Source organism: Thalassobacterium sedimentorum (genome assembly GCF_031127905.1).
In the GTDB taxonomy this organism is placed as follows: domain Bacteria; phylum Verrucomicrobiota; class Verrucomicrobiia; order Opitutales; family Coraliomargaritaceae; genus Thalassobacterium; species Thalassobacterium sedimentorum.
The window spans coordinates 1-115,343 of the sequence record NZ_JARXIC010000007.1 but is presented as its reverse complement, the minus strand read 5'-3'; the positions used below and the strand labels follow the sequence as shown (position 1 = coordinate 115,343).

Annotated in this window: 91 protein-coding genes (1 of these 91 running past the window's edge); 60 read left to right on the top strand and 31 right to left on the bottom strand. The window is 51.2% G+C overall.

The window, feature by feature from the left end; all coding sequences use genetic code 11:
• Both QEH59_RS06075 and QEH59_RS06070 read left to right on the top strand, forming a co-directional pair.
• On the top strand, positions 1-211 hold the 3' portion of the coding sequence (locus tag QEH59_RS06075) for a TonB-dependent receptor (protein WP_308984468.1). 2,498 nt of this gene lie to the left of the window's left edge; the window shows 211 of its 2,709 coding nt (coding positions 2,499-2,709); the start codon falls outside the window, past its left edge; the stop codon is at positions 209-211.
• Positions 212-259: 48 nt separating this feature from the next.
• A complete protein-coding gene (locus QEH59_RS06070) occupies positions 260-1,321 on the top strand; it encodes a phytase (RefSeq protein ID WP_308984467.1) in 1,062 nt (353 codons plus the stop codon).
• A gap of 196 nt (positions 1,322-1,517) precedes the next feature.
• On the opposite strand, the gene QEH59_RS06065 is transcribed toward QEH59_RS06070, so the two are convergent.
• Together QEH59_RS06065 and glgA are read right to left on the bottom strand one after the other, a co-directional pair.
• Positions 1,518-3,485, bottom strand: a complete 1,968-nt coding sequence (locus QEH59_RS06065; RefSeq protein ID WP_308984466.1) for an alpha-1,4-glucan--maltose-1-phosphate maltosyltransferase — start codon at positions 3,483-3,485, stop codon at positions 1,518-1,520.
• A 1-nt stretch (position 3,486) separates the two neighbouring features.
• Positions 3,487-4,746, bottom strand: coding sequence for a glycogen synthase (glgA, locus tag QEH59_RS06060; RefSeq protein WP_308984465.1), 1,260 nt, complete (start codon positions 4,744-4,746; stop codon positions 3,487-3,489).
• 100 nt (positions 4,747-4,846) lie between these two features.
• On the opposite strand from glgA, the gene QEH59_RS06055 reads away from it, so the two are divergent.
• Positions 4,847-5,449: a thioredoxin family protein gene (locus tag QEH59_RS06055; protein WP_308984464.1), complete on the top strand. Its 603-nt coding sequence runs from the start codon at positions 4,847-4,849 to the stop codon at positions 5,447-5,449.
• Positions 5,450-5,471: 22 nt separating this feature from the next.
• Here the strand turns inward: QEH59_RS06055 and proC are convergent, their stop codons facing one another.
• The 5 genes from proC to QEH59_RS06030 all read right to left on the bottom strand — a co-directional run bounded on the left by proC (position 5,472) and on the right by QEH59_RS06030 (position 10,480).
• Positions 5,472-6,278, bottom strand: coding sequence for a pyrroline-5-carboxylate reductase (gene proC / locus QEH59_RS06050; protein ID WP_308984463.1), 807 nt, complete (start codon positions 6,276-6,278; stop codon positions 5,472-5,474).
• 99 nt (positions 6,279-6,377) lie between these two features.
• Positions 6,378-7,490 carry a response regulator gene (locus tag QEH59_RS06045; protein ID WP_308984462.1) on the bottom strand — a complete coding sequence of 371 codons (1,113 nt, stop codon included), beginning with the start codon at positions 7,488-7,490 and terminating at the stop codon, positions 6,378-6,380.
• 124 nt (positions 7,491-7,614) lie between these two features.
• Entirely contained in the window at positions 7,615-8,277 is a 663-nt protein-coding gene (locus QEH59_RS06040; RefSeq protein ID WP_308984461.1) for an RDD family protein, read from the bottom strand.
• Positions 8,274-9,149 carry a bifunctional methylenetetrahydrofolate dehydrogenase/methenyltetrahydrofolate cyclohydrolase FolD gene (gene folD / locus QEH59_RS06035; RefSeq protein ID WP_308984460.1) on the bottom strand — a complete coding sequence of 292 codons (876 nt, stop codon included), beginning with the start codon at positions 9,147-9,149 and terminating at the stop codon, positions 8,274-8,276. Before folD ends, QEH59_RS06040 begins: the two co-directional genes overlap by 4 nt.
• Positions 9,150-9,268: 119 nt before the next feature.
• Positions 9,269-10,480 carry a NupC/NupG family nucleoside CNT transporter gene (locus QEH59_RS06030; RefSeq protein WP_308984459.1) on the bottom strand — a complete coding sequence of 404 codons (1,212 nt, stop codon included), beginning with the start codon at positions 10,478-10,480 and terminating at the stop codon, positions 9,269-9,271.
• A 301-nt stretch (positions 10,481-10,781) separates the two neighbouring features.
• Between QEH59_RS06030 and rpsL the strand changes: the two genes are divergently transcribed.
• The 4 genes from rpsL to rpsJ all read left to right on the top strand — a co-directional run bounded on the left by rpsL (position 10,782) and on the right by rpsJ (position 14,277).
• The gene (rpsL, locus tag QEH59_RS06025; protein ID WP_308984458.1) at positions 10,782-11,162 is read left to right on the top strand and encodes a 30S ribosomal protein S12; all 381 of its coding nucleotides are present in this window, start codon (positions 10,782-10,784) and stop codon (positions 11,160-11,162) included.
• 67 nt (positions 11,163-11,229) lie between these two features.
• A complete protein-coding gene (gene rpsG / locus QEH59_RS06020; protein ID WP_308984457.1) occupies positions 11,230-11,703 on the top strand; it encodes a 30S ribosomal protein S7 in 474 nt (157 codons plus the stop codon).
• Positions 11,704-11,754: 51 nt separating this feature from the next.
• On the top strand, positions 11,755-13,902 hold the full coding sequence (fusA, locus tag QEH59_RS06015) for an elongation factor G (RefSeq protein WP_308984456.1): 2,148 nt from the start codon (positions 11,755-11,757) through the stop codon (positions 13,900-13,902).
• A gap of 66 nt (positions 13,903-13,968) precedes the next feature.
• Positions 13,969-14,277 carry a 30S ribosomal protein S10 gene (gene rpsJ, locus QEH59_RS06010; RefSeq protein WP_308949566.1) on the top strand — a complete coding sequence of 103 codons (309 nt, stop codon included), beginning with the start codon at positions 13,969-13,971 and terminating at the stop codon, positions 14,275-14,277.
• Positions 14,278-14,573: 296 nt separating this feature from the next.
• On the opposite strand, the gene QEH59_RS06005 is transcribed toward rpsJ, so the two are convergent.
• Positions 14,574-15,056, bottom strand: a complete 483-nt coding sequence (locus QEH59_RS06005; RefSeq protein WP_308984455.1) for a phage regulatory CII family protein — start codon at positions 15,054-15,056, stop codon at positions 14,574-14,576.
• Positions 15,057-15,170: 114 nt separating this feature from the next.
• Between QEH59_RS06005 and QEH59_RS06000 the strand changes: the two genes are divergently transcribed.
• The 3 genes from QEH59_RS06000 (at position 15,171) to QEH59_RS05990 (ending at position 23,291) form a co-directional block, all read left to right on the top strand.
• Positions 15,171-15,851 carry an OB-fold-containig protein gene (locus tag QEH59_RS06000; protein ID WP_308984454.1) on the top strand — a complete coding sequence of 227 codons (681 nt, stop codon included), beginning with the start codon at positions 15,171-15,173 and terminating at the stop codon, positions 15,849-15,851.
• A 4-nt stretch (positions 15,852-15,855) separates the two neighbouring features.
• On the top strand, positions 15,856-17,934 hold the full coding sequence (locus QEH59_RS05995) for a flotillin family protein (RefSeq protein WP_308984453.1): 2,079 nt from the start codon (positions 15,856-15,858) through the stop codon (positions 17,932-17,934).
• A 92-nt stretch (positions 17,935-18,026) separates the two neighbouring features.
• Complete coding sequence (locus QEH59_RS05990; protein WP_308984452.1) at positions 18,027-23,291, top strand: DNA repair ATPase; 5,265 nt, start codon at positions 18,027-18,029, stop codon at positions 23,289-23,291.
• A gap of 392 nt (positions 23,292-23,683) precedes the next feature.
• Here QEH59_RS05990 and QEH59_RS05985 read toward each other — a convergent pair whose 3' ends face one another.
• Complete coding sequence (locus QEH59_RS05985) at positions 23,684-24,433, bottom strand: PspA/IM30 family protein (RefSeq protein WP_308984451.1); 750 nt, start codon at positions 24,431-24,433, stop codon at positions 23,684-23,686.
• Positions 24,434-24,666: 233 nt separating this feature from the next.
• On the opposite strand from QEH59_RS05985, the gene QEH59_RS05980 reads away from it, so the two are divergent.
• The 4 genes from QEH59_RS05980 to QEH59_RS05965 all read left to right on the top strand — a co-directional run bounded on the left by QEH59_RS05980 (position 24,667) and on the right by QEH59_RS05965 (position 28,870).
• A complete protein-coding gene (locus QEH59_RS05980) occupies positions 24,667-25,086 on the top strand; it encodes a single-stranded DNA-binding protein (protein WP_308984450.1) in 420 nt (139 codons plus the stop codon).
• Between the two features lie 74 nt (positions 25,087-25,160).
• Positions 25,161-27,770 carry a DEAD/DEAH box helicase family protein gene (locus tag QEH59_RS05975; protein ID WP_308984449.1) on the top strand — a complete coding sequence of 870 codons (2,610 nt, stop codon included), beginning with the start codon at positions 25,161-25,163 and terminating at the stop codon, positions 27,768-27,770.
• Positions 27,771-27,914: 144 nt separating this feature from the next.
• Complete coding sequence (locus QEH59_RS05970; protein ID WP_308949607.1) at positions 27,915-28,325, top strand: hypothetical protein; 411 nt, start codon at positions 27,915-27,917, stop codon at positions 28,323-28,325.
• Positions 28,326-28,399: 74 nt separating this feature from the next.
• Positions 28,400-28,870 carry a 3'-5' exonuclease gene (locus QEH59_RS05965; protein WP_308984448.1) on the top strand — a complete coding sequence of 157 codons (471 nt, stop codon included), beginning with the start codon at positions 28,400-28,402 and terminating at the stop codon, positions 28,868-28,870.
• A gap of 11 nt (positions 28,871-28,881) precedes the next feature.
• Here QEH59_RS05965 and QEH59_RS05960 read toward each other — a convergent pair whose 3' ends face one another.
• Together QEH59_RS05960 and QEH59_RS05955 are read right to left on the bottom strand one after the other, a co-directional pair.
• Complete coding sequence (locus QEH59_RS05960) at positions 28,882-29,595, bottom strand: esterase/lipase family protein (protein WP_308984447.1); 714 nt, start codon at positions 29,593-29,595, stop codon at positions 28,882-28,884.
• Complete coding sequence (locus tag QEH59_RS05955) at positions 29,592-30,164, bottom strand: TetR/AcrR family transcriptional regulator (RefSeq protein WP_308984446.1); 573 nt, start codon at positions 30,162-30,164, stop codon at positions 29,592-29,594. Before QEH59_RS05955 ends, QEH59_RS05960 begins: the two co-directional genes overlap by 4 nt.
• A gap of 89 nt (positions 30,165-30,253) precedes the next feature.
• On the opposite strand from QEH59_RS05955, the gene QEH59_RS05950 reads away from it, so the two are divergent.
• The 14 genes from QEH59_RS05950 to rplX all read left to right on the top strand — a co-directional run bounded on the left by QEH59_RS05950 (position 30,254) and on the right by rplX (position 37,057).
• The gene (locus QEH59_RS05950) at positions 30,254-31,033 is read left to right on the top strand and encodes a DUF2339 domain-containing protein (RefSeq protein WP_308984445.1); all 780 of its coding nucleotides are present in this window, start codon (positions 30,254-30,256) and stop codon (positions 31,031-31,033) included.
• Positions 31,034-31,239: 206 nt separating this feature from the next.
• Entirely contained in the window at positions 31,240-31,884 is a 645-nt protein-coding gene (gene rplC / locus QEH59_RS05945; RefSeq protein WP_308984444.1) for a 50S ribosomal protein L3, read from the top strand.
• A gap of 26 nt (positions 31,885-31,910) precedes the next feature.
• Positions 31,911-32,555 carry a 50S ribosomal protein L4 gene (rplD, locus tag QEH59_RS05940; protein WP_308984443.1) on the top strand — a complete coding sequence of 215 codons (645 nt, stop codon included), beginning with the start codon at positions 31,911-31,913 and terminating at the stop codon, positions 32,553-32,555.
• Positions 32,552-32,842, top strand: coding sequence for a 50S ribosomal protein L23 (rplW, locus tag QEH59_RS05935; protein WP_308984442.1), 291 nt, complete (start codon positions 32,552-32,554; stop codon positions 32,840-32,842). The genes rplD and rplW overlap by 4 nt, the downstream gene beginning before the upstream one ends.
• Positions 32,843-32,862: 20 nt before the next feature.
• On the top strand, positions 32,863-33,708 hold the full coding sequence (gene rplB, locus QEH59_RS05930) for a 50S ribosomal protein L2 (RefSeq protein ID WP_308984441.1): 846 nt from the start codon (positions 32,863-32,865) through the stop codon (positions 33,706-33,708).
• Between the two features lie 16 nt (positions 33,709-33,724).
• Entirely contained in the window at positions 33,725-33,988 is a 264-nt protein-coding gene (gene rpsS / locus QEH59_RS05925; RefSeq protein ID WP_308984440.1) for a 30S ribosomal protein S19, read from the top strand.
• A gap of 30 nt (positions 33,989-34,018) precedes the next feature.
• Complete coding sequence (locus QEH59_RS05920) at positions 34,019-34,387, top strand: hypothetical protein (protein ID WP_308984439.1); 369 nt, start codon at positions 34,019-34,021, stop codon at positions 34,385-34,387.
• 5 nt (positions 34,388-34,392) lie between these two features.
• Positions 34,393-34,728: a 50S ribosomal protein L22 gene (rplV, locus tag QEH59_RS05915; RefSeq protein WP_308984438.1), complete on the top strand. Its 336-nt coding sequence runs from the start codon at positions 34,393-34,395 to the stop codon at positions 34,726-34,728.
• 34 nt (positions 34,729-34,762) lie between these two features.
• Positions 34,763-35,395, top strand: coding sequence for a 30S ribosomal protein S3 (gene rpsC, locus QEH59_RS05910; RefSeq protein WP_308984437.1), 633 nt, complete (start codon positions 34,763-34,765; stop codon positions 35,393-35,395).
• A gap of 57 nt (positions 35,396-35,452) precedes the next feature.
• Positions 35,453-35,869, top strand: coding sequence for a 50S ribosomal protein L16 (gene rplP, locus QEH59_RS05905; protein WP_308984436.1), 417 nt, complete (start codon positions 35,453-35,455; stop codon positions 35,867-35,869).
• Between the two features lie 27 nt (positions 35,870-35,896).
• Complete coding sequence (gene rpmC / locus QEH59_RS05900; protein ID WP_308984435.1) at positions 35,897-36,100, top strand: 50S ribosomal protein L29; 204 nt, start codon at positions 35,897-35,899, stop codon at positions 36,098-36,100.
• A gap of 20 nt (positions 36,101-36,120) precedes the next feature.
• Positions 36,121-36,402, top strand: coding sequence for a 30S ribosomal protein S17 (rpsQ, locus tag QEH59_RS05895; RefSeq protein WP_308984434.1), 282 nt, complete (start codon positions 36,121-36,123; stop codon positions 36,400-36,402).
• Positions 36,403-36,449: 47 nt separating this feature from the next.
• Complete coding sequence (gene rplN / locus QEH59_RS05890; RefSeq protein WP_308984433.1) at positions 36,450-36,812, top strand: 50S ribosomal protein L14; 363 nt, start codon at positions 36,450-36,452, stop codon at positions 36,810-36,812.
• Positions 36,813-36,814: 2 nt separating this feature from the next.
• Entirely contained in the window at positions 36,815-37,057 is a 243-nt protein-coding gene (gene rplX / locus QEH59_RS05885) for a 50S ribosomal protein L24 (RefSeq protein WP_308984432.1), read from the top strand.
• A gap of 19 nt (positions 37,058-37,076) precedes the next feature.
• Here the strand turns inward: rplX and QEH59_RS05880 are convergent, their stop codons facing one another.
• Positions 37,077-38,060 carry a hypothetical protein gene (locus tag QEH59_RS05880; protein WP_308984431.1) on the bottom strand — a complete coding sequence of 328 codons (984 nt, stop codon included), beginning with the start codon at positions 38,058-38,060 and terminating at the stop codon, positions 37,077-37,079.
• A 259-nt stretch (positions 38,061-38,319) separates the two neighbouring features.
• Here QEH59_RS05880 and rplE point away from each other — a divergent pair, with 259 nt between their 5' ends.
• The 16 genes from rplE (at position 38,320) to QEH59_RS05800 (ending at position 52,530) form a co-directional block, all read left to right on the top strand.
• Positions 38,320-38,910, top strand: a complete 591-nt coding sequence (rplE, locus tag QEH59_RS05875) for a 50S ribosomal protein L5 (protein ID WP_308984430.1) — start codon at positions 38,320-38,322, stop codon at positions 38,908-38,910.
• Between the two features lie 33 nt (positions 38,911-38,943).
• Positions 38,944-39,249: a 30S ribosomal protein S14 gene (rpsN, locus tag QEH59_RS05870; RefSeq protein ID WP_308984429.1), complete on the top strand. Its 306-nt coding sequence runs from the start codon at positions 38,944-38,946 to the stop codon at positions 39,247-39,249.
• Between the two features lie 47 nt (positions 39,250-39,296).
• Positions 39,297-39,695: a 30S ribosomal protein S8 gene (rpsH, locus tag QEH59_RS05865; RefSeq protein ID WP_308984428.1), complete on the top strand. Its 399-nt coding sequence runs from the start codon at positions 39,297-39,299 to the stop codon at positions 39,693-39,695.
• 17 nt (positions 39,696-39,712) lie between these two features.
• Positions 39,713-40,249, top strand: a complete 537-nt coding sequence (rplF, locus tag QEH59_RS05860) for a 50S ribosomal protein L6 (protein ID WP_308984427.1) — start codon at positions 39,713-39,715, stop codon at positions 40,247-40,249.
• 20 nt (positions 40,250-40,269) lie between these two features.
• Positions 40,270-40,626 carry a 50S ribosomal protein L18 gene (gene rplR, locus QEH59_RS05855; RefSeq protein WP_308984426.1) on the top strand — a complete coding sequence of 119 codons (357 nt, stop codon included), beginning with the start codon at positions 40,270-40,272 and terminating at the stop codon, positions 40,624-40,626.
• A gap of 11 nt (positions 40,627-40,637) precedes the next feature.
• Positions 40,638-41,162 carry a 30S ribosomal protein S5 gene (gene rpsE, locus QEH59_RS05850; RefSeq protein WP_308984425.1) on the top strand — a complete coding sequence of 175 codons (525 nt, stop codon included), beginning with the start codon at positions 40,638-40,640 and terminating at the stop codon, positions 41,160-41,162.
• Between the two features lie 12 nt (positions 41,163-41,174).
• The gene (rplO, locus tag QEH59_RS05845) at positions 41,175-41,639 is read left to right on the top strand and encodes a 50S ribosomal protein L15 (protein WP_308984424.1); all 465 of its coding nucleotides are present in this window, start codon (positions 41,175-41,177) and stop codon (positions 41,637-41,639) included.
• Between the two features lie 40 nt (positions 41,640-41,679).
• On the top strand, positions 41,680-43,194 hold the full coding sequence (secY, locus tag QEH59_RS05840) for a preprotein translocase subunit SecY (protein ID WP_308984423.1): 1,515 nt from the start codon (positions 41,680-41,682) through the stop codon (positions 43,192-43,194).
• Positions 43,195-43,293: 99 nt separating this feature from the next.
• Positions 43,294-44,061: a type I methionyl aminopeptidase gene (gene map, locus QEH59_RS05835; protein WP_308984422.1), complete on the top strand. Its 768-nt coding sequence runs from the start codon at positions 43,294-43,296 to the stop codon at positions 44,059-44,061.
• A gap of 74 nt (positions 44,062-44,135) precedes the next feature.
• A complete protein-coding gene (gene rpsM / locus QEH59_RS05830) occupies positions 44,136-44,498 on the top strand; it encodes a 30S ribosomal protein S13 (protein WP_308984421.1) in 363 nt (120 codons plus the stop codon).
• A 31-nt stretch (positions 44,499-44,529) separates the two neighbouring features.
• On the top strand, positions 44,530-45,039 hold the full coding sequence (gene rpsK / locus QEH59_RS05825; RefSeq protein ID WP_345785331.1) for a 30S ribosomal protein S11: 510 nt from the start codon (positions 44,530-44,532) through the stop codon (positions 45,037-45,039).
• Positions 45,040-45,098: 59 nt separating this feature from the next.
• A complete protein-coding gene (gene rpsD, locus QEH59_RS05820; protein ID WP_308984420.1) occupies positions 45,099-45,707 on the top strand; it encodes a 30S ribosomal protein S4 in 609 nt (202 codons plus the stop codon).
• Between the two features lie 66 nt (positions 45,708-45,773).
• Entirely contained in the window at positions 45,774-46,775 is a 1,002-nt protein-coding gene (locus tag QEH59_RS05815; RefSeq protein ID WP_308984419.1) for a DNA-directed RNA polymerase subunit alpha, read from the top strand.
• Between the two features lie 43 nt (positions 46,776-46,818).
• The gene (rplQ, locus tag QEH59_RS18870) at positions 46,819-47,397 is read left to right on the top strand and encodes a 50S ribosomal protein L17 (RefSeq protein ID WP_345785330.1); all 579 of its coding nucleotides are present in this window, start codon (positions 46,819-46,821) and stop codon (positions 47,395-47,397) included.
• 150 nt (positions 47,398-47,547) lie between these two features.
• Positions 47,548-49,941 (top strand): DUF4838 domain-containing protein, encoded by a 2,394-nt coding sequence (locus QEH59_RS05805; RefSeq protein ID WP_308984418.1) that lies wholly within the window; start codon positions 47,548-47,550, stop codon positions 49,939-49,941.
• Positions 49,942-50,019: 78 nt separating this feature from the next.
• On the top strand, positions 50,020-52,530 hold the full coding sequence (locus QEH59_RS05800) for a DEAD/DEAH box helicase (protein ID WP_308984417.1): 2,511 nt from the start codon (positions 50,020-50,022) through the stop codon (positions 52,528-52,530).
• A gap of 218 nt (positions 52,531-52,748) precedes the next feature.
• Here the strand turns inward: QEH59_RS05800 and QEH59_RS05795 are convergent, their stop codons facing one another.
• The gene (locus tag QEH59_RS05795) at positions 52,749-53,078 is read right to left on the bottom strand and encodes an SWIB/MDM2 domain-containing protein (protein WP_308984416.1); all 330 of its coding nucleotides are present in this window, start codon (positions 53,076-53,078) and stop codon (positions 52,749-52,751) included.
• Positions 53,079-53,170: 92 nt separating this feature from the next.
• Entirely contained in the window at positions 53,171-53,605 is a 435-nt protein-coding gene (gene aroQ / locus QEH59_RS05790) for a type II 3-dehydroquinate dehydratase (RefSeq protein ID WP_308984415.1), read from the bottom strand.
• A 225-nt stretch (positions 53,606-53,830) separates the two neighbouring features.
• On the opposite strand from aroQ, the gene QEH59_RS05785 reads away from it, so the two are divergent.
• Positions 53,831-54,616: a PEP-CTERM sorting domain-containing protein gene (locus tag QEH59_RS05785; protein WP_308984414.1), complete on the top strand. Its 786-nt coding sequence runs from the start codon at positions 53,831-53,833 to the stop codon at positions 54,614-54,616.
• A gap of 556 nt (positions 54,617-55,172) precedes the next feature.
• Here the strand turns inward: QEH59_RS05785 and QEH59_RS05780 are convergent.
• The gene (locus tag QEH59_RS05780) at positions 55,173-55,514 is read right to left on the bottom strand and encodes a DUF3127 domain-containing protein (protein WP_308984413.1); all 342 of its coding nucleotides are present in this window, start codon (positions 55,512-55,514) and stop codon (positions 55,173-55,175) included.
• A gap of 366 nt (positions 55,515-55,880) precedes the next feature.
• On the opposite strand from QEH59_RS05780, the gene QEH59_RS05775 reads away from it, so the two are divergent.
• The 6 genes from QEH59_RS05775 to QEH59_RS05750 all read left to right on the top strand — a co-directional run bounded on the left by QEH59_RS05775 (position 55,881) and on the right by QEH59_RS05750 (position 77,878).
• Positions 55,881-57,971, top strand: coding sequence for an ATP-binding protein (locus QEH59_RS05775; RefSeq protein WP_308984412.1), 2,091 nt, complete (start codon positions 55,881-55,883; stop codon positions 57,969-57,971).
• Positions 57,968-58,624, top strand: coding sequence for a response regulator transcription factor (locus QEH59_RS05770; RefSeq protein ID WP_308984411.1), 657 nt, complete (start codon positions 57,968-57,970; stop codon positions 58,622-58,624). Before QEH59_RS05775 ends, QEH59_RS05770 begins: the two co-directional genes overlap by 4 nt.
• 463 nt (positions 58,625-59,087) lie before the next feature.
• Positions 59,088-59,543: a hypothetical protein gene (locus QEH59_RS05765; protein ID WP_308984410.1), complete on the top strand. Its 456-nt coding sequence runs from the start codon at positions 59,088-59,090 to the stop codon at positions 59,541-59,543.
• 53 nt (positions 59,544-59,596) lie between these two features.
• Complete coding sequence (locus QEH59_RS05760) at positions 59,597-62,341, top strand: hypothetical protein (RefSeq protein WP_308984409.1); 2,745 nt, start codon at positions 59,597-59,599, stop codon at positions 62,339-62,341.
• A gap of 198 nt (positions 62,342-62,539) precedes the next feature.
• Positions 62,540-68,425, top strand: a complete 5,886-nt coding sequence (locus QEH59_RS05755) for a DUF7925 domain-containing protein (RefSeq protein ID WP_308984514.1) — start codon at positions 62,540-62,542, stop codon at positions 68,423-68,425.
• A gap of 12 nt (positions 68,426-68,437) precedes the next feature.
• Complete coding sequence (locus tag QEH59_RS05750; protein ID WP_308984408.1) at positions 68,438-77,878, top strand: isopeptide-forming domain-containing fimbrial protein; 9,441 nt, start codon at positions 68,438-68,440, stop codon at positions 77,876-77,878.
• Between the two features lie 77 nt (positions 77,879-77,955).
• Here QEH59_RS05750 and QEH59_RS05745 read toward each other — a convergent pair whose 3' ends face one another.
• Positions 77,956-78,561: a nitroreductase family protein gene (locus QEH59_RS05745; protein ID WP_308984407.1), complete on the bottom strand. Its 606-nt coding sequence runs from the start codon at positions 78,559-78,561 to the stop codon at positions 77,956-77,958.
• Between the two features lie 117 nt (positions 78,562-78,678).
• Positions 78,679-79,728, bottom strand: coding sequence for a LacI family DNA-binding transcriptional regulator (locus QEH59_RS05740; protein ID WP_308984406.1), 1,050 nt, complete (start codon positions 79,726-79,728; stop codon positions 78,679-78,681).
• Positions 79,729-79,945: 217 nt separating this feature from the next.
• Between QEH59_RS05740 and QEH59_RS05735 the strand changes: the two genes are divergently transcribed.
• From QEH59_RS05735 to QEH59_RS05725, 3 genes are all read left to right on the top strand, one after another.
• Positions 79,946-82,435 (top strand): beta-mannosidase, encoded by a 2,490-nt coding sequence (locus QEH59_RS05735; RefSeq protein WP_308984405.1) that lies wholly within the window; start codon positions 79,946-79,948, stop codon positions 82,433-82,435.
• Positions 82,436-82,514: 79 nt separating this feature from the next.
• Positions 82,515-83,084 carry a PEP-CTERM sorting domain-containing protein gene (locus QEH59_RS05730; RefSeq protein WP_308984404.1) on the top strand — a complete coding sequence of 190 codons (570 nt, stop codon included), beginning with the start codon at positions 82,515-82,517 and terminating at the stop codon, positions 83,082-83,084.
• 74 nt (positions 83,085-83,158) lie between these two features.
• Positions 83,159-84,454: a glycoside hydrolase family 71/99 protein gene (locus QEH59_RS05725; RefSeq protein ID WP_308984403.1), complete on the top strand. Its 1,296-nt coding sequence runs from the start codon at positions 83,159-83,161 to the stop codon at positions 84,452-84,454.
• An 11-nt stretch (positions 84,455-84,465) separates the two neighbouring features.
• Here QEH59_RS05725 and QEH59_RS05720 read toward each other — a convergent pair whose 3' ends face one another.
• The 3 genes from QEH59_RS05720 to QEH59_RS05710 are packed head-to-tail and all read right to left on the bottom strand — an operon-like array spanning position 84,466 to position 88,453.
• Positions 84,466-85,329, bottom strand: coding sequence for a hypothetical protein (locus QEH59_RS05720; protein ID WP_308984402.1), 864 nt, complete (start codon positions 85,327-85,329; stop codon positions 84,466-84,468).
• A gap of 20 nt (positions 85,330-85,349) precedes the next feature.
• A complete protein-coding gene (locus QEH59_RS05715; protein ID WP_308984401.1) occupies positions 85,350-86,042 on the bottom strand; it encodes a type II secretion system protein in 693 nt (230 codons plus the stop codon).
• 26 nt (positions 86,043-86,068) lie between these two features.
• Complete coding sequence (locus QEH59_RS05710; RefSeq protein WP_308984400.1) at positions 86,069-88,453, bottom strand: glycoside hydrolase family 31 protein; 2,385 nt, start codon at positions 88,451-88,453, stop codon at positions 86,069-86,071.
• Between the two features lie 221 nt (positions 88,454-88,674).
• On the opposite strand from QEH59_RS05710, the gene QEH59_RS05705 reads away from it, so the two are divergent.
• From QEH59_RS05705 to QEH59_RS05680, 6 genes are all read left to right on the top strand, one after another.
• Positions 88,675-90,108 carry a cryptochrome/photolyase family protein gene (locus tag QEH59_RS05705; protein ID WP_308984399.1) on the top strand — a complete coding sequence of 478 codons (1,434 nt, stop codon included), beginning with the start codon at positions 88,675-88,677 and terminating at the stop codon, positions 90,106-90,108.
• Between the two features lie 32 nt (positions 90,109-90,140).
• Entirely contained in the window at positions 90,141-91,031 is an 891-nt protein-coding gene (locus tag QEH59_RS05700) for a TIGR01777 family oxidoreductase (RefSeq protein WP_308984398.1), read from the top strand.
• A 37-nt stretch (positions 91,032-91,068) separates the two neighbouring features.
• The gene (locus QEH59_RS05695; RefSeq protein ID WP_308984397.1) at positions 91,069-92,043 is read left to right on the top strand and encodes an NAD(P)/FAD-dependent oxidoreductase; all 975 of its coding nucleotides are present in this window, start codon (positions 91,069-91,071) and stop codon (positions 92,041-92,043) included.
• Positions 92,044-92,147: 104 nt separating this feature from the next.
• Entirely contained in the window at positions 92,148-92,795 is a 648-nt protein-coding gene (locus tag QEH59_RS05690) for a DUF2760 domain-containing protein (protein ID WP_308984396.1), read from the top strand.
• A gap of 53 nt (positions 92,796-92,848) precedes the next feature.
• Positions 92,849-94,693 carry an Hsp70 family protein gene (locus tag QEH59_RS05685; protein ID WP_308984395.1) on the top strand — a complete coding sequence of 615 codons (1,845 nt, stop codon included), beginning with the start codon at positions 92,849-92,851 and terminating at the stop codon, positions 94,691-94,693.
• Between the two features lie 9 nt (positions 94,694-94,702).
• Positions 94,703-97,498 carry a hsp70 family protein gene (locus tag QEH59_RS05680; RefSeq protein ID WP_308984394.1) on the top strand — a complete coding sequence of 932 codons (2,796 nt, stop codon included), beginning with the start codon at positions 94,703-94,705 and terminating at the stop codon, positions 97,496-97,498.
• Between the two features lie 78 nt (positions 97,499-97,576).
• Here QEH59_RS05680 and QEH59_RS05675 read toward each other — a convergent pair whose 3' ends face one another.
• The 11 genes from QEH59_RS05675 to QEH59_RS05625 all read right to left on the bottom strand — a co-directional run bounded on the left by QEH59_RS05675 (position 97,577) and on the right by QEH59_RS05625 (position 115,150).
• Positions 97,577-100,288, bottom strand: coding sequence for an AsmA-like C-terminal region-containing protein (locus tag QEH59_RS05675; protein ID WP_308984393.1), 2,712 nt, complete (start codon positions 100,286-100,288; stop codon positions 97,577-97,579).
• A 7-nt stretch (positions 100,289-100,295) separates the two neighbouring features.
• Positions 100,296-102,272, bottom strand: coding sequence for a DUF4340 domain-containing protein (locus QEH59_RS05670; RefSeq protein WP_308984392.1), 1,977 nt, complete (start codon positions 102,270-102,272; stop codon positions 100,296-100,298).
• Positions 102,273-102,276: 4 nt separating this feature from the next.
• Entirely contained in the window at positions 102,277-103,758 is a 1,482-nt protein-coding gene (locus QEH59_RS05665) for a GldG family protein (RefSeq protein ID WP_308984391.1), read from the bottom strand.
• Positions 103,759-103,773: 15 nt separating this feature from the next.
• Entirely contained in the window at positions 103,774-104,538 is a 765-nt protein-coding gene (locus QEH59_RS05660) for an ABC transporter permease (protein ID WP_308984390.1), read from the bottom strand.
• Positions 104,539-104,591: 53 nt separating this feature from the next.
• Positions 104,592-105,587, bottom strand: coding sequence for an ABC transporter ATP-binding protein (locus QEH59_RS05655; RefSeq protein WP_308984389.1), 996 nt, complete (start codon positions 105,585-105,587; stop codon positions 104,592-104,594).
• 202 nt (positions 105,588-105,789) lie between these two features.
• Positions 105,790-106,515, bottom strand: coding sequence for a DUF6901 family protein (locus tag QEH59_RS05650; RefSeq protein ID WP_308984388.1), 726 nt, complete (start codon positions 106,513-106,515; stop codon positions 105,790-105,792).
• Positions 106,516-106,609: 94 nt separating this feature from the next.
• Positions 106,610-107,437, bottom strand: a complete 828-nt coding sequence (locus tag QEH59_RS05645) for an ion transporter (RefSeq protein ID WP_308984387.1) — start codon at positions 107,435-107,437, stop codon at positions 106,610-106,612.
• 289 nt (positions 107,438-107,726) lie between these two features.
• Entirely contained in the window at positions 107,727-109,214 is a 1,488-nt protein-coding gene (locus QEH59_RS05640; protein ID WP_308984386.1) for a glutamate synthase subunit beta, read from the bottom strand.
• 44 nt (positions 109,215-109,258) lie between these two features.
• Positions 109,259-113,905: a glutamate synthase large subunit gene (gltB, locus tag QEH59_RS05635; protein ID WP_308984385.1), complete on the bottom strand. Its 4,647-nt coding sequence runs from the start codon at positions 113,903-113,905 to the stop codon at positions 109,259-109,261.
• Positions 113,906-114,249: 344 nt separating this feature from the next.
• Positions 114,250-114,585, bottom strand: a complete 336-nt coding sequence (locus QEH59_RS05630) for a glutaredoxin family protein (RefSeq protein ID WP_308984384.1) — start codon at positions 114,583-114,585, stop codon at positions 114,250-114,252.
• Between the two features lie 40 nt (positions 114,586-114,625).
• Positions 114,626-115,150, bottom strand: a complete 525-nt coding sequence (locus QEH59_RS05625) for a hypothetical protein (protein ID WP_308984383.1) — start codon at positions 115,148-115,150, stop codon at positions 114,626-114,628.
• Positions 115,151-115,343 lie beyond the last annotated feature (193 nt).

Sequence of the window (115,343 nt, the reverse complement as noted above, 5' to 3'; positions counted from 1 at the left end):
CGAGGAGTCTTATCAAGACCGCTACGTCGATGATTTTTTCCAGGTTGATCTCTATGGAAGTATTCGCCTCTACAATGGGGTGAGTGTTTTTGCGGAGGTCAATAATCTGTTCAATGAGCCGTTGCGCGCTTATTGGGGCGAGTCGGGACGCCTCGCGCAACACGAAGAATACGGAGTTTCCGGCTCAGTTGGTGTTAAATGGAGATTCTAATCAAGAACTGAATAGTTTATAAAACAAAATTTAAAGCAGTTATTAACCATGAATTATTTTAAGTCCTTGTCCTTAGCAATGTGTGCATTCGCTAGTAGTTCCAATGCCTTGGAGTTGCCTGTGATCAACGAGGTGTTTTTTACGACTGACCAAACGCGCGAGAATATTGATTCCCCTGCATCGTGGCACGGCCCCGCCGGAGAACACTTGCTGTTCGCAACCAGTAAGGAGGGGCATTCGGTCAATGTCTTTAATGCCACGAATGGTATCATGCTCCAGCGCATCGGAGGGCATGGGATTGAGCTTGGACAGTTTGATCGTCCTAATGGCATCTGGGTGGTCGACAACCTGATGTTAGTAGTCGAACGTGATAATCAGCGGGTACAGGTGCTAAGCATTCCTGACATGAAACCATTGACCAGCTTTGGTGAAGATGTACTCGGTAAGCCCTATGGCCTTTACGTTCGTAAGCGGAATCATATGGAGTATGATGTATATGTGACGGATAATTATGAAACGCCGGAAGGGGAAGTCCCTGCGGATGCTGAGCTCGGGCGTCGCGTGCAGCGCTTCTTGCTCGAAGTCGAAGGAGACAGCGCCGAAGGCGAATGGGTGGCTGCGTTTGGGGATACCTCAGGCGAGGGCCGTCTCTACGTCGTTGAGTCGATTCATGGAGATCCAGCTCATCAACGTCTTTTAGTCGCGGACGAATTGGAAGATTCGAATAAGGGTCGTGTTGTTAAAATTTATGACTTAAACGGTCATTACACTGGGCAAAATATCGGTCAGGGAATTTTTGAAGCGCAGGTTGAAGGCATTGCTCTTTACGAGACCAGTGATACGAGTGGTTATTGGATTGTGACCGATCAGAGTAAGACTTCGAATCGCTTTCATCTTTTTGATCGTGTGAGTTTGGATTATCTAGGCGGTTTCGAGGGAGCTTATACGCTGAATACTGATGGAGTTTGGGCGACTACAAAGGTCGGTGATCGTTATCCCATGGGACTCTTTTATGCATGCGAAAACGACCGTGCGGTTTCTGCCTTCGACTTTGCTGACATATTTGAGGCTTTAGGATTGGACGCACCGCATCAGAGTCTAGTGGAATAAACACATTAACCAGAGCAAAAGTTCCGCCTGTGTGGGCGTATGTGAGGTTAAGGGATGTTGGAGGCCCGCGGCGAACGGCCATGCAGGTGCATGGCCGTTTGTTGACACGTTGTATCTCGCTTCAAATGTAACAGGTTCACAAAAATAAAAATACTGTGATAGCATGGTGTAGCGCTGGTTTGCACGGCTACGTCTTTTAATCGATGATCTGGAAAATATGAGCGGGGCAGGTTTGTGGGTTGAGCTCGAGATAGGGTGCGGTGCCGTGCCAGGTATATTCGAGAGGAGTTTCGGCGAACTGATCCACTAGACGCAGGCTGCCGCCGTGATTGAGGCCAAGGATTTCGGGTGTTAGGTCGAGTGTAGCGACTTGTTTGTTTTCCCAGTCCATGTTGACGACTACGATGAAGCGGTCAGTCTTTTCGAAGTTCTGCTTTAAATAGGCGATAATGTGAGTGTTGGTGCAGGGGATGAACTGCACATTAAAGGTGCGCTGGAAGGCTTCGTGATTGTTGCGGATGGCGTTGACACGACTGATTTCGGCGCGAATGTTGCCGGGCTTGTCGAGGTCCCAAGCCTTGAGCTGATACTTCTCACTGTGATTGTTTTCCTCTTTGCCAGGATAGGGCTCATGGTCGAGCAGTTCGTAGGCGGGACCGTAGATGCCGATGTTGGAGGAAAGTGTGGCCGCGAGTATGTAGCGACCGATGAAGGTGGCGCGGTTGCCAGTTTGTAGATCGGCGTGCAGAATGTCGGGCGTATTGGGCCAGAAGTTGGGCCAGAAATACTCCTTGGAGTCGCCTTGGGTGAGTTCTTCGACGTATTGCTGCAGCTCGGCTGCGGTGTTACGCCAAGTGAAATAGGTGTAACCGTGAGTGAAGCCGCCCTTGGCTAGGAAGTATTTGCGCTTGGGCCGGGTGAAGGCTTCGGCGAGAAAAATGACTTCGGGATGCTTGGCCTTGATGTTGAGGATGCACCAGCGCCAGAACTCCATCGACTTGGTGTGTGGGTTGTCCACGCGGAAGACTTTGACGCCCTGCTCGATCCAATATTCGAAGACGTTTTTGAGCTCGTCCCAGAGGTTTTCCCAGTCGTCGGACTCAAAGTTGATGGGCAGGATGTCCTGGTATTTCTTGGGCGGGTTTTCGGCGTATTGCACAGTGCCGTCCGGGCGCCAGCGGAACCACTGTGGATGTTCTTTAACCCAAGGGTGATCCGGGGCACATTGGAAGGCGATATCCAGGGCAACCTCCATGCCTCGCATCTCCGCCTCGTCGAGAAAGTGCTGGAAATCTTCGAGGGTGCCTAGCTCGGGGAGGATTGATTTGTGGCCGCCTTCGGCGGCGCCGACTGCCCATGGGCTGCCCACGTCGTCGGGACCGGGAGTGAGGGTGTTGTTTTTGCCTTTTCGGAATTCGCGACCAATTGGATGGATCGGTGGGAAGTAAACAATGTTGAAGCCCATCTCATGGATCTGGGGCAGACGTTTGGCAGCATCTCTAAAGCTGCCATGGGTGATGCCGTCGCCAACACAGGAGCGTGGGAAATACTCATACCAAGCGCTGAAGGCCGCGAGCTCGCGTTCGATCAGCATTAGCGAGCGGGCGCTGGTGGTCTCCCAGGCGCGTTGCGGGTAGCTACGCGCGATGTCGGCGACGTGACGGCTGTAGGCGAGGCTGATACGCGTTTCGATGTCGGCGCTGGAATCGGCGAGGTGAGTGGCCCATTCGCGTAGTTGTTCGGCGTGGTATTCGCTGGCACGGGCGGCTGCGTGCTCGAGCAGTTCGGCGCCAATGCGGCATTCCAAATCGAGAGGGACGCCTTCTTGGTGCTTTTTCTTAAAACCTTCATACCAGCTGCCGTAGTGGTCGATAACTCCGGCGACTTCGTATTCGAAGAGGCCGATGCTATCGGTGCGGTAGGTCGTTTCGAATTCGTCGTTACCCAGCGCTTGCATGGGGAGCACCTGCCATTCTTCCGTTTCTATTTTGCGAACTCGTAGTTCAATTTGGAGTCGGTCGTGCGAATCTGCGAAGGCGTTTGCCTTGAAGGGGATCCAATCGCCGATGACCCGTTTGAAGGGGTTGCGCCCACCGTCGATTGACGGGGTGACGTAATCGATGACGACACGGCGAGTGCCTGCGGTTTTTGCTAAGAGAGACATTTTACTGTTTGAGTGAGGCGTAGAGATCGCGGGTTTGTTGAGCGATGCTGGTCCAGCTGAATTGTTCGACGGCGCGTTTGCGGCCGGCTTTGGCGAAGCGTTCGCGCTTTGCGGGGTCGTCCATTAGGCGGTTGACTTGATGTGCCAGGTCCTTGGCGTAAGCGGTGGGATGCAGCGGAGCGAAGGGGCTTTCGTGTTGTTGGGCGACGGGGACCAGGAAGCCGGTTTCGTCGTGGACGACAACTTCGGGAATCCCACCGACAGCGGAGCCGACTACGGGAGTTTCGCAGGCCATGGCTTCGAGATTGATAATTCCGAAAGGTTCGTAGATGGAAGGGCAGCAGAAAACGGCGGCACCGGAATATAGCTGGATGATGTCGGTCTTATTGACCATCTCGTCGACCCAATAAATGCCATCGCGCTCTTGGCTGGCTTCGGCGACGGCGGCTTTCATCTCGGCAGCGATCTCTTGAGTGTCGGGTGCACCGGCGCAGAGTACGACGTTATAACTCTCGTTCATGTATTTGATCGCTTCGACCAGGTGGATGATGCCCTTTTGGCGTGTGATGCGGCCGACGAAGAGTACGTAAGGCTTGTTATTAGGAATATTGAACTTGGTCAGCGCGGGGCTGGGGTCGACGGGTTTGTATTCTTCAGTGTCGATGCCATTATAGATCACATGTACTTTTTCGGGGGCTACGTTGAAGTGTTTTAGGATGTCGGTTTTGGTGCCTTCGGAAACGGCGATGACGGCGTCGGCCATTTCGAGTGCGGTCTTTTCGACCCAGCTGCTGAAGTCGTAGCCGCCTTGGAGTTGCTCGCGTTTCCAAGGACGGAGGGGTTCCAATGAGTGACCGGTGATGACCAGTGGGATGCCGTAGTTCATCTTAGTCATAATGCCGGCGAGATGGGTGTACCAGGTGTGGCAGTGTACCACGTCGGCCTGGTTGCCGTCGGCGTTATAGCTGATGGCTCGCTGGGAGCTACCGAAGATGGAGTGTAAGTGCTTGGGGGCTGTGTATTGGCTGGTGTCGACGGGGTAGCCTTTTACCCTGAGCGGGTAGTCGCTCTGTTTTTGATCGCCGAAGGCGCGCACATCGACGTCGACATCGGGTAGTTTGGCGAGTTCTTTGGTCAGATATTCAACATGCACTCCTGCGCCGCCATAATTATAAGGTGGATATTCATTACTGTAGATGAGTGCATTCATAGGCGATTGATTCAGTCGGGTGCGATAGGCTTCGTTATTAATCTTAAACAACGAGCGTGCTCAAGGCTTTTTAGAATTGTTGTAAGCGACTTGATTTTTGGAGTGAATCGGTGTCTGCTATAGCCTCTATCACTTCTACTTGAGCCTTATTATGAAAAACTATCTCTCTCTTGTGCTTGCCGCAACTTTTCTATGGACGACAACATTAAATGCAGCGGTTGAGGTTGGAGCGCAGGCTCCTGACTTTACCCTGACAGATACGACGGGCAAACAGCACCGTTTGTCAGATTTTACGGGACAGTATGTGGTGTTGGAGTGGACGAATCGTCATTGTCCCTTCGTAATGAAGCACTATGGCGAGGGGGATATGCAGGCTTTGCAAGAATCGATGACTGCCGATGGTGTGGTTTGGTTGCAGGTGATTTCCTCTGCTGAAGGGAAACAGGGCTATGTGACTCCTGCTGAGGGCGAAGTCTTGCGTGAATCTCAAGGAATGCACTCGACTGCCATGTTACTGGATACATCCGGCAGTGTCGGGCGGCAGTATGATGCGCGTACGACGCCTCACATGTATTTAATCAACCCGGAAGGCACTTTGGTCTATCAAGGTGCAATCGATAGTATCAAATCGGCCCGCCAGAGTGATATCGCCAAGGCCAAAAACTATGTGAAGGCCGCTTACGAGAGTGCTAAGGCTGGCGAGCCAGTTGAGGATGCGACAACGGTGCCTTATGGGTGCAGCGTTAAATATTAGTGCCGCATTTTGAGGGGACGGCTTATTCTGCGGCGAGCTCAAGGGAGCGTGCTTTGGCGGCAGCCAAGGCTTGATCGATGAGACCGCGGAAATTGCCTGCCTGAAATACCTGGAGCGCTGCGGCAGTCGTGCCTCCTGGTGAGGTGACTGCATCGCGTAGCTCCTCGGGGCGATCTTCGCTCTCGGCAAGTAGCATGGCCGCGCCGAGTAGGGTGTCGATGGCGAGAGCATCTGCCAGACCTTCGTCCAAGCCGCAGTGGACCCCCGCGTCACGTAGCGCGGCGGCAAATTCAAATACGTAAGCTGGGCCGCTGCCGCTGAGTGCGGTGACCGCGTCGAGGTCGATTTCTTCGACCTGATGGAAATTGCCCAGAGAGCTGAGGGTGTTGTCTACGATGGCTGTGTCTTTTTCTGATAGCTCACGCAGAGGCGCGAATGCAGTCACCCCGGCGCCAATCTGACCAGGCGTGTTGGGCATGGTGCGCACTACATTGCGCGCGTGAGCGAATTTCTTGCTGAGGCGACTGAGAGGAGTCCCCGCCAGTATCGAAAGCACCAGTTTGCCGCGGGCGGCTTCAGCGAGTTCGGGGCTGATTGCTGCGAATTGCTGTGGCTTGCAGGCAAGCACCACGGCTTCCGCTTGGTAGAGTGCGGGTGTGATGTCTTCCAGAAATTGAATGCCAGTGGCTTCTGCGAGTGCGGGGCCGGTTGGGTCCTTGCCACAGGTGCAGGCGATTTCTTCAGGTGTGTAGTGCTCTTTTTCGAGGAGACCTCGAACAATGGCAGAGGCCATGCGGCCCGCTCCGATGAATACAATACGTATGGACATATTTGGTATAATAATGGTTTTGCTCTATGGGTGAGCGTGGCTGAGTGATGTGCGCTTTGAAATGTGGATCTGCAATCGATTTTTCAGTCTTATAGCGCCTTATAGCGGATGTGTGAGTGTGGCAATCGCGCCGCCGTCTGGATTCTCCTTTACATAGAGTTCGCCATCCAGATTGCGGATTGTATGGCGTGCGATGGTGAGCCCCATGCCGCGCCCGACTGAAGTTTTGGTCGTAATGAAGGGTTCAAAAAGTGTTTCGCGAACTTGCGGGGCGATACCTTCGCCTTGATCGATTACCTGAAGTTGAAGCATCGCAGGGCCTCGCTCGCGTTGGATGCTTGCTTTTAATTGAATATTGCGCTCTTGAGGCGGTGTGTCCTTAGGGTAGCTTTCCCATGCGTTGGCGAGTAGCTTTCCCAGGATGATCTCAAAGGTCTCCGCATTGGCAGAGATTTGAGTGTCTTCTTCCAGTGAGGATTCCACGTTCACTTCGGCGTGGACTTCATAGTCGTCGTTAAAGCGTTCAATACTACTATCAATTAGGTCGGCGACAGTCAGTGCGGTGAGTTCCAGTCGCTCATTGTTGGCGATGGTGCCGAGTTGTCGGATAATGTTCACCATGCGCGTGATGGCGTGGTCCATTAGACCGACACTGCGTTTGACCATGTCGGGGCTGTCATGGCCGTTTTTTATTAAATCGAGGTAGCCTACCACGACACCTAATAGATTATTTAGATTGTGGGCAATCCCTTGAGTAATGGCGCCTACCGAGGCAGCTTTGCGAGCATCTCCCAAGCGTTCTTGTAGTTGCAGGTTCTCATGAAACATCTCTTGTAGGCGCAGTTGGGTACGTACGCGGGCAAGGGTTTCATCCAGGTCGATGGGTTTCGTGATATAGTCGACCGCGCCAGCCTCCAAGCCTTCAAGTTTTCCTTCTTTAGAAGCTTTGGCGGTGATGAATATGATGGGGATTGTTTCCGTCTTTGGGTTGGATTTCAGGCGTTGACAGGTTTCGATACCGTCCATTTCCGGCATCATGATATCGAGCAGAATTAGGTCCGGTTGATTGGCCTCGACTATTTGCAGGCACTCACGTCCATTATAGGCAACGTAGACCTCCATGCCCTGACGCTCAAGTTTACGTTGGAGTAGCTTGATGTTAATCGGCTGATCATCAACGACTAGGATTTTAGGCTGCTGTTTTTTGCTCAAAATGGGCGTTGTTCTGTGGTGAGTGATCGTAAAACAAGTGATGTTTTGCGCTGTTGGCTAAAATAGTGAGTAATTATTTGGATTTTGGCAAAGGAGAAAGAGCGATGTCGTGCAGGGGCGGGGCTTATTTGGAATTGTGTGTATTAATTAATTTTTCGTCGATCACGGCGGTTCGACTCATCATGTCGTGTCCCATCTGGCGGCGTTTGTTAAATAGTAGGGCCGCGAGTGTGGCGATCATGCCGAAGGGGAATAGCAGATAGAGTGTGAGTGTTTTGAGCCCTCCGCGCACGATGCCTGACATGATTGGAGGGGGGCTGAGTGTGACGGTGCTGACGCTGCGGATTCGGCAAATCCGTTTGCCCAATGAGCTGCCGCCGAAGAATGCTTCGCCGAGTGCAAAATAGATCCAGAAGGTCAGCATTTGCAGTTCGTTGGCGACAGCGAGCGCACGTGTCAGGTTCTTGCTTGGTTCTGGGATGGCTTGCTTGGGCGTATCGGGCTCAGTTGCTCGTTCGCTATACCAGGTGATGAGGCTCTGTGTCCAATCAGTGAGCTCGGTAAATGCAGCTGGGTGTGACTGCGGCAGTACGATCTTCCAGATGATGACAGAGGCCACCGCTGAGATTAGAATGAAATCCAGAAGGAAGGCAAATGCGCGCAGCGGGATGCTTGCTGTGGGCATGGGGCCATCCTTTCGAAAGATTGAGTCGAGTAGGTTGCCCGCACTGGGTGCTGTACTGGGAGTGTTTTCTGGCGGGCGCTCGTTGGGATTGGGGGAGCTCATCCGGCTTGTGAGGCTTTGAATGCGCGAAGTGTATTGTGCATGAGCATGGCTACGGTCATCGGGCCAACGCCGCCAGGCACGGGGGTGATTTGTGATGCCTTGGGTGCCACTGCCTGGAATTCCACATCGCCGACCAGGCGGTAGCCGCGCTTTTTGCTACTGTCTTCGACGCGGTTGATGCCGACGTCGATGACGGCGACGCCTTCTTGGACCATGTCGCCTGTCACGAAGTTGGCGCGTCCGATTGCGGCAATCAGGATATCAGCCTGACGGGTGATTTTTGCCAGGTCCTGAGTGCGAGAATGGCAAACGGTAACGGTTGCATTGCCTGGGAGCGCCTTGCGCATCATCAGGAGTGCGGCTGGTTTGCCAACGATTTGGCTGCGACCAAGCACAACGACGTGCTTGCCTTCGGTTTTAATCTGACTGCGTTCGATGAGTTCAACAATGCCGGCGGGCGTACAAGCAACGAAGCCGCTGTCATCTTCCTGGCACAGCTTGCCTATATTTAGTGTGTTGAATCCATCGACGTCCTTGCCAGGTAGGACACGGTTAAATGTCTCCGTTTCATCGATGTGTTTAGGGAGGGGGGCCTGGATGAGAATGCCGTTGATTTCAGGATCGGCATTTAGGCTGTCGATTTGTGCAAAGAGTGCCTCTTTGCTTACGTTGTCAGGAAGTAGGTAGAGGCGGCTTTCTATGCCGATACGTTCAGCTGTTCTCTCTTTTTTGCGGACATAGGATACAGAGGCGGGGTCGTCGCCGACTCGGATGAAGGCCACGACGGGCTTCTTTCCTTGGATTTGGCTAACTTCGGCAGTCAGCTCTTCAATAATGGATTCTGCGATAGCGTTGCCGTCGATGAGTTTCATGTATTCAAAGAACGCCAAGGCAAACTCTCTTGGCAACTCTGAAAGTTGTTTTGCGAGCAACTTAGTCGTACTTGTGGCGAATGGGAGGTTGAGGCCTTAAGCTATTTAGGAGATGTGGTCTATTCCACTAGCATGCCGGCGACAGCGCCACTTGAGAAATTGGCGAGTGAGGCGGCGAGTAGGGCGCGCATGGCGAGTTGGGCGATTTCACTGCGTCGTTGTGGTATTAAACTGCCCAGCCCGCCGAGTAGAATGGCGATGGAAGAAAAGTTGGCGAAGCCGCAGAGCGCGAAGGTTAAGATTGCCTGGCTGCGCAGGTTGAGTGTGTGCTGCATATGAGTGAATTCCAGAAAGGCTACGAATTCATTAAGCACAATTTTCTGGCCTATAATTGCACCCCCCTGGATGGCATGTTCCCATGGGATGCCAAGGATCCATGCCAGAGGGCAGAATGCGTAGCCTAATATGAGTTGGATACTGAGTGCTTCGATGCCCAGATGGTCGCCAATGTTGCCCAGAATTCCGTTGCCCAGGGCAATTAGGCCAACAAATGCGATGAGCATCGCTCCTACGTTCAGTGCTAGTTTGAGGCCGTCGCTGGCGCCTTGTGCTGCCGCATCAAATACATTGATGGGAGTTTCATCGGTATCATCAAGGAGCTTTTCATTATTAGCGATTTCTGTTTCGGGTAGCAGTAATTTGGCGAAAAGTAGGCCTGCGGGGGCGGCCATGAAGCAGGCCGCGAGTAAGAATTCCAAACTAACTCCCATTCTTGCATAGCCTGCCATGACACTGCCAGCGATGGAGGAGAGTCCGCCGACCATGACTGCGAAGAACTCCGAACGGGTCATGCGTGCTAGGTAGGGTTTGATGACCAGTGGGGCTTCGGTTTGGCCGACGAATATGTTGGCTGTGGCGCTTAGTGATTCTGCTCGGCTCGTTCCGAGTAATTTTTGGATGATGCCTCCGATGGATGCGACGATGAGGGGCATGACGCGTAGAAAGTAGAGCACGGAGATCAGTGAGGAGAAGAAGATGATTACTGGCAGGACTGTAAAGGCGAAGATGAGGCCTAGATTATGCTTTTGTCCTGCCAGTCCACCGAATAGGAATTCGATACCAACGAAGCCAAAGCTGATAACGTCGTTAACCATGACGGAGAGCACCTCGAGTCCGAATTTGCCCCAGGGCGCATAGAGGACCAGCGCGCCGAAGCCGAATTGGATTCCGATGGCGCCAATTACTGTGTGCCAGTTTATATTCTTTTTTGAGCTCGAACAGAGCCATGCGAAGACGATTAAGGTGCAGTATCCGAGCAGGCTGATGAGCATGAACGTCTAGGTTGGCGTTTGGGGGTGGATTTGCAAGCCTTCCGGTGGGCGCGCGATGGGACCCGATGTGGGGTCTTATTGTCCACTGTTTGTGGAGGCCGTGTTGCGGCTGTGGGTGCCGTTTCTAACGGATAAAGAGTGGCGGGATTCTAGCTGTGTCGCTCGGGATGGTCCTGGAGCCCGCATAAATAGTACGCTGCGCTCGATTTAGAGGCTCAAAAAAAATGCAAAAAGGTACTTGCACAGGAAAGGGCAAGCGCTACTTTCGCCGTCTTTCTCTAATTCCAGCGATCAATTTTCAATGCCAACAATTAACCAACTAGTCCGCAACCCTCGTGTTGTTCAAAAGGAAAAATCAAAGTCTCGTGCTCTGAATAAGAACCCGTTCCGTCGTGGTGTCTGTGTTCAAGTTATGACTCGTACTCCTAAAAAGCCTAACTCTGCGATTCGTAAGGTGGCTAAGGTACGACTGACTAATGGCATCGAAGTGATTGCTTATATTCCTGATGAAGGGCATAATTTGCAGGAGCACAGTATCGTGTTGGTACGTGGTGGTCGTGTTAAGGACCTTCCTGGTGTTCGTTATCATATCGTTCGTGGTACACTTGACTGTGTCGGTGTTGAGAAGCGTCGCCGTAGCCGTTCTAAGTATGGTGTGAAGCGCCCTAAGGATGCTTCCTGATCGAGTTGCTGCCACTTGCTGAATGCAAATTCGTAATACCTAATTTTAGACTTTAACTTTTTTTACTATGTCACGTCGTCGCCAAGCTGTAAAACGTCCTCTTATTCCAGATCCTCGCTACAATAGCACTCTGGTTGCCAATCTTGTGAACATGATCATGGAGCGTGGTAAGCGCACTGTGGCTCAAAAGATCGTTTACACCGCATTTCAGCGTGTGAGCGAGAAGCTTGAAAAAGGCGATCCGGTCGATCTTGTTATGGGTGCGCTTGAAAATTCGCGTCCTAAGCTTGAAGTGAAGAGTCGTCGTGTGGGCGGTGCTACGTATCAGGTGCCCGTCGAAATTTCTTTCGAACGTCAGCAAGCGCTTGCTTTCCGTTGGATGGTCAACGCTGCACGTAATCGTAAGGGCGTTCCTATGAACGAAGCTCTGGCTGACGAAATCGTCGATGCTTACAATAACACTGGGGGTGTTGTTAAGAAGAAGGAAGAAGTGCACCGCATGGCTCAAGCGAATCGTGCCTTTGCACACCTGCGCTGGTAGTCTGCGGACTCGCCTCGCATCCCCCCGTTCTTTTCCAGTCGAATCTCTTCTATGTCCGCTACTAGCACAGCGTCCGCTAACTCGCCGAAGCGTAAGTTCCCCTTGGAGCATACGCGTAATATTGGCATAGCTGCGCATATCGATGCGGGCAAGACGACGACGACGGAAAGAATTTTATTTTACGCAGGTGTCGTCCATAAAATGGGCGAAGTCCATGAAGGTAGCGCGGTTACCGACTGGATGGAGCAGGAGCGCGAACGTGGCATCACGATCACTTCGGCTGCGATTACTTGTAATTGGACTAATCAAGAGGGTCCGTTCGCCGGGATCTGTAATAAGATCAATATCATCGACACTCCCGGTCACGTCGATTTTACGGCTGAAGTCGAGCGCTCATTGCGGGTGCTGGATGGCACTATCGGTGTTTTTTGTGCCGTTGCTGGTGTGCAACCACAGTCCGAAACGGTCTGGCGGCAAATGACGAAGTATCATGTCCCGCGCATCGCATTTGTGAATAAGATGGATCGCGTGGGTGCAGATTTTTTTGCTGCGATCGAATCCATGCGTGAGCGACTCGCTGCAAACGCCCATCCGATCTTTTTGCCGATCGGATCGGAAGAAGATTTTATAGGTCTGATTGATCTGGCATCGATGAATGCCCGCATCTACGACGCGGCAGACCCTAGCGGGATGACCTTTGATGTGACGGAGATTCCAGCCGATTACGTCGATCAAGCTAATGAGTATCGAGAGAAGTTGATCGAAGCCCTTGCCGATTTTGACGACTCGCTGGCTGATAAATACCTCGAAGGTGAAGAACTTTCTGCAGACGATATTCGTGCTGCCATTCGTACTGCCACGATTTCTTTAGGCTTCTGTGGAGTGATTCCTGGCAGTGCCTTTAAGAACAAGGGCGTGCAAGCGGTTCTCGAATCCGTTGTCAACTATTTGCCATGTCCGCTTGATTTGCCACCGATGAAGGGGGAGACCGAGCAAGGACGCGATCTCGAAGTCGCCCCCGACGATAACGCTCAATTTGCTGGTCTTGCTTTTAAGCTGATGAATGACGGCTATGTGGGTAAGCTCGTTTTTATGCGGGTTTATTCAGGCACACTTGCGAAAGGCACCGCGCTCTACAATCCGCGCACGGGTAAAACCGAGCGAATTTCGCGACTGCTGGTCATGAAGGCAGATTCCCGTGAAGACATTGATGTGGCTTACTCGGGGGATATTTGCGCGATCGTCGGTGCGCGCGATGTCGTTACGGGCGATACATTGTGTGCTAAGGGATTTGATGTGCGCCTTGAGCCGCCCACATTTCCAGAGCCGGTGATCTCGATGTCCATCGAGCCGAAGACCACCGCCGATCAAGAAAAGATGGCGACCGGTTTGCAGCGTCTGTCCGAAGAAGATCCTACCTTTGTGGTGAGTTCGGATGAAGAAACCGGTCAGACTATTATTGCCGGCATGGGCGAACTGCACCTCGAAATCATTAAGGATCGTCTCTTCCGTGAGTTTAAAGTTGGCGCAGAAGCCGGCCGTCCGCAGATCGCCTATCGTGAAACAGTTACCATGGCATCTGAGGGTGAGGGTAAGTTTGTGCGCCAAACCGGTGGAAGTGGTCAGTATGGTCACGCACGCATTAAGATGGAGCCACTGGAGCGCGGAGCTGGAATCGAAATCGTAGATAAGACGGTCGGTGGCGTGATTCCCAAGGAATTTATCAAGCCCACCTTGGATGGCATACGCGAAGCCGCCAATAATGGTTCTGTCTGCGGTTATCCCGTTGTTGATTTCAAGGTCACACTCTTTGATGGCTCCTTTCATGAGGTCGACTCCTCGGAGATGTCGTTCAAAATGGCCGGTATCTTTGCATTCCGTGATGCTATGGAAAAGGCTGGTCCGCAATTGCTGGAGCCGATGATGAAGGTCGAGGTGGAGACGCCCGACGAGTATCAGGGCGACATCATGGGAGATTTGAACCGTCGCCGTGGTCAGATCCAGAATGTGGTGGGCAAGACTGCGTTTGTTACAATCGCTGCTCTGGTGCCCTTGCAGGAAATGTTCGGATACGCAACTGTTGTGCGTTCACTCAGTAAGGGGCGTGCCTCTTATAGTATGCAGCCTGAGTCCTTCGAGGCAGTTCCACAAAACGTTCTCAATAAAATTTTAGAAACCTCGACCCGCGGCCGTTACTAGAGCGAGACCAGCGAGTTCAGTAAAACGACTTTTTAAACCAACAACTTAACCAAACAAATATATAATATGAGCACACCACGTATCCGTATTCGCCTCAAAGGCTTTGATTATCGCGTAATTGACCAGTCCGCTGCGGACATCGTCGAAACAGCTAAGCGTTCCGGCGCTCGCGTTGCTGGCCCTGTGCCCCTTCCTACTAAAATCGAAAAGTTCACTGTGAATCGTTCCGTTCACGTTAATAAGAAGTCGATGGATCAGTTCGAAGTGCGTACACACAAGCGTTTGATCGACATCGTCGAGCCGACTGCAGCCACAGTGGACGAGCTTAAGAAGCTTAACCTCCCTGCTGGTGTTGATATTTCTATCAACGTCTAAGCATTTTTTTAGGTAGCCCCAATCTTAGGATTGGTGAGTGTTTTAGAGCCCCGCAGCTGCAAAGTTGCGGGGCTTTTATGTTTATCCTTAATTCAGAAGTCAGAATTCAGAAGTTAGAGGTCAGAAAATAGAAGCCAGTCATTGTGAATCAGTTAGTTATGAAAATCACTGCATGCGCCATTTTGGCGAGACAGGCAGTGTCAGAACTGATTGATATTCATTCCAGGTCTCTGGGCTCTGTCTTCTGACTACTCTTTCTAGCTTTATCTGAATATGGTTCTATTTTGAGAAACGCTCTAACTGCTCTGCTGCCATTCTTTCTCGATTTCCTTCATTTTATCGAAGTCGCCGCGTTCGCAGGCATTTACAAAGCCGTCGGCAAAGGACTTTAAGGTGTCCCAGCGCTGTCGTATGTCGGCCGCTTCTTCGCGGGTGATTCTCTCGTCGAGTCCTGCGTGGGCGATGGCTCCCAGTAGGGAGGCGAATTGGCTGACCATTTCATGTGTGGCGGGGTTGAGTGCATCGAGCTCAGAGTGCACCACTTTATTCGGTACGAAGTAGCCGTCAGCCTGAGCTGCGAGCCATTTGATCAGTTGGTTATCGCTGCAGGCCTGGTTGAGGGCGCAGACTCTGTCTAGCGGATTTTTGGAGCCGCTCTGAGACTCGCCCACCGGTTGTGACCATTTGTAGATGAGCGATTGCGAAATGCCGAGCTCGGCGGCGAGCGCCTTGGGGGAGCTGTTGGCAAAGCAAGTTTTGATGATTTCGTGGGATTGCACGCTTAAGGATTTCTAGAGTTTTGCTTATTTAGGCAAGGTGATTGTATAAAATCGCTCGCTTATTGTAATATATCTTCTCAGGTTTTGTGTTATCATTCTGCCCTAAGAAATCACATGATTGAAGAATTGTTTACTGAAGCCCTACGTTGGTATAATTTGCCATGGTCCCTAATGTTGGTATTGGTAGTCTTGTACTGGATCATTGCGGTTTTGGGAATCGTGGATTTGGATTTTCTGGATTTTCTGGGTTTTGATCTGGATGTAGACGCGGATGTCGATGTAGACGCGGACGTAGATGTGGATGCCAATCCCGGTGCAGGGGCATTTGCGGGACTATTAGAGTTTATTCATTTGGGGAGCTTACCCTTGATGGTGGTGGTGTCTGGGCTGGTGATTTGTGCTTGGGCGATGGCTTTAATTGGTAACTTTTATCTCAATTCGGCTAATTCTGGAGTGATTGGTTTCGTCGTTTCTTTTGCAGTCGCGATTCCGGGATTGATTATTTCGTCACTGGCTTTGTGGCCGGTTGCGGTATTCTACAAACGCTTGGAGGATAAGACTGATGGTAATCTCACGATGATTGGCCGCACCTGTCGTGTGCGCTCAGATCGTGTGGACGCTCATTTTGGACAAGCGGAAGTCAGCACCCCGGAGGGGCCCTTGGTCATCAATGTGCGCTCAGCCTCCGAATCCGGGCCGCTGCTAGCGGGAGACTCCGCTTTGATCATCAGTGAAGATTCGCAGCGCATGCTTTATACAGTCAGGAAAATAACCAACGAATTAACCAAGATATAAAAAAATGAATATATTATACTCACTTGCTATTATTGAATCTGTGGGGCTCACAGTGTTGCTGGGGATTGCTGCGGCGATTGTGGGCCTGTTGGTCACACTGATTAAAATGTACCGTAAGGTGGATCAAGGCTATGCGCTGGTGCGTAATGGTTTTGGTGGCACTCAGGTCTCGTTTGCGGGTATGGTGAGTGTGCCGGTGCTGCACAAATTGGAGATCATGGACTTGCGGGTGCAGCACCTGCCCTTGGATCGTCGTGGTAAGGACGGCCTGATTTGTCAGGATAACGTGCGGGCGGATATCAGTGTGGGCTTCTATGTGCGGGTAAACCCACACGAGAACGATGTCAAAGCGGTCGCGAAGGCCGTCGGTTGTGAGCGTGCATCGGACCTGGATAAGATTCGCGAGCTATTTGATGCGAAGTTCTCGGAAGCTTTAAAGACTGCGGGTAAGCAGTTCGACTTTGAGAGTCTTTACACCGATCGCATTGATTTTCGTAATAAGATCATCGAAGTCATTGGGCAGGATTTGAATGGTTATGCGCTGGAAGACGTGGCCATTGACTACCTCGAGCAAACGCCACTGGAGGCATTGAACCCTGATAACATTTTAGACTCTGAGGGTATCAAGAAGATTGCTGAGCGTACCGCGACGCAAGCAATCCTAGAGAATGAGATCGCCAATCGCCGTATCCAAACCATCAAGCAGAACGATGTGCAGCGTATCGAAGCCGTGTTGGAGATGGAGAAGCAACAGGCGGAAGCGGAAGAGAAGCAGAAGCGTGAGATCGCGGTGATTCGCTCTCGTGAAGAGGCGGAGGCGAAGCGTGTCTCCGAGGAGCAGCGTTTACGCGCCGAGCAGGCCCGGATCAATACCGAGGAGGAATTACAAATCGCGCAACAGAATATGGAGCGCCAAGTGATTGTCGCAGAAAAGAATAAGCAAAAGACGGATGCTGTTGAAACAGAGCGCGTCGAACGCGACCGCCAGCTTGAAGTGGTGGAGCGTGATAAAGTCACCACCTTGGCAGACATTGAAAAGACCAAAGCCGTCGAAATCGAAAAACGCAATATTCAGGATGTGATCAAGGAGCGCGTGATGGTTGAAAAGACTGTCGTGGTCGAGCAGGAGAAGATTAAGGATACGGAAGCCTTTGCCACAGCAGATCGTCAGAAGCGGGTGTCGATTACCGATGCGGAAGAAAAGGCCGAGCGTGAGAAGCTCACTCGCTTAAAGGATGCTGAGGCCAGCCAAGAGGCAGAGAAGCTGAAGGCCGACGAAGAGTTTTATAAGCAAGTGCGCAAGGCGGAGTCCAGTAAGCGTGCGACTGAGTTGTCCTCCGAGGAAATCGTAATTGCCGCAGAAGCAGAAGAAGCGGCTTCGGTGAAGCAAGCTTTGGCGAAGAAGCATCTGGCTGAAGGTGTTGCCGCTGAGACGGCAGCACAAGGTTTGGGTGAAGCCAAGGTGATGGAAGCCAAAGCCACTGCAAGCCTGAGACAGGGCGAGGCGGATGCGAAGACCTCTGAGCTCAAGTTTGAAGCAGATGCGAAGGGTATCACTGAAAAGGCTGCTGCCATGAAACTCTTCAATGAGTCCGGTAAGGAGCACGAAGAGTTCAAGCTGCGCCTTGAAAAGGATAAGGAAATCGAACTTGAGAGCATTCGCGTCAACGAGGAGATCGCACGCCACCAGGCTCAGGTGCTCTCGGATTCGCTTAAGAATACCAAGGTCGATATCGTGGGCGGTAGCACTGAATTCTATAATGACATCATTGGTGCCGTCACCCGTGGTAAGTCCTTTGAGCGCACCTTAAGCAGTAGTCCCGCGCTGACTGATGTGAAGGAGACCTTCTTCAATGGAGATCCGGAATACTTCAGAGCTCAGGTTTCGAACTGGCTCAAGGATTTCAATATCGATGTGGCTACGGTGAAGGATCTGTCTGTGGCGAATTTGATGTTGAAACTCGCTTCAGAGACCAATGACCAGGATAAGCTTAGTCGCATTCGCGGACTCGCAGGTTTGGCCGAGAAGTTTGGTTTGGCCAACGAGAGTGTTCAGCAATTTCTGATGCTTGGTCAGAAGTAGTCGTTTGCATTCTCCAGACGTAGCGGGCAGCGATACCAAACTGGTGTCGCTGCCGGACGGCGCAAAACTTTAAAACAGCTAGTAGATCCACTATGGAAAGTCAAAATCCAGCGGCAGGGCAAAAACTCGAGGGGGGTGCTTATGAGGTCATACGCAATCGCTTGACGACTCAAAGTGCGGAGCTATTGCAGCGCGTGCAGCAGCTCGATGGTGAGCGTAAAACTGTGTTCGGTGCGGTGGATACTCGCTTGTTGGCGACGGATCGTATCCAGACCAGTAATAACTGTATTCCGCGTGGAATGATTGCACTGCCGGGTGGGCGTTTCATTTTCGGCTACAATGTGCACATGGGCCTGAAGTCACAGGTGGAGGTGACGGATGTGTTCGCCAAATTTCGCTATGATGTCTCCGACCATTCCTTTCACGAGGAGCCGCTGAATGCTCTCGAGTCCAGCGAGTTTCTGGCCGATTTTCAATATCTGTATAAATACTACAAGAACACCTTCTTCGCGAAGTTTATGATTGTTGGTCCGCACCTGTTGATGGTGTTTCAGATTAGCGATGACCTTCGGGATATTAAAGTATTCAAATGGTTAATACAGGGAGAGCAGCTGACCTATCTGGGGAATCGCTTCGAGCAAGAGTATGTGTTCCCCGCACAGCATTCGTTTGAATGGACGCGCGCGCATCGTGATCTGCACCGGGCTGGAAGCTTTCCGCATGTATCGATCGAGGATCGTTTGTTCGTGGAAACTATCGGTGGTGATTTGACCATTAAGATCGAGGACAATACGGACAGCGGGGAAGGGATTTACACCGAGCCGGTGGACAATCCCGATCAGACACTCGATGATGCCGATATTCACTATGCCAGTGTGGGGAGTCTGATCTTTCTGCGGATCAAGCCTTATCAAGAGAAACAGACGCGCTACTTCATTTATAATGAAAAAGCGAAGGAGGTGAAGCGTGTCGATTCGGTGGCGCATTCGTGTGTGATGCTTCCGGAGGATCACGGCGTGATTTTTGCCGATGGCTATTACCTTCACAACGGAGATTTTAAACGCTTTAGTCGTGTCGCTGGTGAAATGACATTTGAGCGTGTCCTAAAAGCGCCGAATGGTGAAGACTTTCTGTATGTATTTTATCAGCAAAGTGAGGGACTGTATCAGCTGCTCTCATACAATCTGATTGCGCAGAAAGTGGAGAGTCCGATTGAAGCGCATGGCTATAGTATCTTTGAAGATGGTTCCTTGATCTATTTTAAGGCGCAGGAAGAGCCGCAAAAGCACCATGCCTTACAAGTTTGGCAGACGCCTTATGCTGCCGAGGAAGTGTCGGTGGAGGCCAATAGCGATAGCTATCTGTTTAAGATTGGCAATGCAAGTATCGTGCGCTGTATCGCCGAGTGCCATAGTATCTACAACTTATTGCAGAAGGAGGATGCATACGAGGGCCTGTATCTCGACTTAGTCAAAGACTGTGTGGCCACCATCGATAGTTACTTTTGGTTGGGCTCCGAGGATGCCTTTAACTTGAAGGCGACCTTGTCGCAGATTCGGGATACTGGCCAGGCGGCGATTGCGGAGTTTGAAAAAGTGCAGCGTATCCGCAAATCGACGCTGACGCAGACTCGGGCTGTTCAGACGCAGGCGCGTAAGTTGTTTACGGAATTGGCTGGTGCACAGCCTGATGATGTCCGTGTGTTTGTCGATTACTTGGCGAGTTTGCGGCGTTTGCGTGGCGAAGTGATCGGATTGCGGGACTTGAAATATGTCGACCTTACACTCTGCGATGAACTTGAGCAAGGTGTGGCGACGCAAATCGATGCACTGGCGCAGGCGACGGTCGAATTTTTATTGCAAGCGCAAGCGCTCGTTCCTTATCAGCAGCAGCTTCAGGAGGTAGAGGCTGCGATGCCTGAAATCAAAACTGCAGCTATGGCTAAAGAGCTGCTAGCCGAGTTGGATGCGACGGGGGCACAGCTGGAGATGCTGATTGAAATGGTCTCGAATTTAAAGATCGAGGATGCGACCGAAACGACTCGCATTATCGATGCGATTTCGGATTTATTCACCGAGCTGAATCGTTTGAAGGCAGAAGTGAAACGCTCGCGTCAGGAGTTGATGCGCAAGGAAGGATCCGCACAGTTTCAAGCACAGATTAAGTTGTTGGAGCAATCGGTGGCCAATTATTTGGACATCGCTGACGAGCCTGAGCGTTGTGATGAATTTTTGACGAAGGCAGTCGTGCAGTTGGAAGAGCTGGAGGGGAAGTATGCAGAATTCGATGAGTTTATCGAGATCCTGTCTGACAAGCGCTCCGAGCTCTATAACACTTTTGAATCTAAGAAGGCGAGCTTGCAGGAAGTGCGCAATCGTCGAGTCAGTAAGCTCGTGCAATCGGCGCAGCGCATTCTCAACGGTATTGAAAATCGTTCGAAAGCCCTGAAGGAAATTAACGATATCAACGGCTATTTTGCATCGGACTTAATGGTTGATAAAGTGCGGGACTTAGTTGAAGAGCTGAAAACGCTGGGCGAAGGCATGAAGGGCGACGAGTTGTTGACCCGTTTGAAAACCATTCAGGGCGACGCGGTGCGGCAGCTTAAAGATAAACAAGAGCTCTTCGTTGATGGTGAAAACTTAATTAAATTTGGGCGCCACGCTTTCACGGTGAACTCGCAGGCGTTGGAGCTGACGTCGGTGCTGCGCGACGGTGATTTATATACGCACCTCTCAGGTACCCAGTTTTACGAAAAGGTGGAAGACCCGGAATTGTTAGAGACCAAGCCTGCCTGGAAGATGCATTGCTGCTCTGAGAATGATCATGTCTACCGTGCGGAGTACCTCGCGTATAAGTATTTGGAATCGCAAGGCGCGGAGGATTATTTGCAGCTCACAGACGAGGAGCGTCTGGAGTCCATACGTGAATTTATGGCACCTCGCTATCAGGAGTCTTACACGAAAGGGGTGCATGATTTTGATGCCCGTGTGATACTGGACCAACTCGCTGAGACGCACTCTAAGGTCGGTCTGTTACGTTATAGTCCCCAGGTGCGTGCCTGTGCTTTAGTCTTTTGGCATAGCCAGGCAGGACAAGCGCTGACGAATCATTTGCGCGAACGCATCGACGCTTTTGGGCAAATGTTGCGCGTCTTTCCCAATCATCACACCCAGCGAAATTACATCGAGGAATTGAGTGATGCGATCGACGCTTTTGCGCAGGAGACGGCCTTCTTTGAGTCGATTGATCGCCATGCTGCGGGAGCGTATCTGTTTTACGAGATTGTGCAGGATGCCGATCTTTATTGCAGTAAAGAAGCTGCGGATTTGATCGATCGTTTCCAGCGGGAATTGTTGTCCAAGCGCTTTGACGCTGCATTTAAAGAGGCGGTGCAAGCGGTGAGCTCGGATGTGTTGAGTGAGTATCGTGTGATTTATGATTGGTTGGAGGGCTACGCGGTTACGCATGCGCTCGACCCTGAGTTACGCACATTCTTGCCAGAGTCTGCGGCGCATTTGCTACGTGGCGGGCTCGAACGTCGCAAGATTCTGAATGTGCCAATCAAGCACGAGCTTGCGGGCCTGAAGGGGGACCACCGGGTCATTGAAGACGGGGGGCTGTATCATTTTAATTATCTGGATCTGATGCAGCGTATGCAGTGTTTCGAGTCGGGCGACCAGGCGCTGTTTCTTCGTTATGAACGTCGCAAGAAGGCTTTGTTGATTGAGAATGAAGCCTCGCTACGATTGAACGAGTTTAAGCCACAGGTGTTGAGCGCCTTTGTTAGAAATCGTTTGTTAGATGAGGTTTACCTGCCGTTGATCGGTGATAATTTTGCGAAGCAAATCGGTAGTGCCGGTGAGGATACCAGGACCGACCGCATGGGCTTGCTCTTGCTTATTTCGCCGCCGGGCTATGGTAAGACTACTTTGATGGAGTATGTGGCGAATCGCCTGGGCATTACCTTTGTCAAAGTGAATGGGCCCTCGCTCGGGCATGAGGTGACATCGCTTGATCCGGCGCAGTGTCCTAATCTTGCGGCGCGTCAGGAAGTTGAGAAAATTAATTTGGCCTTCGAGATGGGCGATAATGTTCTCATCTATCTCGACGATATTCAGCATACCAATCCCGAGTTCTTGCAGAAGTTTATCTCGCTTTGCGACGGCACACGCCGCATTGAAGGTGTGTATAAAGGGAAGTCGCGCACCTATGATTTTCGTGGGCGTAAAGTCGCTGTAGTCATGGCGGGTAATCCTTATACCGAGGCGGGTGGGAAGTTTCAGATTCCTGATATGTTGGCGAATCGTGCCGACACTTATAACCTGGGAGATATCATTGGTGAGAATAGTCAATACTTCGAGGCCTCGTACATCGAGAACTCACTGACTTCGAATCGGACCTTAGGGATTCTTGCAGGTAAGGATCGCAAGGATGTGTATGCTGTGATGCAAATTGCTGAGACGGGACAACGTGAAGGTGTCACCTTTGAATCCTCTTATTCCATGGAGGAGATCAATGACATGGTCGCGGTGATGAAGATGATGATGCGGGTGCGCGATACGATTCTACGCGTAAACTTGGAATATGTCCGTTCGGCTGCGCAGGCAGAGGATTATCGCACCGAGCCTTCCTTTAAGTTGCAGGGTTCCTATCGTAATATGAATCGGATCGCTGAAAAGCTTTTGCCGATCATGACCGATGAAGAGGTGGAGCAACTCATTGTCGATCACTACACGGGAGAGGCACAAACTCTGACCGACGGAGCGGAAGCAAACCTACTCAAGTTTAAGGAGATTGAAGGCAAGCTTTCCGAACAGGAACGTGCACGTTGGGATGAGATTAAGAAGCGCTTCAATCGTAAAAAGTTATTAGGTGGCAGCGAGGGCGACCCTATCAATCGTGTGGTGGCGCAATTGTCCGACTTCAAAGAAGGGCTGGATGGAATCGGTCAAGCGCTCGTCTCCGGGCGAGCGGATGCGCAGAATGGTATCGGCGCGGCGATCCAGCAGCTCGCGACAGTCGTCCAAGATCAAGGCGCCTTATCTGCCGAGCGTGTGCGTGCCCAGCGGTCAGACTTCGAGCAGTTCGGTGCCGATAATTTGCCTCAGTTGTTAGCAGCATTGCAAGGCATCAGCGCGCACTTGCAGCAGTCCAATGGACAGAGTCGCGAGCTCAGCCAAGCCATCCGCGAAGCAGTCGTGCCACAGCGTGAGCAAATACTCGAGCTAAGCGAAACCAGTAAGCAAGAAGTCGCCTTCAGCCTGGATGAGTCTTCGTTACGTGTTCTGAATACCTTGATCAGTTCAATCGATTCTTTGCTGAGCAGAATCAGTGTGAATCATAATCGCGAGTGATCAGACCGTAATTGTGAGCAAGAGATTCCGCTTAAAAGCGGGACTCCGAACGCTGCGGGGAGTTGTGTTTGCAAAGGTTTGGAGTCCCGTCTTTAGACGGCTGCGTTGTGTGAGCACGTGAGCAAAAGATTCCGCTTAAAAGCGGGACTCCGAACGCTGCGGGGAGTTGTGTTTGCAAAGGTTTGGAGTCCCGTCTTTAGACGGCCGCGTCTTGTGAGCGCGTGAGAAAAAGATTCCGCTTAAAAGCGGGACTCCGAACGCTGCGGGGAGTTGCGTTTGTAAAGGTTTGGAGTCCCGTCTAAAGACATTGGTCTTTAGACGGCCGCGTCTTGCTGCGCCTGAGCAGAAGATTTGCCTGAGAAGCATAGATCCGAACGGCTGTGTGCTTTTATCTAACTCGTCTTTTCTTTACTATTTTCTTTTTCGAAAGTAACCATAGGGATTTCTTCGCCTTGAGATTCGACGGCGGTGGCGAAGCCCAGTTCGCCTGAGAGACTTTTGAGTGCTTCGTGAGCTAAGGCGCGTTCCTCTTCGACACTGGGGACTTCCAGCACGGGCATGCTGTCCTGTGCTACTCGCGCGCGACCGGCAGCTTTGGCACGTGCATCTTCGACCATGCTTTCTAATCGATTCATTGTTTCACTCGCCCCGCCCATGTCTGCCGTCATGCTGCTTGCCATCTCGGATAGATCCGCGGTGGCTTCCTTTACCTTTAACTCGTTGATCTTGGCCTGCAGGTTTTCGATCTTCTTTTGCGCTTCCTTGATGCTCGCTTCCCGATTGCGTGACATTTCCTGATAGGTGTTTTCGGCGGCTTCCAATTGATCGCGATTGGTGACCAACTCCGATCTGATTTCTGAAAGCTTGAGCGCTTGGCGTCCCGCGAGTTCCTGATTGCCGGCGGTCACGTTGGCCTTGATCTTGGTGAGCAACTGAGCCTCTTGTTGCTCCTGATTGTTGACCTGAGCGATCAGTTTTTCAACCATCGCGGCGTGGGCAGCCAAGCCTTGATTGTAGCGCTGGATTTGTTTTCGCAGATTTTCCTTTTCAGCGCCCAGCAGCGCGTCGGGATTGGTTTTTTCTAATTCAGTGACGGCTGAGCCAAATAGACTTTTGAAGAAATGGAGTACGCGCTTAATCATAGTTAGCTAATATATCTGATTGGGGGTATTTTGACTATTATAAATTTCGATAGATTTCTGAATGCGCTGAGGTTATTTTTCGCATAATATGAGTCTGGGTGAAATAATGTTCACCTTTATGCTTGACAATAGTCTTGCTTTCATGTGATAGAGAAAGGCGTTCTTCATTTTGGAGGACATCGAAAACGATTCATTCGTAGCAAGCTAAATTAACGTAACTGAAAGGAAATATTATGAATCAGACAATCATCAGCGGACACCTCACAGCCGACATCGAAACTCGCGAAATCAAAGCTCGCGAAAAAGCCAACGGCGTTCAGCACCTAAGTAAATTCACGCTCGCCTGTAATGATGGGGAGCGTGTGGTCTTCATGCCAGTCGAGGCGTGGAATATGCCACATTTGGCCGAGCACTTGTTTAAGGGCTCCAAAGCATTGCTTGCGGGCAGTCTTAAACAAGAGCACTGGGAGACAGATACGGGGGATAAGCGTAGCCGCATCGTATTGACTGCGCACAAGGTGGACTTTCTCGACCCCGCGCCAAGCCGTGAATCGCATTCGCATCCGGAAAGAGGCCTGCAAAGAGGCCTGCAAAGAGGCCAGGACACGCGGCGCACTCGCTCACAAAATCGACCTTCGCGCTCGGCGGCTTGATTCGCTGCTTGCCCTGGGGCAGTTTGCGCTCGGATAAGATTGATTTGGCGCGTCCGATGCGGTGACTTACTTTTGTGCCGACATTTCCTCCAACACTGTGCTTCGCCCATCCGTGGCGCGATTATCAAGCGCGAGCCTTGGCGGAGATGGAGGCGCACTTGGACGATGCCCGTCTACATGTTGTCGCGCCGCCGGGGTCTGGTAAGACGGTTCTTGGGCTGGAGTTCATGCGTCGTTTGGCGGGCCCGAGCCTGGTGGTCGCGCCGACTCGCACCATTCAGTCGCAATGGGCGGAGCGTTTGCGCCAAGATTTTGCCGCGGGCGCTGCGGATTGGATCAGCCTCGACTTGCGCCAGCCTGGTTTAGTGACGATCACGACCTATCAGATGGTCGATCAGGTCATGTCGCAGCCCGGGGCGGAGCCAGTCTTGGCCGCTCTGCGTGCGCTTGGGGTCCAAACTCTGCTTCTGGATGAGGCGCACCACCTCAAGCAGGCTTGGTGGCAGTCGATTATTGATCTGCGCAAACGTATTGAGGGGGTGCATACTATTTCGCTGACTGCGACACCTCCTTACGACTCGTCGGCTGCAGAGTGGGAGCGCTATATTCAGCTCTGTGGCGAGATCGATATGGAGATTCCAGTGCCGGAGCTGGTGTTGAATGGCGATTTGTGCCCACATGTAGACCTGCTCTATTTTGAGTTCGCCAGTCCCGAAGATCTGCAACAACGCGCTAGCTTTCAAAGCCAGATCAACGAGTTGGTTGCTGACTTGTTACATCGGGACTCGCTCGCTGAGCAAATCAATAAGCATCCATGGTTGCTGGACCCCGAGGCGCACGAAGCCGATATTTATGCCGAAGTGGAGTGGTTTTCGTCGCTGCTTATTTATCTCCACACCAGAGGAGCGCGGTTGCAGCCAGAGCTACTCGAATTGTTAGATGCGGAGGCGGGCGAATTGCCGTGTTTCGATACCGAGTGGGCGCAGGTCTTACTGCGCGGCATTGTCTCTAAAAAGCAGCGTTCGCTATGGCCGCAGGACTTTGTGAGACAGATCGAAGCTTTGCTGAAGCAGCGCGGTGCGATTGAGCGAGGGCATGTGCATTTACTTCCGAGCCATGCGCGGAATCGCCGCCTGATGCGTAGTGCCACCAAGTTGCGCTCGATTGAAGCGATCGTGCGCGTGGAACGTGAGACCCATGGCGCGGACTTGAGATTGTTGGTGCTGTCGGACTACATTTATCCCGAATTTCTGGGCACGCATTGTGAGCGGAGCCGCAATGCAAAATCTTTGAAACTGGGAGCGGTGCCCATCTTTGAGAGACTACGTCAGCTGGGAGGCGAGCGGGTCGGTCTGCTCACAGGTTCCATGGTCATTATTCCTGCGAGCGCAGCGGGCACCTTGTTAGAGGTTTGCCGCGAGCGGGGACTTTCACCGGCGGATGTGCGCTTAGAAGTGCTCGAGGCATTGCCTGACTATCGAGCGCTCACCTTACTGCGCGGTGCTTCGAGGCAACTGGTGCCCGTGATGACCGAGACCTTTGCTCGGGGCGCGATTCATATACTTTCAGGCACGCAAGCCTTGCTGGGCGAAGGTTGGGATGCGCCCTGTATCAACAGCTTAATCATTGCCTCCAATGTCGGCTCCTTCGTGTCGTCCAACCAAATTCGGGGCCGAGCCATTCGCACCAATCCCTCGAGTCCGCTGAAAGTATCTAAGATCTGGCACCTCGTCACACTCACGGGGGTGCCCCATGACGAGCCCGATTTGGACTGCGTGCGGCGCCGGCTCAAAACCTTTGTCGGTCCGAATCACCGCGAAGCGGCGATTCAATCGGGATACGAGCGCTTGGGCATTCCCGCCAGTATTTTGACTCCACAGCAATGCGAGCAGGTAAATGATGAAATGCAGGCGCTCTCTGCCAATGCCAGCTGGATTCGTCAGGCATGGCTCGGGCCTGCCAATGCTCCCGATTGGAAAGGATTGTTTTATCGAAGCATTCAAGTCAAAGGGCGCAAGTTGATGCATTACGCTTATCTGTGGAGGACCGTAGAAGCGGTCTTGTATGGCGCCGCGTTATCGATTCTTGGCGTGGGGTTTGATGCCTTTCGACACATGCTCTCCGGTGGTCGCGGTCTCGCGGTATGGGGAATGTTGCTACTGATGCTCTTGATCGGACTGCTGCGAATCGCTCCCGATCTTTGGCGGGCCCTGCGGCTCTATCGTCAATACGGGCTCACGGGAGTGACTGCAGATCGAGTCGGGCGCTCCCTGTTTCGCACAATGCATGCGCTCGGGAAGTTTGACGAAGACGTGCCGGAGCAAGCTCTCACGGTGGACCGATTTATGGGCCAAGTTTCTGTCTCACTCAAAGGTGGCAATCGTATGGACCGTCATCATTTCGCCACAGCCTTTTTAGAAATGATGGGGCCCATTCGCTCGCCGCACTATTTGATTTCATCGGTTACCAGCGCTCGCAGCAGTTATTTCCCTGTTCCAGAATTACTGCGTGGCAGCGAAGCAGAGCGAGCTGAATTGTTGCGACAAGCGAAGCGACTGATGGGGAATGTGCGCTTGGTGAACTGTAGAAGTCGCGAAGGCCGCCGGGTTTTACTCCAGGCGCGCGCCTGTTCTATTTTTAACGAATGGGAAGATGCTGGCGAAAGCCTGTCACGCTGGGAGTAGTGCTGGCGCGATTGTCCGCTCAGAGCTGGTTCCAGGGGAGTCTGCTGTGTCTGAATTGAAAGTAGTTAGTTGACTGATTGTGGTTTTGTTCGATGATCGAGCCGACACTCGCCACGTGCGTCCACCGTATCAACCATTTGTCCTATGAAATTTTTAGAGAAACTATTTAGTCAAGAGTCTCGCTCCACCCCTGAGTCCGAATTGCAGCAAGCAGAGCGCGAAGCGATTATTGATCTGCTACTGATGGCGATCTATGTGGATCAACATTTATCATTGGCAGAGACCAAGGAGTTTGACCATGCCGCTGATTCTCTCGGTTGGGATTCCAGCACGGGGCCCTCGGTTTACATTTGCAATGCGACCGACCGCGCGAGAACCGCTCGTATCAGCGAAGAGCTGACCGCAGATTTTATCGCATATGTCGCGGAGCGCCTGAGCGAAAATTCAAAGCCACGCGCTTTGGAACTACTCAATCGTCTCTTCCAATCGGACGGCTTGACCGACAAAGAAAAGGGTTTTCTGCAGCAAGTGAGAGACGCCTTCGGCAGCGCTTGAGTTTAGTTCTGAAATTCAGCGCAGTCTGGGCTAATGCGCTTGCTTCGGGGGCCGTTTTTTTGAGAAGAACAGGCATGCCGACATTTACCGCGATCGATTTTGAGACAGCCCAGCCGAAGCGTTGGAGTATTTGCCAAGTGGGCTTGGTGCGGGTGGAGGCGGGCGTCGTCACCCAAGAACTCTCGCTTTTGGTGCGGCCGCCGGAGGATATGTATTCGGGTTTCAATACCGCGGTGCATGGGCTGACGGCGCGCGATACGATGGCGGCGCCGGGCTTTGATGCGATTTGGCCGCAGATCGCCAACTTCATCGAAGGGCAAACGGTGGTGGCGCATAATATGGCCTTCGACGGTTCTTGCCTGAAGCAGGCGCTGGAGTTTTACGGGCTTCCGTTGCCACTGTTTGAGAAGCAGTGCACCTATAAGCTATTTAAGAAAAAGCTGAATTATTGCTGCGAGGAGTTCGATATCCCACTGAATCACCACGATGCGCTGTCGGATGCGCGTGCCTGTGCGGCACTGTATTTGCGCTCCTTGCGCGGGTGAGCTGTTGGGGTTTACTGCAGCGTGCCGGTCTGTAGATAGTGTATCACCTCTTGGATGACTGTTTGCTTTTTCATGATCATCGGGTGAGTGGTGTGGAGTACTTTGTAGGCGCGCATGCCTGCGACGCGGGCGCTGGTAGTGGAAACCTTGCCGTCGTCTTGGCCGGGGATCATGAGTGAGTTGATCCAGTTGATACTGCGATCGCCGGTAATGACGGCGCAGTCGAAATTGATTGCGGGCAGTTGGCCGATGAAGCTGTCTTTGCCGGTGCCGAGTTGTTGCCCCGCCGGACCGTTGATCTTTTGAAAGAGCCACCAATGGCCAATTTTATCGACGACTTCGCTGCCGGCGTTGGGCGGGCTGAGCATGACGACGCGAGCGAGCTTGGGCAATGGGGTGGTGGCTTGGATCTGGCGCACGAGAATGCCACCGAGTGAGTGGGTGACGATGTGCACTTTTGTGGCCTTGGTGGTCTGTGTGCGTATTTGCTGATGGACGCTTTCGGCCAGCTGCTCGATGCCATGCTGGCGTGAGTCGTAGCTCAGGTTGTGCACTTGGTAGCCTTCGTTGACGAGTGCGCGCTGCATCTTGTTCATGGAGGCGGCGCTGCGGGCGAGGCCGTGGAGTAGGACAACGTGCTCTTGGGCGTGGGTGGTTCCGTAGCTGAGGCTCATGATCACTAGTATATAGAGGAGGCGTATGGGGTGGGGCGGTGTGCGGCTCATTGTAGGAATTGATCGAGGAAGTGAGTCAGTAGATCTTCCGCGGGGTCGGGTTCGCTGACGTTGAGCTTGCCGCTTTGCTGTAGTAGGCAGATGCCATGCAGGGTGGACCACAGGATCTTTGCTTTTTGGCGCGCGAGTGTGGGGGAGCTGCTGAGTGGCATAATGGCGTCGCATACCTGGTCGAAAATCGCGTGAATGGCGGCGTGATAGTCGTCGGAATTATAGTTGAGCGGCTGGGCAAAGAGTAGGGACCACAGCTGCGGCTGCGCGTGATGGAAGTCCAAGTAAGCCTGCGCGATGCGACGGATGCGGCTTTCGCTTGTTTCGCCGGGTTGATGGAGTGTGCGCAGGCTGTCGGCGAAGCTGTGCATGCTCTCGATATTGATGGCTGCGATGAGAGCATCGATGTTTTTAAAGACATTATAAAGCGTGCCGGGCGTGTAGCCGATCGCTTGGGCGACCTTGCGTGTGGTTAGCGCGTTGGGGCCTTGGTCGATGACGATCTGGCGACCGGCTTGGATTGCCAATTGTGTGAGTTCTTCGCGGGAGTGGTCTTTACGGCGGGCCATGTGTTCATGTGTTGAGAGTTTTTTATTATTATGAACATTGTTTAAAATTAATATTAAACAATGTTCAATTATATTTTTTAAGATTCGGTATGTTAGAAATATTTGGGCTGCTGCTTGTCTTGGGTTTGATTGCGACTCTGATTTTGCCTTGGGTGAATTTGGGGCGGATTAGCAGCACCCGCAGTGAACTGGAGCGACTCAAGCGTGAGCTAGGGGAGCTGCAGGATCGCAAAGACGCGGTGGTTATTCGGGAGGACGTAGGGGCTTCATCGATGAAGACCGCCGAGGCCAAGCCAGCGGAATCCACGGTTTCGCCATCGCGCGACGCAAGGACTCGGCCTGTGAAAATAGCCGAGTCAGCCACTGGGGCGAATGCGGAGATTCGCGAGCCCGGGAACGCAACTCTCCCGAGTTGCTCTGCGTCAGAGCCGGTCGCTGGGACGAATGCGGAGATTCGTGATCCCGGGAGCGCAACTCTCCCGAGTTGCTCTGTCTCAGAGCCGGTCGAGTCCGCTGAGGCGCAAGACTGGTTTGGCAAGGTCGCCGTTTGGGTCGGGGGGATTGCTTTATTGATGGCGGGCTTTTACATGATTAAATACTCGATCGAATCTGGTTGGCTGACGCCGCTGGTTCGCCTTTGGTTGACGGTGGTTTTTGGGGGCCTGCTCTGCGGGGCTGGGTTTGTGATTGGAGTGAAATCGTCGGTGATTGCCAATGAGCGCATCGGTCAGGCCTTGGCCGGGGCGGGCATTGCGTGCTTATATTTTGCTGCCTACGTAGCCGTGCATATGCATGGATATGTGTCGTTGGGGCTGGGCTTGGCTCTGATCGGATTTGGGTTCAACTATAATGAAGTGGTGCTTGCCTAGCGAGTTGAGATCACGGATGACTAGGCGCGGACTTTCGTGAAGTACAGAAAATAATGACTTTTTTCTAAATCAAGCATTGACGAGAGCAGAACTTCCCTCTTTTTTCCGTCGCTCGCTTCCCAATTGAGGCGATAAACCACATTTTTTTAACTCCTCTAACGCAGGTCTAGGAAACGGAGCCTCTGCTCCACCTGCCTATTAGTATTATGAACGTAGCCCTACTTGGTAAAAAGATAGGAATGACTCAGGTATTTGACGACAACAATCGTCTTGTGCCTGTGACTGTCATTGAAGCAGGACCCTGCCCAGTAACGCAGATTAAGTCCTCCGAAAAAGACGGATATGATGCCGTCCAAATCGGTTTCCGTCCACAAAAAGAGCACCGCCTCTCTAAAGCAGCCCTCGGCCACTTCAAAAAGGCCGGCGTTGAGCCAGTTGCTGAACTGCAAGAGTTCCGCACGAATGGTAATGTTGAGTTGAGCCTTGGTGATGTGCTGACTGTTGAGAAATTTGAGTCGGGTCAGAAGATCGACGTTATCGGCACTTCGAAGGGACGTGGTTTCCAGGGTGTTGTGAAACGCTACGGTTTTGCGGGTGGTCCCGCCTCTCACGGTTCGATGTTCCACCGTCGTGGTGGTTCATATGGTATGTGCCAATGGCCAGGCCACGTGATTAAGGGTAAAAAGATGCCCGGTCACATGGGCGATGTGCGTCGCACGGTCCAAAATCTTGAAATTGTTAAAGTTATCGCTGAGAAAAACCTGATTTTGGTTAAGGGAAGTATTCCTGGCTCGCGTGGCTCCCTCGTCACTGTTCGCACAGCGGTTAAAACTAAAAAAGCCCAAGCGTAAGCTGAGCGACGAAAGGAAACAATACGATGAAACTTAAAGTTTATACAGCCGACGGATCTTCAAGCTCTGAGAAGGAGTTTGCACTTCCAGCTTTCGAGGGCGACAAGGGGGTAGCTGCGCTACGTCAAGTCGTGCTCGCACACCAGGCCAATGCTCGCCAGGGAAACGCATCGACTAAGACCCGAGCTGAAGTTGCCGGTTCTGGTAAGAAGCTCTTCCGTCAAAAAGGTAGCGGCACAGCCCGTCAAGGTTCACGCCGTGTGCCACACCAACGTCATGGTGGTATCGCTCACGGCCCAAAGCCTCGCGACTTCTCGCAAAAGATTAATCGCAAGATGAAGGATCTCGCATTCAGTCGTGCACTATTTGAGCGTGCAACTGAGGGGGGGCTTTCAGTTATTGAAGCGATTGAGGTGAAGGAAGCGAAAACAAAGCTCTTCAATCAAGTCCTGACTGCGGTTCTTCCGACACGCGGCAAGGTATTAATTGTTGATGACCAATTTGAAAACAATGCCGCTCTGGCAGCCCGCAATATCGAAGGGGTCTCCCTTTCTGAAGCTGGCAACCTCAGCACTCTGGATGTTGTGCGCTATCGTCACATCATCGTCAGCGCTAAGGGCATCGAAACTATCATCGCACGTGCCAATGGCGCAAAGGGAGGTGAGTCATGATTATTGCCGATAAAATTCTTCTCGAATACCGAGTCACTGAAAAAGCAGCACTCTTGTCTGCTAATTTTAACCAATACACATTTGAGGTCGCTCCTAGCGCCAACCGTATCGAGGTTGCTCGCGCCGTGGCTAAGGTCTTCAATGTCGAGGTGACAAACGTAAACATTCTTAATAAAAAGCCTAAGGTGAAGAACGACCGCTCACGTCGCGGTAAGTCCGGCACTAAGGGCGGCCACAAAAAGGCCATCGTGACTCTTAAAGAGGGCGATAAGATCGAACTCGTTTAAGAACGAAGGGACCCAATAACATGCCACTCGTAGATTCCAGACCATTGACTCCGGGCCAACGTTTCCTCACACGAAACAAGCAGGACGTCTCCAAGAAAAAACCTGAGCGCCGCCTCGTTACACGTGTGCACGACAAGCAGGGCCGTAATTGCTATGGCCGTATCACTTCTCGTCGTCGTGGTGGTGGTCACAAGCGCATTTATCGTATCATCGATTTTCGTCGTGATAAGCTTGATATTCCTGCAAAGGTACAAGCGATCGAGTATGATCCAAATCGCTCGGCCAACTTGGCGCTGCTTGCCTATGCAGATGGTGAAAAGCGTTATATCCTAGCACCTCGCGGTGTAAAGGCTGGCGATACTCTGCTCAATACTAACAATCGCGTTGAGTTTAATCCAGGTTTCTGCTTGCCGTTGGCAATCATTCCACCTGCCACTAAGATTCATGCGATTGAGCTTCATCCTGGTCGTGGTGCACAAATTGCACGCTCTGCCGGGCAATCTGCTCAGCTTGTTTCTGTTGATGGAGATCGCGCCACTGTAAAGATGCCTTCTGGTGAAATTCGCTTCCTGAACTCTCGTTGCCGTGCAACGATTGGTGAAGTCGGCAATCTTGAGCACCAAAACCAAAGCTTGGGTAAAGCAGGTCGTAGCCGCTGGCTCGGTCGTCGCCCACGTGTTCGTGGTGTAGCGATGAATCCCGTGGATCACCCTATGGGTGGTGGTGAAGGCCGCACATCTGGTGGTGGTCATCCGCAGTCTCCTTGGGGCCAACTCTCGAAGGGCTTCCCAACTCGTAAGAAGTCTAATCCGACTAATTCACAAATTGTTGTCCGTCGTAACGGCCGCCAATTGAAGAAACGTTAAACCGATCTAACTAGCTATGTCTCGTTCCGTAAAAAAAGGTTTCTTTGTCGATCCACACCTTGCTAAAAAGGTGACCATCGCACAGGCCAACAACGACCGCAAGCCGATCCAAACATGGTCGCGCCGCTCAACAATCACTCCCGACTTCGTCGGCCTTAACTTCAACGTGCACAACGGTCGCAGCTTCTTGCCTGTCTATGTTACGGAGAATATGGTGGGCCACAAACTTGGGGAGTTTGCACCGACTCGCACCTTCAAGGGGCACCCCACAGGTAAGTAGGGGGTCAATTATTCACTCTCACGCAGCACGATGCAACTTTTCCGCACATTAACTTCATCACTCAGTTGGTTCCTCGTTGGAGCTATGCTGATCGGGAGTGCTGTGTGCGGGGAAGTGCCCGCTTTCGTTAAAGAGTCACTCTACAGCCCGAACGCCGCACCTGTGGCTGAGGTTGTGCCCACCCTCGCAGCGGATGTCGTCCTTATCGACGGAGGCCTTAAGCAGGGAATTCGTCTGGGGATGGTTTGTCGCGTGACGCGTGGCCCGCTTTCCATCGGCGAACTCATCATCATCGAATCTCGTAGCGACCGCTCCGCAGGACTTATCCTCGAACTGGTCGAAGACTCCACCATACAAGCGGGCGATATTGCCCGAATTAAAACACTTCAAAACAGCTGAATCTCATGCAGGTCCAAGCCTATACAAAATACGCCCGTATGTCGCCCCGCAAGGTGCGCGAGATCACAAAGGCCATTCAAGGTCGCAACGCCGCCGAAGCGGTTGAAGTTCTTCGCTTCATCCCACGCAAGTCGGCACGTCTCGTGAGCAAGACTCTTCAGTCAGCGATCGCGAATGCGGAAAATAATAACAATCTCTCATCGGATGCCCTCAAGATTGAGTCTGCAACTGTCGAGCAAGGTCCAACGTTCAAGCGTTTCCGTCCTGCTGCCCGTGGTTCTGCTCACCCTTACAAGAAGGCGACAAGCCACATCCGTATCATCCTTTCCGACGAGGCTTAATCCCTCTAAGAGACTTTAACGACACCTACGAATTATGGGACAGAAAGTACATCCAACCGGCTTCCGCCTTGCAGTAACCCGCGACTGGGACTCCCGCTGGTACGCAAACAAGGAGAAATTCCCTGAGTATATCAAGGAAGATCACACCATCCGCACATTCCTGACTGAGAAGCTTCGCTACGCATCCGTGCCTCGCATCTTCATTGAGCGTGCGTCGGGTCGTATTCGTGTGAAGATTTTTACTGCACGTCCTGGTGTGGTCATTGGTCGTAAGGGCGCTGAGCTGGACAAGCTGAAGGCGACTTTAAACAAAAAGGTCGGCAAGGACATTATGCTCGACATCCAGGAAGTTAAGCGTCCAGACCTTTCTGCACAACTTGTCGCTGAGAATGTTGCCTTGCAACTTGAGCGTCGGATTGCTTTCCGTCGTGCAATGAAGCGCGCGGTCCAAACGACAATGGCAATGGGTGCGGATGGTATTCGTATTCAGTGTGGTGGTCGCCTTGGTGGTGCAGATATCGCTCGCACAGAGCAGCAGCGTCAAGGTCGTGTGCCTCTCCAAACACTTCGTGCTAATATCAATTACGGATTCTCTGAAGCGAGCACCGTGTATGGTATTATCGGCGTAAAGTGCTGGATCTGCCTTCCTGACGACGAAACCGCGTAAAGCTTAGGTCGTATTTCGAAACGAATTTTACTTTTAACACTTTAAACAGAGCGAACCATGGCACTTCTTCCATCACGCACAAAATACCGCAAGGTTCATAAGGGTCGTATCTACGGCACTGCGCAAACTTGTAACACTCTCGCATTTGGCGATTTCGGTATTCAATCTCTCACTCGCGGTCGTATGACCTCCCAGCAAATCGAAGCAGCTCGTGTGGCAATGACACGTAGCCTCAAGCGTAAAGGAAAAGTCTGGATCCGCGTTTTCCCTCACAAGCCTGTGACCAAGAAGCCTGCAGAAACTCGCATGGGTAAAGGTAAGGGGTCTGTTGAACGTTGGGTTGCTGTGATCAAGCCAGGCACCATGCTTTTTGAAGTCGCCGGTTGTTCTGCTACTGCCGCTCGTGAAGCGCTCCGCCTTGCGGACACTAAGCTTCCATTCCACTGCCGCTTCGTTTCACGCGAAGAAGCATAACACTTTTAGAGATAGGAAACTATTACTATGAACACTAAAGAAATCCGCGAAATGTCCGAAGCCGAAATCGAAAAATCGCTTCGTGATACACGTGACGAGCGAGTTCTCCTCCGCATGCAAAAGCAAACCGGACAAGTTGAGCACCCGCATCGTTTTAAAGACATGAGCCGTCAGATCGCTCGTCTCGAAACAATCCTCAAGGAAAAGAAGTTGGCCGCAGCCAGCGCCTAACCTCTTAGAAGCCTACGCATATGGAAGCCACAGCAACACGCAACTCTCGTAAAGTCCTTATCGGAACCGTATCCAGTCGTTCCGGTGATAAGACAATCAAAGTCACTTACTCCTACAAGGTCCCGCATCCTCTTTATAAGAAGGAAATTAAGCGTAAGACTGTTGTGCACGCACACGATGAAAAGAACGAGTGTGGCCTGGGGGACAAAGTTGAAATTATGGAAACTCGTCCTCTGAGTAAACTGAAGCGCTGGCGTGTGACCAAGGTCCTCGAAGTCGCTCCAAAGTTGGGTGAAGAGTAGGCCACTGCCACAACACAATTTATAATTCCTAATAAGGAGATTTAGCTATGATTCAGATGAACAGCCGCGTATTTATCGCGGATAACACCGGCGCCAAATCCGCCGAGATGATCCGCCGCCTTGGTCAGAACAAGGACACTGCCGATGTTGGTGATGTCGTTGTCTGCGCCGTTAAGGAAGCGTCTACCGATTCCTCCGTCAAGAAAGGCGAAGTCGTTCGTGGCGTCGTCGTTCGCACGAAGGCTCCTGTCCGCCGCGCCGATGGCAGCTACCTCCGTTTTGATAACAACGCGATTGTTATCATTAACGCAGATGGTAATCCTAAAGGCACACGTATCTTTGGACCGGTTGCTCGTGAGCTTCGTGCCAAATACATGAAAATCATTTCACTCGCACCGGAGGTTCTCTAATCATGGCACAAGCAATCAAACGTGAACAAGAAGTCGTCGTCATCGCTGGCGCACACAAAGGCAAGCGTGGCAAAGTTCTCGAGGTTAAAGCCGGCGAGCGAGTCATCGTCGAAGGCGTTAATTTAATTACTAAATTCGAGCGTAAGTCGCAGGAAAACCCTGAGGGTGGTTCCAGTGAGCGCGAAGCTTCCATCCATTACTCAAATGTGATGAGTGCCGAGAAGTTCGACGCGAAGAAAAAGTAAATTTTCTTTATAAACATTTTCAAAAGGGCGTGTCGAGAGACACGCCCTTTTTGGTTGATTCGTCACGATAAATGGGGAGCAGGTATTGTTGATTCAGGTCGAGCCCTGGAACACATAAAGTCATCTCAATCTCCCAGAAGTGAGGAGGGGCGCCTTGGATGTGAGTGGCAGGTGCTGACTCTGGTAACTCGAACTGCACGCAAGCGTAGCCTGGGCTCGCCTCCAGCTGCGTGCGGTTGGCTTGTTCTTGTGCTTCGTAGAGCACTTCATGCACTAGGCGCTTACTACGGTTTTTACTACTGCCGCTGGTGACATAGTATTCTTTGATGCAGCGCAGGTGGAACTTCGCAGAAGACGGGGTGCGCACGCTGGCTGGCAGGCGGACCTTTAGCTGCACGGATTCGCCCAGGTGCATTGGGAAGCGAGGATAGATTAATTGAGTCTTAGCAAATTTCAACGCGTGGCGTAGCTTCTTTACGCTGATTATAAAACTGGCGATCACGATCAAGTTCATGAGGATCGCAGATAGGCGAAGCGGCCACGGGGCGGAAACGTCTTCGTTAATAATGCAGTTCGGGACCGAGGCAAAAATCGTGATGAAAACGAAGGCAGCCAAGCTTGTTTGGACTGGTCTCCAGCGCGGGGGACAAAAGCCTTGGCGGTCCCAGGGGTAGTCCGCCATGGCGGGATTGTTGGGATGTAGCTGCGCTAGCTTGCGGCATGTTGCCAATAGGCGAGCTTGCTTGTAGCCCATATACCAAATGATGAGGCCTGCCATTAGGAAGACTAAACCGGCAGCGGTGAGCAGCCACATCGGTCCGTTAACTTTGCTTGCATCCAACTCGACGATCCCAAGGCTTCCCAGAGTGAAGTAGAGGCCGAAAGCAACAAAGGGGAGTCCGAATAAGGACATCGATTTCGGGGAGAGGGTCGCATGTATGCCCACAGGGGGAGTGCTGCGGTTGCTGAGATGATAGGGGACCTGAGTTGTTTCGGATGACATGAACGGCGGGGTGAGATTCAGTGTGGCATTTTGTTGACGCTGGATGCGCTGTCCAGAAAGCTATCAGTGTGGACTATTAAATTGTCCACGAAACGCGAAATACTCGCCCGTATAGACCCCGGCGATTGGCCCTTATTTTCTTTTTTCTGAATTTGTACTTGCCAGTGCGTGTACTAACGGCATTTTCGCGCTCTTTCTTCGGGAAAAGCATCCATTCACCATTAAACAAGTCGGGTTGGAAATCCGCCTTATCATTACGATGTCACAGTCAATTCTACAAAAACATTACGCCGATACCGTCGTGCCCGCACTTATGGAGAAGTTCGGGTATAAAAACCCGCACCAAGTGCCCGCGATCAAGAAGATCGTACTTAACTCTGGTTTTGCTGCCACGGCCGACAAAAACCACGTTCAATATGTGAACGACGAAATCGCCAAGATTGCTGGTCAGCGCCCTGTGACTACAAAGGCAAAGCTTTCGATCTCGAACTTTAAGCTGCGTGAAGGTCAACCTATCGGCTGCAAAGTTACATTGCGTGGTGCTGCCATGTATGACTTTCTAATGCGCTTGATCAATATCTCGCTGCCATGCATTCGTGACTTCCGTGGTGTGCCTACGCGCCTGGATGGTCAAGGCAACTACACGCTGGGTCTGAACGATCATACTATCTTCCCGGAAGTGAGTGCTGAAGGCACCAACGCAACCATTGGTATGGATGTGTGCATTAACACAAGCGCGTTGACTGACGATGAAGGTCGTGAGTTGTTGAAGCTGTTTGGTATGCCCTTCCGTAAGACAAGTGCCGAAGTTGCCGCTGAAGAAGCTGCGGCTGCTGCCGCCACTGCCTAAGCGATATCCACAGTATTTAAGAAAGTTTTACTCATGGCTAAAAAATCAGCAATCCAACGCAACCTAAAGCGCGAACGCATGATCGCAAAATACGCCGCAAAGCGTAAAGAGCTCAAGGCGATCCTAGCGAATCCAGAGACTCCTGATGAGGAGTTCTACAAGGCGCAAGCTAAGTTGACTAAGCTGCCTAAGAACAGCTCCCCGATCCGTGCGCGTAATCGCTGCTCGGTTACCGGTCGTCCCCGTGCGTTTATTCGCAAGTTCGGTCTTTCACGTATCACATTCCGTGAACTTGCTACACAAGGTAAGATCCCAGGTGTGACCAAATCCTCTTGGTAAGCACTTCCGCTTCACCAAACTCACTGAAAACCCACTAGTAAAATACTATGGCAGTTCACGATACAATTGGAGATTTCCTCACCACTATCCGAAACGCAAGCTCAGCGCGCAAGGAGTCCTGCACTACGCAGCACTCTAAGATGCGTGTAGCCATCGCTGCGATTTTGAAGGCTGAGGGTTATATTCACGACTTTAGCGAAGGTCAAAATGAGAAGGGCTTTAAGACGCTCACTCTGAAATTGAAATTCGCAGGCAAGGCCGCGGCCATCACTGGCATTCAGCGTCATAGCACGCCTGGCCGTCGTCTCTACTATGGTTGCAATGAAATCCCTCGCGTTCTAGGCGGTATGGGTGTTGCAATCCTCACTACTTCTAAAGGCGTAATGCGCGCCCGCGATGCTCGCGAAGCGGGCGTTGGCGGCGAGTTCGTCTGCAAAGTCTGGTAATTGAAAGGCAGCACACGATGAGCAGAATTGGTAAACTTCCTATCCCCGTCCTTGATAAGGCCAACGTCACGATCGATGGTCAGACCGTCCGCGTAGATGGTCCCAAGGGTAAACTTGAAAAAACTTTCGACGGTTCGGTGCAAATTGAACTCGCTGATGGCGAAATTCGCGTGACTCCTGCTGATAGCAGTCGACACGCTCGCGCCATGTTTGGCACTGTGCGATCCATTGTGAATAACATGGTAGTTGGTGTCGTCGATGGTTACGAAAAGAAACTCGAAATCAAAGGTGTTGGTTTTCGTGCAGCGCTTGAAGGCGACTTGCTCGACCTAGCTCTTGGTTATTCACACCCGGTTAAAGTGAAGATTCCTGAAGGGATCACAGTCACTGTCGCCGAGAACACTAAAATCTCCGTCTCCGGTGCCGATAAGCAAATCGTCGGTGAAATCGCCGCGACAATCTATTCTTACTTCCCTGCAGAGCCTTATAAGGGCAAGGGTGTCCATATCGTCGGTCAATATGTCCGCCGTAAGGAGGGTAAGAAGTCCGCTTAATTTTCAGCAGAGGGTAATAAATGAAACTCCAGAAGAAAAATTCTCTCGCACAGAAGCGTCGCTATCGCATCCGCAAAAAGGTCAAAGGCACTGCGGAGCGCCCACGTTTAGCTGTGCATTTCTCCAACAAGCATATCTATGCGCAATGCATTGACGACGTCGCTGGTCACACTGTGGCATACGCTTCTTCCGTAGGTGGTAAAGACGCTGACGTGAAGGCTAACAACGATGGTGCACTTGCACTGGGTAAGGTAATTGCTGATAAGGCAAAAGCTGCCGGTGTTGAGGCGGTTGTTTTTGACCGTTCGGGGCGTCGCTATCACGGTTGCGTTAAAACATTCGCTGAAGCGGCTCGCGAAGGCGGCCTCAAATTCTAAGGACTTCCCATATGAGCAGACAAAAAAGATCATTTTCCCAAAAAGACGAGCCGGAAGAAACTCCTGAATACGTCGAGAAGGTTGTGCATATCAATCGTTGCGCTAAAGTTGTAAAGGGCGGTCGCCGTTTTAGCTTTGCTGCACTCGTCGTGGTCGGAAACCAAAAGGGTGAAGTTGGCGTCGGTTACGGCAAGGCGAAGGAAGTTCCTGAATGCATTCGCAAGGGCACTGAGCAAGCTAAGAAGAATCTCGTCACGATTAAGTTACGTGGCGATACAATCCCTCACCACGTCCTCGGCGAAGCTGACGGTGGCAAGGTGCTGCTTCGTCCTGCTTCTGATGGAACAGGTGTTATCGCAGGTGGCGGTTGCCGCGCGGTGCTCGAATCTGTCGGTATTAAAAATATTCTATCTAAGTCCCTCGGTTCGAACAACCATCTAGCTATGGTCAATGCCACAATGGCTGCGCTGCTACAGCTTCGTTCGCACGAGGAAATTCACAACATCCGTTTTGGCGAAGTCGCTGCGGAAGTCTAAGGATCCCACCACATGAATCTCGATAATATTCCAACCATTAAAGGTGCCACACACCCAACCAAACGTCTAGGACGTGGTGAGGGTAGCGGTCACGGTAAAACATCCGGTAAAGGGCATAAGGGGCAAAAGGCTCGCTCTGGCGGTGGTATCCGTATCGGTTTTGAAGGCGGTCAAATGCCTCTTTACCGTAAGCTTCCGCGCCGTGGTTTCAACAATAAGAACTTCAAGGTATCGTACCAACTGGTGAATGTCGGACAGCTCGAGAAGCTGGCAGGTGACACCGTTGACCGTGAGTCTTTGATCAAAGCCGGACTTGTCCGTGACAATAATCAAGCCGTAAAGTTGCTTGGTGACGGTGAAGTTTCTAAGGCATACACAATTAACGTCAGTAAAGTTTCGGAATCTGCCAAGAGTAAGATCGAAGCTGCTGGTGGGAAGATTGAAGCCGCTCCTGCTGAAGAGAAGGAAGACGCATAATTTAGTCCCTCTACGGGACTAGGTAAAGGGTACACCAATAATGCTTTCTGCTTTTACAAATTCGCTGAAGATTCCTGAACTGCGCCAGAAGATTTTCTTCACGCTGGCCTTGTTGTTCATTGCCCGAGTTGGCGCAAATATTCCGCTCCCTGGGATGAATATCGCTCCAATTCAGGCATTCTTCGCGGATCAGGCACATGCAGGCGGCGGCCTGGTAGGCATGTTCAACATGTTTAGTGGGGGCGCATTGCTTAATGGCGCGCTCTTTGCCTTGGGCATCATGCCCTATATTAGTGCCTCGATCATCATGCAATTGGTGGGCGCCGTCTTTCCTGTCATTGCTCGCTTGCAGCAAGAAGGAGATGTGGGGCGTCAGAAGATCAATCAATATACACGCTACCTGACATTGGGTATCTGTGTGGTGCAGGCTCTGCTGCTGTTGGTGGCTTTGTCAACGAATCCAGCCAGTCTAATTGGCCAGGGCTTCAACCCTGCTGAGTATGGCAAGGTCGTTATTGCGAGTCAGGTGCCTTTCCTGATTACGGGAACTGTATTTCTCACGGCTGGCACTATGATTATGGTCTGGCTGGGAGAGCAGATCACGCAGCGTGGTATCGGTAATGGTATTTCCCTGTTGATTACAGTCAGCATTATATCCGGTCTGCCTGGTGCTGTTGTCTCGGCGTATCAAATGTTCGTGGCTCCCGTCGGTTCAGAGGGCACTTCCCTCGGGGTGCCTGAGGGAGTGTTAATGCTGGCCTTATTGTTTGCGGTGACGGCTGCGTTGGTAGCTATCACCCAAGCTCAGCGTAAAATTCCAGTGCAATATGCAAAGCGTGTTGTCGGTCGTAAGGTTTATGGCGGACAAAGCTCCTTCTTGCCGCTTAAGGTTAATTACGCAGGGGTTATGCCCGTCATTTTTGGTAGTGCGATTTTGATGTTTCCCACTCAAATCCTGTCCTATCTGGGCAGTGCGACTGGCATGCGGTTCTTTAACGATTTCGCTGATTCAATTGGTCGTGGTCAGATTGCATACTATTTGATCTTTGGCTTATTGATCCTTGTCTTTAGTTATTTCTGGGTGTCGATGATGTTTAAGCCGATTCAGATTGCTGATGATCTTAAGAAAAACGGTGGCTACATACCGGGAGTGCGTCCTGGTGAGCCGACTGCGAAGTTCCTTGATCACATCATGACACGTTTGACGTTGTTTGGTGCACTGTCGCTTACAGTGATTGCTGTTTTTCCTGATATCTTACTTTTTGCTTATAACGTTCCTTTTAATGTGGCTATCTTCTTTGGTGGCACAGGTATGTTGATTACAGTGGGGGTTATTCTCGATACCATGCGCCAAATTGAGACCTATCTATTGCAGCGCCACTACGATGGATTCCTGAAAAAGGGCAAAATACGTGGTCGTTCCGCGGCACGTAATAAGCAACTCGTGGACACTGCTGGCTTGCAGGATTTTTGGACTGCTTGGCGTCCGCTGTTATTTGTTGGTATTGCGTTGTTTATACTTGGGATCATCTCATGGTTCCTGAATCCAAGTTAAGTGACCGCGTAAACCACTTTCCGAAGGTGTCATGACATGCTGTATCGCATCTTCGTTTATATTATTGTTCTTTGATCCATCTCCTAACTCAGTAATTTGATGAAATATATTCGTACAGACGAAGAAATTCAATCGATTCGTGAGGCTTGCCAGATTGCCGCGACGGTGCTTAAGCGTCTCGTCAATACGGTCGCAGAGGGGATGACTACTTACGATTTGGACCAGCTCGGCCGCAAGGCGATCGAAGAGTTGGGAGCCGAGAGTGCCTGCCACAATTATCGTGCGGGTGACTACGTCTTCCCAGCTTATACCTGCCTATCTTTGAATGAAGAAATTGTTCATGGTATAGGTTCGATTCGTCGTGTGATACAGCCGGGGGACGTTGTTTCAATTGATGTGGTTGTGCGTTATCGTGGATTTATCGGTGATAATGCCAGTACTGTGCTAATCGAGCCAGTTGCCGATGAAAATGCTGCTTTGATTGATGCAACCCGTGAATCACTCAACTATGCGATTAGTTTTGCGCGTGCAGGTAATCGAGTGGGAGATATCTCCAATGCTGTGGAGCGGTTCATTAAGCGTCATAACTATGGAATTGTCCGCGATTTTGTAGGTCATGGCGTAGGCGCGACTATGCACGAGGCACCGCAGATACCAAATTTCGGTCGTCGTGGTAGTGGTGCATTGCTGAAGCCTGGTATGTGTCTTGCCATTGAACCTATGATTAATATGGGGACCGGTAAGGTTGACATGCTGGATGACGGCTGGACCGCAGTCACCCGGGATCGTAAGCCCTCTGCTCATTTCGAGCATACTGTCCTAGTGACAAATGGAGAACCGGAAATCTTAACAATTCCGCAGAATTAACTTTTCAAACTAACTTAAATCACTATTTTACACCGTTTTCCCGCAATCCAGCGGGTGACCAACCGCTTAATATCATGCCACGTATCCTTGGAGTCGATATCCCCGCAAACAAGAAGCTAGAATTCTCGCTTCGTTACATCTATGGCATCGGGCCAACTCGCGCGAAAGCAATCGTAGCCGAGTCTGGTTTTGATGCTGATCGCCGTGCCGGTGACCTTAGCGAAGAAGAGGTTAATCAGCTCGCATCCATCGTGGGTGAGAAGCAGTACATCGTAGAAGGTGACCTTCGTCGTGAGCGCACTGCTAATCTTAAGCGTCTTTCCGCTATCCGCAGTGTGCGTGGTATGCGTCACATGCGAGGCCTTCCAGTTCGTGGTCAGCGCACAAAAACAAATGCCCGCACTCGCAAGGGTGCCATTAAGCCAGTCCGTAAGTAGTCTGGTTATACACACTTAAAAGGAATTTCCTATGAGCGAAGAAGAAAACACACCCGTCGAAGAAGAAAAAGTAGTGGCTGCGGCTGCTACGGAAGAAGCTGCAGAGCCTGAAAAGAAAAAGGAAGTCACTGCAGAGGATCTTCTTAAGAGCGATTTGGACGGAGTCAAAATCCGTCGTGCCAAAGGTAGTAAGAATATCACTACTGGCATCGTGAACGTGCTCGCCACTTTCAATAATACAAAAGTTACCTTCTGTGATGCGCGCGGTAATGTCATTTCCTGGTCCAGTGCCGGTAAGTGCAATTTCCGTGGCTCCCGTAAGTCTACAGCCTACGCTGCTCAGGTCGTCACTCAAGACGCTGGTCGTGTAGCTATGTCGCACGGAATGAAGGAAGTCGTCGTCAAGCTGAACGGTCCTGGTATGGGGCGTGATTCAGCCGTCCGCGCACTCCAATCTCTTGGCATGATCGTCACCGAAATCGTGGATGTGACTCCGGTCCCCCACAACGGTTGTCGCGCGCCTAAACGTCGTCGTGTCTAGTGTGACTCTGCCACACAGACATATACAAATTAGTTAGCAGATAATAAGGAAATAATACCATGGCCCGTTACACAGGACCCACTACTCGTATCAATCGCCGCTTTGGACAGGCTATCTTTGCCCCGACCAAGGCATTTGAGCGTAAGCCACACCCTCCCGGTCAGCATGGCCCACGTCTTCGTCGTAAACTGAGCGATTATGCAATCGGCCTGAATGAGAAACAAAAGCTTCGTTTCATGTACGGCATGACAGAGAAGCAGTTCCGTCTGACTTTCGAAAAGGCTAAGGCCACTCGTGGTGTTACTGGTGAAATTTTCCTTAAGATGTTAGAGTGCCGCCTTGATAGTGTGATCTATCGCTTGGGCTTTGCCAAATCTCGCGCAGCGGCACGTCAATTTGTCAGCCATGGTCACATCGCAGTCGATGGTCAGAAGACAGACATTGCTAGTTTCATGGTTAAAGAGGGGCAAGAAATTGAAGTGCGTGAGCGCACCTCTTCTCGCCAACTCGCCACTCGTTGCATGGAAGAGAGCCAGGCTCGCACAGTTCCTGAGTGGTTGACACTCAATGCGGACGCGCTTAAAGCCACCGTCAATCGTCTGCCTTCTGCTGAAGAAACAGAAACGTCGATTAACGTTCAATTGATCGTTGAATACTATAGCCGCTAATCCGGCCTTGTTCATCGTTTCATTCGATTATCGCAATAATTGTAACCAGCTAGAGAAAAGTCCATTATGCCAAAGCGCTTAGGAAAATTCGAACTTCCAAACCGTCTGTCCAAAGTTGAAGAAACCGCGACAGACACTTTTGCCACCTTCACAGCTGAGCCGTTTGAGACCGGTTACGGTCATACAATTGGTAACTCTCTTCGTCGCGTGCTGCTTAGCTCCATCGAAGGTGCCTCCATTACTTCGATCAAGATCGATGGAGTTCAGCACGAGTTCCAAAGCATCAGTGGTGTGGTTGAAGATGTCACTGACATCGTGCTCAACTTAAAGAAGGTGCTTCTTGTTTCTGAGTCTCGCGAACCGGTTACACTACTGATCGATGTCAATCGTGATGGTAAAGTGACAGCGGCCGATATTCAAGAAGACGCCAATTTTAAAGTGATCAATCCTGAGCAAGTGATTTGCACATTGGATCGTCCACAACGCTTTTTAGCCGAGCTGGAAGTTAAAGTTGGGCGCGGTTACTGCACCGGCGAAGAGAATAAGAAGGAAGATCAGCCTATCGGGGTGATTCCAATCGATTCGCTTTTCAGCCCAGTTCGCCTCGTTAAATATTCTGTGGAGAATACACGTGTTGGACAGTCCATGGATTACGATAAGTTGATCCTTGAGATCACCACCGACGGACGTATCACTCCGGATGATGCTTTGAAGCAGTGTGCTGCGATTCTGAAGCATCACTTGGATGTATTTGATGAAGTCTCTCAGGACGAGATTGAGTTCGAAAGCGAAAGCAAGGAAATTAGCGAAGAGCAGAATCGTCTGCGCAAGTTGCTCAATATGAGTGTCAACGAAATCGAACTTTCGGTGCGTGCTGCAAACTGCCTCAATAATGCGAATATCACTACAGTTGGTGAGCTTGCCATGAAGTCCGAGCAAGAGATGCTCAAGTATCGTAACTTTGGTAAGAAGTCGCTTAACGAAATTAAGGATAAGCTGGAACAACTCGGCCTGTCACTTGGTATGAAGATCGATGAACGCCTCCTTGAAAAGGGTAGCGAACTTTAATCGCTCACTTTTCCCTCCCCTTTAGAAGAAAGAAATTTAGACAATGCGTCACAATAAGAGAAAACATAAACTCGGCGTTTCCGGTCCTCACCGTTCCGCAATGATGGGCAATCTTGCGACTGCCATCATTACACACGGCCGTATCGAAACGACAATATCCAAGGCACGCGCCCTTCGTCCATTTATTGAGAAGATCGTCACGCTCGCTAAGAAGGCTGAGAAGGCCAATGATGCGGCTCGTAAGCTACACTATCGTCGTCTTGCGATTGCTCGTGTGCGCGATAAAAAGGCTGTAGCTAAGCTCTTTGACGAGCTTGTTACTGAATTCACTGAGCGTAACGGTGGTTATACACGTATCTATAAGCTCGGTCAACGTATCGGTGATGCTGCTGAGATGGCTCTCATTGAGTTCGTTGATGGTAACGATGAAGGCTACAATCCAAAGCCTAAAAAGAAAGCTGCCAAAAAGGCGACTAAGAAGGCTGCCAAGAAAAAGGTCGCTAAGAAGGCTGAAGACGAAGCAGTCGCAGCTGATGAGGCAACTGAAGCAGAACCAGCTAAGGCGGAAGAAGCTTCTGCGGCGGAAGAAGCGCCTGCGGCGGAAGAAAAGAAAGACGCGTAAGCGACTCTATTTATTTTTTACAAGCCCGTTCTCGTATGAGAGCGGGCTTTTTTATGTGAGGGATGGTCTTTATCCGATTCAGCAATGAACTGTGTATACTCACTGAGTCTTGCATTCATTTGTATCCTGCTCAGGTTGTGTGCTAATATTTTGGCTAAGTTTTATAGAGTTCTCTTTTGTGTAGTTCTGGTTGTCTTTCTGGGGCAGTTCTGTACTGCGTCGCAGGAGCGACGTGCGCAAAGCTGGAAGCCGGAGTACCCGCTGGGTTCTGGGCGATTTACACTGGCAGAGATTGATACGATTGTCCTACCGGGGCCTGTGACTAAGCCTTTGAAGGCGAGTCTTCATGATTTTCAAGAATTACTTGCAGCATCATACGGTCAGTCGCCGCAGATTGTGTATGAGGGGCGGCCTAAGAATGCATTGTATTTGCTGCTATCGGAGGATGGGGGACAGACGGGAGGGGCTTTTTCAATCACTCGTGATCGCACGCGAATTATGGTTCGCGGGGCAGATGAGTCTGCTTGGCGCCATGCTCTTTATGCCATCATGGAGGATATGCTTGGTGCACGTTGGTATTGGGCTGATGAATTAGGTTTTGAGTGGGCTGCTGTCACACGTCTTTTTTTTCCTGACAGGCCCTGGTGTGAAGAGCCGAGCTTTGTGCAGCGTCGTTTTCATCCAGTTAGTACTGACTTTGCACGGCGGAATCGGCTGAATTCTATTTACTCCTTTAATCACAATCTGGCGAGAGTCTTTACCCAGGAGCTGTTTGAGCAACATCCTGAGGTGTTTGCCGAAGTGAATGGGCGGCGCAAGGCACCCCGCGGGCATGGAGGCACAGATCCGCAGCCTGACTTCACAGAGCATCGTGCAGTGGAATTGGCGGCACAAGCGGCGTTGAGCCATTTTAGGGCGCACCCTGAGAGTACGAGCTTCTCATTATCGATTAATGATAATGTGCTCTTCGATACGGGACCAGCAACGGAGGCCAGTGTCAGGCCTCTCCGTTATTTTAGAGGACGTCCGAATTATACAGATTTGGTTTTTACATTTATGAATCGTGTTGCGGAGCTTGTCTTTGATGAGGGGGGCGCATGGACCAGTTCCAAAGGAGAAGATCGTTATTTAACTGCGCTTGCGTATTATTGGACAGAGCCTGCTCCTTCTATTCCAATTCATCCACGTGTGATGCCGGTGCTGACTTCCGATCGTGCGCAGTGGCACGATCCTGCTTTTCGGCAGCAGGATCGGCAACTCATTCGAGCTTGGGTCGATTCGGGGGCCGAGCGTGTCGCTACTTGGGATTACTATTTTGGAGCGCCTTATCCCTATCCGCGGCAATTTAACCAATGGGTTGGCGAGAGCTTGCGATTTATGGCCGATGAAGGGGTGGATGTGTTTTTTTCTCAGTTGCCTGCATTTTGGGGACTCGATGGTGCTAAGGCATGGTTGGGGGCGAAACTGTTGTGGGATGCGCAACAAGAAGTCGGAGTTTTACTCGATGAGTATTATGAGCGCTTCTTTGGGGTGGCCTCAATGCCAATGCGGGCCTTTTACGAACTTGCCGAGAACTATCGAAATGAGCATGAAGGGCAGGCAGAGTGGATAAAACTCTATAAGGATGAGTCGAGTATTGCATTGTTCAGCTCTCAAGTGTTGCAACAGATGCGTGATCAGTTGAGTGCTGCAGAGCGAATACTTCGGGAGGCAGCGCCTGTGTCGCCGCCAGGGCGTCTGGATGCAGGGCGTTTTTTGGCACGTGTAAAGGTGGTCTCTGAGGCTTTTCGTCTGACCGAACTCTATGCCGCTTTTAATCAGTCGCGGCTGGCTTTAGTCTCCGCATGTCTGGATGCGGCGCCGAAGGCGCGAATTGAGGCCTTGTTGCATGCTTATCGTGACGCAGATACGGCCTATCGTAGTTATTTTGAGGCTTACTTTGATGACGCATCAGTATATGCGCCGGTTCGTAAGCATCTGGAGTTGGGGCAATCGAGCCCAGAGCGTTTGGCGCGTGGAGTTTTGGAAGGAGCGCCAGAGGAATTCCGGAGTCTGAGTCAGGATGCCAGTCTGCAGCATGTGGGGGAGGAATTGCGCAATTTCTTAGGTCCAACGCTGCCCGAGGTCGAGGGTTGGAATTTCGACTATCGAGCCAGTGAGCATTTTAAGGTGGAAGCTAGCCATCATGCATCAGGGAGGGATGCTGGCTTACGTGTTTCGGGCGCTGATATTGTTTCGATCTTTCGTACCTTTCCTGTGGTTTCGAATAAGTCTTATGCTTTGCGCCTAACCGGTAGTTGGAAGGTGAGTCTGGATAATCGTGTCCATTTACATGTGATTTGGTTGGATCGCGAGGGGCGCACGTTGCAGGCTGAGATGCCTTTGAGACTACCTATAGAACATCGTGCTGAACCAGTTCCGATCCACTTACCCTTTGACGCCCCCAGTAATGCCTACGATCTTCGCGTGCGGATTGTGGTTTCACGTCAGTATCCTGGTGATTATCTCGATTTGAGTGAACTTGATTTTGGATTAACCTGGTAGTCTGATTTCGTGTGCGGGTGAATTCTACTTGCGGCGTGCTTGGGTTAAAAGCTAATATGTCAGGTTAAATCTGTACTGATGTCTTCGCGTTTATCCAGTCGTGTCTATAATACTGCCGCTCTAGAAGTGTGGTTTGAAAACGTGGGACTGGACTGGGAGCAGTCTTTTTCGCATGAGGCACTACGCCGTGGGCGGGAAATTTATCGGCAAGGGCAAATTTCTGGTGTAGAATTGTCTAATGATGAAGCCATTGTACATTGTAAGTTTGCGCGTAAGGATACTTGTTATGCTGTAATTGAGTGGACTGCCAGCGGGCCGCAGGTGCGATGCTCGGCCGATGATGCTGCTCTGGGGGATGCAGTCGCGGTGGGTGGTTTGTATGAAGTTGAGGAATTGATTGCCGATGAAATTGATCCTTTGCCCTATGAGCCTAAAATGGAGCCGGAGAGTGTAGAGGCTGCAAATCGGGTGAAGCCAACTCAAGCCGAGGAATCCGCACCTGCGCGACGTTTGACACCTCACCTGCACGGTCTGCGTAATGGTTTGCGGCTGACGGCCTATTGGACTAATGAGGATTTTACGCGTGAGCCAGCTTTTAGGCGTGATGAGGCGCCTATGAATCCTGCGGAGCGGGAGGCATTGGTGCGATTGACGGGACGCGCTCGTGAGGCTGGTTTTCAGTTTCGGCGTGAGTCGAATGATTTTATACTGAATGATCCTGAGCGCATCGCTCCGTTCTTTTCGCATACCAGGCGGCGCTGGGAGGATATTTTTAGTTTTATTGATCTTGATTATGAAGCGCAGTTGATGGCGGAAGGGGTGCGCGAGGTTAAAGTCATTGGGCGTGTGGAGTCGGCGGGTAAGGAAGCGATGCGTGTAGACTGGCGTCTAAAATTGGGGCGCCAGTGGTTGGACCCAGAGGATGTCGAGCGCTTGGCTAAGGCAGGTCGAGGAACGCATGTCGTGCGCGGTCTTGGTCTGGTTCGGATCGGTGATGATCAATCGGCAGCGCTTGCGGAGTGGCGTGTGGCGGCGGCAAACAATGTTGAGGCCGCGCAAAATTGGCCGCGCTATATGGTCTTTTCCCTGTTTGGTGAGCGGGGCGCAGAATTAGATCTGGAAGAGGAGCTTTCGGCTTGGCGTACACATTTATTAGAGGCCTCCGATGACCGGACAGCGCTTCCGGATTTTTTACGGGATTATCAGGTGCAGGGAGTGCGCTGGATGGCCAAGCTTCGTGAGCTCGGTTGTCACGGGCTCTTGGCGGATGAAATGGGACTTGGTAAGACTCTGCAGGTGCTGACCTTACTCTCGCATTATCCGTATAATACGGAGGATAGCCTGATCGTGTGCCCAGCCAGTGTGGTCCCCGTATGGCAGAACGAAGCGCGACGTTGGTATCCCGACTTGCAGACGGAAGTCTTATGCAGTGGTAATGATTTCACCAAGCCGGGCGCGGGGGCGCGGCTGTGGATCGCCAGTTATACGCAGTTGCGACGGCACAAGTCCTTACTTGAAAGGTGTGAGTTTGGCTACGCAGTGCTCGATGAGGCTCAGCAGATAAAAAATCCCGATGCAAAGGTGACGCAGGCCTGTTGCGCTATTCGGGCGAACTGTCGTTTGGCATTAACTGGGACGCCGATTGAAAACCGTCTTTTGGATTTGTGGACGCTGTTTCGTTTCTTAATGCCGGGCTTGTTGGGGTCCAGGCGACGCTTTGAGGATGCATTGGAGGTGGGAAATGCGGGATTTCGCGATACGTTTAGTGAACGGTTGCGTCAGCAGTTGACACCTTTCATTTTACGTCGTCAGAAGGATCGCGTCGGTAAGGATCTGCCACCTAAGGTTGAGATGGACTTAATTTGCCCGATTTCAGAGTTACAGCGTCAGACATATGAAAATTTGCTCAACCGTGGTCGTGAAGAGCTGGGCGATGACTTGCAGGCCGCGATGCAGGCCCAGTCGATGCACTTTTTTGCTTTGTTAACTCGCCTGCGTCAGGCCTGTTGTGATCCTGGTCTGCTCCCCGATGTCAGCGCTGATGTTCAGCAAAGTGGCAAGGTGCAGATGTTGTTGACTCGCTTGGAAGAGGCGCTCGGAGGGAATGGGGCGCGCAAAGTTGTTATATTTAGTCAATTTGTGAGTCTTTTGAAGCGTTTAAAGCCCTTGATTCAGGACACTTTCCCGCAGGTGACCTTGCTCGAGTTGAGTGGGGCGACAAAGAACAGGTCCAAGCCTGTTGAAAACTTTCAGAAGACCAAGGGCCCGGCAGTGATTCTTGTTAGCTTACGTGCCGGGGGCACTGGTATCACATTGCACGCAGCGGACTATGTATTCTTGTTGGACCCATGGTGGAATCCTGCAGTAGAAAGCCAGGCGGTGGATCGGGTGCATCGTATTGGCCAGGATCGCCGTGTGTTTGTGTACCGCATGATCACGCAGGGCACGATCGAAGAGCGTATCCAGCATTTGAAGAAAGAGAAACGTGAATTGTTTGAGGGGACACTCGGTCACTTGGGAAGTGCGAAGGATTTGGCTGAGCATTTTGGTGATCTGGAAGAGCTGGCAAAATTATTGCCGCCAGCGTAGGTTTGTCTCGATGCGCGTCTCGCCTGGTGTTCGGGCATTTCTCAAAAGTAATGACGTAAATCGTATAATGAAATGAAGAAATCTAAATGAGCCGGCTCATGCCCCAAAGCGCTCACTCATACCTGAGGCGATCTGCCGTGGGCGCGTCGATATAAAAAAACGACTGCCTCGTGAGAGGCAGTCGCTGGGGAAGTTGTTATGAAGCGTCTGCTTCGAGCTTACTCGACGTTGGCGCCGACAACGGCAGCCATTTGCATCATATTGATGGTTTGGCCTTCGTTCAAGTTGCGTAGGTCGGTAACTTTACCGGATTTGCTAGTCGAAAATGTATTGCGGAAAATAGGCAACAACTTGGCATCAGCGACGATGTATTTGCCTGCATTTTCGGCTTTTCCATTCTCAGTTTTAGTTTGGAGACCTTCACCTTTGATGTAGTCCCATAGCTTCTTGGTGATCTCTGTGCGTGGAAGCTCGGAGGTGCCGAGGAAGGAGGCCAGGTCGGCTTTGAGTTTGACGGGTTTGTTCAGTCCTTTGGGTTCGTCTGCCATGATGTTGTCTTTATGTTTTGGTTGGTTTTTAGGCTGCTGCCTAATGACTTTGGGTTATATAAGAAAAATGTATAAGGTCGCTGGCCGCTGCTTTAATCGAGCTTAGCTAGGTGTCGCAAGGCGGCGATGTAGCCGTCGAAGCCTAGGCCCGAGATGACGCCGATACAGGCGGGAGCGGTGAGAGAGTGTTGTCGGATTTCTTCGCGGCGATAGATGTTACTGATATGGACTTCGATGCTCGGCAGGTCGCTGCCGGCCAGTGCGTCGCGGAGTGCGAGACTGGTATGGGTGAGCGCACCGGGATTGATGATCAAGCCAAATACCTCGGAGTCTGCATATTCACCGATTTCATCAATGATGAAGCCTTCATGGTTACTCTGGTAGAATTGTACCTGTACGCCTAAGTCTTCAGCTTCTTGTGTGAGCAGGTTTTCAAGGTCCGTTAAAGTCTGGTCGCCGTAGATATCCGGCTCGCGTATGCCGAGACGGTCGAGGTTGGGGCCGTTGATGATGACGATGCGTTTCATATGCTAGGAAGGATGATAAAGAGTAGGAATAATACGAGTTTCGGGCTGCTGGCAACGCTGATTGCTCTAAATTCAACCAATTCCGCTGGATTCCTCTACTGTGAATATGTTAAATATTAATAAAGTTTCATCTTTAGATGAGTTTTGGTTGCTAATTGTTGCGTTATTTACTATTAAATAAAGCGTCATCTAATAACGCTTAATTCCAACCCCTATGTCCCCGCTATGAAAAAAACTGTAACTCGTTGTTTGTCCGTATATAAGCGTCGTAGCTGCATGCCGATGATCCTTTTGGGGTTTGCTGGGATTGCTTTCACTTCAGTGTCGCATGCCGCTATTAATATTGGCGTTCCAAACGGTGATTTTTCGCAGGCAGGTAACGTTGACTCTAAAGCTCCCGTAGCAGGGGTGCTTCTTAGTTATGACGACCCATTTGGAAGCGGTCCTTGGTCGGTTGATTCAAATGGTATTTTGGGGCTGCTGCTGGCTCCATCGGTTGATATCGACCAAACAAATGCGACTGTGTCGGGGCTGTCTTCAGGTCTTAATCTTGGTGATCTTCTAAATTCATCTGCTTCGATTTACCAAAATGATATCGGCACAGATTTTATTGACGGCTGGACCTATACGCTGACTGCGGATGTGTCAGTCGTTGGTATTGCTAGTGTAGACCTTTTGAGTGATTCTGGAATTGGTATTGCGTTGAAAACCGGGGGGACGACTCAATATGCTACCGATGTGGCTGGTGCTATACTGAATGTGGGCATTTTGAGTGGAGAGACGGTATCCATCTCGTATACTTATACGTATTCGGGCGCGGCAGACAACGCCATCGGTGTTGATTTATACGTAGGGCAGGGCGATGGATTGGCCTCACTTGATGCTCTAGGCGCCGTTTCCTTTGATAATGTGACTTTGACGGCAGTTCCTGAGCCTGGCACGAGTGCACTTTTGCTCGGTTTGCTTGGTTTGACCTTTGCAGGCATTCGGCGCGCGAGAAGTGCTCGCTAGTTAATCGCTTGCACCTGAGGGCCGTCTTTCATCTCGTGGAGTATTACTTTGCGAGGGAAAGGCGGCTTTTTTTTGTGGACGGTGGGCTGGTAGCGATACTCTAGGATGGGGGTAACATAGGGCGGATTACATCATTATGATGGACATCAACATGTGACGAAGGTCGGACGGAAGCAGGTGATCGACTGATGTGCATTCGATTCCCTGCATTATAATATCAATTCGGAAAAGTTTAAATCCAATCGAGATATTTTTCGTAGCTTCGGTTCTCAGAACTGGGGAGCTGCCTCTCGCCCTCCAAAACTTAGTTTCGAGGCTACCTTTCGGACCGTCTACTAGAGCATAGAATTCTTAGAATTGGTATAATCGCTTCAACAGCATAAGCATGTCTTTTACGCCTCATGACGATGAGCCAAAAAAAGCGACACGCTCCATTGCCAAAATTGATGGCTTCGGGGGGCGTGTCGCTGTTTTGCGTTGTCCTGCGCTGCTGTTGAAGTGCTAATTCAAGCGTTCTGAGCAGCGTTGGGACGAAGGTTGCTCTGTTTCGCTGACCTTAAAAGGGAGGCTCTTCGTCTAGGATTTCGTCGGCAGGATCGAAGGGGGGCGGTTCATCGTTGTTACCGCCAGCAGCGCCAGCGGCTTCGATGCGGAAGGCTTTGAGATTAACGAAATACTTTTCGTTCCATTCGCGGCCGTTGATGTCAAAGGTGACCTTGACCTTGTCGCCTGTATTTAGCTTGTCGACGAGCTCGACCTTTTCTTTGAGGCATTCGAATTTGATATCCTGAGGATATTTGTCGTCGGTGGTGGTGACTACAAATTCGCGTTTGTTGAAGCCACTGCCAAAGGTTTGTTCGTCAAAAATTACTTTTACGGTTCCGGATAGTTCGTACATGTGGTGGAGTGAACGATGCCTCTGCTGGAGAAGCAAAACCTTTTTTTGAAATCCTTGGTCCTATTATGATTCCGCTCTGTCGCCACCTGTGGTCTTGCATCCTGTAGTATTTGAAACTGAGGGATTGACCTTATCAGTCAAGCGATCTTGTAGTGTCTATTACATGTTAGATTTTGACCCTTTTGAGCTGCGTGATCATGCGGTTCATTGTTAATGAGAGCCGTTTGGATAGTTAGTCTGGTAGTTAGCTTTGGTATGGCGTCGTTGGTCTGCGCTCATCCCAAGCCGGAGGCTGCGTATCTAAATGGAGATGATCCTTTGCGGATTCTTATATTGTATTCCAATCAGAGGAGCTTGCCTGCGAATATGGATCTTCAGCGAGGGCTGTGGTGGTCGCTTCAGGAGTCGATTGATGCTCATCAAATTGAGTTGTATGAAGAATACTTGGATATTCATCGACTCCCGCAAGGTAGTGAGAAATCAAATATGGCCCCTTACCTGAAAAGGCGTTACTGGGGCTTTGAGCCTGATGTAATTGTGGCCGTCGGGCCGCAGTCGATTGATTTTTCGCGTGAGTTGCTCTCGGGTATATTTCCTGATTCACCACTAATTTTTGCAGGATTATGGGAGGGGCAGTTGACGGCTGAGGAAGTGACACAGTGGTCGGGAGGTGTTTTTTATGAGTTATCTGTGCCGAAGGTTCTAGAGCTTGTGATGGGACTGTTGCCTGACACGCAAGAGATTGTGTTAGTCGGTGGGAGTGCTTCATTTGATCAAGAGCTCTTGCAGGCAATTCGGCTTGAGCTTGAAGATCTTGTTCCTTGGCATGTTGGGGAGATTACTGATGCCTCTCCTGTGGAAATCGAGCAGGCGATTCAGCAATTGGCGGAGGGGGCTGTTGTCTTATTTACGACATACTTCATGGATTATGAAGGAAATGCTTTTATACCTAGGAGAGTTCTGGAGCGTATTGCGAAAGAATCACCAGTGCCAATCTTTGGTTTTTTTGATACTATGCTGGGTGCAGGGGCCGTTGGAGTGGTCTCCGCTTCGACTGTCGAACATGGACGAAAACTGGGCAAGCTAGTGCTGCGAATGGTCGCTGGGGAATCTGCGGAAGAGATTGGTGTATTGACTGTGCCCGCGACGGAAGTATTGATCGATGATCGGGGTATGCAGCGCTATGATTTGGATGTGGAGAGCTTGCCCGCGGAGGCGAAGGTTTTCTACGGGGCTCCAGGCTTATTGGAAGCGCACCCGGTCTTTGTCTTTTTAGGGTCGACTGTCGTGTTGATACAAACGTCTTTGATTTTGGCACTGCTGTGGGCTAGACGGGAGAAGCAAAAAGCCGAAAGTCAAGCAGTTGAAATGGAGCGCTACTTTTCGACTGTCTTTAGAGAGAGCCCAAACCCTAAGGCTGTTTTGCGTGTGAGTGATTGTGTCTTTCAGGATATCAATCCCGCCTATGAAGAGTTTTTTGGTATTAAGCGAGAAGACGCAATCGGTCGAACTGCTGAGGAAGTTGGCATACGCGCGCTAGATCAGGATCCACAGTTTTTAGAGGATTTTTTCAAGGCAGGGCGTCGTCATCGGGGGCATGAGCTTAAAGTGCAGATTGCATCAGGAGATGTGCGCTCTGTTGAGTTATTTTGCAGTACTGTTGAAATTGGTGGAGTGAGTCTTTATTTGATTGTTGCTTTGGATGTGAGTGACCGGATTCAGGCGGAGAAACTGAGGCATAACTTGGCTCGGGACAACCGGATTGCGCAGCTTGGGCAAATTTCGGCGTCTATTGCGCATGAGATCAATCAACCACTTGGGTCGATTCTGAGTAATGCCGAGTCGGCATTGATGCATTTGGATGCGCTGAATGTTCCGAATCAGGAGTTGCGAGAGATCCTCGCGGAGATTAAGAGTGAGGATCGCCGGGCGACTCGGGTGGTTGAGAATATTCGTGCGATGCTTGGTGGCTATTCAGAATCAAAGGCCCCGGTGAACTTGCTGCAAGTTATCGACGAGGCGGGCTGTATGGTCCAAGGCGAGGCGCGGCGTCGCGGGATTGATTTGTGTTTGCCGCCTAGTGATATCTGCTTGTGCACTGTTGTGGGGGAGCGGGTGTTACTAGTTCAGGTCCTGTTAAACTTAATTTTTAATGCGATGGATGCTGTGGAGTCGCTACCTGCTTCACAGCGACTGGTGGTTGTCGACTGTGATGCAATCACGGATTCAAATCAGATTTGTGTGTCGGTTTCGGACTATGGGCGCGGGATTCCACCGAATGAGATTGCTGAGCTGTTTGAGTTTTATTATTCGACCAAAAAGAAGGGCATGGGCTTAGGGCTCGCCATTTCGAGATATATTATTGAAGACCATAGAGGCCGGATTTCGGTGGGTAACCTCAAGGAGGGAGGGGCCTGCTTTAAAATTTGGCTTCCAAGTAAACCAAATGACGCATGATTAACTACGTTAAAGAGAATTCTAGAGGTACTGTTTTTATCGTAGACGATGATGAGTTTTTTCGTCGATCGATTTCCCGCTTATTGAAGTTGGCGAGTTTCGAGGTTTATGATTTTGCTTCGGCTGGAGATTTTTTGGTCAAATTCTCCAGTCATTCGAGTGGTTGTATATTGCTTGATATCCGGATGCCTGGGCCGGATGGTCTGGAATTGTTTGAGCATTTGCAGCGAGAAGGTGGGGGCGTTCCTGTGGTTTTTCTTACGGGGCATGCTCAAGTTCCAGTAGTGGTCGATACGATCAAGCGAGGAGCTTTTGATTTTTTGACCAAACCTGTTGAGAAGGATCAGTTGATTAAAGTGGTCGAGGCCGCGATTCAAAAAGGTGAACTTAGTCGGCAAAAGCAGGGGCATGCCGCTGAGCTTCGAGCGCGATTTAAGATGCTGACTCAGACAGAGAAGAAGATTTTACATATGGTAGTCGCTGGCCTGCCGAATAAAGCGATTGCGGATCGTATTGGAAATGCGGAACGCACCGTAAAACTCCATCGCTCTAACCTGTCTCAAAAGCTAGGTGCACAGTGTGTGGCCGATCTGGTGCGTTTTTATTACGAGGGAGATTTTGGCATGGATGTGTCGGCTGGCGAGGTTTCGTAATTGGGGTGAGTTAAATCGCTGATTGTTTATTACTTCCTGACTCTAGTCATACTGAGGGACTTTTGGTAGAGTTTCTATATTACTTACGCGTTTTTTAGGTAGTTATATTCGTGTATTAACAGGGCTTTTGCTGGGTATAATGGGGTGTTTTGCACTAAAGGGCAGAGCGCTGTGCACTTAGGTTGTATTGTGAAGTTGCTTAAATTTGCTATTATGCGGCCTAAACGTCCAGCTGTCGCTGGATGACTAATCATGTGCATTATTATTTCTGATGAAAATCCTAGTATTTATATCTTCCCGTTTGGACGGGAAGCGACTTCATCTGTCGAGAGATTGCTCAGCTAATTCTATGCATGCAGCTTATTAGCATTATTGTCAGGTATTTGCGGTACCTTGACATGACTAGGGTGTTTATGATTTAATATTACGTTGTTAGATCTATATTAGTAGTCCTTATTGCATTATGAAATACGTTACTCGTCCTTTGGCCCTCTTCTGTGGCTTATTTTTATCTATGTCTGCGCTGGCGGCTCAGTCGGATCCACTTGTTGCTCAGATTGATGCTTACATTGTGACGACTGACCCCGACAGTGCTGAGGTGCTGGAGTTGGCCGAGGTCGCGAATCCAGGTGATATTATACTTTATCGAGCCACGTTTAAGAACCAGAGCGATACGGCTTTGACTGCAGTGCAACCGGTTATTCCGATTCCCGCTGGACTCGAATACATCGAGGGCTCTGCGAAACCGGCACCGCAGGAAGTGTCTTTGGACGGGATTACTTTTGAGTCCTTATCTGCAGTAAATGCCTCAGGAGAGCCAGTGGATACGACAGCTTTTCGAGCCCTGCGTTGGAGCATAGATGCGCTTGAATCGGATGTTCCTTTCACCGCCGAATTGAGAGCTCGATTAGTACAGTAGTGCTGCTGAATGCCTTGGCTTATCTTTTTAACGAACAACCTAAAACCAATAACATGAATACATCAGACGGAATCCTTAAAAGCTTCGGGCGCATACGCACCCTGGCTTTATCCAGTGTGGCCTTGCTGGCTGCGCTTTCCCTGAGTGCCGCTGCGCCGACGGCGGGCACCAAAATCGGCAATCAGGCCTCGGCTACCTATAAAGACCAAAATGGTACAGAGCGTGACACGACTTCGAATACGGTCGTGACCACTGTTCTACAAATTCCTGGTCTGGCTCTCACACAGGACAATACGCGTTCGGTGTCTCCGGGCGGTTCAGTCTTCCTGCCACACACTTTGACCAATACTGGTAATGGTACGGACTCCTTTGATTTGTATACAGATACAGTTGCGGGAGACTTCACATTGGGGACTCTTTTAATTTATGCGGATACCAACCAAGATGGTGAGCCGGACGATATTACATCGCCGATCACTACAACAGGTGATCTAACTCCGGGCGAGCAGTTCTATTTCGTTGTCGGGACCAGTGTTCCTGGTAGCGCAAATGATGCGGAGTCTGCCAGCTTTAACATTAATGGTGGCTCTGACTACTCGCAAACGCTTGCGGGCACCGATCCGCTGTATGATTTAACGGATAATAATACCGATACTATCAATGTCTCAGAGGATGCTGTGATGACTGTGAGCAAGCTGATTGACACGGCTCAAGGCATTCCAGGCACGTCGCCAGTGATGTATACATTGAGTTATAACAATACGGGTAATAAAGCAGCTACTAGCTTTACTATGACGGATGAGATCCCTGAGGGCATGACTTATATCGCTGGAACGGGGCGCTCTAGCCTGACTGGCACCACTGTGCTGACTGATGCCTCTGGCGATCAACAAGCAGGTGGCGGTACGACTGTTGATTACGAATACGATGCGACTGAGGAGGAATTGGTCATCATCATCGATTCCGTGCCTGCTGGTGCTTCCGGTACGGTCACCTTCCAAGTCGGCGTGGATGCTGGCTTGGCACCACAAATTATCAATAACGTGGTTCAATACACATACGATCCAGACGGTCCCGGCGTGAAGGGGCCTGTTCCTCCAGTTGAAACCAATCGCCCTCCATTCGAGGTGTTGCCAGTGCCAGCTGTAAGTCTAGCAGGTGAAACATTGCCTACGGCACGACCTGGTGAGACTGTGACCTTTACCAATGTGCTGACAAATAACGGCACATCTGAAGATACTTTTGATATGTCCTTTGTTGCGGGCAGCAGCACTTATCCTACGGGCACAACCTTCCGCTTCTACCTGGAAGATGGTAACACGCCGATGGTGGACACGAATGGCAATAGTACTCCAGATACGGGGCCCATTGCTGTTGATGGCATATACAATGTGATCGTTAAAGCGACCCTGCCGACTAATATCAGCGGACTCACTACTGGTAATGGCCCTTATAGCATTACAAAGCGTGCCACAGGCACGGTGCTCGATGTAAGTGGAAATCCAGCGACGGCTGATGCAAACGACATTGTGACAACTATCTTGCCTCCAAATGTTGATATCACCAATGCTGCAGCAGGGGATGACCCTGACGGCGTGGCTGGTGAAGGTGACGGCGCGGGTGCTGATGGTATCACGAAAGCTGGCGACCCAGGCAGCATCGTGACCTTCCCTCTGACAGTGGAGAATGAAGGCACGATTCAAGACGCTTATAACCTGACAGTTGATCCGGCATCGGTTCCTGCTGGTTGGGTGGTCAATCTCCGTCGCGTTGCCGCGGGTGCTGTTGTGAATAACTCTGGTACATTGAACCCTCCGGTTGATTCCGCGCCTACCACTGATGGTGGTCGTTTCAGCTATGTGGCTGAAGTGACTATCCCTGAAGGGGAAACTCCAGGCGACCGTGAGATCATCTTCCTTGCAACTTCGCCCACTTCAGGCGTGAGCGATTTCATCACCAATACCGTGACGGTCAATACTGTGCGTGAGATCACCTTGGTCAGCGATAATGCCGGTCAAGTTTCTCCAGGTGGTGCGATTGTTTACGAGCACGTGTTGACCAATATGGGTAACATTTCCGAGATGCTCGGTGCTTCCAATATCGCACTTACCTTGAGCGATTCAAAGGCTGCCGAAGGATGGACGTCCATCATCTATCGTGATTCCAATGGAAATGGTGTGCTTGATACGGGTGCAGGTGGTGATACTGTCATCGACAGTGCTAGTGGCTCGCTCGCTGTCGAGTTGACTCGCACGGGCACTGCCAACGATAGCACACTTATCTTTGTTAAGGTATTCGCGCCACTAGGTGCACCTAATGGTGCGATTAACATCTCCACGCTCACCGCGACAACAACAGGTGAGGTTGATGGAGTTGCCGCACCTGCAGCCGTTTCCAACGAAGATACCACAACTGTTATTTTAGGCGACTTGGAGCTGCTTAAAGAGCAAGCCTTGGATGCAGATAATGATGGTGAGGCCGATGGCGGTGAATCTTCTTACACCACTCTGCCGCTGGAAGCCAAGCCAGGCGCCTCAATCCTTTACCGGATTACCGCGACTAATACGGGTTCTGCCGACGCCACAGATATCGTGATCTACGATACGACGCCAACTGCGACTAAATACTATCCAGCGAATGGCAATGATTCTATCGCTGCCGTTACTGGGGATGGTTCGTTACAATCGGTAGACTCTCAGCCAGGAGCCAATTCCGCTGGTTCGTTCGAATTCAGTATCGGCACACTCGCACCAGGTGATTCTGCCGTCGCTAGCTTTGGAGTGAAGATCGACGAGTAAATCAGAGTTACGTCAACTCTCCTAGGCTAACCTTAAATATGAGGTGCCGTGTCGGGTCCGATCCCCCGCATGGCACCTCCTTTAAGGCTGTCTTGTTGATGACTCATTAAGCTATCTAAAGTGCGCATTACACTCTACAGACACTTCGCATCTCATCTTCACTCATGCTTATGGTTTGGGCTGATTTTGTTGGCTACAGTGTGCGGTTTGCGCGCGGCTGATCCGGGCACGCGGATCATTAATCAAGCGACTGCGTTCGTTTTTATTCCTGACACGGCAGAGCAGTACAATTTATCATCCAATCAAGTGATTGTCCGTATCGAGGGCATACCAGGCATATCTCTGGTCAATGACCGCAGCGTCTTTCTTGCCCCTGGTTCCAGTACATCCTTTAATCACACTTTAACAAATACGGGGAACACCACCTCAAGCTATACCCTCAGTTACCAGAACGAGTCGGGCGACGATTATGATTTCGGCTCGCTTCGTTTGTTTGAAGATTTAAATGGGAATGGCATCGTCGATACCGGCGAGCCTATTATTCCTGACGGGAGCACCGTCACACTCGATCCTGGTGCTGCGCGTGAATATATCCTTTCTGGCATTGTTGCCCCCACCGCGCAAACTGGCGATCAGGGCATCGCGACCTTTACCGCAGCGCTTGATGGTAGCACGCTCACTGAATTTGTCACGGACACGGCTATCGTTGGCTTATCCGATCCACAGTTGCTGAAGAGCGTCGATCGCACTGAGGCGCTACCAGGTGATCCTGTTGAATACACCTTGCGCCTGCTGAATGGCACCACAGCGTTGCAACCGGTGACTATTAATGTCGATGGTAGCTCGCTGAATCGCATTTTTATGCGTGATGTGATGCCGCGTAATACGGTTTTCAGCCGCGTGACTTCCAGCGCGGGTTGGGAAGTGTATTACCACTTACATGACGCTGCTTCTGACTATAATTTTACGGCGACCGCGCCAGCGGATTTGAATGAGGTCAAGGCGATCGTCTTTGCCCGTTCCGCAGTGGCTGCGGCGCAGGTGCTGAGCGCTGGATTTGAAGTCACGGTGGCTGCCAATGCCAGCGGTAGCTTCGATAATGAAGGTTTTCTCTACTATATCGAGAGCGGGCTGACCGAACAGCTGATTTCGAATTTAGTGACTGTGCGTGTGCCCGTTGGTTGTCCGGTCATTACCGCTTTTGACGATGCGAATTTGCAGCAACCGACGCAGATTATCGAATCGGGCGATAGTGTTTTCTTTGAAGTTGATGCCGCTTTCTACAATATCGATCAGACACAGGCAGATAGCTTTGAAATGAGTTTCACCTCTGAGGGCACTGGCGATCAGTTGACCTTGCCGCTCATCGAGACAGGCCCTAATACCGGTATCTTCCGACTACCGAGTACGGGTGACTTTGCCAACGGGGTGCCCACGGTGGAAGGCTTTGCCAATAGTAGCGACTCCATTTTACAGACCACACCGAGCGATATGCTGACCGGTTCTATGCTTGGGGATACCTGCCCGGATGGCGTGGCAAAAATTGTGATTCTCATCGATCCCGCTGGTATCGTTTTTGACAGTCGCACTGGGGAACGTCTTGCTGGGGCGACCGTGCGTATTGTGACTGATACGGGTGCTTCTGTCGATGTCTTCCAGGCCGACGGTGTGACTCCGGCTCCAAGCACTGTGGTGACGGGCGCAGATGGACGTTTCGAATTTCCTCGAATTGCTGCGGGCGAATACGTCTTAGAGGTGACGCCACCGCTGGGATATACTTTCCCCAGTGTCGTGCCTGAGACCCTGCTACCCAATATTCAAGGGCCGGATGCATCGCCACGTATCGATACCGCTGGTTCGTATGGACTTTCATTTCCAGTGAACGTAGCCACTGGCACTGTCTTTCTTGATATTCCGCTCGATACCGAATCGCCCGAGGGCTTCGTGTTGGAAAAGGAAGTGAATCGCAGTGAGGTTGAGATCGGTGATTCTGTACAGTATAAGATTACACTTGATAATACCGTAGGCGCTCGATTGCCAGGTGCTTATATTCGGGACGTGATGCCTGCGGGGGTCACTTATATTGGGGGGAGCACTCGGATTGATGGCGTCGCAGCGCCAGATCCAGAGGGAGAGCCGGGCTCCACGCTACAGTTTGAATTGGGCAATGTGGCGGATGGTCAAACTGTCGTGCTGACTTATCGTGCTCGTGTGGCCTTTGGCGCAGATCGCGGTGACGGTATCAATCGTGCGCAAGCACACAGTCGTGGCGCCGCGCCTTCCTCGAGTAATGTGGCCACGGCCAAGATTGATATCGATCAGGGGGTCTTTACGGATAAGGGCGTGATTTTCGGTAAAGTTTTCGTCGATCTAAACGACAACAAGATTCACGACACTTTTGGCCCCAATGGTGAAGATGACGATGGGGAAGGCGACGATGTGCTCGAGCCAGTCGTGCCAGGCGTGCGTATTTTCCTCGAAGATGGGACCTATGCGATTACCGACGTGGAAGGTAAATATAGTATTTACGGTCAGCGCGCGATTACGCACGTAGTGAAGCTGGATACCTACACGCTGCCCACTGGCGCAGAGCTCGCAATCATCGACGGGCGCAACGCAAATGATCCTGGCAGCCGCTTTGCTGATATGCGTAATGGAGAGCTGCATAAGGCTAACTTCCGCATTGTGAATCCGACAGCGGAATTGCTGGCCGAGGTGGCGGGTCGTGTGGAAAAAGGTGCCGTGTTCACTCCCGAAATCGATCGCTCGCTAAAACGAAATTTCGATTACGAAGACAACGAGCAAAATTCGGGGATCAACCAAATTAGTGACGATGCTGCCGGCACCATCGAGGGGGCGCAAATCAATACCAGTTTCTATCAGCCGATTCTACCACCGGATACACTAACTGATGGTAACTCTCGCTTGCCTAAGCGTGCGGTCGCTGCAGTGCCACATTTGCCGTTGGAAGCGGAAATTGATGCGGTGACAAATGCCGATGTCGGTTTTATGGATTTGCGAGACGGCGACACGCTGCCGCTTGCTCAGGCACGTGTGCGTATTAAAGCTCAATTAGGAACCGTTCTGAAGCTTGAAGTGAATGGTCATGAAATTTCCGAAGCACGAATCGGCAAGCGAGTTGAAGCGAGTGATCGTGGCGTTCAAGCTGTTGAGTATGTAGGTGTGCCACTCAACCCGGGGGAGAATACGTTGACCGCGACACAATTCGACCTTTTCGGCAACGCACGTGGTTCCGAGACTATACGTCTTTTAGCGCCTGCGAACCTGGCGACTATCTCCTTAGAACTTTCTGATGCCGAACCCGTGGCTGATGGGATCACACCGGTCGAAGTGTCGGTACGTGTGGTGGACGAGAACGGCACGCTGGTCTCTGCACGTTTGCCATTGACACTTGAAACCACTGCAGGGCGTTGGGATGTCGAGGATGTGAATCCGGCAGAGTTAGGCACCCAAGTCTTTTTGACGGAAGGCCAGGGCGTCTACCGCTTATTGCCTCCGGCTGAGCCTTCGGATGTGCGCATTGACGTCAGTAGCGGTATCATCCGTAGCAGTGAGCAGTTCGCCTTTTTGCCGGATCTGCGTCCGATGGTGGCGGCTGGTATTGTGCAAGGTCGCATACATCTGCGCGACCTCGGTAAGGACTCCATCACCCCCGCTCATGAAGGTAGCGGTTTTGAAGAGGAATTACGCACGCTCTCTGACTCTGGAGACGACCGACTCGAGGGGCGCGCAGCCTTCTTCCTCAAGGGTAAGATCAAGGGCGACATGCTGCTGACTGCAGCCTATGATTCGGATAAGGATGACGATGCTGAGTTATTCCGCGACATTGACCCTGATAAGTATTATCCGATCTATGGCGACTCCTCCGTGCGTGGTTACGATGCACAGTCATCCGGTAAACTCTATGTGCGCATCGATAAAAAACGCTCCTTCCTACTCTGGGGCGATTATGAAACACGCAGCGAGCACGAGGCGGTCGATTTCGGCGACTATAGTCGTTCGCTCAATGGATTCCAAGGGCAATACGAGAACGATCGAGTCAAACTGACTGGCTTCGCTAGCCAGACCTCTGCCCAACAGGTGATCGATGAAATTTCAGCCAACGGCACTTCAGGTCCCTTCCGTTTGAGTGCACGCAACGGCTTACTCAACTCCGAGAAAGTTGAAATTCTGGTTCGGGATCGCAATCAGCCTGCCGTGATTTTGGAAACACGCTCCTTGACCCGTTATGTGGATTACGAGTTTGAAGCGTTTTCGGGTAGCTTGGTGCTGCGCCGTCCACTCGCGAGTTTTGATACCGAACTCAACCCACAATCGATTCGTATTACGTATGAAGTGGATGAGGGAGGCGAAGAGCATTTGGTTTATGGGGGCAATGCTCAAGTTAAGGTGAATGAGCACCTCGAAGTCGGTGCAGGCTATGTGCGTGATGAAAACCCCGAAGTCGATTATGAGCTAAAGAGTGCGAATGCTACCGTGAAGCTGCCTTACGATTCGTATTTGATCACTGAAGTCGCTCAGAGCGAGGATCTCGTTGAAGGAGATGGTACCGCATACCGCGCCGAGATACGTCGTGCCGGTGAGCGCACAGAAGCGCGTATTTTCTATGGAGAAGCCGATGAAACTTTCGTTAATCCGACCGCCTCACTCACGGCGGGTAGAATCGAAGCCGGCGCGGAAGTGACGCATTTGATTGATGAGCGCACGCGCCTCGAAGTTGAAGCGATTTATGAGGAAGATGTGATCACCGAGGGTAGCCGTAAGGGTGTCAAAGGCATGGCCTATCGTCGTTTTGCGAACCAAGTCGAAATCGGTGTCGGGGGGCGTGTTTCCCATGAAACGGGCACCCCTGCGAGCCTGAGCACCGCGATTCCTGCCACCAGCGAAGAGATTACCCCCAACACCGTCACCAGCGCGATCGTCGCGGCATCCGCCCCGATGCCTTATGTGCCTGACATGCGGATACGCGGTGAAGTCGAGCAAGACGTCAGTGACACTGATAAATCACGCGTGCTCTTTGGTGCGGACTATCAGTTGAGCACGAAGACACGAGCCTATGTCACTCATGAGTTTATTAACTCTCTCGGTAACGAATTTACGCTCAACGATACACAAGAAAACAACCGCACGCTCTTTGGACTTGAAACTGATTACATGGAGGGCGGTCAGTACTTTAACGAATACCGCGTGCGTGATGCCATCGATGGTGAGCAAGCTGAAGGTGCGTTAGGGCTGCGTAATCAATGGGCCGTGGCCGAGGGACTCCGCCTCAATACGACCTTTGAGAAAGTCCGTCCTTTCTCTGGTGAGACCACCAACGAATCCACGGCAGCGACTGCTTCGATTGAATACACTGCGCCGACGGATTGGAAGGCCACTAGCCGCCTGGAGTATCGTACCGCCGACACCAATGACAGTGTGCTCGCCACCGTCGGTTATGCACGCAAACTCAATCGTAATTGGAGTATTTTGACTAAAACCTACGTATACGAGCAGACGAATAAAGACGCCGACACCGACGATCTGACTCAGATTCGCATACGCAGTGGTTTTGCTTGGCGCCAGACAGATCAGGATGTTTGGAATATGCTCTTATTACATGAGTATAAGTATGAAGACGGGATGGATATTTTGGATACCATCAGCCAAGAGCGTCATGTTAATGTGCTCTCCCATGTGCTCAACTACCAGCCTGATGAAAATTGGATTTGGACGAATCGCCTGGCGGCCAAGTGGGTGAATGAAAGCAGTGCCGACGACGATTTTTCCGATAACTATGCCGCTTATCTGATTAATGGACGGGTGCGCCGCGACATTTGCGATCGTTTTGATATTGGTTTGAACTACTCGCTGATGTGGGACGATGGCGATGCTGGTTTTAACTATGGTCTCGGTCCTGAGATTGGGATGTGGGTGGTGGAGAACTTCCGCCTCGGACTTGGCTATAACTTCTGGGGCTTCACGGATCGTGACTTTGAGACCTCCGGCCGAACTCAATCCGGCTTCTTCATTACCTTTAACTTTAAGTTCGACGAAAACACGCTCGGTTTCGGTCGTAAATAATTTCTACCAACTATGTTCGCTCAATTTATCAGACGAAACTTCCGGCGCTCTAGTTTTATCGCTCTAAGTTTATTGACTGCAGCAGGGGCGGTCGCCGCTGATTTGACGCTGGAGCATACTTTCACGCCAGCTGATCCGACGCGCGATAATTATATGGATGTGGGCGCCGTTTGGGACGGCAGTTCACAAAGTAACAACGGTGATGTTTTCACGACCACCATTTATAACGCCGGCGCCACTGCGTATGATTTAGAGTTCGATGTTGAGCTGCCAGATGGATTTTCCTATGTGTCTGGTTCGGTGAGTGCTGTGAGCACTACGGCAACTGCAACGCAGTCGGGGACCACTTTGACGGTGAATCTTGGCACGGGTGGTGAGTTTGATTTGGCGCAAGGTGAGTCGGTGGAGCTGAGCTATGGACTTGTTGCCGACGATTACAGTACAGTGGTTGCGGGCACCTATCAGCTTGTTTACACGTATAGTGCCCGTTCAGATGATGATAACACAACTGAGAAGACGGAAGTCACGACCTCTCTGCAAAATGTGCTGACACAGTTGGGGGCATCGATTCTGACGCTGACTCCCAGCACACAGACGCGCGGGATTGGTGAAACGGCGGCTTGGCAGGCCACAGTCACCAATACGGGGTTTGGTGGTTTGTTTGATGTGGTCATTGATCTTACGGATATATACTCGAACACATCTTTTATTAACCCGAGCGTTACCCAGAGTTCGCCTGCATTGAGTGCGATTGGCAGCCAAATTTACGTTCTTCCGTATCTTGCGCCCGGCGAGGAGTTTGTCCTCGATCTGACGGCCGAAGTTGCCAGCTGTGATGGCTTGGGAATCTCAGTCACTAATGATGAGTTAACTGAGGTCAATAGCTCGACTAAGGTGGCGGCGATTGTGCTCGACCTAGACTTACCGATGGTTGATTTCACCCCGCCGACAATTGCGCTAGATTATTTAACCGCGAGTTCGGCTTCGATGACGGTGACTAATACTTCCAGCTCGGGGAACGCTGAAGATTTTAGTTTTCAAACCAATTTGAACACATTGCCGGTTATTATTTCAAATGTAACGGGCGACTTCACCTATGATGAGGCAACAGGTGTCTTTACCTTGGTCAATGGTGCAGACGTGACGAATTCGGATGCTTTGCTAGGCGGGGAATCCGCTACTTTAAACTTTGATATTGTCGCAGCGGACAGCTGTTCGGGGGCGGTGGGATCGGTGACTTGGACCTCTGTCTATAGCAACCAATGTGGTGACATGTATGCAATCCCAATTAAGTCAGGCTCTATTCTCGCGAGTGGTGCACGTCCGAGTGTGGATCTTCAGATGGATTCGTCAGTTAACCGTGTCCGGGTGGGGGCACCAGGCCTATTTGAATTAGAATTAACTGCAGATGAAGTTGCTCGTATTGATAGTGATTTGATCGTCGTGCAAATTACTGCAAGTGACAATGGCAGGATCGTCGGGTTCAGTGATGCCACTGACATCTCACCAACTGTCGATCCGGCTGCGGACCCTGCGATCACAACCTATACTTGGACTGTCGATAAGGCGGTTGCTGCAGGGAGCGTTAGTTTGGATGTGCTTTATGAGATCGGAGAGGACCCCTGCCTCGGGGGCGAATCTTTTAGTATTTCTAGTTCGGTGTCGGGCGTGCAATCCGTCGTGACCGCAAGCGGCGATCAATGTGAACTCAGCGCGAATGCCGCTCAGACGGTGATCATTCAAAACAATCCGAGCCCAGAGAGTGAATTGTTGTTTAATGTGGACGGCACTGGCTTTGAAACTGGAGAGCCTTCTGCAGATACTACGCGTGATATTGCTGCCGGCGAGGGCGAATTTATTCCCATCGAGGTCGAGTATGCGTTTGAAGACGGTTACGTTGGCAGCTGGATCGGTGCGACTTACACGGATGATTTTGGTGGCTTGGACACTCAGGAACTTGTGGGTGGATCGCTCACCGTAAGCTTTGGTTCAGGAGATACGCTTACCACGGGACCAGTCGCAGTGCCTGCCTCCGCGGTCACGCAAAGTGTCGGTGGGCTTTCCATTGATCTGGATTTTCTGGCTCTACCTGCATATCTCAACGAGGCTGCAGTGAGCGATACGATCATTCACTTCAATTATTCGACTACGGTTCCTTACTCTGAGCTTGAGGGAGCAGCCTCGCGAGGAGTGACGCATGTGTCCGTGCTCTCTTTGGATGAGCCCGTAGGTGCAGTGCCAAGCTCGGCCTGCGTCGAGGACCTTGAACTTACCTTTACGCAAGTGCTCGCTTATACGATCGAACGAGCCGATGCGGTCCTTGGCATTTCCGTTCCAGCCTCGCTGATGGAGTGTGAGGTGTTTGATGTGACCTTAACTGTTAATAACCGCAACGATAAGAACATTTCGAACGTGTTGGTGACGCTGAATACGCCGACGACTAATTTCCCCTATACATACATTGTTGGTCAAACGCCAAGCTATGGAGGTGCATTTGTCGGAAACGTCAGCTATGATGAAAATGGGGGCCTTAACCCGACATTTACCTATGATCCCTCTGAGTTGACCTCGTCTGGTACCATAACCGTGCAGTTTATGCGCGATCCAGGCACTAACGTTGTCCCCATTTCAGCCACGGTCGCGTTTGATGACCGGCAAACGGCTCCCGATGACAATCGTGTCTTCACATCTGCGGCTTCGGCGGGGCCGTCTTCAGTTTTGGCGGGCGAGTTGATTCTGAATGTCACGCCAAATACCGAAGTTCAGATGAACAATGGCCGTGTCGAATGGCTGATTACTGTGCAGAACGTCTCGGCGGGGGCTGCGCTCAATTCCGTTATCACGAATGCGATTCCAGCAGGCTTGGTCGTGCATGAGGTGGATACTAATGCTGCGAATGCTGCCTACGCCGCCCCTGTCAATGCTGTGACGATTAGTGGTAGCGACGCGATCTTTGATCTTGGTGATTTAGCGAGTGGAGCGATTCGTAAGATTAAGGTGATTGCAGAGCTGGAAACCGGCTCTGATTGTGAGATCCCTGATGGTACTAATGTTGTGACTGCGAGCTGGGGCTGTAGCACGGATCTTTCACAGAGTGTGGTCGGTATGGGCCCCAATATTCGTTTCGGCACTGGATCATTACAAGTCGTGCACGATACCACGGAATCGTATGCAGAACTTTGTGAGGAGGGTGTGATACGGATCAAAATTAAGAATACCGGAGATGCAGAATTAAATGAAGTTTTAATTAATGAATACCTCGATGAGTTGACGACAGGTCTTACAATCGTTCCAGGTAGCGCCTTTTACTGGACGGATAACGAGCCCGCGGGCACCGTTAATTCCATCCCAGATCCTTCGGGTTCCGGTACTGCGGGAGATCCTTATGTGTTCACCATTAAAGACGGAGGGCTGATCCCGATCGCGGAATTGGTCAATGCGTTTGATGATGATGCAACGACTGTAAACTCTTTGACAATTGGCTTCAATATTTCGACCACCAATCCTGAGCAGCTATCGGAACCGACAGCCGCGCCTACGATTCAGGCATCGGCTCGTGCGGACCTGTTTTGTGGTGATTTTGTGAACTCTCCAGGGGTCCCATTCCTGATTCCAATTAAGCGCCCTGATATTTCGACGGATCTATTAGTCTCGAATACGGATCTGTCACTCGCGCCTGCAGAGCTGACTGTGGGGGCGACGGGCCAAGATGTGGTTTGGTCATTTGAGATTTCTAATATGGGCCAAGCCCCCGCCGAAAATGTGCGTGTGCAAGTCCCTTTGACTGCCAGTAACAGCACCGCGACGATTGCGGTGAATGGCTCAAACATCGGTAGTTACGATGGCTCTTGGATTGATATCAATGATATTCCCGCCGCCAGTGGAGGCTCTGCTGGAGTGGTTACGGTGACCGTCACCGAAACGCTCGGCAATATTTGCGTGAACACATACGATAACGTGGCTCAAGTGACTTGGGGTTGTTCTTCCGTCATCGGTAATGCGCCCAATGTCATTGATACACCGACTCTGAATTTTGATACCGCGGATGTCTTGATGAGCCCAGTGTTTGATCCTGCTCAGGATGGTTTTACGCGGGAGTTCATTCGCGAGAATGACGCACGGGGTCGTGTCGTTGTTTCGATGGAAAACACTGGTGCGCAAGCATTGAATTTTGAAATATTAGAAGACTTGCCCGACAATGTCGCGTTGGACGAGACAGTCGCACCAGTGGTGACTGGCACCAGTGATCTGGTTTATGATTCAGTTGATTTGTCCGATCCGACACGCCCGATCTTCTCCTTCACGGGCACGGTGGATTATCTCGATTCTTTCGACTTCACATTTTATGTGCGTAGCACCATCGAAGATGACGCCCGCACTGCAAGCTTCCCTGATCTGACTGATGAAGAGGAGACCGCAAATGCGTATGACCCTACGATTAGCTTTCCGAACGAAGGTTTGACTATAGTGGAATACACGAACTCCTGTGGGGATGAATTTGATACTTCGATCAATGCCGATTACGATATTCGTCAGCCGGATCTGGATATTAATTTTGCAGCCAATGATGGAGCGGTGGATGCCAATGTGCTCAATCGTGTTGTTTTCTTGGATCAGCCAGAGACCTTTAATATCTGGGTGCGTAATGAGGGTGTCGGTGGAAGTCGTGCCACAGAAGCAGAAGTGGTCATTACGCTCGGTCCGGCATGGACGGGGGCAACCGTGACCTATGACGGTAATGGGGGGGTGAGTAGTGCCGCTCCAGGTGGAGGCACGGCCTATACTTTTGCGCCGAGTGTGGTGGGTACTTTTAATACCGGAGCCAATCGTGAGAAACAGTTTGTAGTCACTGCGACGCCTACAGATGTCGCCGGTCAGGATCTTGGTGTTAAAGTGGATGTGGACGCGGTTCAAATACTGGAAGATGGTAGCACCGAAGGTGTTGATTTGAGCACGGATACACGCGCGTTTCGCGTGATCGGGGTGGATGTCGATAAGGAATTTGTTTCAGGCACGACTAGTGAGAATTTGACTGCCGATGAGCGGGATCTGGTGATCGGCGAAGAGGCGACCTTCGACTTGATGGTGAAATTCTTCGGCGGAGATGCGGGCTTTGACGATATTCAAAATCTGGTGATTCGCGATAGTTTGGGGAATTCCGATGCGGCTGACCGCGGTCTGGGCTTAGTCTCCATCGATACGACGGGCACCACAATCGGTGCGACGACCACGACGAGTCCCAGTGATCCGGTGCAAACTGAGGTGATTGATTTTGAGGCCTCGCCCGGCTCAATTACGGCGGCAAATAATACTTTCCAGGCTCGTATCGTTACGCGTGTGCTCAACGATACGAATCTTGCGGCAGTCAATTCAGATGAGAAAGAATTGTTTAATAATCTAGGCGTTGCATTTGATTTCTACTCTGCTTTCTACCGTTCGAATAATGAAAACGATGGTTTCTCTGGCGGCACCGCTCGACCTGGGTTGCACGATTCAGAAACGATTACTGTGCAGCGGCCCACGCTTTCCGTTGAGAAGACGGTGCGTAATGTCACTGAGAGTCTGACGGGGAGCTTCGCCGCCACGGCTTCCGGTGAAGGCACAGATGTCTTCCAGTATAAAATCGTTCTGACGAATACCGATTCCACCGCGGTCGACGTGCCGCTCTTTGATTTGAATTTGGAAGATCAGATTAGTAGTAAGCTTCAATTCATCGATGGTAGTGGAGCGGATGCGGCCTACAAGGCGGGAGCGGATACAGATGGTGATGATTCTGTGGATGTTTTCTATACGGGCACCGTCATTGGGGGCGATCTCCAGGTCAATGCTTCAAATCTTGTACTGGCTACGCTAGGTGAAAATCTCGTGCAGCTCGATCCAGGCGAGAGTGTCGCGTTTCATTATTTCGTGCGGGCACAAATTAGCGTGAATCCGGGAGAGTCCATTCAAAATACTGTGATTGTGAAGGGCGATACATTACCGGGCGCAAGTGGCAGTCAAAGTGGCACGCTTGGCAGTACGGGGGACGATGATGGTGCGTTGGAGCTTAGCGCGGAGGATTCGGCGCAGATTACTATTAATTCAGTGTCGCAGTCTAAGGTGATTAAAAATACTTCGGACGGTTCGGATGATGCCTCGTCGGTACACATTGGTGAGCAGGTGGAGTTCGAAGTGAGTATTGTGTTGCCACAAGGCACAGCGCCAGATCTGCAAATCCTTGATACGCTGAGTGAAGAGTTTCAGTTAGTGGACATTGGTAATGTAATCTACGGGGGCTCGGTTTCTGCCACGAACGTGATTCCGGTGACCTCGCCGACTGCAGGGGCATTGCCAGTTAATGGTGGTTCGCTCGACTTTACCTGGTCTTTCGGCGATACGGTGGTCACTGCGGGCTCGGAGGCTGAACGTAGCATTACTGTTCGTTATACGACTCAGATCCGCAATCTCGACCCGGAGACATTCAAACGGGGCGATACGTTCAAGAACTCAGCGAGTTATACCTTCACGGGCGCCAGTGAGGATACGGACATCGTGGATGTCACCTTAATCGTGGCGGAGTCGAATTTGCTTGTCACTAAGGTGGCGACCCCGACCGAAGATTTAGACGCGGGAGATGAGGTCACGTATACTGTGACTTTGAATAATGCCACTGGAACGGCACCCGCCTACGATGTAAACATTGTGGATACTCTACCCGAAGGCCTTAGCTATAAGGTAGGTTCCACCACGGTCACAGACAACTCGGGGCTGATTGGCACGCTGGGGGAGCCAGACCTCGATGCCGCTTTAAACGAGCTCACTTGGGGCCGCGAGCAGTCGAGTTCGGTCAATCTGGATATCACCGCAGGCGGTCAGTTGGTCTTTACCTATGTCGCAACCGTGGATGATAGCGTTCAGCCAAATCAAGAATTGACCAATGATTTAGCTGTGGACTGGAGCTCGCTTGACGGCGACCCCGGTCCTGATCTTGGAGTGGCAGTCGGCACTGCTGGCGCGAATAACGGCGAACGTCTTTATTCTGGTGATGCGGACGCCACTGTCACGATCGCTAATACCAGTATTCAGACGACAAAGACCGCCTCGGGCGATACCTTGCCCTTGGATACCACGGACGACGGCTTCCGCGTAGGCGATATCGTCACCTACACCATCGAAGTTGATGTGATGGAGGGCACACACGAAGAATTTAAAATTCTCGATACCTTGCCAGCAGGTATGGCCTTTGTGGACTTCGAGGCGATCACACCTATTGGGGATGGCAGTGCGGATGGCTTCACTTATACGGCACTGAATGCGGGCACGACGGCCCCGCTCGCCGATGCCACTGGAGAGCTGATCTTTGACTTAGGCACGGTGGTCAATGTGGGCGATACAGATACCGATAATGACACGCTCACTCTAGTCTATCGTGCCCGTATTACCGATGTAGCAGCGGTGACGGTGCCTGATGGCGACGAGAGCACCGATGATTCGGAGCTGACTTTGACGAATTCCGTTCGATTGAGCTTCTTGGATGTTGATGACGAAACCGTGATCACGGAGCCTACGACTGAGGATGTCGTCGTAAAGCAGCCCGAGCTTATCATTGAAAAAGACCGCCTCTTACCGGCAGCGATCAATAAAATCCTGGAAGGCGAAACCATGCGCTTCCAACTCACAGTGACCAATACCGGGGATGCGCCCGCGTATAATATGGCTGTGTTGGATACACTGCCAGTAGGCATGCGGACAGTGCCTCCTGTGCTTATCAGCGCCACGCTCGATGGTTCAGATGTGAAAGCCAGTCTTGAGGCGACGGCCACCTACGATAGTGGTAGTGGAGAGTGGGAGCTGGGTGAGTTGAGCGATACACAAATTCTCGAAGTAGACGATACCCTGGTGATTGTTTACGAAGTGGTGATGGATGATCCAGTGGATGGTGGGCAAACTCTCACCAATTTGGCCGACGTTCCGGTTTATTATTCTAAACCTTCGAGTGATACAGATGGTCGTCGCACTTACGATAACGTGGAGCCAGATGAGGAAGTCATTTTAACAACGATTTTAGTGAGCGGCACCGTCTTTGAAGATGAGAGTTTTAACCGTGTCATCGATCCTGGTGAAGATTGGGGGGAAGGGGAGACGGTCTATGTCAATTTGGTTCAGGATGGGGTCGTGCTTGATAGCGTCGTCGTCAATCCAGGCAGCGGCGACTATGAATTTGATCGAGTTTCCGGTGGTGATTATTCCATCGTTGTGACTGACAGTCCGACCAATCAGAATCCAGTCGCCCCCGGCGTGTTTATATTCTACGATGCGGCGCCCACTGACGGACGCCTGTTGATCACTGCCGGACCTGATGATATTTTTGATCAAGACTTCCCACTGGTCACGGGTGCCTACATTTCAGGGGTCGTTTTCCAAGATGATGGTATTGGATCAGGCACGCCAAATGATGGTGTTCAAAATGGGGCCGAGGCCGGTATCGGTAAGGTCACCGTGCGCCTCACTGATGGTGGTAGCAATGTCTATGACACAGTTCTCACGAATGGTGCTGGCGAATTTAGGCTTTTAGTTCCTGAAAGCGTGCCCAATGGCAGCACCCTAGTGGTGGAAGAATATAATTTGTCCAGTTATCTGTCCACTGGGGGCGATGCGGGCTCGACTGGTGGTAGCTATAATCGTGTTACAGACCGTATCAGCTTTGTATACACTGCGGGGCAGAGCGAAAGTGATTTAGCTTTTGGAGATATTCCGGCTAACAGCTTTTTGACAGATGGGCAGCAGACCATTGAGCCGGGAGCGGTGGCTTTTTATAGCCACACATTTATTGCCGGCACCGGTGGAGAGGTCAGTTTCGACATTGATAGTGCGCTCAACCCAGCGTTGCCAGGCTGGGGCCAGACGCTCTTCCGTGACTCGAATTGCAACGGACAGCTTGATGATGGCGAGCCGCGCCTGATCCATCCCAGTGCCGCGATTACAGTCTCAGCGGGCGAACAAATATGTTTGATTGTCAAAGATTCGTCACCTGCAGGTGCGCCTTTTGGAGCTCAGAATTTAAATACTGTCACAGCGACCTTCACCTATACCAATAGTGCGCCCGCCTTGGCCGATGATGTATTGGTTCGCACAGATTTAACGACAATTGGAATTGAAACCACCGCGGGTCTTGAATTGCTCAAGGCAGTTGATAAGGCCACCGCCTCGCCTGGAGAGACGATTACTTACACGCTGACCTATACGAATAATGGAGCCGGTGCCTTGGATGATATCATTATTTATGATAGTACGCCTGCCTACACCACTTTCGCACTTGCGCCCACGCCCACTTATCCACTTTCGCTGACAAATGTAGTGATTTCTGCACCCAATGTTGGCGAGACGGGTGGCATTGTTTGGACCTTTGAAGGCGAACTAGAGCCAGGCGAAACAGGCACCGTGACCTACCAGGTCACAGTGGATGACAATTAGTGAGTGCTGCTCGCCTAGGTAGGCTGGATGCTTGCGGCAGCTGAGCGGCACTAGGCTAGGTGTAAGCAGTTAGCTTTTTAGCTTGGGAATTGGTCTTTGAAGACGACTTGTTCGTAGGGGAGTTGGCCGCCGCGTGCATTCGCATCCTTTAAGGCTTTACCGACGGTGATCATTAGTCCGATTACATGGTTCTCTGGAAGTTTGATGAGCTCGCCGACTTTCGTCGCGTCGAATCCGATCATGGGGCAGCTATCATACCCCATCGATTTCGCAGTGAGCATGAGGGTTTGTGCGGCGATGCCTACTGAGCGCATCGCTTCATCACGTTGTAACTGCGGGTTATTCTCGTACAAAGGTGCGATCATTGGCACGAGAATATCTTGCACCGGCTGAGGTGCATTCACCCAATAACGAGCCGCATCTTCGTGCGCATTTAAGTCGGCACAAAGTAGGATCGTGATTGAGGCTTCGCTGACTTGTGCCTGATTCCATGAGGCGGCTCGTAGTGCTTCTTTGGTCGCCTGATCGCTAACCACGACAAAGCGCCAATTTTGCATGTTAAAAGATGTTGGCGATAGTAGAGTCAGCTCTAATAGCTCCTGTATTTCAAGTTCCGACATCTTATGGTTCGGGTCATAGTGCTTTACTGAGCGACGTTGATGAATTGCGGTGGTAGTATCCATGTCTGGCAATCTGTAAGTCTGTTTGAATATTGCAAGTACTCGAGCAAGGGCAATATATGTGGACTTTACTGATCTACTTGATTCAGCCCTTGTCGGCTCACAGTCATTCTGGAGGTATTATTTTACTGTGGGCGTACTGCCGCGGTCTTGCCAACTACCTTCAACTTGTATTGTGAGTGGAATCTCAGGGATGCCACGCTCGTTGCGATGGATTCCAGACATTAATAGATCGACGGCTGCGATTCCCAGCATTTTGGAATTTTGCTCGATGCCACTGATGTTTGCATACTCAGAGCTCTGAATATTGAGGTCGAGATCAGCATAAGCTATATCTGCACCGATTTGCATGCCGATCGCGTTTAAGTAGTGTGGCATACGATAACTGGCACCGATTATCGCATCCAGCTTTTTTTCCTGTACCCATTGTTTGATTGAACGAGCATTGAGTTGGTTGCTTATTAATGGAGCAATGCGGGCTATCGGATGATTTGCGCGATAGACGCGAAACCCTGCTTGCCAGCGCTGGTTAACGCGTAGGTCCATGTCCTCTGTCATACACAGGCCAATGCGTGAGTAACCTTTCTCTGTGAGTGATTTCATCGCGAGTAGAATTGAGGTGTAATGATCGTGGATGACTCGATTCAGAATGGGGTTCATTAGAGTGTCGCTCATTGCGACTGTAATGAAACGTTCCCACATCATTTCCAGCGGCTGATGTTTGCATGTGCGCGTGAGTGCTCCGGAAAATGGGTGCAGAATGATGCCCTGTATGCCTCGATTCCACAGGATTTTACTCATTCGTTGTTCTGTCATGCCAGGTTCACTTAACCAGAAAGTTTCGATGTAGTATCCATAAGCTTTGGCTTGTTCTTTAGCACCTTCCCAATATTTGAGCTCGGTGGCCGACTGTTTCCAATCGTCTCGCTGATTTCCAGTCGTTAGGTAGGCGAGCGGCAGACCGGGGTCGTTTGTATTTCGCTGACGTATTGCGGTCATTAATTTTGAAACATCCGGATTTGGCAAATAGCCCATTTCTTTCGCTTTCTCAGCGATTTTTATACGAGTCGCTTCGGGAATTTTGGGATGCTTACGTAGTGCGAGCGAAACTGTCATCTTCGATACACCCAGTTCGTTGGCTATTTTTTGTAGGCTTATGTGAGGATTCATCGATTTTGTAGCATTGAAAATTAGGGGGGAGGAAATGTTGGCAGCGCCGAGTATGTATGTGTCTGGTTTTACGTAAACTACGGATTCGCTGTATCATTCTTAGAAGATGTGACAATGTATCACTTCTCAACTTCCCCTATTACCCTTTTCAGTCAGCATTAACTAGCAGGATCGGCTCGTGGGAAATTATTTACACGCATTCTTCTCTGATTTATATATGATAGCTAGATTCAAAATTAATACTAGATGGACTTTCGGACGATGCGATGAGTCGACACGCTATCCAGCAGTGGTACCTGGTTGTGTACATACCGACTTGCACCGTGAAGGGTTGATCCCAGATCCATTTTACGGGCGTAATGAGGCTCAGTTGCAGTGGATCGAAGAATGTGATTGGGAATACGCCACTCGATTTGACGTAACAGAGCAGATATTGACGGCGGGTTGTGTTGATTTGGTGGCGGATGGCTTAGACACTCTGGCCACAGTAATTCTGAACGGCCAAGTGATTGCTGAGACTTCTAATATGTTCTTAGGTCTGCGGTACGAGGTTGGGTCGCTCTTGAAACCGACTGGTAATGAGTTGCAGATACGATTTTCGAATCCGATGGATTATATCCGTGAGCGCGAGGGCAAACCTTTAAGCCCGATCGCTTGTGATCCGATTGGTGGACGTCAACAGATTCGTAAGCAGCAATGCGCTTTTGGCTGGGATTGGGGCCCTCGTTTTGCAACGAGTGGAATTTGGCGTGAGATTCGTTTGGAAGCCTGGAGTGCCTGCCGTATTGAAGATTATAAGTTGGAGCAAAGCCACCAAGAGGATGAAGTGGTGGTTCGTGTGATTCCCGAGCTGGTGGGAGAGTTTTCTGAGGGCACAATTGTCGGTCGCTTATGCTATGAAGGTGAGACAGTCGTGGAGGTTTCGAGTGATGATTGCCAGCCATTGGAGTTCAGAGTTATGGATCCACACCTGTGGTGGCCGAATGGGCAAGGTGTCCAGTCGATTTATACTTTGGAGCTGAGACTAATGGCGGGTGATCAAGTCTTGGATCAGCGAGTTCAGGCACTTGGATTGTGTGAAATTGTGCTCGATCGCCATCAGGACGAGTGGGGCGAGAGTTTTCAATTTAAGGTCAATGGTCGAGCGATTTTTGCGAAGGGGGCGAATTGGATCCCTTCACACTGCTTTGTAAACGAGGGAGAGACCCTGGCCATCGATGCACTTGATTCTGCACGTGATGCGAACATGAATATGATTCGTGTCTGGGGCGGTGGTGTGTATGAAAGTGACGCATTCTTTCAGCGTTGCTTGGAAAATGGCTTATTAGTTTGGCATGACTTCATGTTTGCTTGCTGGACCTACCCAGGCGATCCCGATTACTTGGATTCCGTCCGTGAGGAGGCGATCTACCAAGTCCGCCGTTTACGTAATCAGAGTCATCTGGCGCTCTGGTGTGGTAACAATGAGATTGTGCAAATGCACTGGGAAAAGATGCGGGATCACCCAGAAGAAGCACAGGCATATGTCAGACTCTTTCATGAAATTTTACCAGAGGTAATTGCGGCGCATGGCACTGCGGCGTCATACTGGCCGAGTTCCGGTTGGAACCCCCAGGATCCGATGGGCTTCACTGATAATGTGGACTCAGGGGATACTCACTTCTGGGGTGTTTGGGCGGCTCGTCAGCCTGTTGAGGCTTACGAGGCGCTCGAACATCGTTTTTTCTCGGAGTTCGGCATGCAGGCTTATCCGTGGCCAGAAACCGCGGCGACTTTTACGAAGAGCCGGAATATTTTTAGTCCCGATATGAACTGCCACCAAAAAAATGGCAGTGGTAATGAGATTATTTTTCATTACATTTCAACGCTGTATCGATTCCCTAAGGATTATGAATCAACGGTCTACCTGTCACAGCTCAATCAAGCGTATTGTTTGCGTTTCGGGATCGAGCATATGCGTCGTAATATGCCACGTACCATGGGGGCGTTGTACTGGCAGTTGAATGACTGTTGGCCAGTTGCTTCTTGGTCGAGCCTTGACTTTGGAGGACGCTGGAAAGTTCTACAGTATGCCGCACGTCGTTTCTTTGCGCCCGCTTTAATCTCGGTGAAACGGGTTGGTGAGGAAACTGTCATTTGGAGTAATAATTATCGAGTCAGCAATATCGACGCAATGGAGGTGCACCTGGTGTACGATGGTGCTGAATCAGCAGTGGGTGAGGTTACATGGGAATTGTGGAGCTTTAGTCAGAACCAGTGCTTGCAGTCTGAACAAGGGCGCGCAGATCTGCTACCGGGGACATCACAACATTATGCTACAGTCGACTGTGTGGATTCTATTAAGCGTTACGAACGGGATGATCTTGTTTTGAGAACCCGTCTGCGCGTGCCTGGCTTGGAAGATAGTTGTAATACCACCTTTTTTTCTGCGCCAAGGCACATTGATTTTAAGCAACCTGAAATCAACCACAGCGTTCGAGTACTCGAAGATGGTTCATTTGAAGTGATTCTGCGTAGCAATGTTATTGCCTATCAAGTGTTTCTGAAGCTTGCGGATTCGGTTGATTTTAGAGCCTCGGATAATGCCTTTGATTTATTTCCAGGTGAAGAAGTTGCGATCTGCATGAAACCAGTTGTGCCACTCGATCGAGTTGATTTTGAGCGTCTCTTACAGATCTTCTCTTACCGGGATACTTATGAAAATTAAACCTTTGTCGTTTCCGCTACATTTACTGCGAACTGCTGTATTTGAATCCAAATAACCCAACATACGAAAGATAACACAAATGAAAAAAATCCCAATAAGCATTCTCACTGCCATGCTTTCAGTTAGTCCCCTCATGGCTCAGTCATTTTTTGATGATGCGAGCACTGCCTCCAACTTCTCGGCCTTTGGTAACATGAATCCTGTCAGTTCTGATGGGAATGTTGTGAGTCTGATCCGATCATCCGCAAGTGAGGATGCAGGCGCGGATTGGCTGTTAAATGGTGTTTCAAGTTTTTCACTCAATAGCTCTGATCAGCAATATATTGTAGAACTTGAGGCATCGGCAGCAATTGGTAATGGAGAATGGAGGCTGGATATTGTCTTCTTTGATGATCAGGGCACCTATCTCACTGAGAGGAATGTGCGTGGATACAGTGCGGATACCATTGCGGTCAGCTATGACATTTCCGAATTTTCGATTTCTGAAAACCTCACGGATGCAGACCGTTATTTCGTGAGACTTAGGACGCAGGGAGATCTTTCGAGCGGATTCTCTTTTACTAGTATCAATGCGGTGCCCGAACCCGGTCAGTCTGCATTATTATTGGGTGTGCTAGCAATGGGGGCGTTATTTGTGCGACGCAAATAACATTCGTAACCTTTGATTCAGCAGCGTAATAGTAGATTGCGAGCTCACATGTGTGGGCTCGCACTTTTTGATAAATGAAACATCTTCGACTGACCTCACTGCTCAGCGCAGGGCTATCAATTTTCTCTCTTTGGCTGAGCGGGTGTTCACCTGAGGATTCGCCGCAGAGCAATTTCATACCAAGCTCTGGTTGGAATGTCGGAGACGGTGGGCCGGTGCTGGCGGCGCACTATATGCCATGGTTTAATAATCCTAAGACGAGTGCTCGCGGGCGAGATGAGTGGAGCCATTGGGAATGGCGGGGGCAGAGTATTGTGAGAGATCCACGCCAATTACGTGCGGATGGTTTACGTGATATCGCATCGGTTCAATACCCATTAATTGGACCGTACAGCTCAGACAACCGAGCGGTTGTTCGCTACCATTTGGAAACTGCCCATGCGATTGGCATACATGCATTCTTCGTGATTTGGTATGGTCCAGGAAGTGATGTCGATGGTTTGTTGCCATTGATACTAGACGAGGCTCAGCGAATTGGCATGAAGGTGGCCATTTGCTATGAAGAGAAATTAAATTGGGAGCCTTACCGTCATCCAAAGAGTCGCGCAGAGATTGTACGCACTGCAATTAAGGATCTTTCGTATGTGCTTGGTGAATACGCCATGCACCCTGCTTATTTAAGGCGCAATGGGGATCCGTTTATTTTTCAATTTAATTTTTGGGGCTCGGATACGATGGGGCCACGTAACATTCTTCCGACTGAATGGAGTCAAATTTTCGATGCGTTGCCACACCCTGTCGTGTATGCACGCCAAAATCTGAACCCTGAATACCATCCTGGTATTGCGGCGAATTATGTTTGGTGGACTCAAGATGTAACTTACTTGGAAGATTTTGCAGATTACTCGAGGAGTATGGTCGATTCAGGACAACTGGATTTCTTTATGAATATGATTGCTCCAGGTTTTGACGACTCTGGCGTAGATGGCTGGGGCCATGGCACACGGGCGTTGCCACGTGAAGGCTTATCCACCCTACGCGATACTTTCGAGCGTTCTGCGCGCGGCGCTCCAGAGGTGATTCAACTGGTGACTTGGAATGACTTTAATGAAGGCACTGCGTTGGAGCCCACAGTTTCCGATGGGTTTCAGTATTTAGATGCGCTTGAGACTTGGTTTGGCGAGCATAGTGGTCGAGCTGTTAATTTAGACGATAATCGAGAGCCCTTGCATCGTTATTTGAAGTCAGCGTCTGCGCAGCAGTTGGCAGAGGTACCCACTGCTGCGGAATTGATTGCCGCTCAGCCAAGCGATCTAAGTGTATCGACTCCTAATTACCTGGAAACTCTTGATCGTAATAAGAAGTTGTAGCCGAGGTCTTATCAGTTGGACACGACACGTAGAATGGCCGCTGTTTCTGAATGACCTGTTAGCCAGAATTTAATACTATAGGTGAAGGCACCATTTGGTAGCTGGTAGTTGTCTAAATCGATATGCACTGTATTTGGCTCGGTCATATCTTTCAGCGCATCAACATATCCAAGATAAGTGCCGGCAGTGTCCCAGAGTAACAGCTGCACTGAAAATGCTGAACTTTCTGTGATTGTTTCAAGTTGGATATCGAGAGTGTTTTGTTCCTGTATGCTGAACTGCTTGAGAGTATGTAGCGTTTTAACTGTATCACTATTAATAAGTTTGAATTGTAGTGATCCATCTTGATTAAAGGTGATGTCGATCTCCTGTGTTGGTTCAAAATCCTGGCTTGCTTGAAGTAGCGCTGCTTGGTTGGTTGTTTGGGTGCTGAGCTCGAGTGTATAGATTTGTAGATTTGGCATCTCAGCTTCGACCCATATTTTTAGCCGATAGTATGCCGAGTCCGTGTCTGGCAGTGCTTTGTTTATTTTGAAACTTGTCGCTTTGGATTCGGAAGTACTTTTGTGTAGATTGGTTGTTTTTAAGTAATTACCTTCTGCGTTAAACCAGTCTGCTTGTATCACCAAATTACCTGAGCGCAGAGAGTATTCTAGTGTGGCGACTGATCCCTCTACATAGCTCACCAAGTCTTTGTGTGAGAGCCAAATACTGTTGTTTATTGACTTAACTGTTAGTGTGTTTTGCTTGCTGTTTGTAATTGTGCTTTGGCTGACTTCCCATTTGTCCGGGACGAGTGAGAGTTGCAGTGATTCTGCATTTAACTGGCAGCAGCTGATGATTAGGAGTGCGATTTTAAGCAGTTTTCTATTCATTGGATTTTTTGATTTTGGGGTTAGTTCTTCCATTTCCATGGATCCAAAGGATTGCCACCATAATCGGTGTCTGCACGGTATTCATTCATTTCCTCACTGCGTTTAAAAATGACACTGGCGTCAGCGAGTCCATAGAAGGCGCCTTGGCCATCATATAAATTACGTGTGAGCGCGTCCAAGCCTTCAAATTCGGCGACACCAACATTTGCACCAGTGTTGTCTGCGGCTCCGCCAAAGTTTTCGGCAACTAAGATGATGTTCGAAGGGATCAACGCGGCTTTGCTCGGGAGTGCCTGTCGATCTTTGGGCCATGGGCTTTTATAATCGTTTTCCAAGTAGGTCCATTTCGATGAATTAATTGCGTAACTGCGTGGCTGGCCTTCGAAACGACGGGCGAAATTATCTTCCGGTGATTGAAAAACCGCATCTTCTTGTAGTAATTCTGCATCCACTAGTATGCCGCTCCAATCTCGATTGGTGTCGGGGTCCATTTGGTAGGGAAGGTAGCCGTGGTGACTGCTTGCATACAGATTCATCGCGAGCACGATTTGACGGATATTGCTACTGGACACTGATTTACTCGCTTCAATTCGGACGCGGCCGATGGCTACGAATAAGATGCTTATGAGTATAGCGACGATTGCGATGACACTGAGTAGTTCGATGAGTGTAAAGCCAGTGCATTTACTTTTTGAGGGGGCTTGTTTATTCACGGGGCGTTGGGATTTTGAGTTAGGGGTTAATTTGTAAAAGCAATTGCCTGATCAGGTCGGGGCTGTATCGATGTTGCGGTGAGTGTGTAGCTGGGCGAACGATATGCCGCCAGTTTTTGTCCTGTTAGATTGAGTGAGTGCTCCTTGCTAGGGATTGATATAATATCATCCTTATGCTGTAAGCAAATCGAATGGTAGTTGTGGTAGGTAACAAAGTGTATGTGTAAGTCCTGTGCTCCAAGTGATAGTTGCTGGCAGTTTACATGAAGTGTATTATCGCCCTGTTGGGAGAATTGAAGCCGAACATGAGCCTGAGGCGCGTTGATTGTTTCACCGTCGTCAAATCGATAATCCCAGGTGACTGTCTTTGTATTATGCTCACTGATAAAAATATGGCATTCGATGTTTGAGAGGTCAGAGCATTGTTTTGTTAGTTCGCCTGGGCGCATGGCTAGGATGGCACCATCCCGAATAAAGAGCGGTGTACTTTCTATATTCGTGATCGCCTGAATTTGCCTTTTATTCTCGATCCATTGGCCCGAACCAGCGTCGAACCAATTGCATGTAGGAAGCGCTATCGAGCGTTCGCTCTCATTTTCATTCACGATTGGAGCCTGCATAATGCTAGGCCCAATCATAAACTGATCCTCAATTGTATCCAAACGGCCAGCGGTGTCTGTAAATTCATAGAACAGTGGACGTAGGATGGGGTCGCCGCTTTCAGTGTGACAAATGAATAGATTATACAGGTAGGGTAATAATTTATACCTGAGGCGGATGTAATGAATGATTACTTGTCGATATGGATCTTCGAAAGCCCACGGTTCTTGCTGTCGTGTGTTGGCTGCTGAGTGGTTGCGGAAGAAGGGGAACAGGAAGCCAGCCTTGAACCAATCGACTGCAAGTTCTGGCGTGGCATCACCCTCAAAACCGGGGACATCTGGACCATTGAATGGGAGGCCGGATAAGGACAAGTTGAGTGACATATTGATGCTTGCCTTGAGGTGAAAGTAATTGGACCAGTTGTCGCCTGTCCATATTGCAGAATATCTGGAGCTACTGATAAATCCACTGCGGCTTAAAATAAAGGGGCGCTTTTGCCCAATCGCAGCAGTCAGTCCCCGGCGGGATGCCTGCTGCATGCCATAGGCGTATTGATTATGAAAGCTGCTGTGGTCATCCTGCCCGTTATTAAAGCGCATGTCTTCTAGTTCGGCTGAACCCGTGGATGGGTCATTCATGTCCAGCCAGTATCCGTCGAATAAATAGTCGAGGGTGTAGTTCTGTAGTTGCTCGGCCCACCATGTACGTGCCTTTTCTTGCGAATAGTCGGGGAAGGCAGTTCGACCAGGCCAAACGAAACCCGAATAGATGCCGCCTTCTGCAGTTTTGCAGAATATGTCTTTATTGCGGCCATCTTCGAATGTACTATATCCGGTACAATATTTGACGCCGGGATCGATAATTGGTATGATTCTTCGTCCGTTCGCTTTTAGGGCCTGTATTCGTGCCCGGTGCCCTTTAAAGCCATCGTCGACGACAGTGAACACTTTATAAGCATCCATGTAATCGATGTCTAGCCAGAGGCCATCGCAGGGGATCTCCAGCTCATCGAATTTTCTATCGAGTGCTTCTAAGTCGTCTAGGTCGCGGTAGCCCCAACGGCATTGTTGGTAACCGAGGCTCCAAAGTGGTGGTAAGGGGGTAGTGCCGCAGAGGCGTTGTAGCTTGCGTGTGACTGAGCGAGGGCTGTCTCCTATTATGAAATAAATGTCTGGTGTGCCGTCGTAGGCTCCGATGTGTATGGTCTGTTGTTCGTTATCTTTGGCATCCAGCAAATTGGCGATGTTTTCCTTTGCGGCGAGATTCATGAATGTCGCATGAGGATTATTGATTAGGATTCCGACGCAGCCTGACTCCTGTGTTATGAGTACATAGGGAATGGATACATACATTGGGTCGGTTGGTTCAGTGCGAACGCGTGTAGTGCCGAAGTCGCCAATAGTGTCTGTATTCCAGAATTTGTAGATGCCCCCGGTCTTTTCGAGTCGATCATTCTTTTCTCCTAGCCCGTAGAAACGCATCGAAGTATTATACTCGAAGGACATGGCCCATTTTTGCCCTAGAATACCAAATTCCCGGCCGGCGAATGAGCGCAATAATGTTTGATTGTTGAGCTTAAGCAGTAAGCCACTTTTGCTGTCTGCTGTGATCCGAGCGCCGCAGGAGTCCGGTTTAAATATATCTTCATCCAAGTTTGCCTGACTCTTCTGCTGCCATTGTGGGGCGCGGATCGTGTACCTGAATAGGCCCTCGCCGAGAGTTGTCAGTGTACTGGTTCTCTGTTTTTCAGGGGCCTCGGCTGGCTGGTTTTGAAAGTTAGCTGCAGGAGGAATTTTGTTAAAATACATGTTTAAAGTGGGGGGCTAGGGGAATCTTTTATACAAGCTGACCCTATTCGCTTTGCTGCTAGTATAACAGTGTTGCATGAGTTTACGTAAACTCCGCTTGTTTGATCGCTAGCATCGAATCAGAGCACCTGTATTAAAGTTGATGGTACTGCATTAACCATTGTCGAGCTAGGGGAGGTAGAATCATTGTAAGTAATTTTCGTCTGAGCAGTTTAATCTGTATGTCACAATCGACCACAACGCTTTTTTGGTTTCGTCAAGACCTTCGTTTTGCAGATAATGCAGCCTTAGCTGCAGAGATTACTTCGGGGGCATCCATCGTACCCGTATTTATTTGGGCGCCTCAGGAAGAGGGGGATTGGGGGCCTGCTGCGGCTTCGCGTTGGTGGTTGCATCATGCGCTAGCAAGTTTTGCGGAGCAATGGGCCGCAAAAGGGGCGAGGTTGGTTCTGCGTCAGGGGAATTCGTTGGAAGAGCTGCGAACTCTGATCGCTAGTACAGGTGCGACCCGTGTTGTTTGGAATCGCCGTTACGAATCGCCGCAGCGCGAATTCGATATTGAGATTAAGCGTGAGCTGCGTAGTGAGGGAATTGAAGTCGATAGTTATAATAGTCGCTTATTGATCGAGCCGCATGCCGTAGCAACTGGCACTGGGAAGCCCTATCAAGTCTATACACCCTATTGGAAAAAAGTAAAAGATTGGCCCTTGGATGCCGTGGCAGAGCCGGATCTCGAGGCCTTACGTTTTCCAGAAGAATTTCCTGATTCTTTGGCATTGGAGCAGTTTAATCTGCTACCACAGCATGCTTGGGATCGAGGTTTTTATGAGCAGTGGTCCGTCAGTGAGGCGGATGCAATTCAGTGCCTCGAAGGTTTTCTCGCGGGTGGGATTCAGGATTACGCGAGCGCCCGGGATCGGCCTGATGTTTGTGGTACCTCACAGTTGTCACCCTATCTATACTGGGGACAGATTGGGCCACGACAAATTGTATCTCGTTTGAAGGCCACCTGCGATCTTAGCCAGCCAGGTCCCGCTACATTTTTGAAAGAAATTTATTGGCGTGAGTTTGCCTATCATGTCCTGTACCATTTTCCACATACCGCCAGTCATCCCCTTCGTGCCGAATATGAGGATTTTCCTTGGGTGCGAAATTCTACAGTTCTGCGGGCATGGCAGACTGGACATACTGGATATCCTATCGTTGATGCGGGGATGCGACAGTTGTGGCAAGTGGGGTGGATGCATAATCGTGTGCGGATGATTGTATCTTCTTTCTTAGTGAAACATTTATTACATGATTGGCGCGATGGAGCACGATGGTTCTGGGAGACCTTAGTGGATGCCGATCTCGCCAGTAATACTTTGGGATGGCAATGGAGTGGGGGCTGTGGTGCCGATGCGGCTCCTTATTTTCGCATTTTTAATCCCATTTTGCAGGGGCAAAAGTTTGATCCTGAGGGGGAGTATGTAAAACGCTACCTGCCTGAATTACGACGACTTCCTGCTAAATACATTCACAAGCCCTGGGATGCGCCCGAGTCTGTATTGACATCTGCGGATGTGCTGCTCGGTCGAGATTATCCTAGGCCCATTGTGGAGCATCGGATCGGACGCGAACGTGCACTGGCGGCATTGAAACGATTTAAATCCTAACCTTCCACGCTATCCACTAGATACATCTAGTTATGACTACAGTTCAAAATATATTGGTGAGCGGTGCTACCGGCTTGATTGGGAAACCTCTTTGTGCGGCGCTTAAGCTGCGTGGTCACACAGTACGCACACTTTCCCGTAGTCCGGCTGGTGATGTGCAGTGGAATCTCGCCAAAGGACGATTAGACCGGGATGCGATGGATGGTGTCGATGTGGTGATTCATCTTGCGGGGGAGAGCGTGGTGCAACGCTGGACGACTGCGGCGAAGCAACGTATAATACGAAGTCGCACTCAGAGCGCCGCCTTATTGATTGAGGCGATTTTACAGCAAAGCAAACACCCGGCGTTTATTTCTGCTTCTGGTATTAGTTATTACGGTATCGAGCGTGAAGTAATCGTTGATGAGTCTAGTTCTATGGGAGCGGGCTTTCTTGCTGATGTGACACGTCAGTGGGAGGGCGTGGCACAGCCACTCATCGAGGCGGATGTGCGCACCGCCTTCATGCGCACTGGCATCGTGTTGAGTGGGCAGGGTGGGGCACTGGCTAAAATGCTGACGCCTTTTAGGTTGGGGCTAGGTGGGCGCATCGGCAACGGTCAGCAACAGATGAGCTGGATCAGTTTGCCGGATTTAGTCCAGGCTTACATCTTTGCGGTGGAAAATGAATCGCTTTGCGGCGCGATCAATGCGGTCGCTCCCATGCCAGTGTCGAATGCGGAATTTACAGCAACGCTCGGTAAGGTTTTAGGGCGGCCGACGGTTTTTCCCATGCCTGCAGCTATCGTTAAAATGATTTTCGGTGAAATGGGCGAAGAAACCGTGCTCAGTAATTTAGCTGTGCGGCCGCAGCGTCTCACCGAACTCGGTTTTGAGTGGCAACATCCAGAGCTCGAGTCAGCACTTTTAGCGGTGATTCATTAAGCCATTTTCTCACATTTATCTAGTCCCATTTTCTCACATGCAAACTACAGACGTTTTAATTATCGGAGCTGGAATTTCCGGCCTGCTGTGCGCGACCGAATTACGAAAGGCAGGTAAGACCGTGTGTGTGCTGGACAAAGGCCGCGGTCTTGGTGGGCGTATGGCGACGCGTCGCATGGCAGGCGCGCGGCTGGATCATGGGGCGCAGTTTTTCACCGTGCGTGATGCGCGGCTGCAAGCCTATGTCGATCAATGGCTCAGTGCGGGGGTGATTCGCGAGTGGTATCGGCAGGTGCCTCAGCAGGCCAGTTCCGATGGCCACCCACGGTATTGTGGGGTAAATGGGATGACGGATGTGCCGAAGTATTTGGCTCGGGACCTGGATGTGCATACCTCGCAGCAAGTGATCGAATTGGTGCGCGATCTCGATCGATGGATTGTTCGCAGCAGTCAAGGAAGCACCTATGTGGCGACGCAGCTCGTGATTACCGCGCCGCTGCCGCAGGCCCTGGCGCTGTTAGACACTGCTGGCGTGGATTTTGCCGGTGCTGCAACAGAGCCGCTGCGAGAGGTGCGTTATCAGCGTGGCTTGGCCACACTGGCGATACTTGATGGCCCCAGCGGCATGGAAGGTGCGGGGGCTGTCAAGATCGAGGATGCACCGCTTTGTTGGATAGCGGATAATCAGCTGAAGGGCATTTCACCAGAGGTCGCCGCTGTGACTATCCATGCCGACGCCGATTTTGCAGAGGCATACTGGGATGCCGAGGACGAAGTGCGTGGTGCCTTGATGTTAAAGGCTGCTGCGCCCTATCTGCACGCTACGGTCGTGGATTTTCGCTGCCACCGTTGGGGTTTTACCCAGCCGCTTAACCCATGGAGTGAGCCATACTTCCAGAATGCTGGCTTACAGTTGACGCTCGCTGGCGACGCCTTCGGAGGCGCGCGTGTGGAAGGGGCCGCGCTATCGGGTATCGAGGCGGCGCATGCTATTTTGAATAAATTTGCGTAGAGCAGTAGACTCTTGCTGGAAAGGGAGTCTTGGACGGAATAAGGGGAAACTCGCTTGCGTCGGTGCGAATAATGGCGCATCTAGCTGACTGCATTTCTTAGCTTATGAAAAAGACACTTTTAATTGTTAGTAATTTCTTATTCTTAGTGATCGCGGTTCTCGCGTCATTGCCTGCGTTTGCGGAGAACGCTCAGGGGTTGCTTTATCTGGCGATTGCGGTGGCGCTGCTGGGCTGTGTGCTTGCTTTGACGCTTCAGCAAACAGCGGTTGCGGAGCCAGTGACTGTGCCTGAAGCTGCACCTGCGCCGGTGGCACCGGAAACACCGCGGCCAGACTTGCAAAAAATCCCCGAGCAGAATGCCGAGGTTCAGGTCGCGCAATTGCTGGGGCTTTTACAGGAAAAAGGACGTTTTCTCGATTTTGTGATGGATGATATCAAGAGCTATCCAGACGCGCAAATTGCGGCGGCGGCTCGTTTTGTGCATCAAGGTTGTCAAACAGTGATGAAGCATAATTTCAACATCGAGCCGGTCGCGACGACTGCGGAGAATCAGCCCATTACTTTGGAGCCTACTTTCGATCGTAACGAATATCGTCTGACTGGCAAGGTCGAGGGGGAGCCGCCTTATCAGGGAGTGCTCAAGCACAAAGGCTGGAAGACGACCTCTGTTCACTTACCTAAGGTTCTCGGTGAACGGGCTCGCGCCAGTGGCACGCATCTTTTAGTGGCTGCCGAAGTTGAGGTCGGCTAGCCGATGGTGTCTAGCGGATGCGTCGCATTCTGCTCACAATGAAATGAAGGTTTATGATGTCTAAGCAATATAGTCTGGGAATTGATTTAGGGACGAGTAACTCGGCCATGACGGTAGCGCGGCTGGAGGATCAGGCATTGCAGGATCTGTCCATTTTACAAGTGGTGGCTCCACATACGGTGGAAGCACGCCCGGGCCTGGCCTCGAATATATATATTGCCGCGCCGGATGAGTTTCCTGAGGGCGCATTTAATTTGCCGGGCAAAGAGTCGTCTCATGCGCGTGTGGTGGGGGCCTTTGCGCGTCAGCACGGGGCTCAGGTGCCTGACCGTTTGGTGAGTTCGGCGAAGTCTTGGCTGTGCAGCACTCAAGTCGATCACCATGAGCCCATCCTGCCGTGGCAATCCAGTAGTGTGGAGGCGAAGCTGTCTCCGATTGAGGCTTCGCGCTTGTATTTGGAATCTCTGGTGTATGGTTTTAAGGCCGCGGCGGAAGCGGCACAGAGCGACTGGGATCTGGAGAATACCAATGTGGTGCTCACTGTGCCGGCTTCGTTTGATGAGGTGGCGCGTTCGCTGACTTATGAAGCGGCGGAAGCGGCTGGCCTGGGAGCGGTCACTTTAATGGAAGAGCCTCAGGCCGCGTTTTACGCTTGGCTGGCACAGGCGGGCTCGGATTGGCGCAAGCAAGTGGCGCCCGGAGATATTATTTTGGTCTGTGATGTCGGTGGGGGCACTTCAGATTTTAGTTTGATCTGTGTCTCTGAGGTCGAAGGAAATCTCGAGTTAGAGCGTATCAGCGTGGGGGAGCACTTATTACTGGGAGGCGATAATCTCGATCTCGCGCTGGCGCATGTGCTGCGCTATCAAATGGAGGGGGAGGGGAAGACGATCGATGATTGGCAGTTTCTCGCATTGGTGCACGCCTGTCGCAGTGCGAAAGAAAGCTTGTTTGAGAATTTGGATTTGACGGAAGTCTCGTTATCCGTGCCTTCGCGCGGCTCGTCTCTGTTTGCGGGCAGTGTGGCCACCAGTTTGAGCCGCGACACACTGAATCAAATCGCGTTAGATGGTTTTTTGCCCTTGATTGATGCCAGTGAGATGCCGGCGGCGCGTGCCTCTGCGGGCTTACAGGAGTTTGGCTTGTCCTATGAAAGTGATCCCGTGCTGAGTAAACACCTGGCACGCTTCCTGACTCGTAGTTTACAGAACGTGCAGGCCAATGCTAGCTTGGCTGGTCAATTTAGCGCCGAGGTGCTTGCTGGCAGTTTCTTAAAGCCGACCGCGGTCTTGTTTAATGGTGGCTTCTTCAATGCGGCCCCCGCTCGCGAGCGTGTCTTGACATTGCTCAATCAGTGGAGTGGTGCGGATGCGCCCGTGCGTGAGTTGGCTGGAGCGCGTTATGACAAGGCAGTGGCGCATGGTGCTGCGTATTACGGCCTGAACCAGCTCAGTGGCAGTGGTGTGCGGGTGAAGGCTGGCGCCTCGCGCAGTTATTATATCGGCTTGGAAACTGCGGGGCTGGCTATTCCCGGTTTTAAACCACCACTCAAAGCATTGTGTGTGGTGCCTCAGGGCATGGAAGAGGGCAGTGAGCAAATTTTAGATTCGAAAGAGTTCGGCTTGGTGACCGGGGAATCTGTGACGTTCCGCTTCTTTAGCTCTGCCATCCGTTCGGGCGATGTCGTCGGCACTATTTTGCCCGATGCGGAGAAGGAACTGGAAGAAACCCTGGAACTGAAAATGGAACTCACGCCGCTGGAAGGGCATGCGACAGGAGAAGTGGTGCCGGTCAAGCTGCACGCGCGGGTGACCGAAATGGGCACCTTGGATTTATGGATGCAGCACACCCGCTCCGACCACCGCTGGAAGTTGGAATTTGCTGTGCGCACGGATTAATTCGGTTTTATGGCTGCTCGTTATTTTATCGGTATCGACCTAGGCACAAGTAATTGTGCGCTGTCTTACATCGACTCCAAAGACCCGACCGCAGGCACGCAGGTTTTTCAGATCCCGCAGTATGCATCTTTAAATACGGTTCGCGAGTCGAGCTCGCTGCCTTCGTTTGGCTATTATTTGAGTGAGGCGGAGCAGTCGGCGTTGGCTGGCGATGCGGTCGGTGAATGGGACTCCGGCCGTGTGGTGGGCTTGTTAGCCCGTGAGTTAGCAGGTTCGGATGCGGCTCGAAGTATTAGTTCCGCCAAATCGTGGTTGTGCTATGCGGGCATTGATCGTGAGCGCAAGCTCTTGCCTTGGAAGAGCGAAGTGATCGCAGAGTATGACAAGTGTTCGCCTGTCGAGGCTTCGGCGGCCTATTTGGATTATTTGCGTCTTGCCTGGGATCAAACCATCGGGCGGGAGGATAAACAGTCGTTGTTTGACCGTCAGGACATCGTGATCACGGTGCCCGCTTCGTTTGATACGGTGGCTCAACGCTTGACCTTGGATGCGGCGCAGCAGGCACGCTATCCACAAAGCACACGCTTACTAGAGGAGCCACAGGCAGCTTTCTATGCCTGGTTGGAAACTCATGGTGATGCTCGTGACTGGGGGCAGACACTGGGGGAGTTGAGTGAACGCCCTAAGGTGGTCTGTGTTTGTGATATCGGCGGTGGCACCTCGGACTTCAGTTTGTTTGAATTGTCCCAGATTGCAGGCGAGGCATTGCCCCATGTGCGTCGTATTGCAGTCAGTAAGCATATTTTACTCGGTGGCGATAATATCGATCTCGCGCTGGCGCATTTGGCAGAAGCGAAATTGTCGGGGCAGACCGCACTCTCGACTACGGGGTGGAGTCAGCTGGTCGCGCAATGTCGGGATTTAAAAGAGCGCGTGCTCTCGACCGAAGGCCCTGAAGAGGAGCCCTTCACGATCGCGCTGGCGGGTGCTGGCGGCAGTCTTTTTGAGTCGGTGCAGACGCTTACTTTGAATCGCGGGGACATTACCCGCACGGTGTTGGATGGTTTTTTCCCTGTTTGTGATGCCGATGCACAACCTGTGAATGACGCGAGTGGTCTGCGGGAGATCGGCTTGCCCTATGCGCAGGATTCCGCGATTACCCACCACTTAGCAGACTTCATACGCGGGCGTAAGGTGGATGCCTTATTGTTTAACGGAGGCACACTGGCGGCGGCTTGTGTGCGCGTGCGTTTGGCCGATCAGTTGGCTGCTTGGCAAGAGGGGCAGCGTCCTGTCATTTTGGAAAACACCTCGTTGGAGCTGGCCGTCGCGCGTGGGGCGGCCTGGTATCGTGCGAGTTTATCGCGTGAGCATGTGGCCACGATCGAAGGCGGCTCCGGGCATAGCTTTTACCTTGAAGTGAGTTACACACCGAAGCGTGGAAAGAAAAAACGTAAGCAGTCCGCTGAAACACGATTGGTCTGCGTCCTCGCTCAGGGCAGCCCGTTGGAGACGTCGACGCGTATAACTGCGCTGAACTTGTCGCTCAAGGTGAACATGCCGGTGCAATTTCAGGCCTACACTTCTACCTGTCGTGAGGGCGACCAAGGCGGGGATTTGGTGAGGAAAAATGAGCATGATTTCCACAAGCTGCCAGTGATGCAGACCATGGCTCAACTGCCAGTCGGGGCGCCCCTCCCGGAGGACGGGAACGTGGCGATCGAACTGGAGGCGCATCTGAATAGTCTCGGCTTGTTGCGGGTCAATTGTGTCAGCGTGCGACGAATCCTGGAGGAGAATCGGGTTTGGCGACTGGAATTTAATCTGCGACAGGCCGATGAGAGCGCAGCGGGAGACGCTGCGCCCCAGCAGCCGAACACGGGGCTCAGCTCCGAGGATCTGGAGTCTTCAAAAGCGTTGATAGCGGACACCTTCGGACCTGAGCCGCGGATACCGGCGTCCAAGCTGCTGAAGGAGTTAGAGCGCATCAGTCATTTGAATCGACGCGAGTGGAACGTGCCCTTCATACGTGAATTGTGGCAAACACATGCCAGTTTTTTAACACGACGGGATCGATCGCCCGAGCATGAGCTCGCTTGGCTCAACGCGGCAGGCTTTTTTCTGCGTCCCGGCTACGGGCATGCCCTCGACCCGTATTTTATTCGCACCCTGTGGACGATCTATGAGCTCGATTTAGCCCACGCCAATAACAAAGCCAACCGCGAGCAGTATTTCCTGCTGTGGCGACGTGTGGCCGGGGGCCTGGATGCAGCGCAGCAAGAGGCACTCTACGATGCTTGGGTGGATAAGACGCTGCAAGACAGCAAGCAATCCTATGAGCCTGCGCGCATGCTCGGCGCATTCGAGCACCTGTCGGCTGAGAAGCGCACGCAGCTCGCGCATCATTTTACCGCCAGTATAGTCCGCCGCAGTGAGACTTTTTGCGATCATTCCATCTGGGCGCTCGGGCGTGTGCTCAATCGCGTGCCGCTTTACGGTGGCGAACACGCGATCCTGCCTGCTAGTGAAGTGTGGCTCGCATTCGAGCAGCTGGAAGCGCTGGATTGGAGCCGCGACAACTTGCGCAATCTGCCGCAACTCTTCGTGCAAGCTGCTCGTATCGTGAATAACCGAGACCACGATGTGGCGGAGGACTTGCGTGAGCGCATCATCGCGAAGGCCACATCATCTGGAGCCAGCACGCAGCAGACAGAGCCCCTGCGAACCTTCACGCCGATCGATGCTAAAGACATCCAGCAGCTCTTCGGGGAATCTCTACCAGTTGGCTTGCAGGTCGAATCCTAGGTGAGTATTTGAGATATGGATCGGGATCTATTTGTTTGAGTGATTCAGGCGGAGGCTGATTGGGCTGTGGCGTGGGTTCTACTCAAACAGTGGAATCAAATTGCGTGGATCGTAAAGAGAGCGGAGCTTCTGCTTCTCTAAGGTACCAGTCAGCTCAAATTCCAGAAGGCTGGGAAGTGGTTTGGTTAGGAATTCACTTATTTTTCTTAGGTTGGAGTTCGGGTCGCCGAAGTTTCCGAAAAGGGAGACATGGACATGCATATCGAGGGCTTGATCCTTAAGTCGTAAGGTGCCCGGGGCATTTATTTGAGTGCGGGCTCCATCGATACGTAGGTGATCGAATGTGACTATTTCATGTTGGTAGTGAAAATCACCCCGCATCCGATTTAGGTTAAATGAAGTGAAGTTGAAATGTGTATTCTGTAAGATTTTAGACAGAGGGCCGAGAAGCTGAATCGTACCTAGTTTTTCATTACGGATTTCAAATTGACCAAAACCAGTGTGTCCTAGTGGGTCCACAATTGGACCTGTCCCATGTAGCTCAATATCAACGTGTGCGTTATCTTCTTTGGAGACTGTGGTGCTTGCGGTTGCATTTAGACTGTCTTCCAATTGGTCGAGTTGAGGTAGGTTTTGTAGCGCTAGCTGCTGCTGCGCGCCTTCCAGTGTGAGTTGGTAACGTAGTGTGTTACTCGCGTCCTTCGGAGTTGAGATGTCGATGCTGGCGTGGCCTCTACCGCCTGCATAGCCTAGTTGAATATTTCGCAGATGGGTGATTTCTGAACGGCCATATAGATCTAAATTCAGATAATCGAGAGGTACTCGTTTAAAGCTGAGAGGAGCGTCGAGCTTGGCCGTGATGTCGAAGTAGCTTTTGCCTGTATACTCAGGGTGTTTCTGATTGAAGATCACTCCAGTTAATCTCGTCCTAGGCATGGCTTCAGTTTCGAAATCAGTCAGTATATTGGATACGTTGCCTTGAAATAGTTTTGCAGCGTCTTGCAATTCGAGCTGGGCTTCCATATCCAGTCGAATTGACACTGGACCTTTGCCATCACCCATGCGTGATGTGAAGGCTACATTGCCACGGGCCCAGCCATCACCCTTATGTGCGTCGAGTTCGCTGAGTTCACAGTAGGGACCGCGACCACGAACAATTAGCTCGGCCTCATCAAGTAAGACACCGCGGTAACTGACTTTACGTGCGCGAGCATGGCCGTAATAGAGGTCTGCGGCCTTGCGTTGCGTGTTACCGTAGATGATGAAGTCGCCGAGACTTTCTTCGGTTTGGCTGAAGTCGAAGTCTTCAAAAATGGCGGACCACCAGTGAGGCAGGAGTGCATTGTATTCGTAGGGCACTGCACTGCCGATTAAACTGACTTGATAGTCGTGGTTAGTGCGGTCGAGATTAAATTGTAGTTCCAACCATTGTTGCTGGCGTCGCATATAAAGGTCTTTGATGCGGTAACGCCCGTTTTGGTAACTTGCGTGTGTATAAATGTAGTTGAAGCTGAGCTTGTCGATTGAGAGATTGAGAATTTGTGCTTTAAGTTCGGCTTGCTTGAGCGCGAAGCCAGGATCGAAATCCAAGAGGATGTCTAGATAGGGAGGTATTTCGTAGCTTAGCGTGGGGAGTTTTGCACTGATTTCAGTAGGTACTAAAGTCAACGGGTCTACGCTGCCGCGAGCACGCATTTGCCCACTCTGCGTTTTGACATTAATGTGTCCATCTAGCTCGATGCCTCCATTTAAGCTGCGCGTGGCGCCACTAAAATGGAGCTCAGGATAGTTGTGTGAGGCGATCTGAAGTGTGGGGACGTCAAGTTCAAAGTCTTTGAGTTGGATTCGTTGCGCTGCGAGGTTTAAATTTGGCCATTGACCATTTAGAATCCCTGACAGTTCTTCCCGCGGGAATTCTGCGCTGAGACCTGTTGTATTGATTTCGAATTTGGGGACCTCTAGTTGAGTGGCTGTGAGTCGTGGTGCGGTTAACGGGATGATTTCGTCACCTTGTATCTGTATTGTGCCGCGCAGTTCTACATTCTGCGCGCGAACTTCGGGGTGTTGCAGTTGAGGGCTGCTGACGCGTAGCTCGATCTCATGGGCTTGTGTATGGTCGGAACTGAATTTGAACGCGATGGTCGGGTTTAGAAAATAACCGATGCGTTCTTTTTGTTGTGATAGTTTGGCCGCTTGATTGTAGAAGCTCTGGATCCATTCTTGGATGTCTTGTTTTTGCAGGCTTTGCGTGTGTGGGCCTGCAGCTCTGGCTGGGAGTTCAACGGTACCACGTAGGCGAATGTTGTCATGAAGTGCTGCGAAGCGATCGACTGTCCAATAGTTCTGTTCTGGCACCAGACGAAAGGCGATGCGTTCTAGGATAGGGCGGCGGTATCCGTCTGGCGAATACACCGATGGAATATAAAGTGTGCCGTTTGAGAGCACAATACAACGTGGTCGTGGCAGCTGCTTGAGACTTTGCCACTGGAGTGCCACTTCGGCTGAGTCTGCTTGAAATAAATTCTGTTTAATTCCGCTGGAACGTGCCTCGATGCCGATGAGTTCGATGCTGCCTCTGGTGTTGAGACGAAACTCATTTACTTTGATTACTAAATCCGGGGGCAGTCTTGTTGAGATGATTTGGTTACCCCAATTTGCTGGTAGTGGTAAGTAGCCATATATTAATAAGCATCCGACCGTGAGTGCTTGTCCTATAAACAGTAGTAGTAAGGTGGCATCCAAGAAAAGCTCCAGCAGTAAGCTGAGGCGAAGCTTTTTGAGGAATGCCATTACGCCTTTATTCTTCGATCTCAGATGCCGGGGCTTGAGGTTTCGCCACCGGAGGGATTTTTTTAGGATCAGGAACTTCTTCACCTTTCGCTTCTGGTGGTTTTTCCATGTCCTCGGTTAATTCATAAAGTGCGTCGAGTAGGGGCTGCGGAATTTCAAAGATGGTATTGTGTTGTGAGGATCCGGCGACTTGGATGTTGCCGGAAAGACGTTTTGTGAACACGTATTCTCGGGTCTCTGTGCGGTCGGTTTCACCTCCAGGTAGTTGTATTGTTGCACTTAATTTAAACATCCATGGCAGCGTTTTATCTGAATCGAGGATGTAGGCGGCTGCATACGAATCCCGGAGGTAGCTTTTGACTTGAAAGTTGCGAACTGCGTCGAGCAATACCCGGATGTGCTGACCGCGGTTGCTTTCCAGTTGCTCGAGTAAATTGTCCCAGCGGATGTTTTCTTGCGGGAGCTTGTAATCGAAGATGGTTTCTTTAGTGCTGAGGTTCGTTAGTTTGAGCGCACTGATACGTGCGGCCGATGGGAGTGTGTCAAGTGTGCGGTTGCGGTAGTAAGAGGTATTGAGCGGGATCATATCCAGAGTATGACGTCGTTCCACTTGATAGATGAAGTCTGCCTGATTGGTCTTTGCGTAGAGTGATTCGTTGGCATCTTTGCTATCATCTTCGGGGTGGGCGAGTGTGAGGATGAGTGGAGGGCCTTCTGAAAAACTGAGCGTGACGATACGACGCGGATTGTTAAAGCCCAGCCGCTCGGTGTCGCTGGGGGAGGGGGCATCCACGGCGAAACCGCTGGCTCGCAGATTCGAGAGATCCTGCATTAATCGTGTCATAATCACGGGATCCGCCCGGTGTGGTTGGATTTCGTCTTCTCCCTTGCTTTCCAAAACCTGCCAGTCGCGCTCACCGGTTTCGAGTTTTTGTAAACGTATTTTGCGACCATTCTCGGAGATGTTGATTGCTGAGAGTTTGCTGTGGTCGAAGTTAATGAAGTTACGTTCTCGTAGGGCTTCCTGTGCTTCACGTAAGGCATCGAAAGGGCGTGCTAATAGTGTGAATACTGCAGGGTTGTCCTCCAGCTTTGCAAAATACTCTGGAGGACCTTTGGCATCGGGCGCTAAGTTACCAATGATGAGTGTTTGGCGTCGTTTGTTTCCATGTATAGTGACTCGCATGAAGGGTGTCTCCAAACCTTGTAAAACTGGATCGAGTTCATCTTCTTCGATGAATCGTCCTACTTTGGCTGCGGTCAGAGTGTTAATTGTGTTGTCAACAAGGGTCGGGTCGGCTTTTGCAGCAAGTGGCGCCTCGAAGCGCCATTCACCGTTACTACGTGCAAGTCGCACTTTCAGTGAGCTGCCATCGGCAGTGCTTTCGGAGCGTATCTGAAGGCCGAGTGCGTCGACTTCAAAGACCGGTATGTCAAAGACTTCTCGTGTTCTCAGATCGTTTAGGCCCACAAGCAGGCCGTCGATGACTTGACGGTTAACTACGAATATCTCGCGTCCGTTGGGGCCTAATAAGTAGACGTTGTTTCCGATTTCGGTGAGTGTGCCGATACTGAGGGAAATAGTCTCCTTACCTTCCGCGATGACTAGTTTTAGTAGTGGGTCATCCAAACCATAGTCGGCGAGAGTTTGACCGGTTTTTTCGATTTCGTCGACTGGAAAGGAGGCATCTTCTTCCAGAAATTGCAGTTGGTTAAGTATGCGGTTGATGGCAAAATAGTTGGCTGACCATTGCATCGGCTGGGTGATACTCCATGTCGAACCCTTGCGTTCCAATATCCGGGGAGATTCCAAGCCGCGTCCGTGTAGCTCTATACGATCGGCATCGATTAGTTCACGGCCGATTTGTCCGGAAAGGCCGCTTTGCGTGATCTCCACTTGATTTGCTTGTTTGCTTAGATAGGCAATCAAGCCGAAAGTTATGATGTTAAGCGCGAGTAGAAAGACTGTAAATTTGAAGCGCATATTCTTAGCGGCGGCGGATGAGGTAGATGAGCAAACCAAGCAGCGCTGTGGCTCCCGGTAGGATGGCAAAATAGATTAAAATACGATTGAGGTCGCGTTCGCTCATGACGACTTGATAGCTTTCCAGTGGACGGGTGGCTATATTTAGCAGGCTATTACGTGAAAGTGCCCAGTTCATCGAGTTGAAGAATAGAGTGCGGTTTCCGAAGGCGCGCAGGCGATTGTTCGTGATAAAGTCAGAATTACCGAACGCGACAAAACGGCCGCCCGGAATGTTGATCCCCAGTTCGGTTCCGGCTGTGCGCGAGGATACCGTTGCGATCGTGATGGGGCCCTTTAGATCGCGACCAGCGTCATATTTGAGTGGGTCTTGTGAGCGGTAATCACGTTCACCCCAGCTTTGGTCGGAGGTGCCAATGATCTGGGTTACTTTGAGGCGTGGGTCTTTGAGTGAGCCGGGATCGGTGCGCATGGGGCGTGGTTGACCAAAGAGTGCGGTGATTTGGTAGTCGACCAGTAAATTGGTGATGGGGTGCTCTGCAAAACGGCGAATGATTAGATCGCCGCCTTGGGAGCGATAGTCGGGGCCGACATCGACCACGACCATGTCATCGGCTAGGACGCCCCAGTCGTAAAAAAGCTCTTCCATGCCATGGCGACGACCGGGATCGATTAGTACAATCATACGTCCGTTCCGTTCGTTCATGTAGCGGCGTAGTTTTTCCACTTCTTCGGGCAGGAGGCTGGCTTGTGGGGAGGGGACGACAATCAGATTCGCGTCGTCGGGAACATTTTCATCCACTGCCAGGTCGAGGGTGGCGAGGCCGTAGTTACGTTCCCGTAGGAAGGCTTCCAATTGTGAAAGTCCTCGTAGTGGATCAACATCGTCCAGTCGCATTTCGCCGTGGCCGACGAGAAAGTAGATTTTGTCCTCATCTTTGGAAGATACATCGATGATCGCAGAAGTGATGGCCTTCTCGCCACGAAAGCCGGCGATCTGATTGTTTTCGACTTCATACAGGTCGGCTTGGCGGATTTCGCGTGTGCGCTCGCCCATGGCGACCAAAATGACGTTTTCCTGAGTGAGGTTATATTTGTTAGTGAGTTCTTGCGCGCGCTTACGTTGGCGGTAGATATCGACGAATTCGATATTGATATAGGCTTTGCCATTGTGCATGCCTGCTGCTTCATATTCACGGAAGAGCTTTTGCAGGTGCTGATGAATTTGTTGCAGTTCCGCGATCTCGGGATCATTGGGGATCGTGACAATGATATCGACAGGTTCCTCCAGCTCGCGAATGTAGGCTTTTGACTCTGGGGCGAGGGTATAGCTTCCGGACTGTGTGAGGTCGATCCGTTCGAAGTATTTGGCAGCTAGATAGTTGAGCGAGGCAATTAAGCATAGGCCTAAAATGATTTGCACGGACCGATTGATGACGCGAAAGCGGCGTGCGACTCGGAATTCGTTGAAACGGTTAATTTGCATTGGGAACGGGGGGCTTTAGGCTTTCGCTTCAATGACCAGAGTGGAGAGACCTAGCAGCAGGAAACTGGTGCTGGCATAATAAAAGAAAGGGCGGGTGTCGATGATGCCGCGTGAGAAGTCGTCCAAGTGCTCGAAGATCTGTAAGTAATTGACAGTGGCGATGGCCCAGGCAGAGAGATCGCCGCTTGCATCTGCTAGATTGCCCATTTGCTGGCCGCCGATGATGACGACAAAGAGGGTCGTGAAGCTCAGCATGCCTGCAACAAGTTGGCTACGGGTGACGCTACTGGAAAAGATACCAATTGATATGAAGAGGAGCCCACTGGTGGCTAAGAAAAGAAAGCTGCCGGCCAAGGGAGCGATTTCGAGTAGTGCCCCACTTTCTGCTGCGTGTGGATAGAGTTTTTGAGTGATAAATGGGAAACCAATCGTAAGTATCCACAATAGCATATAGAACAGATAGGCGCCGGCAAATTTGCTTAAAATGACCGCGACTCGCGAAGTCGGGGTCGTCATCAAGGTGTCCAGGGTGCCGATGCTGCGCTCTCCTGCGATGCTGCGCATGGTAAGTAAGGGTACGACAAAAAAGACCGGTATCCAAAAAATACTGAAAAACTGAACTGTGGGGAGCGTTTCCGAGGGAGTATTGACCATTCCACGCAGAATTGCCCAATAGAGGAATCCCATTAAGCTGAGAAATAATACTGCAGCGATATAGGTGGGTGGGCTGATGAACAGCATGCGTAGTTCGTGTTTGAGAAGTATGAAAAAGTGGCGCATTATAAAATGACAGAAGACTGATGAAAGGGAGGCTGTTAGCTGCGGGTTGTGGTCTAAGCGCTGATCTTGGGTTTGGTTTCGATGGTTTCTTCCCAGGAGCGTTTGGTCGCAGCTAGAAAAATCTCTTCTAAATTGGGCACGCGCGAGGCAAGGCTATGTAGTGTGAATTCACTTTGATTGCTGAGTGCCTGGATGAGTTGTGGACCAAGTTCGCCGTTATTTTCCAAGCGTAATGTCAGTCTGGCTCGATTTTCACCCTGCGGCGTGTTTTCCAGGATGGAACTTTTCAGACCACGTTGTTCCAGGCAAGTGCTGACAGCGCTTTCATCCCCTTCCACAATCAGGCTGAAACGATTGCCTGGGAGGAACTCCTCGCGTAATTCATCACTGGTGCCTGCGGCAACGATGCGTCCGCGGTTAATTATAATGACTCGATCGCATGAGCGTTCGATTTCGGGCAGAATGTGGCTGGATAGGATGACCGTATGTTTGCCTCGTAGATTATCGATCAGCTTGCGGATGCCCTGAATCTGGTGAGGGTCGAGGCCGATTGTTGGCTCATCCATGATGATCACTTCCGGGTCACCTAAGAGTGCATCCGCGATGCCGACACGTTGACGGAAACCCTTGGAAAGGGTGCCGATAATCTTTCGGCGGGCGGTTCGGGCGAGGTCGCAGATCTCCATTGCTTCTTGTACCGTGCTACGTAGCTTTCGACCGGGCACTTCTTTTAAGCGGGCACGGAAACGTAGATATTCTACCACGCGCATGTCGTCTGGCAGTGGGTTGTTCTCCGGCATATAGCCGATCTTGCGTTTCACCTCGTGCGGATTTTGGGCTACGCAGGTGCCACCCACCCAAGCTGAGCCGGAGGTGGCGGACATGATGCCAGAGAGAATGCGCATTGTAGTGCTTTTACCGGCTCCATTCGGACCGAGAAAGCCCACAACTTCTCCTGGGTTGACTGTGAAATTGACTTTGTGGATCGCGGTCAACGCGCCGTACTGGCGAGTGAGGTCTTGGACGCGTATGCTAGGGGTGGTCTCCATAAGTGAGTGATTGACTCGTTGGTTTCGTTAATTGTCTGATGAATCCTTCTGTCTACATGAAAAAACTGTCGGCATCAAGGCTCTGTAAGGGGTATTTTGTCGGAGTTCCATTTACGAGCTGGATTGCTTGCTGAATGAATGGATATGCTGGAAGCCGGCTATGATAGTGGCTTCCAGCGAGGTCAACGACTCGGTAAGGCGTTTATTGGTCCAATGGCGCTTGAGCGCTTTTTCCGGTGAAGTAGTCTTTGTATTCAGCCAGACCGTCATCAATGGCATCAGCGACCACGATGGATGCGGAGAAAAACATAATAATGGCATTGGATACGGCATCATTTTCTTCAATGACTTTGATCCGATGCGAAAAGGCTCGATTCAAAATTTCAAGCTGTTGGTAGAAAGCTTTGAGTTCATTCAGCTTCCAATCTGCATCACCGCCTTCTTGGTCGACGAAAAATTGTTGCGTCAGGTATGCGCTGACCGTGCGGTACAGCGTTTCAGCGAAAGAACAAAAGGGCATATGGAAGTTGGCCATGATACGTAGCTTTTCCAATATTGGGCAGCCACTAGTTGCCATTTGTAGACCCAGCATGGAATTGAGTGCGCTTTGTAGGTCACATTGTTGATGAAAGATACGGCGATGGGTCACCACACTGAGGTCAATCTTTTCGAAAGATGCGAAGGTCTTGAAAGTGCTTAAGACTTCGTGCACGCGTATTGCGGCGGGACAATATTTACATTCAGTTGTCTTGAGGGGGCAATTGGGGCATTGGTTTGAGGATAGTTTGGTCCACGACGGGTAGTATTTTGAGCCGACTGCGGCTGTGTGACCTTCAAGCGCATTTTGATCTGTTTTAATTGTAAAAACCAATTCTTCTTGTCCGAGCCTGAAGACGTATTGAATGGTATTGGGGCTTGTTAAGTTCACGCTTTGATTGAAACGGTGATATCCCTGAGTGGCAAGCTGCATAGCTGATGATGGAATTCAGAGAAATGTTACTCATTGAGTCTATGTCAGCGTATTATGTGTGATCCTGTGAATTGGGGAGCTTATCTCCGCAAACCTTGCAGAAAGTGGCATCGTTGTCGTGATTTTCCCATCCGCAGGCAGGGCAGATACAGTCAGTGTTTGGGGATCGAGGGCGTGGATGTGTCATTTCTGCGGTGACGATTGCTGTCGGTACGGCGATAATGCCATAGCCGATGATCATGATGATAGAGGCGAAAAACTGTCCCATCGGAGTTTGCGGGGAGATGTCTCCATAGCCTACAGTGGTCAGAGTGACGACTGCCCAATAGACGCTTTTAGGGATACTGGTGAATCCGTGTTCGCTACCTTCAATCAGATACATGAGTGATCCGAGGATTAGCACTAAGTTGAGCACAGCAAAAATAAAGACTGCTATTTTACGTGCCGAAGCGCGCATGGCTCGCATCAGTAGATTAGCTTCGCCGATATACTTCGCGAGTTTAAGCACTCGAAAGATTCGTAGCACCCTCAATACTCGCAGCAGCATCAAATAGTGGGCACCTGGGAGTAGTAGATCAATGTAGCTTGGCAGAAGTGCGAGTAGATCGATGATGCCGAAGAAACTGCGACTATAGCGTGCTGGTCGCTCTGAAACATACAGTCGTAGGGCGTATTCAGCAGTAAATAATGCAGTGATCAACCATTCTATGATATACAGTTTTTGTCTTACATCTGCCGAGAGACTGGGAAGACTTTCCCAGAGTACGATGCCTACACTGAACAAGATGGCGAGTATGAGCACGATATCGAAGGCCTTCTCATCCCATCGTGTGGATTGGAAGATGATGCGTCGGCACTCGGATCTGAATCGTCCTGACATGGGGGCATGGAAGCTGCGAAGCGTGGTATTGGCAAGGTGGGAATTTGGGGGTGTTGGTGTGTGTCTACGCGAAAATCGATGAGCTGTTGGCTTCACCTATTGGAGGTATGATGATTCAAGCGATTGATCACCTCGCATGGGATACGTCCACGGAGTAACAGGCGTCATTTTATACGGTGGGTGACCAAGGCATCGTTACTAGTTGCTCCCTGCGTTGATACAAAAAAGACCGCAGCTCTGATGAGTTGCGGCCTTTTATAATGATTTAGCGCTAGCTCCTAACTCCTTTTTATGGAAGCTTGGTGCTGCCCATTAGGAACTTATCGCACTCGCGTGCGACGGCGCGGCCTTCGTTGATGGCCCACACGATGAGCGATTGCCCGCGACGCATATCACCTGCAGCGAAGACACCTTCGATGTTGGTTTTGAATGTGCCGTAGTCTGCTTTCACATTGGAGCGGGCGTCGAGGTCGAGGCCGAGCTCTTCGGCAATCGTTGCTTCAGGACCGAGGAAGCCCATTGCAAGGAGCACGAGTTCGGCTTCGAGTACACGCTCGCTGCCTTCGACTTTCTTAGGAATGAAGCGGCCGTTGTCGTTGGTCCACTCGATGTTGTGGATGTGCACGCCCTTGACCTTGCCTTCTTCATCGCCTTCAAACTTGCTTGAGGTGACGAGGTATTGGCGTGGGTCTTCGCCTTGGATCTCTGCAGCCTCTTCTTGGCCGTAGTCCATCTTGTAAGTCTTGGGCCATTCGGGCCATGGGTTGTTGGGTGCACGCTCGGTAGGAGGCTTGGGCATGATCTCGAGTTGAGTGACGCTCTTGCAGCCGTGGCGCAGTGATGTGCCCACGCAGTCAGTGCCAGTGTCGCCACCGCCGATGATCACAACATTCTTGCCCTTGGCGAGTTCGGTGAATTGCTCGGACTTGCCGTCCTTGATGTCCCAAAGCTCCTTGGTGTTGGGCCCGAGGAACTCCATGGCGAAGCGGATGTTGGTCAGCTCGCGACCTTCGATCGGAAGGTCACGTGGCTTGGTGGCACCGCAGCAAAGTACGACAGAGTCGAACTCTTCCATCAATTGCTTGGCTGGAATGTCTTTGCCGATTTCAACACCACATTTGATCACGACACCTTCAGCCTCCATTAGCTGGGTGCGGCGTGTGACCACTTGCTTCTCCAGCTTCATGTTGGGGATACCATACATGAGTAGGCCGCCTGGGCGGTCGGCACGTTCGAAGATGGTAACGAGGTGTCCGGCCTTGTTGAGCTGATCCGCGGCTGCAAGACCTGCAGGGCCAGAGCCGACGACTGCGATCTTCTTGCCGGTGCGCTCTTTGGGAGGTGTGGGGGTGACCCAACCTTCGTTCCAAGCTTTGTCGATGATGGAGCACTCGATGTCCTTAATGGTGACAGGGGGCTCGATCACACCGAGCACGCAAGAGCCTTCGCAAGGTGCGGGGCAGACGCGGCCGGTGAATTCGGGGAAGTTATTGGTCTTCATCAAGCGCTCGTAAGCGTCCTGCCACTTGCCTTGATAAACGAGGTCGTTGAACTCGGGGATGAGGTTGTTGACGGGGCATCCGCTCGCCATGTTGGCCAGTGTCATGCCTGTGTGACAGTAAGGCGTGCCGCAGTCCATGCAACGCGCGCCCTGTGTCTGTACTTTTTCTTCGTCGAAGTGTTCGTGAATTTCATCCCAGTCCTTGACGCGTTCGAGTGGCGGACGATTCGCAATCGTCTTGCGCTCGAATTCCATAAATCCAGTTGCTTTACCCATAATGTATAAGTGTGAAGGTGTTTAAGTGTGAAGGTGAGGGCGGCTTAGTGACCGGCTTTCACGTTTTCTTCGAATGCGGCTTGGACTGCGTCGTCGCCTGCGAGGCCACGCTCTTCGGCGCGTTTGACGGCTTGTAACACGCGCTCGTAGTCCTGTGGTAGAATCTTGAGGAACTTACCTGCCGATTCGGGCCAGTCGTCGAGGATGCTTTGTCCGCGTTTGGAACCGGTGTAAGCGACATGCTTCTCGATCTTGGCTTTGATCAGGTTCATTTCCTCGTCGCCGCATTCGATCAGCTGATAGACGTTGACCATGTCGGGATTCAAGCGGTTTTGAACAAAATCGCCTGCCTCGTCGTAGACGTAAGCCACACCGCCGGACATACCAGCGCCGAGGTTACGGCCGGTCGTGCCGAGGTTGATGACCATGCCGCCTGTCATGTATTCGAGTGCGTGGTCACCCACGCCTTCGACGACTGCTTCGACACCTGAGTTACGCACGCAGAAACGTTCACCGGCCATACCTGCAACATAGGCTTCACCCTTGGTGGCGCCATAGAAGCAAACATTACCTGTGATGATGTTTTCGTGTGCGACGAATGAGGATTCCGGATCGGGGCGCACCACGATCTTTGCGCCGGAGAGGCCTTTGCCCAGATAGTCGTTGGTGTCACCTGTCACGGTGAAGGTCATACCCTTCGGGCAGAATGCGCCGAGTGATTGACCTGCAGAACCGGTGAGGTTGACCTTTACAGTATCTTCCGGCAGCCCTTCTGCGCCATACTTGCGTGAGATTTCGGCGCCGGTGATGGTGCCGACCACGCGATTGATGTTCACGATCGGTAGGTTGATTTCGACTGGCTTGCCTTCTTGAATCGCAGGTTGCGCTTGCTCGAGGATCTCGCGCATGTCGAGCGAACGGTCGAGCAGGTGATCTTGCTTCATTTGGCAGTAAGTGCCGACTTCTGGACCTACGTCCGGACGGTAGAGAATCTTGCTGTAGTCGAGTCCCTTGGCCTTCCAGTGGTCGATGGCTTGGCGCATTTCGAGTTTGTCCACGCGGCCGACCATTTCGTTGATGGTGCGGAAGCCGAGCTTCGCCATGGTTTCGCGGATTTCTTCAGCGATGAACTTCATGAAGTTGACCACGGCTTCTGCATCGCCGTTAAACTTCTTGCGCAGTTCAGGGTTCTGAGTCGCGACACCGACCGGGCAAGTGTTCTTGTGGCAAACACGCATCATCAGGCAACCGAGTGCAACCAGTGCGGTGGTGGCAAAGCCGAATTCTTCCGCGCCGAGCAAACAAGCGATCGCGACGTCGCGGCCTGTCTTGAGCTGGCCGTCGGTTTCAACCACCACGCGAGAGCGTAGGTCGTTGAGCAGCAATGTTTGATTGGTTTCAGCGAGGCCGAGCTCCCATGGGGCACCTGCGTGCTGGATGGAAGAGCGAGGCGAAGCACCTGTGCCGCCGTCGTAACCAGAAACGAGGATGACGTCGGCCTTGGCCTTGGCCACACCCGCAGCAATGGTGCCGACACCGACTTCGGATACCAGCTTCACGTTGACACGTGCTTTGACGTTGGAGTTCTTCAAGTCGTGGATCAGCTCCGCCAAATCCTCGATCGAGTAAATGTCGTGGTGCGGAGGAGGGGAGATGAGTCCCACGCCAGGAGTGGTGCCGCGAGTCTTGGCGATTTGCGGTAGCACCTTGTGGCCGGGCAGTTCGCCCCCTTCGCCAGGCTTCGCGCCTTGGACGATCTTAATCTGAATTTCATCGGAGTTGACCAAGTAGTGGCTGGTCACGCCGAAACGTCCGGAAGCGACTTGCTTGATCGCAGAGCGACGGCTGTCACCGTTTGCATCCGGAGTGAAACGATCGGGATCTTCGCCACCTTCACCGGTGTTAGAGCGACCACCGATGCGATTCATCGCGATCGCGATGGCTTCGTGGGCTTCCTTGGAGATCGAACCGTAGGACATCGCGCCTGTCTTGAAGCGCTTCATGATGGCTTCGATCGGCTCGACTTCTTCGATCGGGATCGCCTTGGACTCGTCGAACTTGAAGTCCATCAAGCCGCGGATGGTGAACATCTCCTTGGACTGGTCGTTGATGACGTTGGAGTATTCTTTGAATACGCCGTAATCGCCAAAACGAGTCGCCATTTGCAGCTTGTGAATGGTGATCGGGTTGAAGAGGTGGCGTTCGCCGCCGGCACGCCATTGGTAGATACCACCAGTGTCGAGCGCATCGCCGCGCTCGTCGTCGCGTGGTGCGAAGGCCTTGCGGTGGCGTGAGTGTGTCTCTTTTGCGATGCATGGGAGGCCAATGCCTTCGATGCGAGTCGCGGTCTTAGTGAAATACTTCTCGATGACGGATTCGTTGAGGCCAATGGCTTCAAAGATCTGCGCGCCGCGGTAGGATGCGACCGTCGAGATGCCCATCTTGGACATGGTCTTGATCACACCGTTGAGGTTGGCCTTAAGGAAGTTTTGGCATGCTTTGTCAGCGTCGACCTTGACATCGCCGCGCTCGACCAAGTGGCGAACGGTTTCCAGTGCGATGTAGGGGTTGATCACGTCAGCGCCATAGCCTAGCAGTAGCGCGAAGTGATGCACTTCGCGTGGCTCACCCGATTCCAGCACGATCGAAACGCGAGTGCGTGTGCCTTGACGAACGAGGTGGTGGTGGAGACCCGCCACAGCAAGCAGTGCAGGGATCGGCGCCTTCTTCGGGCCAATCTTGCGGTCGGAAAGGATGAGGATGTTGACACCATCACGGATGGCAGCGTCCGCATTTTCGAAGAGTTGCTCCAGTGCCGCTTCCAGACCCTTGCCGGAGATGCGAGGCTCGGAAATGCTGTTGTGTCCCGCGTCGAGGCCGCCTTCAGCCGCTTCGAAAGTAATTGGTAGTCGACTGGATTTGAAACCTGACAGGTCGATGTTGCGCAGCTGTGCCAGTTGGCGACGGTCGATCAGAGGAGATTCATATTTGATCATGCGGCAGCTGTCAGGGCCGGGGCGAGTGAGATCGCTTTCGGAGCCCACAAAGCTGACGCTGGCAGTGACTAATTCTTCGCGGATGGGGTCAATCGGTGGATTGGTGACCTGCGCGAAGAGTTGCTTGAAGTAATTATACAGTAGCTGCGGCTGATCCGACAGCACCGCCAGTGGCGCATCGTTGCCCATGGAGCCGAGCGGTTGCTTGCCCGATTCCGCACTGGGGGCCAGAATGAAGCGCATGTCTTCAAAGGTGTAGCCAAAAGCTTTTTGGCGAGTTTCGAGCGTCTCGAAGTCATCTTCCACCATGCCTTCAGCAGGGGGGAGGTCTTCGGAATTGACGAGGTTTTCCTTGAGCCATTGGCCATAAGGTTGCTCGGAGGCGATTTGCTCTTTCAGCTCTTCGTCGCCTACGATGCGACCTTTTTCCATGTCGATTAGGAACATGCGACCTGGCTCCAAGCGGCCTTTCTTGACTACGTTCTTAGGCTCGATGCCTTCCAAAACGCCCACTTCGGAAGCTAGAATGACCTTGTCGTCGGCAGTTACATAGTAGCGCGAAGGACGCAGACCATTGCGGTCGAGCGTCGCGCCGACTTGCACGCCGTCGGACATCGCCATCGAAGCAGGACCATCCCAAGGCTCCATCATGCAGGCGTGGAACTCATAGAAGTCGCGCTTGTATTGTGGCATGCTCTTGTGGCGTTCCCAAGGCTCGGGAATCATCATCATCATGGCATGTGCTAAGCTACGGCCAGACAGTACTAAGAACTCTAAGCAGTTGTCGAATTTCTGGGAATCGGAGCCGTCTTCACGGATGATTGGCAGAATCTTCTTAAGGTCATCGCCAAATACTTCGCTGGCCAGTTGCATTTCGCGGGCGTGCAGCCAGTTTTCATTGCCGCGCACAGTATTGATCTCACCATTGTGGCAAAGGAAGCGGAAAGGCTGTGCGCGAGGCCAGCTCGGGAAAGTGTTGGTCGAGAAACGCGAGTGCGTCAGCGCCAGCGCAGAATCCATGGCTTCGTCGGACAGGTCTGGGAAGTAGGTCTCGAGCTGCTCCGTAGTCAACATGCCCTTGTAGGTCATGGTGCGGCTCGAGAGCGAACCGATGTAGAACATCGCATCGTCGTCTTCGCCAGAGTAGCGGATGCGGTGGGTCGAAAGGTGGCGGATGATGTAGAGTTTACGTTCGAAGGCGAGACCCGCTTCAACAGATTCGCGCGATACGAAGAACTGACGCATGCAAGGCTCGCAGGCAGCGGAGGCCTTACCTAGGATTTCGCTACGAACCGGCACATTGCGCCAGCCGATCATCTTGAGGCCTTCTTCGACGACGATCTCTTCGATGATTTTTTCTTCGTGCGCGCGCTCCTCAGCATCTTGCGAGAGGAAGGCGAAGCCGACCGCGTAATCACCTTCCGCAGGCACTTCAAAGCCACACTCAGTCGGGCAGACTTTCTTAAAAAAGTTATGCGGCAACTGAATGAAGATGCCTGCGCCGTCCCCTGTAATTGGATCACAGCCACAGCCACCACGGTGGTCGAGGTTGACGCAAATCTCCAGCGCACCTTTAACGATGTCGTGTGATTTACGGCCCTTCATGTCGACGATCAGGCCGATACCGCAGTTTTCGTGTTCATTCTTAGGGTCGTATAGGCCCTGGGCTTTGGGTTGCGTATAAGTGTTGTCCATATCTGTCTGTAAAATAAAAAATTAGGGACGGCATCTGTTGCCAGTTGCGAGGCAGTGGCAACAGATGTATCGAGGGAGAGAAATCCCAATGTCTAGAGTCAAAAAGAACCAGCAAAGTAGTGACTCGGGGTTAGCTGTCTAGGAAAATTACCCGATCTAGCCAAATGGAGACCATTTTTCGCGCCAAATAACGGTTTAAATCGCCGAATTTATCGTCATTTGAGCCCAATTAGCCTTTTTTGAGCGATTTTTTTAAAAAATCGCTCAAAAAAGGCAATGGGCTTTGCGCCATGGCCTATGCATGCTCATTGGCAGGAGCGATGCATGCTTGCTGGATTCTTGGGCTAGAAGAAGCGCACTGTCTTAGAACGCATTGCCTCGTGCTCCTCATCGGTGCAGGGTGCATTGATGGGGGCATCCGCTTGAGTGTTATTTTCCGATACCAATTCGTTGCTTAGCATATAGTTCTCGACTTCTTCGCCGCTGACATCAGCGAGCATGGTGCCGTTAATTTCTACGCATGGAGACAGTGGTTGGCCGGATTTTTCAACCATCTCCGCATATTGATCGGGATTGTTGATGATGTCACGGTCTTCATATTCTAGGCCGTATTTTTTCATGATGGCGCGAACGCCCATGCTCCAGCCACAGGTAGGTTTTAGGTATGCGATGATTTTCATAGTAGTTTGCTCTGTGTGGTGGATTTTCGGAACTTGTCAACTACGAGGATTTGCGAGCCAGTACCCAATCGACTAGTTTGCTTGTGTTATCTTCATAGGCCCAAGCGGCGCGCAGGAACTCTGCGGGATGAATTTTATTTTCTTTGAAAAATTTTCGATCGCCGCCACAGCCATACATGGTATCTGCGGGTAATTCACCGCGTAGTTTTGCGAATGCTTTGGGAATGATGCGAGGCAACCAGACAATGCCTACCGCTTCTTCCTTTTTCGCAGGCAGTGTGCTGGAATCGAGTGTTTTGCGAGAAGGCATACCCGATTGAACGGTCAGAAAATAATCCCGACGCGCCTCGCACACCATTAGAAAGCTTTCAAAATCAGGTTCTCCGTGATTGATGAAATCTTCTACATAGTCGTATACATCCATCGTATTTAGTCCGAGGGAGGCCAGTTCCGTCAATGTGCCCGCGTCGAAGTAGCTGTCCGGTTCGCGGTTACCGGTTTCATATGTGGCGAGCGCGTCTTTCCAGATGTTTTTTAAAGCTTTTTGGTAAGTATAATGGTTCATTGATTACTTACAATAAGGGCGCCTGTCTGAAAAACAACTAGTCTTGCAGGATTTTTAGATGAGTCGTTTATTTTTTATAATAACCATATTTTGAACGGTGTCCAAGTTGTCTACGATCCGAGTGGTGATGCAAGGAGTTTGGTAATGCGTGGATATAGGTGACTGAGGTCGATTTTGCGGAACTGACTTTGAC

What these genes read in the sequence shown, in the direction of transcription:
- rpsK (WP_345785331.1), top strand. Translation starts at nt 44,530, where the DNA reads ATGAGCGAAGAAGAAAACACACCCGTCGAAGAAGAAAAAGTAGTGGCT.
- QEH59_RS05655 (WP_308984389.1), bottom strand. Translation starts at nt 105,587, where the DNA reads ATGGAGACCACCCCTAGCATACGCGTCCAAGACCTCACTCGCCAGTAC.
- QEH59_RS05750 (WP_308984408.1), top strand. Translation starts at nt 68,438, where the DNA reads ATGTTCGCTCAATTTATCAGACGAAACTTCCGGCGCTCTAGTTTTATC.
- gltB (WP_308984385.1), bottom strand. Translation starts at nt 113,905, where the DNA reads ATGGACAACACTTATACGCAACCCAAAGCCCAGGGCCTATACGACCCT.
- QEH59_RS05920 (WP_308984439.1), top strand. Translation starts at nt 34,019, where the DNA reads ATGCAACTTTTCCGCACATTAACTTCATCACTCAGTTGGTTCCTCGTT.
- proC (WP_308984463.1), bottom strand. Translation starts at nt 6,278, where the DNA reads ATGTCCATACGTATTGTATTCATCGGAGCGGGCCGCATGGCCTCTGCC.
- secY (WP_308984423.1), top strand. Translation starts at nt 41,680, where the DNA reads ATGCTTTCTGCTTTTACAAATTCGCTGAAGATTCCTGAACTGCGCCAG.
- aroQ (WP_308984415.1), bottom strand. Translation starts at nt 53,605, where the DNA reads ATGAAACGCATCGTCATCATCAACGGCCCCAACCTCGACCGTCTCGGC.
- QEH59_RS05690 (WP_308984396.1), top strand. Translation starts at nt 92,148, where the DNA reads ATGAAAAAGACACTTTTAATTGTTAGTAATTTCTTATTCTTAGTGATC.
- QEH59_RS06055 (WP_308984464.1), top strand. Translation starts at nt 4,847, where the DNA reads ATGAAAAACTATCTCTCTCTTGTGCTTGCCGCAACTTTTCTATGGACG.
- rplV (WP_308984438.1), top strand. Translation starts at nt 34,393, where the DNA reads ATGCAGGTCCAAGCCTATACAAAATACGCCCGTATGTCGCCCCGCAAG.
- rpsE (WP_308984425.1), top strand. Translation starts at nt 40,638, where the DNA reads ATGAGCAGACAAAAAAGATCATTTTCCCAAAAAGACGAGCCGGAAGAA.
- QEH59_RS05775 (WP_308984412.1), top strand. Translation starts at nt 55,881, where the DNA reads ATGGATCTTCAGCGAGGGCTGTGGTGGTCGCTTCAGGAGTCGATTGAT.
- QEH59_RS05965 (WP_308984448.1), top strand. Translation starts at nt 28,400, where the DNA reads ATGCCGACATTTACCGCGATCGATTTTGAGACAGCCCAGCCGAAGCGT.
- rplX (WP_308984432.1), top strand. Translation starts at nt 36,815, where the DNA reads ATGGCACAAGCAATCAAACGTGAACAAGAAGTCGTCGTCATCGCTGGC.
- map (WP_308984422.1), top strand. Translation starts at nt 43,294, where the DNA reads ATGAAATATATTCGTACAGACGAAGAAATTCAATCGATTCGTGAGGCT.
- QEH59_RS05955 (WP_308984446.1), bottom strand. Translation starts at nt 30,164, where the DNA reads ATGGCCCGCCGTAAAGACCACTCCCGCGAAGAACTCACACAATTGGCA.
- fusA (WP_308984456.1), top strand. Translation starts at nt 11,755, where the DNA reads ATGTCCGCTACTAGCACAGCGTCCGCTAACTCGCCGAAGCGTAAGTTC.
- QEH59_RS05880 (WP_308984431.1), bottom strand. Translation starts at nt 38,060, where the DNA reads ATGTCATCCGAAACAACTCAGGTCCCCTATCATCTCAGCAACCGCAGC.
- rpsN (WP_308984429.1), top strand. Translation starts at nt 38,944, where the DNA reads ATGGCTAAAAAATCAGCAATCCAACGCAACCTAAAGCGCGAACGCATG.
- rpsG (WP_308984457.1), top strand. Translation starts at nt 11,230, where the DNA reads ATGTCACGTCGTCGCCAAGCTGTAAAACGTCCTCTTATTCCAGATCCT.
- QEH59_RS05765 (WP_308984410.1), top strand. Translation starts at nt 59,088, where the DNA reads ATGAAATACGTTACTCGTCCTTTGGCCCTCTTCTGTGGCTTATTTTTA.
- QEH59_RS05725 (WP_308984403.1), top strand. Translation starts at nt 83,159, where the DNA reads ATGAAACATCTTCGACTGACCTCACTGCTCAGCGCAGGGCTATCAATT.
- rplD (WP_308984443.1), top strand. Translation starts at nt 31,911, where the DNA reads ATGAAACTTAAAGTTTATACAGCCGACGGATCTTCAAGCTCTGAGAAG.
- QEH59_RS05995 (WP_308984453.1), top strand. Translation starts at nt 15,856, where the DNA reads ATGAATATATTATACTCACTTGCTATTATTGAATCTGTGGGGCTCACA.
- rpsL (WP_308984458.1), top strand. Translation starts at nt 10,782, where the DNA reads ATGCCAACAATTAACCAACTAGTCCGCAACCCTCGTGTTGTTCAAAAG.
- rplP (WP_308984436.1), top strand. Translation starts at nt 35,453, where the DNA reads ATGGCACTTCTTCCATCACGCACAAAATACCGCAAGGTTCATAAGGGT.
- QEH59_RS05680 (WP_308984394.1), top strand. Translation starts at nt 94,703, where the DNA reads ATGGCTGCTCGTTATTTTATCGGTATCGACCTAGGCACAAGTAATTGT.
- QEH59_RS06070 (WP_308984467.1), top strand. Translation starts at nt 260, where the DNA reads ATGAATTATTTTAAGTCCTTGTCCTTAGCAATGTGTGCATTCGCTAGT.
- QEH59_RS05760 (WP_308984409.1), top strand. Translation starts at nt 59,597, where the DNA reads ATGAATACATCAGACGGAATCCTTAAAAGCTTCGGGCGCATACGCACC.
- QEH59_RS05705 (WP_308984399.1), top strand. Translation starts at nt 88,675, where the DNA reads ATGTCACAATCGACCACAACGCTTTTTTGGTTTCGTCAAGACCTTCGT.
- rpsM (WP_308984421.1), top strand. Translation starts at nt 44,136, where the DNA reads ATGCCACGTATCCTTGGAGTCGATATCCCCGCAAACAAGAAGCTAGAA.
- QEH59_RS05990 (WP_308984452.1), top strand. Translation starts at nt 18,027, where the DNA reads ATGGAAAGTCAAAATCCAGCGGCAGGGCAAAAACTCGAGGGGGGTGCT.
- rpsH (WP_308984428.1), top strand. Translation starts at nt 39,297, where the DNA reads ATGGCAGTTCACGATACAATTGGAGATTTCCTCACCACTATCCGAAAC.
- QEH59_RS05660 (WP_308984390.1), bottom strand. Translation starts at nt 104,538, where the DNA reads ATGCGCCACTTTTTCATACTTCTCAAACACGAACTACGCATGCTGTTC.
- QEH59_RS05800 (WP_308984417.1), top strand. Translation starts at nt 50,020, where the DNA reads ATGTCTTCGCGTTTATCCAGTCGTGTCTATAATACTGCCGCTCTAGAA.
- QEH59_RS05980 (WP_308984450.1), top strand. Translation starts at nt 24,667, where the DNA reads ATGAATCAGACAATCATCAGCGGACACCTCACAGCCGACATCGAAACT.
- QEH59_RS05675 (WP_308984393.1), bottom strand. Translation starts at nt 100,288, where the DNA reads ATGGCATTCCTCAAAAAGCTTCGCCTCAGCTTACTGCTGGAGCTTTTC.
- QEH59_RS05720 (WP_308984402.1), bottom strand. Translation starts at nt 85,329, where the DNA reads ATGAATAGAAAACTGCTTAAAATCGCACTCCTAATCATCAGCTGCTGC.
- QEH59_RS05625 (WP_308984383.1), bottom strand. Translation starts at nt 115,150, where the DNA reads ATGAACCATTATACTTACCAAAAAGCTTTAAAAAACATCTGGAAAGAC.
- rpsQ (WP_308984434.1), top strand. Translation starts at nt 36,121, where the DNA reads ATGGAAGCCACAGCAACACGCAACTCTCGTAAAGTCCTTATCGGAACC.
- rplR (WP_308984426.1), top strand. Translation starts at nt 40,270, where the DNA reads ATGAAACTCCAGAAGAAAAATTCTCTCGCACAGAAGCGTCGCTATCGC.
- QEH59_RS05745 (WP_308984407.1), bottom strand. Translation starts at nt 78,561, where the DNA reads ATGGATACTACCACCGCAATTCATCAACGTCGCTCAGTAAAGCACTAT.
- QEH59_RS05740 (WP_308984406.1), bottom strand. Translation starts at nt 79,728, where the DNA reads ATGAATCCTCACATAAGCCTACAAAAAATAGCCAACGAACTGGGTGTA.
- rplE (WP_308984430.1), top strand. Translation starts at nt 38,320, where the DNA reads ATGTCACAGTCAATTCTACAAAAACATTACGCCGATACCGTCGTGCCC.
- QEH59_RS05970 (WP_308949607.1), top strand. Translation starts at nt 27,915, where the DNA reads ATGAAATTTTTAGAGAAACTATTTAGTCAAGAGTCTCGCTCCACCCCT.
- rpsS (WP_308984440.1), top strand. Translation starts at nt 33,725, where the DNA reads ATGTCTCGTTCCGTAAAAAAAGGTTTCTTTGTCGATCCACACCTTGCT.
- QEH59_RS06040 (WP_308984461.1), bottom strand. Translation starts at nt 8,277, where the DNA reads ATGAGCTCCCCCAATCCCAACGAGCGCCCGCCAGAAAACACTCCCAGT.
- QEH59_RS06000 (WP_308984454.1), top strand. Translation starts at nt 15,171, where the DNA reads ATGATTGAAGAATTGTTTACTGAAGCCCTACGTTGGTATAATTTGCCA.
- rplO (WP_308984424.1), top strand. Translation starts at nt 41,175, where the DNA reads ATGAATCTCGATAATATTCCAACCATTAAAGGTGCCACACACCCAACC.
- rpsC (WP_308984437.1), top strand. Translation starts at nt 34,763, where the DNA reads ATGGGACAGAAAGTACATCCAACCGGCTTCCGCCTTGCAGTAACCCGC.
- QEH59_RS05985 (WP_308984451.1), bottom strand. Translation starts at nt 24,433, where the DNA reads ATGATTAAGCGCGTACTCCATTTCTTCAAAAGTCTATTTGGCTCAGCC.
- rplN (WP_308984433.1), top strand. Translation starts at nt 36,450, where the DNA reads ATGATTCAGATGAACAGCCGCGTATTTATCGCGGATAACACCGGCGCC.
- QEH59_RS05795 (WP_308984416.1), bottom strand. Translation starts at nt 53,078, where the DNA reads ATGGCAGACGAACCCAAAGGACTGAACAAACCCGTCAAACTCAAAGCC.
- folD (WP_308984460.1), bottom strand. Translation starts at nt 9,149, where the DNA reads ATGAAACTCATCGACGGCAACGCTATCGCAGAATCCATTATTGAAGAG.
- QEH59_RS05950 (WP_308984445.1), top strand. Translation starts at nt 30,254, where the DNA reads ATGTTAGAAATATTTGGGCTGCTGCTTGTCTTGGGTTTGATTGCGACT.
- QEH59_RS05640 (WP_308984386.1), bottom strand. Translation starts at nt 109,214, where the DNA reads ATGGGTAAAGCAACTGGATTTATGGAATTCGAGCGCAAGACGATTGCG.
- QEH59_RS05735 (WP_308984405.1), top strand. Translation starts at nt 79,946, where the DNA reads ATGATAGCTAGATTCAAAATTAATACTAGATGGACTTTCGGACGATGC.
- QEH59_RS05730 (WP_308984404.1), top strand. Translation starts at nt 82,515, where the DNA reads ATGAAAAAAATCCCAATAAGCATTCTCACTGCCATGCTTTCAGTTAGT.
- QEH59_RS05700 (WP_308984398.1), top strand. Translation starts at nt 90,141, where the DNA reads ATGACTACAGTTCAAAATATATTGGTGAGCGGTGCTACCGGCTTGATT.
- QEH59_RS05665 (WP_308984391.1), bottom strand. Translation starts at nt 103,758, where the DNA reads ATGCAAATTAACCGTTTCAACGAATTCCGAGTCGCACGCCGCTTTCGC.
- rplQ (WP_345785330.1), top strand. Translation starts at nt 46,819, where the DNA reads ATGCGTCACAATAAGAGAAAACATAAACTCGGCGTTTCCGGTCCTCAC.
- QEH59_RS05815 (WP_308984419.1), top strand. Translation starts at nt 45,774, where the DNA reads ATGCCAAAGCGCTTAGGAAAATTCGAACTTCCAAACCGTCTGTCCAAA.
- rplB (WP_308984441.1), top strand. Translation starts at nt 32,863, where the DNA reads ATGCCACTCGTAGATTCCAGACCATTGACTCCGGGCCAACGTTTCCTC.
- QEH59_RS05695 (WP_308984397.1), top strand. Translation starts at nt 91,069, where the DNA reads ATGCAAACTACAGACGTTTTAATTATCGGAGCTGGAATTTCCGGCCTG.
- QEH59_RS05630 (WP_308984384.1), bottom strand. Translation starts at nt 114,585, where the DNA reads ATGAAAATCATCGCATACCTAAAACCTACCTGTGGCTGGAGCATGGGC.
- rpmC (WP_308984435.1), top strand. Translation starts at nt 35,897, where the DNA reads ATGAACACTAAAGAAATCCGCGAAATGTCCGAAGCCGAAATCGAAAAA.
- rplC (WP_308984444.1), top strand. Translation starts at nt 31,240, where the DNA reads ATGAACGTAGCCCTACTTGGTAAAAAGATAGGAATGACTCAGGTATTT.
- QEH59_RS05960 (WP_308984447.1), bottom strand. Translation starts at nt 29,595, where the DNA reads ATGAGCCGCACACCGCCCCACCCCATACGCCTCCTCTATATACTAGTG.
- rplF (WP_308984427.1), top strand. Translation starts at nt 39,713, where the DNA reads ATGAGCAGAATTGGTAAACTTCCTATCCCCGTCCTTGATAAGGCCAAC.
- rpsJ (WP_308949566.1), top strand. Translation starts at nt 13,969, where the DNA reads ATGAGCACACCACGTATCCGTATTCGCCTCAAAGGCTTTGATTATCGC.
- QEH59_RS06030 (WP_308984459.1), bottom strand. Translation starts at nt 10,480, where the DNA reads ATGCTCATCAGCCTGCTCGGATACTGCACCTTAATCGTCTTCGCATGG.
- QEH59_RS05670 (WP_308984392.1), bottom strand. Translation starts at nt 102,272, where the DNA reads ATGCGCTTCAAATTTACAGTCTTTCTACTCGCGCTTAACATCATAACT.
- rpsD (WP_308984420.1), top strand. Translation starts at nt 45,099, where the DNA reads ATGGCCCGTTACACAGGACCCACTACTCGTATCAATCGCCGCTTTGGA.
- QEH59_RS05685 (WP_308984395.1), top strand. Translation starts at nt 92,849, where the DNA reads ATGATGTCTAAGCAATATAGTCTGGGAATTGATTTAGGGACGAGTAAC.
- QEH59_RS05785 (WP_308984414.1), top strand. Translation starts at nt 53,831, where the DNA reads ATGAAAAAAACTGTAACTCGTTGTTTGTCCGTATATAAGCGTCGTAGC.
- QEH59_RS05770 (WP_308984411.1), top strand. Translation starts at nt 57,968, where the DNA reads ATGATTAACTACGTTAAAGAGAATTCTAGAGGTACTGTTTTTATCGTA.
- rplW (WP_308984442.1), top strand. Translation starts at nt 32,552, where the DNA reads ATGATTATTGCCGATAAAATTCTTCTCGAATACCGAGTCACTGAAAAA.
- QEH59_RS05645 (WP_308984387.1), bottom strand. Translation starts at nt 107,437, where the DNA reads ATGTCAGGACGATTCAGATCCGAGTGCCGACGCATCATCTTCCAATCC.
- QEH59_RS05710 (WP_308984400.1), bottom strand. Translation starts at nt 88,453, where the DNA reads ATGTATTTTAACAAAATTCCTCCTGCAGCTAACTTTCAAAACCAGCCA.
- QEH59_RS05780 (WP_308984413.1), bottom strand. Translation starts at nt 55,514, where the DNA reads ATGTACGAACTATCCGGAACCGTAAAAGTAATTTTTGACGAACAAACC.
- QEH59_RS06065 (WP_308984466.1), bottom strand. Translation starts at nt 3,485, where the DNA reads ATGTCTCTCTTAGCAAAAACCGCAGGCACTCGCCGTGTCGTCATCGAT.